Raw genomic sequence first — 115343 nt, 5'->3', positions numbered from 1 at the left:
ATCGGCTGAATACGCGGTCACATTGATATTGGGAGTTGTCTCAAAATCAAGTGCTTGTCCAATATAACTAAAGGTATTTGAACATTGGTCCGCAATACTTATCGGAGCATCCAAACTCAAATCAAAATAAGCAGGGATGACCCTTGAAAAACTTAATGTATTGGAGTTTATTTCACTACCTAAATAATCTTGATCTCTAAATGCGACACTGAAATTCCCAACTTCATCTATTTTGCTCTGTGAGGAACTAAGCCGCCCCGAACTGAAGCTGGTTGCCCCTAAAGTTTGAAAACTTGACGATGATTCATCGATGCTGCTCACTGACACGCTGTTTTGAATAGTGAAATTTGCCTCCTTTGATGATGTATGGGTAGGCGCTATTCGTCTAAAGTCTGTTTGTAATTGATTGGCTTGATAACTAGGCATGACGTCCCCTAACGCGCCTAACGCACTAACTTCAAAAGAGAAGGGCTCATCCGCTATTATTGGATTTGATGTGGTTGCATTGACACTTAAACTTTCAGGAATAGAGTGTAATGTAAGTTCAGCCGCGCTAATGTCAGCGCCGTCGATAATGCTACTGACCCTAATTTGTAGACGCCCAACATCTGCATAGCTATATCCAGCAAACGTTGCCGTGCTACTTGAGTTGAAGGTCATATTGATACTACCTGAACTTGTGGAAGCGCCAGATACAGGCACGCCAGCAAATGGGCTTACACAGACCCCAGGCGAATATGTATAAACGCCACTATCGTCACATGTGTAGCTAATATCGACGCTTTGTGAGCCACTCAAAACCGGTGCGCAGACCCCCGCATCGTTTTTAACCGCTTGAATAGCAATACCACTCATATTAGTTTGGGCGACGAGCGTATGTGGCTGAGACAATATATTTCCAGTGACGCTATCAATGAACCTAAAACCAGCGTCTGAAAAATCTATATCGCAACCATTTGAACACGTCACCGACGCATCGGGATTAACAATAGACAATGAGACATTGGCCTCACTTGCATTGCTAATCGAAGTAGTAGTGCTTCCGCTAAAACTGATTGGGTTTGCGCCATTCCAACCCGCGCTAGGTGACAGTGTTAAGGTCACTGCTTGACTGTATAATTGAGAACACGATGCGTTTGCACATGCTTTTATTTCAACGTCAGCAACGTCACAAGTGAGCGCTGTGCTAGGATGAATAATCTCATAATGATGTACCTGCTCGCATGCTGTACTTTCTTGATAGGCAGATAATGCATCTGAATCACTTAAAGCAACGTGTCGTATGATCACATTATCAAAATAACCACTCGCAGAATTACGACTTGAATCATTTACAAAGTAGCTTGATGTATTGTCGCCTATCAAGATGGGCAGAAACCTGCCGTATTCGTTGGTCGATATTGAATTTCTAGATATTGAAGATGAAGCGACACCATTGATATAGATAACGTAGTTATCATTTGCAAGGTTCCAAGTTACGCTTACATGCACCCAAGTATCAGCTGCAAAGCTATTGCTTCCAGTATCAACAATTGCGCTGTAGTCATCTGCGTCTTCTATCCCAAAACGAAGTGAACCATTGCCTTTTTTTACTAAAAAGAAATGCTTATCACTCTGATAGACACCATTAACTCTGCTCGCCTCTTCACTGGCATCAAAGAGTTGACGTGATGTACCATCGTTCCAAGCTTGTTCCGCCTTATACCAGAATGATATCGAGCCTTGTGTATCTGGAAAGTCATTTAGATCAACCCCCGTATCCAATCCAGCTTTTTGACTGGTACTTGTATTTGCAGGCACAAACATAGCGTCGCAGAATTTAGGGTTCGCGGGCACTTCAATTCTTGCATCGCTGCTTAGGCTCGCAGAAGTAGATAAGTTACCCGTATTATTAACATTGCTTGAACTGCTGTCACTAAAAGTAAAAATAGCACTCTCACTTTCACAACTCGTGCAGTTATAACTGGACTGACGGAACCAAGAATCGATATCGGCGCTAGATGGCTGATTCTTGTATAGCTTAATATCGTCGAGCTTTCCCTTAAAAAAATCGTACAAGCGATTAGTTTGAACATCATTGTTTCTGGCAATGCGGGCCGATGCGCCAAAGACAATGACTTCTTCATTGCCATTTAACGTTCTAGTGGTTTGCATTTCATTCACTAGCAGTCCATCAACATAAAACCTCATGCCGTTGCTGCCAAACGAGTAAACGATGTGATGCCAAGTGTTTTCCGTAATTAACCCTTGAGAGGATTCAAAAAACGCCGAATCGTTAGTGGATTGATGCCGAACCCTCAATGCGCCATTTGCAAGTACCCTAAGAGTCAGATGTCCGCCAGTATTGTAACCTGTATTGTCTTTTGAAAAGATGGCATTACCATCGTTTCGGGGATTACTTGTATGACTTAGATCTGGAATATTGACCCACATCGAAATCGCACCTGCTCCAAACTCCATGTTGGAAGCATGGGGGATACGAACGTAAGACTGATTACCATCAAATTCAAATGCTTGACAGAACTTTCCAAACTCTGACGCACTGACACCATTTACAATGCTGCCATTGTTACCGGATACAATATCGATTACCTCGTTTGCATCACCTGAGACATTACAAAGGTCTAAGTCCCAATGTGATATTAACTCTGTATTGCTGGCACAGCTAACGCAATCCGTTCTTGTTTCATTATATTCAGCGGTGATCTGCTCAACAGTAAGCGCCTGATCAAATAATTTCAGCTCATCAATACTTCCTTTAAAGAAATCACGTAATTGTGATTCTAGCGTTCCGTTGCTTGAAGAATATCTTTCGGCATTGGCGCCAATGATAATCGTCTCTTGGTTTCCGCTCAGTGTTGCGCTGATACTGCTATTTGAAGCTGCTAAGCTCCCATCGATATATAGCTTGCCGCCCCCATCACCCCATGTGTAAGCAATATGGTGCCATGTGTTTTCACTTATCTGCGACGATGAGGAAATCACATAACTTGTGCTAGTTGTTTGATGCCGGACACGCATTGCGCCGCCTGAGTTAACCGATATTCTTAAGTGTCCCCCCGTATTAAATCCACTCCTATCTTTGGAAAACAACACCATTTCCGATAACCAAGGGGAATTGCTAAAGTTCAACTGATCGGTCTTAAACCAGAGCGAAAGCGTGCCTTTGTTTAATTCAAAATCACTATCGTGTGCAATGCTCAACATATCTTGCTGCCCATCTAGGCGTAAAGACTGACAGAGTTTACCGCTCTCTTCGATTAACACGCCTTCGTTGGTTTGAATTTCAAGAGCGCTCACATCATCAGTAATTCTTTTGGTAGAAAATGGGATTTCGCATATATCCATGGACCAGTGAGCGATAGGCGAAGGCGCAGAGGGGGTGGATTGACACAAATCACCAAAATCTACGCTGGCTAGTGCGGATGAAGAAAACGTGATATTACCGTTGCTACCAATAGTAATATTCTCTGCGCTTACTGCCCCTGTAACCTTTCGATTTGCTTGTGTCGTAAAATCACCATCTACATAAAAAAACCGCTTGAATTGGTATTTTTGTTAAATTCGAGGTCTGAGTATGACACCATAATGAAGTTTTCAGGGCTTCTGTACTCATTTAATTTAACGTTATTCCCAGATTCAGAGTAATTTTCTACAAACAGACGAATCTTGCCGTTATTCAATGGATATAACTGCGTATTTGCCGCCATATCAAGTGAGCTAATCCAGTAATCGCCCTCAGCTAAAATCAATCTCGCGTTCATCCCTACCGTTAAATTGTTTATGCGAGTTAGACCACCATTGGCGTTGATGGTTACTTGGGTATTCATGCCGATAGTAACTTGATCATAATCGCCCTGAACACCAGATTGCGCTCCCCAATTTGAGCGGAAACTGACAGAACTCGAGCTAGATGAACGATTGAAAGAAGGCAATGAGATCTCATCCCCGATATTTCCAGAAGAAACACAAGCACCAGTGTTACAGTCTCGAGACCAAGTTCCATTTCCGATCCCAATATCAAGGACGGTTCCAGAGTCTATTACCCTAGCATAGTCAACAAAATTGAGTTGGCCACTGGCACTGTGACTTGTTACGCCACTAGTAAATACTCCAGAACAGTTATTGGCTAAGCTTTGTTGTAACAAACTCACCACTAAGAGCGAAAAAAGTAACAATCCAGATTTGATAGTATTTAATAAGACCGCCATACTAATTACTCACCATTGCATCAACCGCTACCGTCCTAGATACTACCTGTCCAGCAATATCACAGGTCCCCGTGCTAGAAAATTGAAAATACTGATTGGTTTGCGTGTTAAAGGCTATATTCGTGGTGGTGCACCTTGCAACAAACGAACACCCGTTGACGCCTTCAATACTTGAATAGGCAAGCGGACTTGAAATGGTTTGATTACATGCCTGCTCTGATGCATTTAGTGGAAAAGCTTCTAACAATAACATTTGAATACCTGTCTGAGCGGCGAGTTTTGCGCGTAAACCATAGACCTCATTGATCACAATTTGAGAATTAAGTTGATTACTGCGCAGCATAAACAAGGCCAAAAATGACAGTACAATTAAAATAAACATTGCAATAACAAGCATACTTCCATGCTGGTTTTTATGATTTTCTCTAAGGCGTATTTGCAATGTGCACCTCCTGAGAAACACCTAGTGACTCGTCATTTTCGCTGAAGGTCAAACGCATTTGCACAAAGGAGTTTCGCCTTAGGTCAGACGCAACGACTTGAAATGGATCTTCACTTCCCGCGTTATTCACTGGATCATTGGCGAGTGTATTTACTACCCCTTTTGCCATTAAAGTGCCGCCGCTGGTGTAGAGCGTTTGGTTTGAATTGATTGTATCCGTGTGTCGATATAGCGCTTCCCCTCTCACACAAAAGCTGACGCTTTGTTTGCTTAAATAGACACGACGAGAAGGAGAAGACTGAGCAAAGGCGCCCGCAACGGTTAATTCTGCAATGGGGTCTGCTGTCGCATCAGTGGCACAATCACCATCATTGGTATCAGAACATGCGCTGATTAATCGACGCCTATTAAGGTTTTGATTAAACACATGAGCAGACTGAGTCGGGTATACCACTGCGTAATGTGTATTGTTTGTAGGTACAAAGATGTTTTCATCAATATCAAAGGTTTTCACTACTGTCAGCGTTTCATCAGTACTTGGCAATAGCGGTAAGTCAAGATAGTAAGTACTCCAATCAATAGGCACAAACTCTAGGCAGTGCACTGAGGTGTTACCATCAACACGTAAACTATTGGGTACCGCATTTGAGACTTCTCTGACCATCCTTTCGATGGCGTAACTAGCACTTCTCAACATGGTCTCACGATCTTTTTGAGTCACAAATAAATCGACTCCGCTTTTAGTGATGCCGCTTAGTGAAATCGATACCACGCCTAATACAACGATGACGAGCACTAGCTCGACCAGTGTAAGGCCGTGTTGGCGAGATTGGTTTGAATTCACAAGGGCTCGCCTCATCAGTAGTTTGCCCTGCTTGTCACAAACTCGAGCGATTCATTATCGGGTGTACTGACAGTTAGGTGAATGGTTTTGATATTTGCGATGACGGCAATCGCATCTTGCACACCATTTCCGTCGACGTCATTATCATCAATTCCATCTAAATTTCCGTCATAAAAAACGCTGATAGCAACATTAAAGCCTTCGTATGTGTTATCTCCAGATGGAAGTAAACTAGCACCCACTAAACTGTTTAATTGCGCACTGCCCAGATTAAGGCCGTTGTAATCATCTACATCATCATAGTCTAGTAAGACTTCACCGACTTCGGCGCCAAGATTGACGCCATTCGTACAGGCTAAATTCTCCGAACATCTTTGCCCAGCGCCACTTGGCGATGTGTTTTCATCAAAGTCTTTTGCAAGTATTTCGTTGCTAACCGACTGCGCTATTCCGATTGCTCTTGTTTGCCAGATGGGATCGATATTGCTGCTTGAACGGTTAAACAAAAAACTAGAGAGCGCAACCAACGCCAAAGAAAGTAAGACCATCCCAACGATCATCTCGATGAGCGTAAAGCCTTTGTGTATCTTTATATCGTTTTTTTTAGCAAGCATGCACATACCCTTCGGGTTCAATACATACTTCCGCAGTTTGGGTGCCAACAAAGCTAATTGTGCAGCCAGAACTACAATTGGCGACACTTGTTAAGGGCCTACCCATTGCGTCAAAACGCAAGTAAGCAATAACGGTGGTCCCATCAACTACATTTAAAACAAGTCCTTCTTCTGTCAACTCATTGGCTGATGTACTCAATCCTTCTTTTAAATTAGCCCCAATTGTACTTGCACATGAAGTTGCTTCATTGCCAGTCGAAAAATTATCGATGGGTACGCCAAAAGCCGGTGTTGAATTGGTAATAAAATTAACTTGGTAACAAAAGTTTGATCGTGAATCGTACATCGCTTTTGTTTGTACATTTCTCAAAAGGCTCAACGTTTGAGTTTGATATGTAATAGCAGAAAAGTCTTCTTTACCAGAAAATCGTGAATACGCCGTAATCGATAAAATACCAATCAACGTAATTACGATAATAAGCTCAACAAAGGTAAACCCCTGTTGAGCTTTGTAAAATTGAGATACTTTAAGAGGTGATAAGGTCACTATACATTTAAAATGTGTTTTTTAACCATTTAACAACTGCTTGGCGTTTCAATCGAAATCGTTGGCGCTTGACCTGTGCCCGCTGAATTTTGATATCTTACAGAACAAGCATCACCATCATCGGCACCTTGAAAAACGATGACAAACTCTCCGTCAGTCGCAGCAGTGTTGGCAGAACCATCTGTTGTCGCAGCTGATTCTACAATGTCGAATTCAGCTTCATCAATTTCTGCAAATGCAGCCAAGTCAGTTACCGCCGCGCTCGACCCTGCAAGAATAGCCGTAAAAGACTCTGCATCTGGATATCCATAAACCGTTGCAACATTGCCTACACCAGTGATCGTGACTGTTGAATCAGCCAGATTTTGTTTGCCTTGAATAGCCGCTTTTGCATACACCAACTGACTGCCTCCTTGCAATGCTGCTTTCACGCCATCAAGCGTGGCTGCTTTTGCATCGCTTTGCAGATCGATAAACCGGGGGGCTGCTGTCACCGCCAAGATACCCAAAATTACAATCACAATAATCAATTCAATTAATGTAAAACCGCTTTGCTTACGCATGATAAAACCCTCTTTTGTGTCTATTGACAAACTAGTTGTTGCTAAAAACGATGACTTGTCCAATACGCGGATCGTATACAAAGCCGTTTCCTACTGTGTTATTTAACGGCTCAGTTGGATTATTCTTAATACTTTGAATCAAAAAATATTGGCAAATATCATTGCCTCCCGACCCTTGATTGGCGCGTGCGCTGGCAAAGTATCTGAAATTTTCGATTTGCTCTGGCACCCACTGTGTCGTAATCGAAGGTGCACTTTGCATAATTAGATTAAATACTGCTTCGCAGTCTTGGTCGTTAATGACGTCATCTTCTGTACTTGTATCATTAAGCAACTGTCCAGTCGGATACCCTGTATCAGAATCGATGCCAATCTGAATGCCGTCCAAAGTAACAAACGACTTATTAAGACTGTCATTGTCTTCCGGTCTTGCTTCTATCTCCCATTGAGCACGCACCAAACCTACCCCCGTAGCAAAACCACCGCTTACACCCTCAACGGTCGCATTTTCAGCGTTTTCGGTCACGTCGAGAAAGCGAGGAATTGCGGTTGCAGCAAGTAACCCTAGTATCACGACGACAATAACCAATTCAATCAAGGTAAAGCCTTGGTTTTTCTTTAGTGCTTTCAACATAGTCTTACTCCGAATCTGTTCATCAGATTACTTGTTAGTGGGCATTCATTTCGAATATCATTTATCGACCTTGAACCGCTCCCATCATGTCCCACATTGGTGTAAATATACCTAGCGCAAGTATCAGTACCATACCTGCAACAATACTAATCAGTATTGGTTCGATCTTTGAAGTCAGGCTTTTTAAATCGTAGTCCACTTCACGCTCATAAAAATCTGCGACTTCCTCTAAAAGTTCATCTATGCGGCCGGTCTCTTCACCCACGCTAATCATTTGCATTATTAAGGGAGTAAAAAACTGGCTTGCGTTAGCAACGCGTGTCAGGTTTTCACCTTTTTCAATGCGCCTGCGCATCGTAATTATCGCCTTTTGCATGAACGTATTATTAACGGCCTCCGCAACTAAATTTAGAGCAACAGTCAAAGGCACACCCGCACGCAGCATCATTGAAAAACTGCGCGCAAAACGCCCCAACAAGGATTTTTCAATGACAGTCCCGACGATGGGAAGCGTCAGTTGTTTTTTATCCCACACATATCGGCCTTTTTCGGTATGTAAATATTTCTTTGTTATGAAAATTAATAACATTACCCCCCCTACTATCCAGTACCATTTGGTCAGGAAAAAGTCAGACATCGCTAACAAAAACAATGTAGTTGCGGGTAGTTCAGCATTAAATTTCTCGAACATCCCAGCGAAGACTGGAATCACCAAAATGTTCATTACGACCAGGGCTGCGACGAGGGCAAATACGACAAATGACGGATACCGGGAAGCTGCTTGAATTTGCTTGCGTGTTTCTTGCTCCCGTTCTAGATAAATCGCCAGTTGTAAGAATGCGGCATCTAACTTGCCCGTGTTTTCGCCGACATGAACGACGCTCACAAATAATTTATTGAAAATATCGGGGTGCTGAGATAGCGCGGATGACAATGTTCTGCCTTTCTCCAGCTGTTCAATGGTTTCGAGCAACGCTTTTTGCATTCGTTTGGAATTAGTTTGAGCCAGTCCTGAGACGGCTCTTATTATTGGAATGCCGGCTTTGGTCAAGGAATACATTTGACGTGCGAAAATTACGAGGTCAGACAACTTGACCTTCGGTTCAAGAATATCTTCTGACCAAGCAGACACTTTCTCTTTTTTGCTCTTGCTCGCTTTTTCTTGAATATTTACCGGTGTGATTTGGCGAGAAGTCAAAACGCGAGCTGCATTATTTTGATCAACGGCCTCAAGCGTACCTTCTACCAGTTGGCCACTAGACTCCCTTCCTTTATAAATAAATAAAGGCACGTCAGATATCCTCTAAACTTAGGCCGGAACTAAAAGGTGGGTTTTGTTGTTGGCCGATCGACTTTGCAGATATATCTGGTTCAAGACTTAGGGCTGGAGACACTTCCGCTGTTGTAGGCTCATCAACATCAAAGGTAATTTCAACGAGTTTGAGAACTTCATCAATGCTCGTGAGCCCCTTTAATGCATAGTCCAGTGCACTTTGAGGAAGGGGCACATAGTCGTTGTTAAACTCGACTGCGGCGCTGAATGCGTGAGCATCGTTTGACTGCAAAGCCTTCATCATATTGGCGTCCAGCTCTAATAGCTCAAAGACCCCCATGCGGCCTTTATAACCAGAATTACCGCATTTTTGACAGCCTCGCCCTTTGAAAAACGTTGAATCTACCGCTTCGGGCCTATATTTTTTCAACCACAGTTTTACATTACTTTTCAGTTCCGTTATTTCTATACAATGCTCGCATATTTTTCTCACCAACCGCTGTGCAACGATTGCACGAAGCGAGCTAGCCACGAGATAACCGGGCGCACCCATATCAAGCAAACGAATCGCTGATGAAATTGCATCGTTAGTATGCAGGGTGGATAGGACGAGGTGACCCGTCAGCGCACCTCGAAGACCAATTTCTACGGTTTCGTGATCGCGCATTTCTCCGACCATTATGATGTCAGGATCTTGCCTTAAACTTGTCCTCAAGATACGTGAAAATGATAGGTCAATTTTATGATTAACCTGTACTTGGTTTATGCGAGGTAGTCTATATTCAACGGGATCCTCTACCGTTATAATTTTACACTCTGGTTTATTCAGTTCCGTCAATGCAGCATACAATGTGGTCGTTTTACCTGAGCCTGTAGGCCCTGTAACCAATACCATTCCATTGGGCCTCTTTAACAATGCACGAAAACGCGTAATCAGTTGACTTGGCATGCCTGTTTTTTCTAACCTAAGTACGCCTTCAGTTTGGTCGAGCAACCTCATTACCACTGACTCACCATATTGAACAGGCATCGTAGACAAGCGCACGTCAATTAAACGGCCTTTCACCGTCATTTGAGTTCGACCATCTTGCGGCAAACGTTTTTCAGAAATGTCTAATCCCGACATTAGCTTTAATCGAAGTACTAAGGCAGCGGCAATACTCGCCTCTGGGATAGTGGTTTCTTGAAGTTGTCCATCTACGCGCTGACGTATTCGCAGTTGTTTCTCTTCTGGCTCTATATGAATGTCAGAAGCTTTAGCAAGCACCGCGTCTTCAAAGATAGACTGCAAAAGTTTAGCAACCGCTGTATCTTCTTCGCCTGATTGCGATGCGCCTATATCTAGTTGAAACTCTTTTGACGACTCATACTCTTCAGCTAATTCTTGAGCGAAAGAAGCAATTTCTTCACTCTTTCGATAATAAGTTTCATAGGCATTAAAAAGTTGTTTTTCGCTAACTACCGCAATTTTTAGTGGTTTAGGAAGTTTTGCGCTTAAATCATCAATCGCATTAATATCGGCTGGATCACTCATTGCAACTAATAGATGATCGTCTTTCTCATCGATAATGAGTGCTCTATAACGTCTAGCTTGAATCTCTGGTAACAACCTCACTGCATTAGCATTGACGTTGTAATCTTCGATATTGATCATTGGCACATTAAAGTGCTGAGACAATAGCTTAAGTAACTCAGTTTCTGAGACCAAGTTCATAGCTATCAACGTTGCACCTAACTTACGGCCTGATTGACGCTGCTCAGCAAGTGCCAAACGCAACTGTTGTTCATCAATTAGCTTTCGTTGAACTAATAAGTCGCCTAATCTAACTTTTGATTTAATAGCCACGACTATCCCTCTAACACCGCAAGGCGTTGTTGAACGAATGTAGATACTTGCTCAGATAGCTGGTTAAGTGTTTGGGCTTGGCGATAAGACGATATTGCAGCTTGCCTTAAACTTTTTTTGTCTTGACTAACTGCGAGCCCAAGCCACCAGCGCGCATTTGTTTTTTGACGTTCAATGAGCTGTGAGTAGTCTGAAATAGCTTGGCTATAATCACCTTGCTTTTCAGCCAGTGCGGCCCTAAAACTCAATAATTCATCGTCTGCAATGACATTGCGAGGATGCTTTTTGAGCACTTGTAAGGAGTCATCAGCCTTATCTGAACGAAACAATAGTCTGGCTAACATAAGGCGTATGGCACTATCGCTTGGCGAGAGAGCAATGCCTTGTTGAAGCAGTTCAGACGCGGCTACTGTGTTGCCTTCACCAAAGTGCAATGAGGCAAGCTTTTTACGCGCATTTAGATCTCTAGGCTCGATTGCTAAGATGCGCGACAGGTTTTTTTTTGCGCCGCTTTTATCTCCAGCTTGCAATTGCCTATTTGCTTCTTGTTGTAATGCAATCACTGAATCAGACGACTGACTACTTGCAACTGACATCGTTGGTTTAGCTGCTTTTTCCACTGGCTCGTTGAATGGATCCGGCTTTTTTGGAGCGTGATTAATCTCAGCTACTTGCAATGGGTTGTTCTTCTGTTCAATGACCTGAAGCTTTTCAACCGATTCACTTAAGCGAGTCACTAATTCTTTTATACTCTCACCATCCAACACAACATCAACATTAGCTTGATTTGCTGCGTTGAGCATTGGTGGTTCTTTAAGCGCAACATCTGAGGCATTATCGTTCTTAGTCTGTTGGTCAAGTTGGGGGTCTTTATCAACTCCCGTAATTTTGCTTATTGTTGTGCCGGAGTTCACTTCAATCGGAGCTTGTTCACGCATCATTAACCAAGCTAATAAGATTGCTAACACCAGTAATAAAGCCAGTAATACGCTGACCGTTTTACTGTTATTGTCAGCAGTATCACTTGGTACGTAATTGGCATTGGGCTTTGTAGCCTGCGAGCGTTTTTCAAGATCACTCAGCATTTTATTGACTACGCTCATGAAAGCCATCCGTAGTCAGCGACAAGCGGGTAAGCATAGAGTAAAACAACAAATGCACCTAAAGAGACAAAAGACCACGCATAACTAAACCAGTCGTTATTAGGCTTTGTAAAAGCGCCTTCAGTATCTTCAATTGCAGCTTTTACATGCTTTTTACTAATTCTCTTGGCTCCTTCACCATAGGCTAGCATCATAGCTTTGTGGCATAGTATGTTTACTAGCCTTGGCGTCCCTTTACTCGCCTTGTTAATTAAACGACAGCATTTCATGCTAAATAATTCTTTAGGATGATAACCCGCTACATGAATACGGTGCTGGATATACTGGTAACACTGATCAACATTCATCAGACTCAATGCGTAAGAAAAGGTAATGCGTTGTTTGAGCTGTCTTAATTCTGGCTTTGCAAGTTTTTGGTCTAATTCTGGTTGCCCAAACAACACTACTTGTAAAAGCTTTTTAGACTCCGTTTCTAAGTTCGTCATTAACCTCAAGGCCTCAATACTCTCTTCAGGAAGCGCTTGCGCTTCATCTATAATGAGGACTGCATTTTTGTTTTGCTTACTGATCTCGATTAACTTAGCTTGAATACATTGGGTAAATTCTTGTTGATCAGGGTTACTTGGCAAGTCAACTTTTAACTCTGCCGCCACTGCCTTGCGCAATTCAGCCGGTGACAAGTAAGGGTTAGGAATATATGCAGTAACAAAACCATCCGGTAACTCATTAAGCAATTTTCGGCAAATCAGTGTTTTACCTGAACCAACCTCTCCGGTTACCTTGATAAATCCTTCACCTGTCATTAAGGCCGTCGAAAGGACTTCAATGGCCTCATTGTGACTAGGTAATCCAAAGTAATACTGGGTATTAGGCGTAAGGGTAAAAGGAAGTTCTCGGATGCCAAAATGATATAGGTACATAGTTACTCCACATATAACCAGTCAGCCATTTGTGCGCGACTGGCTTCCATTTGTTGTTTCCAAGTATTCGGACCAACAACGGTGGGTTTTAGTAAGATAATGAGTTCTTTTTTTGTCTCGCGTTTGCGCTTGTTCTTAAATAAATTACCCAGCACAGGAATATCACCCAATAAAGGAGTTTGTGAATTTTCATCAGTGATAACCGATTGCATTAAACCGCCTATCACCACGATTTCGCCTGAAGTTGCTCGAATAATCGTATCTGATTCACGAATGGTACTTTGTGCTAATGGCAAGACTATCTGTTCTTGATTAAGGGTAACAACTTTTTCTTGCTCTTGGGTCTCTATCACAGAGGGGTGTATGTGTAATAGGATACTGCCGTTTTCGTCGATCTGTGGTGTTACGTCTAATGCAATCCCTGAGAAAAATGGTGTAAGTTCAATGTCTGGAACCACTGAGGTACTGTTTGCTGTGATGGTATTTTGACTTGAAATGTCGGTCACAAAATACTCGTCATCACCTACTTTGATCACTGCCTTTTGGTTATTAATTGCCGTGACTCTTGGACTGGAAAGTACTTGTATATTGCCCTGAGTTTCGAGCAAATTAACCACACCTGAAAAGTCTTGATTTAAGAAACTTAAGCTGGTGACACCCCCGAGGGCAGCACTAATTTCATTGCCAAATCCGCCCGCAGACGTTGCAAACTGAAAGTCGGTGCTTCCCGCATTGGCAAGTACTTGTGTCCAATTGATACCCTGTTGGTATTCATCATTGAGAATGACTTCAAGGATTCTAGCCTCGATGACGACTTGGCGCTGTAGGTTTTTCTCAGAGTGATTCAAAAATCGTTTTATCGACTTAATTTCGTCTGGCAACGCACGCACAGTGACTAAACCTGATTGAGGAGAAACCATCACCGCTCGACCATCGGCCTCTCCAATCATAGTCATTAGTTTTTCTTGAAGCTCATCCCAAAAGTTTGTTTCTGTTCGCGTGGTTATAGATGTTCCGCTATTAAATCCGCTTTGGTTGCCACCACCGATTTGACCACCATTATTGCCATTAAAGTTATTTTGACCACCAAAATTACCACCGCTGCTATTGGCATTTTGTGAGACGCCTCCCGAAATAATACTCGTTTGAGTGTTGCCGTCGCGTTGCATGAGTAAATAATTAACAGAAAACGTTTCTGTGCGAAGTCCAGCGGGGAAAACTCTAAAAATGTTGCCCATTTTCTCGATATGAAACCCATATAGGTCCGACACCAAACTCATTACTTGTCCAAGTTCAACTTGCTTTAAGTCTAGTGTAATGTTGCCTTGAACCGCGGGGTGTAAGGCAACTGAATACGGGGTATCGTCCACAAGGCTCGAGAAAAAACTCACCGCATCAACGTCGCGCGCACTGATGTCATACTTTTCCACCCCAAATAGTGAATTTGACTGTTCACCTGCCCCCAAAGACAAAAGAGTATCCGCGACTTCTTGCGGCAAGGAATCCAGTGATTCAACTTGATTAATAGCTTGCGTTTCTGCAGGTGAAAGTAGCTCATCAGCCAACGATGCTTCGACATGGCTTTTTTCTTTTGTTGCGCATGCATTTAAACCAAAAAGAAATACGAGCAGGCTACAGACGCGCAGGAATACGCCTGACTTTGCATCGAAATATATAGATAGCCTAATTTTTGACATTCACTCGCTCACTCACTCTAAATTTAATTTCTGACCCATTTTCATTTGCGTTTATTAAGCGCATTTGTACATAGTCCTTTTGGATATCAGTCACCAACCAACCATCCATTTCATCGCCAACCGCTAAAGTACGCTGGTTAACAATCGCAACCGACGTTCCTCCTTTTGACATGATTGCAGTCACAGAAAACGGCGATTTATTCTGTTTAGGGCTTACGACGCTCTTTTGATTGCTAGGGCGCGTTGGATCTCTTTCTAAGTTAGCGGCAAAACTGCTAAAAGGTTGAAAGAAATAAATAAATAAGTAAAAAACAGTGTGAAATTTTCTAGAGAACACTGATGAACTCCTCGCTTGTGCTCAAGGTTGCAAGATCAACGCTAACTTGCGCGCTTGGATATGCTTTGACCTCATAGTCAAGCTGCGGCCAATACAAACGCCAGCCTAGTTCTTCGGTTTGTCTTAAAAAATCACGAACCGCAAAAAAGTTGCCTTCTAACACAAGCTTGATGCGATGTTGATAAAGTGCGACGTTGGTATTGTTTTCATCCAAAGAAAAGATTTTGATGGGATCAACCGAATTTAGGCTCAATAATTTCAAGCCGTCTGCCTCATTTATCATTTGTTCCAACAAAATTGGCATATAACTGGGTTGGACTAATTGGTTTAGCTCTTCATTGAACACACGGTCTAAAGCATCAATCCTACTTCTTGCCCGCTCTATCTGCGTATTAAGTTCTGCATTTGGATCGATACTCAATTGAGTCGTTATGCTCTGTATACTGTTCTGCGTATCAAGTACTTGTTTAGTGGTTTGTAATAGTTGTTTTTGCTTACTCTGGATATCTTGATAAGTTGGTTCAAGAAACTGCAAGAAAAAAACGACCATGAGCGTGATGGGCAAGCCCCAAAATACGAGCTTGCGTTCACGTGAAGAAATAGAATCAAATTTGGTACTTAGATAAAACAATCCTTGATTGATATTGAGTTTCATAGCTAGTTTCCCTCGCTTTTGGTTGCAAGGCTAAACACGAGTTGTTCACTGTCGCGACTAATTTGGGCTTCTCTAAAAGTACGGTTCGCGAAGTACTCAGTTTCAGACAAACTTCTTATCCAAAGCGGCAGTGCATTGGGTTCTGCGATGACCCCTTGCATGCTCAAATCATTATCGACCACTTGGACTCGCGTTAACCACAAATCGTCAGTGTCGATCTTCGCAAGTGACGTTAGCATCTTTGAAAAACTGTGGCTTTGTTGTTGAGCCAACTCTTCGAGCCTCGCCAATAATGCTTCCTTGCCACGAATATCGTTTGAAAGCGACGCTAGCATTGCAATCAACTTCGGATCTTCGACACGCATTGCCAACGCACTGGTCATTTCATTGAGAATGGCCTTTTGTTGATTCAAAGTGCTCTGTTTTTGCTTTAGCTGGTTTTCGACTTGAATCTGCTCTTGTTGTAGCCAAAATTCGCATATCGCTGCAACAGCAGTTATAAACAAACAGATAGAAATCAAATGACTCAGTGTCATCCATATGAAATGAGGTCTAAACTCGGCTTGATAGAGGTTCATTGAACTTTTCATACGCTTCCCTCCGCATTCACATTATCTCGTGGGGTACTAAGCGTTTTTTTATCATCAATATAGGATTCAAACACAGCGCCCAAAGCAGTGAAACTGGCTTGCTGAACAGAGTTTCCTTGCCCTGACATAGATTCTGGTTCGAAATGCCCCACCTTCAGATCCATCGTTTTCTCAATGAGACGCGCCACTTCAGCTTGTAACCTAGTATCCAGATTGATAACAATTTGCCTAACAGGCGCTTGCCTTAATTGACTCTCAAAGAAGTCCATAGAACGTTGTATTTGTACGCATAGGTTATCAACAAGCCCCATTTCTAGTTCTCGAATAGAATAACTTCCTAAGTTTTCAAACCCCTTAATTCTTCTTGAAAAGTATAATTTTTGGTCTTTTACAATATTTAAAATGATTTCCTCTCCACTTTCTTGCGAAAGGGATAGAATTGGGTCGCTCTGATTAGGCAAGAGCGCCACCAGCGCAAATTCTTCAACACTGATACTTTGTAAGTCCAATTTAGCTGCAAAAAGAATTTCACTAATCTTTTTAACTTCATTTTTTGCCATTGCTGCCACAGCAATTTTATTCTGCCCACTGACTTGCATTGGATACTCGGTGTAGTCGCAAACATAACTTTCGTTAGCATTGAGCATTTCTTTGACAGGCCATTCTAGGGCTTTCAGGATTTCGTCTTGAGGCACATTAGGTCTGTCTAAATGTAATAATTGATAATGATGTGAGGTCAGCGCTAGATAGCACTTCGCCCAGGTCAGTTTAGAGCTTTTGACAAATTCAGTGAGCGCCTTTGCCCAATCTTGATAGCCAAATTCGGTTTGTTCAACGCAAATAAACTCACCTTTTTTGTGTTGTAATACACATAGCGAAACACCTTCCAAGCCCAAAGAAAGCCCAACCACACTTGCTTTTTTAGAAGACATAAATTTCTTAGATATGTATTGCCTTAAGCTTAAACGCATATATTTTCCGAGAAGCTAACTATAATTTTGCATTTCAAAAAGCGGCAAAGCCTTGCCATTTAATTGACTAAAGTGCCAAAGAAAATGATTTTTATGACGCAGCAGTGCTTTTTGGTCTACAGGTACTGTACTTCAGCAAAGCGCGTACCAATCATGCAAACTAAAGTGAGAGGAGTAAGTGTGGAAAAAAGAAGTAAGTGTAGCGCGCACTTTTAGGAGGTATGCACCTTCATGCTTTCATCAATAGCAACAAACTGACAACCTAATTGCCTTAGCCAAGATAGGCCTTCCGCGCCTTTTAGCATCGCAATCGTTGATAGTGTTCCAGCCACGACACATTGTTCTGTAAATACACTAACGCCAGCTAACCCCTTGGTAGGCCAGCCGGTTTTTGGATTCACAATATGACAGTATCTTTCGCCATCAATTTCAATAAATCGTTGATAGTCACCACTTGATGCCAATCCTCCTGAAATCATCGGAATAGTTGCAATCGCTGACTCTGGCGCCTGAGGATGAGAAATAGCAATATTCCAAGGCTCTCCGGATGGTTTGGCACCCAGTACAGTGATATCTCCGCCTAAGTCGATTAATCCGGAAGTATAACCCATGTTTAGTAATTGATTTGCAATGGCATCTGCAGCGAACTCTTTGACAATACCACCAAGGTCAATCTGCATACCTGGCAACGGGAGGTGAAAGTTTTTTTTCTGCATTGCGACCTTATCCCAGCCAATACGTTTTAAGCACGCTTCTATTGTTTGCTGCGACGGAATTTCTTGAGTGTTTCGGTGCCAAACTTCTCTGAGCACGCCAGAAGTTATATCGAATAAACCGTCACTTATTTCATAGGCGGTGTTGGCATACTGAACTAGTTGCCAAAACTCATCGTCGAGTCTGAATCTCGCCGATGTTCCTGCCTGTTGATTGATTTGTGACAGCGCACTATCAGATTGATAACGAGAGTACTTCATTTCCCAACCATCAAGCATCTCAATCACTTTGTTTTCAGCAACACTAATAGCGGAGGCGGTTTCTGCATACAGAAATAGAGCGCATGGGCTACCCATAGCCTTGAACTTAGCACTAAATAATTCCATTAGCTGTTAAAAAGTCGCATTAACGCCTAGTTGGACAAGTTCAAAATCGAGCAAACCTGGGTTTTCAACATCAGATTTGGCAAGGCCGTGAGCACCGCCACTTTCATATTTATCGAAGCTCACGGTAAACGACCAACCAGTGAATTGCTTTGATAATTTTAAACCATATGTTGTTGCACCATATTCAGATAACCGATAGTCGGTCGAATAAAAACCATCGTCTCTTGTACTTTCATAAAACACTTCATAAAAAAAACTAGCTTTCTGAGCGTAGTGCCTTATCGAGGGGACCAACTGAAAATCATAAGGTAGATTTTGATACCACGCTAAATCGAATGTATGCGATTCGACATCCCAGCTATCATCATAATAGCGGTAATCCGCGTGGAATGCGCCATTGAGCGTATCTGAAAAGTAGCGAAATCTACTAGCCAAGGTTTTTGCGTAACGACTTGAAGGTCTAGAATCACCAATTAAATTAAAATCCACAAGCGCCAGTTTGTATGGATCGGACAAGTAACCGTCGCGCGAAATGTATCCGGCTGAAAATTGTGCCAACGTATTTTTGCTCAGCACATAACTGTAGGAAACGACTGCAGATGTTGAGCGCTTAGTCTGCTCAACGGCAGGGCGAGTAAGAAATAAATCAGCGTCGACAGGATTAATATCATCGTTAGACACATCAAGCGAAACAGAGAATGTGCCTCTTTTATCTTCGCTCTCTCGGGCAACTTCGACGCCCACAAGGCGAGACAGATAATCATCTTCAGATGAGATGGCAGCAACAATACCATAACGAAAATTATCACGTTTGTATCTTAGATTGATCGAGGCATCAGTGCGTTCGTCCTCTATTGTTGCTCCACTCATGACTTGAACCACCTCGCCATCTGGCCCAGATATGGTAAACCAAGGAGATGCTCCAGACATCCGCTCATGCTGGTAGCTAAGTGACATATCAAAACTGTCTGTTAAAGGTGCGAGCAGTGAAAATTGATTGACACGGATGTTATAGCGATCTGTAGAGTCTCCGAGCGAATTCGGTAATGGTGATTCATCATACATATGATGACGATAGCCAAACTGAAAATCTGTTGCTAGCTCAACAGCTTGAGTACATTGTGTCGCTATGAGATTAGTCGCGGCGATTGAAAGTAATGCTAAGGTTTTATTATCTTTTTTCATAATGTTATTAATTACACCCGCAACCACCACCGGCAGTAGACGAACCGCCTGTAGAAGCTTCTTTACTGGCATAGACGTGTCGCATAAAAGCGGCTCTCATAGGATCTGGCTCAAACTGCATCTCCGTTTTAGCCAAGCGCCCTCGCTCCCATGCATTTATATTGCTAGCGCACCCACCCAACGAAAGCAGAGCGATTAGCACTACTATTTTTTTGAAATTTATTAGTCTTTGTTGTGTCAAAATCACTATGTGGTCTCTACTTTATATTAAATCGGTTTTACTCTTTAATTAAATGCTGAATTTGTGCTTCTACTTTACTGGCATGCTTTTGATTGAACCCCGCATGAATAGCTACCAGCTCACCTGTTTTTGATACTAGGTAAGCCATGGGTAGCCCTTTTAAATTGAAGTACTTTCCAAGCTCATCACTGCCTTGCAAGACACTAAACTTCGCGGGATACTTTTCAAGGAACTTTACTGCATCATTGGGTTCTTCATCCATATTGATTGCAATAACCTTAAGGCCTTGTGCGCTGTATTCTTCGTGTAGTCTGTTCATAAACGGAAAAGACTTACGACAAGGCACACACCAAGATGCCCAAAAATCAATATAAATGACATGATTATCATAGTCGCTAAGCGAAAATGTTTTGCTTGATGTTTTAAATTCCGGCAATGCAAAGTTTGCAATTTTGTCTCCAACAGAAACCGCGTGGGCCGCGAAAGAGTGCAACATAAAATAAAACATTACTACACGAAATATAGTCATTATTAATCATCTTTGGTCGTTATTAGTTTTGAGCGATTAGGTGCGTTCGCTTCCCTTCTTTTATCGGTGATTTTTTGTAATTCCATTCGCCGCCTCTCCGCTTCTCTCTGTTGTGCAAACCGTATTTGGTTTGAATTTCTGACCACCTCTTTACCATCAGCCCGCCATTGCCATGGAGAAACAATTAATGTGTCGTTTTGCGCCCACAATCCTATTTTACGCGATGTTGCCTCGCTCTGTGAGTCCTTCAAGCGTATGCTCATTGCTGGCTCAGGGGCGGCGCTGATGTCAAACCATGCATAGCCTTTTTGAACAAGTTTTTCATTGATTAGTATGCTATCAAGATAAACGAGAGCCTTCCCATTGTTCATATACTGTATTTGAACTCTGTTATCTTGAATAAGTGATTCCAGACCTTGACGAGCATCGCGACCGAAGGGCTGTTCAATTTCAGGTGCATCAATAAGCGCAAGGTCAATTCGCGTACCTTCATCGTCATTCAACACTATGGTATCGCCATCAATAAATTTCACAACGCGATACTCATCAATACCTTGGCGCTGACAAGCACTTATTGCACTAACCAAAAGGAAAGCAGCAAGCGATAGCCCGTACCTCATGTTAGCTAAACCCTCATACTGTTTCTAACGTCACTTCCTTGAGGTGTTTGAGCATTTGAATCAAAGAAATTGAATTCTGACTCTTGACGTAAATCGAACGGTGTCACCAGAGGGCTATCATTGATACCAAGGTAGCGACGCAGTGAATACATCACATCGCGCGGATAAATGACCCGACCATCTTTATCATCTTGCTGTAAGGTGTCTGGGTTGATGGGTATCACATTTTGACCTTCATCTGTTACACCAACCACTCGATTTCCCCAGCTTACATTGCGCTCCATAACCATAGCGCTGCCCACTGGCCAATGGTCTTTTCCATCAACTGAATTATAATGTGGTGTGCGGCTAAAATCAGAGTTCACGATTAACACCATTCGCTCTGCAATGCCTAACTCCTCTGCGGTTCGCCAAAAGTAATCAATACTCTCTGCAACGTGAGTTAACAGTGGCCATTGCATTGCGTCGTGGTTTGAATGCGTATCAAACCCACCCAAGATTAGATCTGCCGCTACTGACACCCCAGACTGCATTGCAGTTAATGCAAGTTTCATCTGTAGCTGAATATCACTGTAGGTGTCTTGATTAATCTGTACACCTTCTGGTAGGTCGCCAATAGTGCCTAAGGCATTTGCAAAATTACTGATCGGCCCTGAGTTTAGTAATGCAGACTCGTAATCGACAAGAGCAAGTCTTTCACGAGGAGATAAGGTACTACTTGCTTTTAGTCGCGCAAAACGTTCGTTTCTTGCTTCTTGAATCAATTGCCAATCACTGCCTGGTATCAACCTATCTTGATGACCGAATTCTGGTACATTCGGCTCCAGAACGCTCTGCAGCTTATAAGTATCGGTCAATCTGGTATATCGAATAAGGCCCGCCGTCTCACCGTATCCTCCATTGTTGATGTAAGAGATAGGCAAGTTGGCGCCATTAATACTCGCGTATAAACTAGTCAGTGTCGGCAAGCCTACTGCAATTCTACCGCTATGATTATGAGTTTCACCCGCAGTATGAGAATTAGTCTGAGCATCAATCCCGTTAATCACCAAAATATCGTTGTAATACTGATTAAAAAAGTCAGATAGCCCTGAAATTGGCGCATATCGAAGGTTACCCGCAGTTTGTGTCTCACTGTATCGAGACCAATGGTTGATTTCCTCTTCACCTGGCATGTTCATTTTAGGATCGCAAAAACTACTGACATCCCATGCTCCTTGTAACTGCAGGGAAACAAGAAACTTGCCATTGAAGTCAGCGTTGGTATTAGCAAATAGATTAAAGCTAGTGGGTAAAGATGCTAGAGCCGAACCAACGCCTGCCAATTTTAGAAAGTTGCGTCTTTTCATCATTCGACTCCTTATTCGTATAAAAACCTGTAGTCAGACATCACATAGGCAACTACTGTTCGCCATGCACTCATAAGGTAAAATGGATCATTGCCTGCATCATAACCGTCCTCAACTCCAGGTTCTGAATCGAACTCAGACCAATCAATATTATTGCACCAAGCACCATCCTCATCAATGTGAAACCAATCGCTACGCTCAAATTTAGTCATTCGAGAAGTTTCAAATAGGTCGTAAGCAACCGCCACCTCTGCATGCGCTTCATCATAGGATGTACCCCATGCATTATTCATCAAAGCGGCAATAGCTCGCTTGGTAGTAACACTGTTAATAGTGTCAGTATTGTTTCCTTCGGCCAACGTTGCTGAAACGCTCATGCGTGGTATGTCCCACTCTCCCTCTAATTCTGGGCGATGCTCTCCAAATTCATCTTGATACACTGAATATGCGTATACATCGATTGTGTAATCATCCGCCTCTTCAAAATATAAGGGGAAAGTTAATAGGCAACTGCCATATATATAATAGTCTTCTCCAGTTGAATCTTGCCAATATTGAACGCCAGCGCATTCAGTTGCACCGGTGGCTATTTCTTGTAGCTCATCACCCTCATATTCAGCAATTGTTTGACCACTAGGTGCTTTGATTACAATTTTATCTATCCCCAAGTTGGCATCAACGTTCAACACTTCGAAGTCGGCATAATCGTTTAAATAATTGATTCCTAAATTTATATCGCCGGCACTACCACTGATTCTTAAGCTAAACGGTCGGCTGTCCTCACTAGAGTAGTTGTCTACAGAGAATTCTTTATAGCCTATTGCGTCTGGCGAGTCGTAGGGCGTCAACTCTGAAAAAAGATATCGCTCATCGGGAGCGCGTTGGAAGTCCTCAACAACCACTTTACAAGAGGTTTGCGTAGTTTGAGTAAGTGCTACCTTTGACATCATTGAAGTCATGCGATCAGCGCGTTTAATAACACCAACACTATCAATACCGCCGTACAAAATGCGATACTCATCGTTCAATGCAGAAAATCGCTGATAGTTATTCCAATCGGGGTACTCTTCTCTCCAAGAAACACCAAAAACTGCTTTCATCTTTTTATCTAATAATTCAGGACTCAATAACCTGCCAGTGCCCGCTAAATTGGCTGCCTGAGTTTCCGAAATATCACCAGTAGCCTGGTCGGCTCTAAACCAAGGTCCCATCATCATGTCAACAAGGGTAAGCTTAAGATTCATGTGTGATCTTAGTTGTCCTGCAAGGCCATAGATATAGCTATTCTGAGCTACAAAAATATCGGATTTAATGTCAAAATCAGTATCGCTGGGATCTTCTGGGGCGTTGCTAACGGCTAAACCCATCACAGCAGGCCACCAAAACTTTACGGCTGAAACTGTAAAGCGGCCATCATTCACGATCTGTTGGGCTAACCATTGAACTGAATTATCATTCGAGGGAGCAACTAAGTTACCGAAGCCCGGTGCTCGCATGTCGCGATACCATGTATCACCCTCTTGATAAAGAGTTTCTCCGTCTTCGGGCCATTTATAAGCGTCATGAAGTGAATCCGACCCAGTCCATGCATCTCTATACCAACCAACATCACCGTAGTTCTGAAAGGCGCCTGCAACCGGATCCAGTGCCTCATGGCATGAGGTACAGTTGGGGTTCTTTAAGGTGGGATTGTCTCTGTCTGCTAGGGCCTCAGGATCGTTTGTTCTTGCAGCAGATTTCTCAATATCAAAATCGAGAAACAAGTACTGGACCCATCGCGAACGTGCGCGGTTTCGATTGGTCGCAGTCGATGGATAGCGTTCTAAAAAGGCAGGGTCATTTAATATACCAGCGTGAGGCCATTCAATAATGGAGCCTTCTTGAATAATGTTATGGCCCAATAACATGTCATACTCTTCAATGGTATCTTTTCTGAGCATGAAACCATTTAGTTTACCTGGGCGAAACTCGTTAATATCGGTCACGTCATCAAACTCAGCGTCACCGCGATAAAACGCATTTAACATGGGATTCATCATGGTGTAGTCGGCAGTTATAACTTCAGAGTAAGGTAGATCATTCATTACTACATGAGCCACAAGCTCGGTTGCAGATCTTGCATAAGCTATTTCAGCTGGCTTGGTTTGTTGTGAATAAAATTCATCGCCTTTGCCATCAACATTGGCCTGGTATTGTCGTTTAGCCCTTTCAACAATATATACATCATCGTTAAGAAACTGAGGGTAGGCGTTCAAGTATTTCTGAGTATGCAACTTATCGTTAGCGCCAGTAGTTAAAAAACTATGAAACCCATCGCCTTCCATAAGACCCAGTAAAGCCGAACGCAAACTTTCATCTGAATCGTCGCTTACGCTTTGGTATTCATCCTCAGTCGGCAATCTGCCGGCCAAGATAATGCTTGCTTTACGAAGTGTTTTACGGTTATCTAAAAATGAAAAACCATTCCAGAAACTGTCTGTGGCAAAGCTTAAATCTTCACCCGTAATAATGCCTAAATACTCTGCCAGAGCACTGTATAAACTACTCCCTGCAACAAGTTGTTGGCCGCCACCATGCCCAAGTAAACCTTGAGCTTTAGACAATAGATACTCGCCATCTACACCCGGTTGAGACAAAAAACTCGCAATCGTTGCCATATTAGATTCAATGTAATTTGGCTGGTCACTTCGCTCAAAAATCAACCCACTCGATGCCGCAGCTCCATCCGACACGTGACATGCAATACAGCGTCCTTGAATAACTTGTTCAGATACATTTTCAGTATAATAATTTGTGGGATCGGTTGGTTCATTGAACAGCGTTTTTTTCGATTTGAAAGCACCTAGCAGAGGGATGTCTGTGCTTTGCTGGCCAAACGTGCTTACCACGACACTATCGTCAACAGAGGACCTATAAATGAATTGCCCAGTGCTTGGTCTACGCAGAGCTAAATCGGCTTTTCCATCCCCATCGTAATCTGCTGGAATAGGAATATCAGTGCTTTGCGAGCCAAATTGTGAATCACGACGTTGCCCTGTGCTAGATTGGATAACGTACCATACGCCATTCGATGGACGCCAGATAGCAACGTCAGTTTTTCCGTCACCGTCGTAGTCGGCGGGCACAGGAATATCTTGTGCCTGCCTTCCCAAACCGATTGCGCGTGTCTTTTTATCACTGCTATAACGAAGATACCAAGTACCAGCACGCCAAACTGAAAAATCAAGAAGCCCATCACCATCATAATCACCAAGCACTGGGGTGTCAGTATCTACACTACCGAAGGCCAATGAACGCTCTTGATAATCAACTGACGACAACAAAAAGGACCAACTACCTGTGTCAGGCTCCCGCACAATTGGATCATCAACACCATCACCATCTATGTCGCCCCAAAATGGATAATCCGATGCACCACCTAATGTATAAGTCCTCTCTTGCCCAGAAAAGAGATTGATCGTCCAAATACCAGACTCAGGTTGATAAACACCATGATCATTTTCACCATCTCCATCAAAGTCACCAAATAAGGGGATGCCCGTGTCTATCGTACCAACCTGACTATTGATAACTGTACTGCCGGTATCTGTTGAGCGTGCGTAAAATGTGCGATTACTTGGACGCCATATGACGTAATCCGCTCGATCGTCAGCATCTGCATCGCCTCTTGTTGCGGGAAGCTGGGGCTCTGGCACTTTTATAAGGGTTTGTTTGCCTCTAAAAGCACCTAAAACTGGCACATCAGTTTCCTGTCCACCAAACGCTTTTACAACGGTATTTTGGTTAATCGATGACTTGTATATGAACAAACCCGAAGAAGGCCTGCGCAGCGCAAGATCAGCACTTCCATCGCCATCATAATCCGCTGGTATCGGTATATCTGAACTTTGAGAACCAAACTGAACATCTCGTCGAATATTAGTAGAAGAAAGGTTGATGTACCAAAAACCATTCGAGGGTCGCCATATAGCCGTATCAGTGACGCCGTCACCATCATAATCTGCTGGTACGGGGATATCTGCTTCTTGGCTGCCCAACGTGATTGAAATTATTTTCTTGTTTGAACTCTGACGGATGAACCAAGTGCCATTTCGCCAGATTGAAAAATCGACTCTGCCGTCAGCGTCATAGTCGCCCAAGGTCGGAATGTCAGTTTCCAAAGAGCCAAACGTTAAATTACCAGAAGCATGTCCTCGAGAACTGAGTAAATAATACCAATTGCCCTCTGAAGGTCTTCTCACGATCGGATCATCCGCGCCATCTCCATCGACGTCTGCCAAAAATGGATAATCACCCGACTGCCCTAAGGTGAATGTTTGACTTTGACCACTGTCGAGAATTATTTCCCATATGCCATCATCACGCCATACAATTGCATCTTGTTGCCCGTTCCCATCAACATCACCGGTTAATGGAACTCCAAATTCGTTGTTTCCCATGACCTCTGCGAGGATAAGTTCACTACTCTGGGAGGGCCTTGCATAGAAGGTCTGTGTTGATGGACGCCAAATTGATAGATCAGCTTTTCCATCGTGATCAAGGTCACCAAACACATCATTTGTCGGCTCAGGGTCAGGGTCAGGCGGTGGCGGTGGCGGCTCATTTGCGTCGGCAATCGTAATTGTCTGACTAATACATGCAGTGTTTGAGTCGTCACCAGTAGTTGTAAAATTTCTATTTACGAGCTGTGCACAAGCAAAAATAGTTGATTGCCCCTCGTCAGAAGGCGCTCTCCAGTTAAATGTCCACCTTTTTGCGTTATTACTGATAGTTGTTAGGCTGGCAAATGTATGCGTCAATTCACTGTTTGAGGCTTGTAACCCTTCACCTGCGACAAGTGAACCGTCAGATGTAGCTATATTTATCCCAGCCATCGGATTTGGGACACTGGATGGCGGCGTAAAAGAAACGGTTAATGCTAGTTGTAATAATTCGCCAGGCTCAGCGTCTACTTCACCTTCAAAAGATAAGCTCGATCGATAATCGGCACCTCCTGAAGAGTGACATGAACCACAAGTAGAACCTTGCTTTCCCGAAAAACCTGTTATACCACTTGAATTTGCAGAAACGTGAAATGCGAAGCCTGAGAATAAGCTAACCAAAAGGCCACAAACCGCGTATTTTATCTTCATCTTGATGACCCTTAACCACCGTTAACTTGACATAAAATATCTCTACACAAGAATAAAACGATTTTTTTAAAAGTTCAAATTTCAGGCAACTCGAAAAACTAAAGACGTAAAAACTAAAGGCGTGTTTAACAATCAATTTTACTAACTAATAGCTTTGGAAAACGATTGAAACCCTTTGATATTTGTTTCTTGGACATAGTGGAAACCAAGATTCTGAAGGCTTTTTCTTCTGTCTGCAGAACAATCACTTTGCTTAGCAATAACATCTATATTATTCGCACCGCATAATGCTGTAATAGCGCTAACGACAATTTTGCAGTTTAGTTGTTGTATGTCATTAAGTAATGACTCGCAAACAGCGACTCTATCAAATAGTCCGATAGAAATTAGATTCAAAGATGCGTTTTCTAAACCAAAATCGTCAAGTAACAATATGGCTTTTGAAGACTTCAGATTTATTAATACAGCCAAGAGTTCATCATGCTTTTTGGCTAGCGAGGTTTCACTGATTTTTAATACGATATTGTTAGGGTTAACTTTTGCTTTGTTAGCTGCTTATTGAATCATGCTAGGTAACTCTTCCAACAACAGCACGTTAACAGGCAAACTTAAAGAAATTGAGAATGGATCATTGACGCTAGCATCACGGCCTACAATACTTAACTTTTTGCAAGTCTCATCTAACATCCATTCGACAACTGCGAGCATTTCTCCTATTTGTAGCAACAGCGGCATGAACGCTTCTGGTAGTAACTCTTGTTCATTTACATCCTTAAATCTAAGGATCGCATCAACTCCTAAAAGCCCCTTACCGTTTAATCGCGCTATTGGGAGATAGTTAAACTTGAACGCCCCTTGATTAATTCCTCGTTTGAGTTGCGATGCTAAAAAGGAGCGTTTCTTATATTCCACATTTAACCTTTTATCAAACAGTTCGTACTGATTTTTACCCTGTTGTTTGGCTAAATACAATGCTGCATCTGCCTGTTTAACCAGTGTGTTAGGCGTTGTCTCAGAGGCTAAACCCGTTGCGATTTACCAAACCCGTAAGAGGGTTATATTCAGCGACTTTTCGTAATTTTTCTTGATAGTTGATGCGTGAAGTAATATCCGTAAGCGTGATCAAAAATGAATCGACTACTTGTTTTTCATTTACGGCGATTTGAGCACTTAACTCACACCATTTAACGTCACCTAATGGTGACATTAATTGCAAGTCTTGCCTGTAGTCTTTTCCAGAGTTCAGACATTTTTTAAGTTCATTAAAAAGTAACTTACGCTCTTGCTCTATGAGGGCTGAGCTCCATCCATATCCAAGAGTTTCCTCATGCGTTATGCCAGAATCTAACAACCACCGATCGTTTGCAAAGGTGCAGCGCCAATTTAAATCAATTTTTAAAACTGCTATTGGAATGAGGTGCCGAATGGCTAATAAGTGGTTGTGATCATTTTCGACTAGCTCTTTGAGATGGTGTTGATGTGTGTTTTCGATTATTTGCAAAACCGTACATGTTTTTAACCCATTCGAATATCGAAAGGGTGTAATATCTACGACAGTCTCTTGTCCATCTGTTTTAAAGGCTTGCTGGTCACTAAACATAGCATGAACTTCAACGTCTTCACCTGTTGCGTATTTGTCTTCTTGTTGGGACCACAAAAACAACTCTCTGTAATGAGGTAAATAGTTCTCGACGGGCATGCCAATCAAACCCCGTTTCAAATTGGCGTACAACTGATCATTATGCATACCCGCAAACAAACGTTCTGCGTTCTGATTACTTACAATAATCGATTGCTCTTCGTCTACTACTAATATTGCGGCTGGTGAGGTTGATATAAGGCTTTTTAAAAACTGATTTCCGCGTATATTTTCTTCAAAATTTGTCGGTCTACCAGCAACAACTTCAGCACTGCGCAATGAACACATTAACGAGCCAATAACAGGCTTGATCCGCTCTAGTTGAACACTTGTGTATTTTGTGTCGCATCTAACAGAAACAATTAATGCTCGAAGTTCGTGGTTGATATAAACAGGGACAAAAAACGCGGCTTTTACAGCGCTTTGAGAAGGTAAGAGCGGTACCAAAGTATTCGGGATATTAAGATTAAATACCTGTGTTTGTTTAAAAAATGAATGATTTGATAATAATGCTTTTAATGCCCCCTCGGGCACATCAAAATTATCACTTACATGTCCTAACACTTCAAAAGCGCTCACATCAGAAAGAAGACACTTTGCCTGTTCGTCAGAGACGTAACAAATCGTTTGTTCGCTTTCTGTCAAACCGGAAATATGCTGACAAGCTACTTCAATCATATATCGACGCGCATCTGGATCAAAAAGAAACGTTTGCATGGCAGATATCGCCGTGCGAAGTTGCAAATCAGAACGTCGATTTGGTTTAGAGTTTATTGTACTTGTGACAGTTTTCTTCTCGTTAGCGCGAGTTTCAAAACTTATTTTAAACATTGTTCAATCACCGCATTTTTCTTTTTTTTGCGAAAAAATCAAACTAAATCAGTAATCAATTTACCTTAGTAATGACATGATCTGATACAAACAGCATAGCAAATTGCTCTGATTTCATTGGAAGAGCTAGTCGTAAGAGGTGTATAAAAATACAAAACTATACCAAGGGTTAATATCCACCTTAAAAAAGCGCCATACAACTTGGACCGCCCTGTTTTTGAATATTTTCAATGCAGCGAAGATGCGTGAAAGGGGTTTGGGCAACAAGATGAATTTAATGTGGAAATTAAAAAGCCCTGTAAAAACAGGGCTAATAACAATTTTTATTTATGTATTCCTCAGAATGGAATATCATCATCAAAATCAAAATCAGGCTCTTGAGTCTGTGGTGGCTTAGGCGTATTTTGTTGCGCAGGTTGCTGGTAACCGCCGCCCTGCTGTGGTGGAGCTGACTGCTGCTGATAACCGCCTTGAGGTGCTTGCTGTGGTGCTTGTTGACGTTGATAACCGCCACCGCCGCCCATGTTTCCGCCTTCGTTGCGTCCACCTAGCATTTGCATTTGGTCTGCGATAACTTCTGTTGTGTAGCGGTCGTTTCCGCTTTGATCTTGCCACTTACGGGTTTGTAATTTACCTTCAAGATAAATTTGAGATCCTTTCTTAAGGTATTCACCTGCAATTTCAGCCAAGCGTCTGTACATGGTGACTTTGTGCCATTCTGTGCGCTCTTGTGGTTGCCCTTGTTGGTCTTTCCAGCTCTCACTAGTGGCGATACTAAGATTAGCAACCGCATTTCCATTTGGCATATAGCGTACTTCAGGATCGTTTCCTAAGTTACCGACTAAAATGACTTTATTTACACCTCGTGAGGCCATGATTTCTCCTAATTTTTTCTTTATCGCCTTGCTCTTTTTTACGCTGGCAAGGTCTCAAACGTGCTCTGTTTATTGCATTGATTGTAACTCTTTTTGGTGGCAAGTAGCCAGACTAATTGTAGCTTTTGACTGCCTTAATAATATTGATAAACTAGCCTATGCATAACTGTCTTGAAGGCAAGTTTGTCGCTCAAGATGACTTTAGTGTTTTGTTAACTTGTATTTATCGTTAAGCTTGTGAATTGATAAATCCATTAAGCAGCACAAGCGACTATATGCAATCAATTACACGACAATTCAGAGTTAAAAACCTAGTGCTCATTCTTTTTAGTTTATTGAGCGCCGCCTGTTATCACACTTTACCTTCGACAAAGATGCATTATTGGTCATCTGATTTTTCTGACTCAACACTGGGCGAGTGGAGCTATCAGCTAAACGCTCAAGGGATTAAAATCGTCAATTTAGACGACGATCCTAGCAATCCAGTTACACGCATCACTATTGAGGGAAGCGAAGACTATTTATGGAACGGTCAACCGGCGTTGAACCGAAGTGAGCTACAACACAAACCAAAAGGCATTGCAGAAGGGAACATGACGACCGTTAAATGGCGTTTCATGTTGCCGAAATTATTCACTGATTCTCGTCACGAATTCGCATATTGGGAATCTGACGCTTCTTATCAACAAATCATGCGTTTTAACCTTTCAGCCAATCGTATTAGCTTTACCGACAACAGTGGCGTTACCGCTTGGTCCTACGCTAATTTACAAGCTAATAAATGGTATTCGATGCAGATGAATATTAAATGGTCGACAGATGCGAATGCAGGTCAAGTCAGTATTTTCTTTGATGAAGAACTGGTTTTAGACAAACACAACACCAAAACCTTGCTGGATAACGAAAAAGCTTTTATTCAGTTTGGTATTCTGCGCGATCAGCAAAGCACGCAAGAGACGATTTATCTGGATGATGTAGAAAGTTTTAATACGCTGACTAAATAAGGGGCCTACAAGGCCAAAAATGTACCGTTATTCTGTCTGGTCACTTCACGCATCACTGTTGAAAACATCAAGGGTTCACCGCCATATTGAATGCGATTAGGTTTGAAACCGACTGCGTGAATACGCGCGATTTTATTCCCCTGCTTATCGGTATTTAATCGGTTGATATTTTCAAGCGTCTTGTCAAAAGAACTGCCATTATAATCGTCACCAAACACGTAGAGGGCGAGAGATTTAGAACGGCCATAGGTTCTCAACGCTGTTTCAATCCCTTCGACAGGCGAGCTATTTGAAGAACCCGCAAAGTTCCATGACATCATTGTCGAAAGCGCGAGTCTTCTCTGAACGGGTGTATCTTTGCGCCAATCGCCAAGTTTTACCCCGGGTAAGGGATCGCCGTTGTCAGACAATATTTGAAAACCTTTTATTTCTGGGTGGTTGTTAAGCGTTTCAGACAATGTATCCATGACTTTGCGCCACATGTTTTTCATACTACCTGAGGTATCAACGATAAATATCACATAGTCACTGTCGACCGGAATACCACCTACTTCATCGACGCGTTCTTTAGCTTTACCCGCGTTTATGGCTGCGCGTTCTTGTTCGACTTTTATGACTTTTAGCCCGCTGGCTTGATCATTGAGACTTTGAACATCGTTTTGTGCTCGTGCAACTTCCGTTTCTAAATTTTTGGCTTGCTCACTGACACTGGCTACACTTGCTTGCGCATGCTTCAATTCCTCCAGCTTGATGCTGAGTGCACCTTGTAACTCGCTTAGGCTCATTTGTGCACGGTTGACCGCATTCAACATACCGGCAATTTCGCTAGTATCGTTAAACTCACCTTCATCGCCATTTTTCGCCAATAGAATTAGCATGATCACTGCGCCAAAAGCACATGAAATAATGTCTAAAAATGACAGACTAAACACCTCTATGGGTGTGCGTGTCTTTTTCATGGCCAAGTTGAAGCCGGACTGATCATCAAGCCTCCTGTGATATTCGCCCAATTCCAATAAGCACTTGGGGCTTGTGTATCGCCTTCAAGTGGAAGCAGCACTATATTGGTTTCGGTGCGCGGTGCGAAACGAGCAAATGTATGTTGAAACACGCTAAACCGACAATCACCACTGATCGTTTTTTGAGTGGGGTCACTGGGTTTACAGTTTCGATTACTATTAAACCCGCTTCCGCTGCTTAGCAAGGTCGGTAACCCATCTGTGATAAGGTATAGTGAAGACATATTTGGTTCTGCTCGTTTTGCCTCTTGCAGAGCCACTTGCAGATTAGTGCCTTTGCTTGGAACCAAGGTATCTATATCACTGACTAGCGCTTTTAAAGCATTTGAATCGCTAGCCGGGATACCCGCTTTGCCGCCCAAGATCGATGCTTGTTGATTGAACGACACCACTGTCACTCGCGCATCCTTAGGCAAACGGGCAAGCATCCACATAACAATACGTTTTGTGCGTTGCCATTTAGGTCCTAGTTGCTTGACTTTATCACTTTGCACTTTGCGCTTGAGTATATCGATTAGGTTTTCGTCGGTCATTGAAGCGCTGGTATCGAGCAGAATCACGATGCGTTTACCTTCTACTTTTAACCCCAATAGGTAATTTTCTTCACCGGTACCTGGCGTAGTCAGTAAGTCATCGCTTTGCTTAGGAGCTGCAGCGGCAATAGATTCTTGCAAGTCAGCAACAACGGCTTGCTGCTCATCTACCGCCTTGGCTGCGGCTTGTTGAAGCACGAGTAAGTCATTTATTTGTTGTTTGATTGCATCGATCGAAGCACTTTCTTGTGCAATATTATCATTGACCTCATCAATGGTTTTTTTAACTTGTGAAGCTTGATCATCGATACTGGCTAATTCTTGGGTCAAACGTTCGATTTCATCAGAGGGTACTGGCGTATTTGCACTGAATTTCAAGACGATCAAAATCATCAATACAGCACCTAGCCCGCAAGCCATCACGTCTAGAAAAGCTAGGTTGAACCCGTCTTCTTTGCGCTTTTTAGTCATGCTTTTATCAACACTGCAAGGATAATCAGATCGTTTGTCATTTTAACTGTATCGCTAGGGCTAGTTGTGCAGTCGAGTTAAAAGGTGCGTTTCGCAATTTTTGCGGGTTTTGATCACCATTTGGTCTTGTCGATTGTTTAACATGTGCAGCACATACATCAATACAATTGAAACAAACAAAGACACCAGTGTTGAATTAAACGCTACCCCCAATTTATCTACCATGCCCGAAATATCACCAGCGACCGCTTCTTCGGCTTTTGCTAGCGCCGCGCCGATACCTCTTACCGTTCCGATAAAACCAATACTTGGGATCGCCCAAATAAAATATCGTATTAAGCTGTTTCCCGACTCTAACTGGTCAGCAAGGGATTCAACGCTGTCCCTGATTGCCTCGGATGCATGTTGCACATTTTGTGTATTCTTGTAGCGTCTTAAGCAGTCAATCCATGTCTGCATAGAGCTATTTTGTGAGTACTTACTTTCTTCTAGTTCATTGATGACGTTCTCTACGTTGATCTTTTGATTCTTATCTATTGCCGCTAAATAGTCAGTAGTAAACAAGGGTTCTTCATGAAAGGTGATGCGGTAATATTTATAGGCCATGAGTATCAGACAGAAAAGTCCTAGACTGATACACACTTGCTGCTCTACGTCTTTAAGTATCACCCAGATGTTAGTGGTTGATGCTGCCCCTTGTGCCGCAATAGTGGCTGAGGCAATTGGCCTAACAACACCTTGATAGAAAAAGTGAACCAAAGTCACAATAGCCAAAAAAATGCCCAAAGATATTGGCAGAGAAAGGTTCATATTGGCGTTTTGTTTTTGTGTATTCATGGTGAACCTTTATATGTCTGTTGGAAAAGTGGCAGGTGCGTCTAAACTGATAGCAACTGACGCCAGCGCAGAAATACCCAAAAGGGCAATCGCAAGAAAAAGTACTAATTTTAGACGCTTGTTTTTCATGATAATTTTCTTCTTAACTTATTAGTTTAGCGCTTAAATTCACGCTTCAGCCGTCTATAGCCTCGTAGACCTGCAAATTACCTGCAAATTGCCTGCAAATTAATTGTAGCGAGCAATCCTAAACCCTAAATCGTTTTTAGCACCCTCACCAATCGTCCGTTTGGCCGCCCGTAAGTCTTTGAATTTACCCGTGTTAAAACTTGCACCTTTGACAACATGTTGCTGTCCGCGAAGCGGCCCTAGATAATCAACTTGAACATCAACGGTATTCGGGGACGTATTGGTGTAAAAGTCATTTACCCATTCCCGCACATTACCTGCAAGGTCAAATAGGCCGGCTCTGTCAGCTTTGAAGCTGCCCACTGGGGCGATATCGGCAAAGCCATCATCAAATTTATCGAGAACAAATTGATTGCCCGTAGCTGATTTATCCGAAAAATTAGCAATTTTGTTTTTCAAGCGATCAGAGTTTCCCCACACATATTTTGTTGCGCTGGCACGGTTGGCTTTTCTGGCTAGCCACTCCCATTCAGCCTCAGTCGGTAGTCGGTAGCCCTTGCTGTCTTGATTAAAGCCTAATAACTGATTGTTTTTAATACGATAGAAAGCCGGTAAGCCCTCATTTTCACTTAGCCAATTGCAGTATTTGGCGGCCTGAAGCCAAGTCACCATCGTCAAGGGTTTATTTGATTTGGGTATTTTATTGTCAAAGGCAGCAAACTGAGCCTGTGTAATTTCGTGCCTAGATACCCAAATAGAGCGGCTAAAATCCACTTTAACCTGATGCTCATTGCGAGAGCGCCCTGTCTCATTTGCAGGTGACCCCATCGTAAATGCATTAGGTCGAAACGCCTTCATCTCGATGCCTAAAGTGGATACAAATAAGGGGCGGCCTTCGGCTCGTCTGGCTTCAAACTCTGTCAGCATCTTCGCTTGAACGTTAATGCTGGCCTTGTCTTTTGGTGTAAATGTTTGTACCACATTGCGATAGCCTTCGCGCTTAAATTCCACTTTTGTTGGCAAGGATTGCAAAGCTTTTATCTGTGGTGTCATGCCGATTAATTTGTTATCAAGATACACTTGAGCGGGTAAATTCGACGTAAAATTTACTTCGCCAATCATTTTTTCCAGTGAAATATTTAAAACATCTTTAGTCTGTAAATCGACATTAATACTTGTTTGATATGGCCTGAAACCCTCTTTGCTGTATCTAATTTGATGCTTTTGATTAACCGAAACTGACAACAAACCTGGCTCAGTAGCTTCTCCATTCAGCAACAGCACACCACCGGCCGGTGATACATTCACTTGGACTTGGCCTTTTTTAGGCACAAGTTGGTAGTTTCTCTTTGGTTGTGTGAGATCATCTCGTATCTCGATGTTATCTTCTAAGGTTTCATAATTAGTAAGTTGAAGCTGGATATCATATTGACCTGCTGCTAGTGGAACTGTGAGGGGCGTTTGACCAACAACTCTTTGATCAACAAAGATGCTTGCTCCACTTGGCACAGAGTTAAGCACGATTTGCCCTTCAATTCTTGTTAAATCAAGCTCAAGCTGACGCGTTTCACCTCGCTCAAGGTTTAATACTGATGTCCAGTCGCTATAATACGGATTATCTGCAATGAGTAGATAAGTCCCCGGTGCTATCGAGTATTCAAAGGTTTTACTCACTTGCACAAGTTTGTCGTCGATATACCAACTTGTTTCCCCCTCTAAATGACTTAAATCTGCTGAAATTACCGCGGGACTTGGTGTTAACAATACATCTAAGGTTGATGGAGTCGATTCGTTTATATCTAGGTAAGTGGTTTCAAATCGCTCAGCGGTGATCATTAGCTGAGCTCGACTTCCAAATACATAAAAGCGATTATCCGAGACATAACCTAGCCCTTTCGATAATGATATCGAGGCACTCGGCCTTGCATCTGATGGGTTGATAATGACTACAAAGCCTTTGACAATGAACAACCAAAGAAAAAAGACAGCAAGGACAAAGAGAGTAAGTCCTCCACCAACAACATAGAGACTCGCACCTTTGCGTTGCGCAGTCTTAATGTGGGCATCTAGGTTTAGACTAGATGTTTTTGTTGTCTCGACGCTATTTTGTTCAGATTCGTTCATCACACACTACTGTTATGCTGGTTGCTTGCTTAGTTGAAATATTTAATTTCACTTGTTTCGATTTGAAACCTTCTCTTCTGCCCTCAAACACGTAATCACCAGGCGATAGCTCAATTTGCTTTGAAACTGTCTTACCAACATTGCCAACGCCTAGCACACGGATATCAGTTTGGTTATCTGACAAAACTGTCACGGTAATCAGTGCGCTGGCTTGAGTCAGTAAATCGCTCAGGGTTTTGGCCTTGGCAGCAACATCATTGGATTTTGTAATCACCGACACTGCTTTTTTTAAGGTCTCTTTGGCAGATACTCTTATATTAGTGTCCTGAAGACGTATTGGGTTGGCAATGTATCCATCTAGGGCATTTTCTACTTGTTGAATATCGCGCGCTTGTTTAACTAAACGCTGGAGTTCGATATTGCTTGGAAAAGTCGCCAAAGCTATTTGCCCCTGAGTAAGCACATCAGAGAACTGCTGCTCAGCAAACAGGTTTTTCACCGTATTAACAACCCTCGTCTGCTCTTGTTGTGCATTAAAAGCACGCAACTGTGAAGTGATCTCTTTAATGCTAGAATGACTCGGTTCAATGCGCTTCAAATCACTTAAATGTGTGTTAGCCGCGACAAAATCTCTAGATTCAAGCGATGAATAGGCGCGACTGACTAAAGTTGCAACCTGTTTATCTTTTTGTTTTTCTTGTAGATTATTTAATTCAGCCTGATACTCACTGCGATTGGGGTCTAGCGCAACAATTTGCTGCAACGCACTGATTTGTTTGCTTAGATTATTCTCAGTTTTTGCAATATTAAAGGCGCGTATTGCATCTTGAACTGGCAAAAACGCTTCAATCCTTGTTTGTAAAGAAAGTGCATCTTGATTGATGGGATCGAGCGTAAGTGCTTGATTAAGGCTTAGCCTTGCGCGGTCGATTTGATCTTCAGTGAAATATCGATTTGCATCTAATAATTGAGTATTTACTGCATCAAGCCAATTTGCTTCTACTTGCTTAACTGTCGCAATAGATTCTTCAAGAGAGGCCTTACCCTCGATAAAACCACCCGAAGCAAAACTATTCAACGCTTGATTTTGAAGTGCTTGCGCCTTTTGCATACTTACCCGATCAAACTTGATCAGGCGCTCATCAGATAATAATGGGGCAATAGTTTGTTCATACATTGCCATGCCTTGCATAAATTGCGTTCTGGCGGCTTCAAGAGCTTGCTTACTGGGCGCATTTTCAGCTGCAACAGGCGTGGCCACATTAGCTGAATCTTGGTTGTTGTTAGACGTCGAAAACTGCCATATCAATATGACCAAAACACCAATGACAAGTATGCCAGCAAAAAATAATAACACACGCTTGAACAACAACGTGCGCTTGTCAGCGTTTGCCTGCAACACCTCATCAATTTGAGTTGAAGCTGATGACTTATTCGATTCCATTATGTTGATTCAATACTGGCTAAAACAAGTATTACAAGTCGACATCGGGTGTTGATTCAAGTGCATAGATTTCACGCAAATGCGCTTTCCATTGTTGATACTGCTCCCTTGCTGTGCCTTGTAATTCAATGGTTTCGTCTTCAAATTCCATTACGGTAGGGCTTAAATCTATATCAATACCCTGCCCCATTTCATCAATTACGGCTTTGTGAACGCGCAAACTAGCGTTGGCCTGAAAGGCATCGCTCAAAGACCATGCAGTGGCAATACCACCCACAACTGTGCCGATTTCACCTGCAGTTGAACCACTGTTCTTGGCAAGCACGGCAGTTGCGATACCTGCCAATACTCCCAACGCGACTTTTGTGTTTCTTTCTTTTCTCGCTTCTCGCATTCTAGCGAGTTCAGGTAGCATTTCTTCCTGCCAAGTGCGATAAGGCACTTCGGTTTCTTGTTCAAACGCTTCAAATTGATTTTGAAGGTTATCAACAAACAATAAGTCTTGGTTGCGCAAAGTGTCGATGCGACTCATCATTTTATCACCCTCAGCCGGCATTCCAGTCACGTCGAACTTGTAATATCGTTGGCCGTTTTTCTTTTTAATGCTGGCCGAAAGATACTGGCTAAACTCCTGTGGCGAGTAGTATTGAGCATAGCGCATTAAGGTTGTATTTTTAATGACTTGACGCTCTTCGTCTGACATCTCAGTTGCAAGGCTATACACGTAATCTGCAACTTGGTTAAAGACAGGTTGGTAAGGGTTTTTATCTTCGTTCATTTGATCTCGAAAAAAGAACTGTGAAACGGTATGTTCAAAGCTTTTTTTGCCCCAAATTTCACCTGAGCTATCAACAACCGTGACTTCCAACTCAACCAACTCACTGTCAGAGTGATTTATCTTTCCTAAAACGAATAGGTCAGCTGTGGTATTAGCGTCTGGCAAATTGCTGATGGACCCAAAGGCTTTTGTTTTCTCAAGCGCTTTTTTGGTTTGAATTGCAAAGCGCTTGGCTTCGGTGCGCCTAAGTTGTGGCCAAATATCTAATTCGCCTAACTCTTCGTAATCAACTTCCCCTGTATTATTATCAATAGGAAAGCCCGGATCAAAAACTGGAATCGCAACGTCTAAGAATATATCGCTTTGATGGGTGTAGCGTTTCTCAGCAGGTTTATCATTGGCTTTTACAAATTCAGGGCCAACCAATAGAGGTTCTCTCTGACTTGAACGAGTGGATTCGCAAGCGCTTAAAAATAAAATAGAAAATAATAGAAATGCTATGTATTGAGTCGTCTTTAACATAATTTACCTTTTTGCTGCCGCGTCCATGCAATTCGCATTAAACAAAGCACCTTTGTTTAGCGTCCGCACTTATAATCATTGTATTGAGCTTGGAGTCCTTTTCGAGTGACTTCATCCTGCTCACCCGCGATAGCGTCATAAAGGATCTGACATATAATCGCGTCGTTATCTTTCGGTTTAACAATCCCTGCTTTTGTCTTGTTTCTACCGTTGTGTTGTTTAGGATTGCTTTGCTCATCTTCAATTGATTCAATTTGTTCAGAGGCATCGCTCACGTTTTGTTCAGTCTGTTCTTCGGATTCTGCAGGCGCTTGAGCAATTGATTCAGCTTGCGCGTTCGTGCCTTCCTGATCACCACCTGAAACACCCCCGCCACCTGCAGCGCCGCCTCCACCTGCCATGTTATTCTGTACTTGATTAATACAACTACTGTAACGATCTACAGAATCGAGTAAAGCACCATCCAACAATGCCAGCTGCTCTGCTTTGGTTAGCGACTGCGGATCTACTTCATCTAACTTTACACCCGTGCAATCATAAACTTGCAGTTGCTGACTGGGTGTTGACACAGGAGTTTGAGCCTGCAAACTAAACGAAAAAACTAAAGCATAGATTAAAGCTAGGATAGGAATAATAAGTCTAATCACTCTCGTTGGTCACCCTTTTAGCAGTATTAATGTGTAACAGAATATTCAGAGCATTTGAAACAAACACACGACTCGTTAAATATTTAATATAGACTCTATAAATAGATTAGGGTTCAACTTAAATCTTTCGACCAATCGCTGTATACAATTGATCTAAGCTCACTTTTTTAAACGCGGCTTTAACATAAATCGCGCTATCAGCTTCCGAAACATTTACTTCTACAACACCCTCAACTTGACGAAGTGCAGACTCGTATTCGAATACTTTGGCCATATTGCGTTTATCACACTCATTTAGTTCAAGCGCGAACCTAGCCGTTTTATCAACGGCCTTTACACTGTTTATAATCAGACCAAGTGCAACAATCACAAGTAAACAAAACAAATAAACAGCCAATGTAGAAACCCATTGGATAAGTGCACCGGTCAATACACCGCCGGCAAAGGCACCAAAAAACTGAAAGCTGGCATACAGCCCCATTGCTGTACCTTTTTGCCCAGCAGGCGCAATCGAAGAAACCATGGCGGGTAAATTCGCTTCCATATAGTTGAAACCTGCGAAAAACAAAATCCCTGCAATCACAATCCAAGTCCAATCAACGGATAAGACCTGATTTGTCATATTTACGAGTAAAATAAAAGCAAACGCCATCAACCCAAGAGAAATCATAAAAACACGTTTTCTAGATAACGCGTCAGAAAGGCGCATCAACACAACCATTAATACAATTGAGAGAATCAAAATAGGGGTATAGATTTTCCAATGCTCACTCAGTTCAAAGTCAGCAGTTGCAAGCAATCTAGGTACCTGAACAAAGAAACTAGTGATCAACAAATGAATTAATAAAACCGATAGGTTAAATCGCCATAATTGTGGATGCTTAAACATCTCTCTAAGTGCTGCTCGATTAGGTAACGAGTCGCCTGTAGGTGCATATGTATTAGAAGTTTTAACGCCCCATTTTATCATCGGCAAGCACAAGCTAGCACCTACTGCAGTGACAAAAAATATGCCCTGCAATCCAAAGCTTGCTGATACAAATGGCCCAAGCAGCAAGGCAAGATAAAACGAGAAACCAATTGAAATGCCGATAATCGCCATTATCTTTGTGCGCTGGGATTCTCTAGTCACGTCTGCGGCAAGTGCCATAACCGCGCCCGCAATAGCTCCCATTCCTTGCAAAATTCGTCCTAAGGTAAGCATTAACATCGAATCTGCATAAGCCGCTATGAGGCTACCCACAATAAATACACACAGGCCAAAATAAATGACTGGCTTACGCCCAACTTTATCCGAAGCCATTCCCATGGGAATTTGCAAAATGGCTTGAGTCAAACCGTAACCACCGATGGCAACGCCCACCCACAAGGGGGAATAGTCCGGAAATTTCACTGCTGCGACAGCAATGACTGGGATCACCATAAACAAACCGAGCATTCTCATAACATAGACGAAGGCTAGACTTATCGCGGCGCGTATTTCAAGTGCGTTCAATTTCGGTTACTTCTCATCCATAAAACGTAGATTGAATAATAGGAAGCATACAAGCCTTAAAGGCTTTCTATGCGCGAACAATTCATAAAAGCGCGCATATTAACACAATCCTAGCATTAGAAAATCACTCTAAGTTAATCCTTTAATCACATGATCTAAGCAACTGTATACACGTAGCTATCGAATAGTAATTTCTATCGCTTTGATTAACCATAAAGGCTCATTTTTTTATAGATGTATGTCATAATGGTCGATTGATTTAGCGACTACTAAAGCTAGGGCAGCATGGACAAAATTGAAGTACGCGGTGCGCGCACGCATAATTTAAAAAACATCAACATAGAACTACCACGCGATAAACTCGTAGTAATCACGGGATTATCGGGCTCAGGTAAATCTTCATTAGCTTTTGACACCCTTTATGCAGAAGGTCAAAGGCGCTATGTTGAGTCATTATCGGCATATGCTCGTCAATTTTTATCGATGATGGAAAAGCCAGATGTTGACCACATAGAAGGCTTATCACCCGCTATTTCTATCGAGCAAAAGTCGACATCACACAACCCTCGTTCAACCGTCGGTACAATTACTGAAATATACGATTATCTGCGCCTATTATTTGCTCGCGTAGGCACGCCAAAATGCCCTGACCACGATGTTGAGCTTGATGCTCAGACCGTTAGTCAAATGGTTGATCGCGTACTTGAGCTAGAAGAAGGCACCAAACTCATGTTGCTTGCACCCGTGGTTCAAGACCGTAAAGGTGAGCATGTAAAAACACTTGAAGGTTTATCAGCTCAAGGTTTTATTAGAGCTCGCATCGATGGTGAAGTCTGTGACTTATCTGATCCACCCGAACTCGACCTACACAAAAAACACACGATTGAAGTGGTCATTGACCGCTTTAAAGTCCGTGATGATTTACAACTCAGATTGGCGGAGTCTTTCGAGACAGCACTGACGCTTTCTGCAGGCAGCGCAAAAGTCGCATACATGGACGAACCTTCAAAAGAAGAAATAGTCTTCTCAGCTAACTTTGCATGCCCACATTGTGGCTATAGCATCACCGAGCTTGAACCCAGAATATTTTCATTCAACAACCCTGCTGGTGCTTGCCAGACCTGTGATGGCCTAGGGACTAGACAGTTTTTTGACCCACATCGTGTCGTGAGTAACGACGAATTAAGCCTATCTGGCGGCGCGATAAGAGGCTGGGATAAACGCAGCTATTACTATTTTCAAATGCTCCAGTCAGTTGCAGATCACTATGGTTTTGACTTAACAAAGCCCTTTGCTGAACTCGATAAAAAAGCCAAAGAAACAGTGTTGTATGGCTCTAAAGGTACCAAGGTACAGTTTAAATACATCAATGAGCGCGGCGATATCATGGAGCGCAATCATCCATTTGAGGGAATTATCCCTAATATGGAAAGGCGCTATCGTGAAACTGAGTCTAATACTGTACGCGAAGAACTTGGCAAATACATGAGTCATCAACACTGCTCTAGTTGCGAAGGCTCACGACTGCGACTGGAAGCTCGTAACGTCTTTATCAAAGGAACTAACCTGCCAAAAGTCAGTAACATGTCGATTTCAGAAGCGCTCTCTTTGTTCGACAGTTTAGGATTGACGGGTCAAAAGGCAGCCATCGCTGAAAAAATATTAAAAGAAATTATCGATCGCCTGCAGTTTCTTGCAAACGTAGGCTTAAACTACCTCACGCTATCTCGCAGTGCAGATACACTTTCTGGAGGTGAAGCTCAACGCATCCGTCTTGCCAGTCAAATCGGGGCAGGACTTGTGGGTGTCATGTATGTATTAGACGAACCATCTATTGGTTTGCATCAACGCGATAACGAACGCCTGCTTAAAACACTTCGCCATTTACGCGATTTAGGTAACACAGTGATTGTTGTTGAACACGATGAAGACGCGATCAAAGAAGCTGATCATATTGTCGATATCGGTCCTGGTGCAGGTGTGCATGGTGGGCAAATCATCGCGCAAGGTAAACTTGAAGATATCATGAATAGTGAAGACTCACTTACTGGAAAATATCTATCAGGAAGAGAGCGCATTGAAATACCAAAAATCAGACACCCTGCCAAAGACGATAAATGGATCGATTTAAAAGGCGCAACAGGTAATAACCTTCAAAATGTAAATCTGAAAATCCCTGTTGGTGTCATGACCTGTATTACGGGTGTTTCAGGCTCTGGCAAATCAACCTTAATCAACGATACTTTTTATCGTATCGCCCAACGCGAACTTAATCGTGCGACTGTTAACGAACCAGCTCCGTATAAAAGTATCACAGGCCTAGAACTCATGGATAAAGTGGTCGATATTGACCAAAGTCCAATTGGCAGAACGCCGCGCTCAAACCCAGCCACGTATGCCGGTATTTTCACACCTATCCGTGAAATGTTTGCAGGGACACAAGAGGCGCGATCTCGCGGCTATAAACCGGGACGTTTTAGTTTTAACGTCAAAGGCGGACGCTGTGAAGCCTGCCAAGGCGATGGTTTAATCAAAGTAGAAATGCACTTTCTACCTGATGTATACGTCCCTTGCGATGTGTGTGCTGGCAAACGATACAATCGCGAAACGCTCGAGATAAAGTATAAAAATAAGAATATTCATGAAGTATTAGAGATGACAGTTGAAGATGCACGTGATTTCTTTGATGCCATCCCTGCTATTTCGCGCAAACTACAAACCCTTATGGATGTGGGGCTTTCGTATATCAGGTTAGGTCAATCCGCAACAACACTATCGGGTGGAGAGGCCCAGCGAGTTAAGCTAGCTAAAGAACTGTCGAAACGCGACACTGGTCAAACACTTTATATCCTTGATGAACCGACCACCGGCTTGCATTTTCATGATATTAAACAGTTGCTCGAGGTATTGCATAGACTTCGCGACCACGGCAATACGGTTGTAGTTATCGAGCATAACTTAGACGTCGTTAAAACTGCTGATTGGATAGTCGATTTAGGACCAGAAGGCGGTTCTGGCGGTGGTTTGATTATCGCAGAAGGTACACCAGAACAAATATGCAAGATTAAGAAATCTCATACAGGTTCATTCCTAAAATCTATGATTTGAAGCTAAGTGATTTAAAGGTGATAAGACTATGCTAAGTACTACATTTGATGTGAGATTTTATGAAACCGACGCGCTGAAACACGTCAGTAACACAGCCATCGTTGGTTGGTTTGAAACTGCGCGTATGCCTATCTTTAAATGGTTTACGCCGGAGCTAGATTTAGATAATTGGCCATTGATACTCGCCAACTATAATGTCGACTTTTTACTTCAAATCTATTTAGGTGAAGCGGTGGAAATAAAAACTGGCGTTAACAAAATTGGAAATAGTTCGTTTAGAGTCTATCAAGAAGTTTGGCAGAGTGATCAGCTTAAAGCAAAAGGTGAAACCACACTTGTCCACTTTGACTATAAGCGACAAAAGGCGTCGCCGATACCCGATGAGGTCCGCGACAAACTCAAAGCTATTTTTGTAGACTAAATCCTTTAAAGAAATTAATTATAACAAGGAAGTGATGTGAGCCATTACACCAAAGACTTTATAAGAGTGATTGACGATGCGATTCCTCAATCACTTTGTAAGCAAATCATCAGTACCTTTGAACAAAGTCAGCACCTTATGCCTGGTCGAACAGGTGGCGGCGTAAATGAGGCAATGAAGAAGTCAACAGATGTTTCCATCTCTAGACATCAAGAATTCCAACAGCTGAACCAGCAAGTATTGCAGTATACGACTCACCATATTTTTGAGTACTTTAAAGACTTTCACTTTGCTTTGATAGGGCCAATAGCGTTAACAATGGCCGATCCAGACACAAAAGCGCCTGTGGCATTAACTGATGAAAACTTTGACACTTTAGGAGCTCCTAGCATACCTGCTTTGGTTGAACACCTATTTCGCCTAGGCGATATAAATGCACAACGTTATACGGCTGGAGATGGCGGATATCCATATTGGCATTCTGAAAACTATCCGCAACAAGGTAGCGTAGAGCCCTTGCATCGCAACCTTTTATTTATGTTTTATCTAAATGACGTTGATGAAGGCGGAGAAACTGAATTCTATTACCAAAAAGAAAAGATAAAGCCCAAAACAGGCAGAATGGTGATAGCACCGAGCGGATTTACGCATACACATCGCGGTAATGTGCCGATTAGCCACGATAAGTACATTCTGACTTCTTGGGTATTATTCAACCCTGCTGAACGCATTTTTAATTTATCTCGATAAGCTCAAACGCTTATTAAGACATACTTCGGGTATCTGTATTAGTACTTAAATTGCTGCATAATCTTGTTAAAGTCATTGGCTAATTGCTCCAACTCATCACTGACATGACTCAATTGCTCAGAACTAGAGGCTGTATCTTCTGTTCTGGAGTTAATGTCATCCACGTTTGCAGAAATGGTGTCTGCAACGGCTTGTTGCTCACCTGTAGAATTAGCAATCTGGTCGTTCATCTGGGTAATTCTTGTGATTGTTTCAGTAATCGCTATCAAACTTGAGCCCGCTTTATTTGCTTCGTCAACACTCACAGTTGCTTGCTCTGTTCCTTTCGCCATCACTGTTACTGCGGATCTAGCTGCATTTTGCAACTGTTCGATCGTCGCTTGAATTTCCTCAGTCGACTGTTGCGTTCTAGAAGCAAGTGTTCTTACCTCATCAGCAACAACTGCAAAACCACGACCTTGCTCACCAGCACGAGCCGCCTCTATAGCTGCGTTTAATGCCAGCAAATTAGTTTGCTCAGCAATGCCCTTAATCACATCAAGCACCACACCCACTTGATTCGAATCTTCTTCGAGCTTGCGAATTACAACCGCTGTTTCATCTACTCTTGCGGCTAAACTTTGAATACTATTAACTGTCTGGTTTACCACACGTTGACCGTCGTCTGCAGCAGTAGAGGCTTCACTTGCTGCCGAAGCAGCTTCGGATGCACTTTGTGCAACTGCACCAACGCTCAGTGTCATGTTATCTACAGCAGCTTTTGCGTCGGCCGCTGACATTTGTTGTGCAGCGATGGTTTGACGCGCATTACCGGAGACCTGATTCAGGTTCGCTGCGAGATTTGAAAGCGGCTTGCTTGAATTGCCGATATCCCTCACAACCCTTTGTAGCTTTTCAATAAATTGATTGAACCAGAATACTAAGTCGCCAATTTCATCTTGGTTCTTCGTATTAATGCGCACGGTCAAATCACCGTCTTCCTGAGCAATATCTTTCAATGAAGACACCACATCTACAATGCTTTTTCGTAAGTTAGAAACGATAGGGAATGCGGTAGCAAACAACACTAAGGTGGTAATCAGCCCCATTGCTAAACCGACCCATATCAACGAAGATGCGGCTTCGTTTGATTCTTGTATTGCGCTTTCGAACGCACTCAATCTGCTTTGACTAAAGCTGGTCAAATTGTTTGTTGTGTTTTCAAATATATCATTCATCTCGGTGCTAAGTTGCCCGATTTTGCTAAAGTCAGCAGTGTTATCGACCATTGATTTACTCACACCGAAAGCGATGTCGTAATAGCGGTCAAAAGATTGCAGGATAGGCGTAACAGTCATAGCCAAATCATCGTTTAGCTGAACGATGGCAGTAAGGTTTTCTCTTGTATCATCGGCAAGGTTGTTTGCGCGATCTAGACTCTCCTCATCACCCGTAGTGACGGCGCTACTTAAGCTTTCTTTAACGTTTTGCATGCTTACAAGTGCATTTCTTGAAGCAAGCAATGCAGGAAATTCGACGTCGCGCGCCTTCTCGAGAACGCTCACATTGTTAAAAGCTGTGTTTGTAGTGATACCAACATAAAGAAGAAAATTAACTGTTCCAATAATTGGAATCAGAAACAACTTTTGAGCGATAGATAATCTTGCCAAGAAATTCATTGTGTCACCTAAAAAACCATGCTTAATCAACAGGCTTTAAGATACTATTGAATCGAGGGACTAACCTTCAAAGTCAATAACACTCTCACCTGCAAGTGTGTAACCAACGCTTGCTATGTCACCCACCCAGCCATCAGTAGACAACTTTCCAGTGACCCAAACCGCGTCATATAAGTTATCTATCGGCACACCTTCAGAAAATTTTACATAAACTATTTGATTTGATGGCGGCGGAGGCACATGCACACATGCACCAAAGTAAGGCACAAGCAGAAATTCAGTTATGCTGTCTGCGTCACCTTCAAGGGGGACAACAAAGCCTGGAATTTTTACATATTGATTGTTTAGGGCTAACACTAAAGGGGCGTTAGGTTCAACTTGAGACATATTACCATTGTGATTGACGTCTACGGGTGGAACTACGTAGTCTTTAGGCACCATATCTTCCCAATATAATTCAAGGGGTTGTTGTGCCTGAGCAAAGAGCGAAATCAAGGTAAAACAAGCTAACAAATATTTTTTCATCTACCCACCCTTCAATGGTTTTCATCTATTTTTTATTTGGATACAAAAAAGTCCGCACTAAGCGGACTTCATATTATGACACAAAAGTAGAATTAAGCGCCTGTATTATATCTTTCGACACTAGAGGTAATTTCAGCCTTGGCTGCATCAACATCAGCCCAACCTTCAATTTTTACCCACTTACCTTTTTCTAAATCTTTGTAGTGACTGAAAAAGTGCTCGATTTGGCTTTTTAGTAATGCTGGAACGTCTTCAATGTTCTTCACATCAGTATAAATTGAAGAAAGCTTATCAACAGGAACAGCAATAACCTTTGCATCCTGTCCAGATTCATCAGTCATATTGAGCACGCCAACTGGGCGACACTTGATGACTGAACCTGCAATCAAAGGATGCGGCGACATTACAAGCACATCTACTGGGTCACCATCATCAGATAAGGTTTTATTAACGTAACCGTAGTTGGCTGGGTACTGCATGCATGTCGCCATAAAACGGTCTACGAATAAAGCACCGGTGTCTTTATCTACTTCATACTTAACTGGCGATGAGTAAGCTGGGATTTCAATAATAACGTTCACTTCATCCGGAAGGTTCTTACCCGCAGGCACATCATTTAAGCTCATTTGACTTATCCTAATTAACTTTATTAAAAACTGGCGCGATTATAAGAAAAACCACCACAACTATAAAGACAAACATTCGCAAGTCTAGGACTTGCGACTGATGTCTTAGTATTACAACAAAACGAGAGACGTAAGCTATTTTTCGTAATAGCTTAAACAAGTCTCAATTTCGTTTTTCGAACCCAAAAGAACAGGCACGCGTTGATGAATTTCAGAAGGCATAACCTCCATAATTCGACCTTCACCTGTTGATGCTAAACCGCCAGCTTGTTCGATTAAAAATGCCATTGGGTTTGCTTCATAAAGAAGTCTGAGCTTACCAGGCATTTTAGGGTTTCGTTTATCAAATGGGTAAGCAAAAATGCCGCCCCTACAAAGGACGCGATGAATGTCACCTACCATCGCGGCGACCCAACGCATATTAAAGTCTTTTTTACGTGGCCCCTCAGAACCGGCAATCAAATCTGCAACATAGCGCTGAATCGGTTCTTCCCAATGGCGTTGGTTAGATGCATTAATTGCAAATTCACTGGTATCTTCTGGTAGCTTGATGTTGGCTTCAGTCAAAAGAAAGCCGCCATGGGTTTTGTCGAGCGTGTATAGATGCGTTCCGCGCCCAGTGGTCATCGCTAGCATGGTTGATGGACCATACAGCACATACCCAGCTGCAACCATTTGTGTGCCTGGTTGCAAGAATGCAGAAGGATCGTCCGGCTTCATCCATTGCGGTGCATGCGCGATTGAAAATATCGTGCCTATCAAACTATTGATTTCAGTGTTGGATGAACCATCAAGTGGATCGAAACTCACCAAATAGTTTCCATCTGGGCTACACGCGACTACATCATCTTCTTCTTCAGATGATATCGCTTTAACATAGCCAGACTCTTTCAAAATATCTTTTAAAATCTGATTGGAAATAACATCCAACTTTTTCTGTGTCTCGCCTTGAACATTTTCACTCAGTGTTGAGCCCAATACGCCGGCGAGCGCCCCTTGGCTTACGCGAAAGGATATTTCTTTGCAGCCAGCAAGTAGTGTTCTAATTAGTAATATGAGTTCAAGAGGCGCGCCGTCCTGTTGAAGTTGAGAGTTTAAACGTTTCATTGCAAGTTTGTTCCTTAACGTGCTGTTAAATAAAATCCACTCGCGGAAGGTGTGTGTTTGCGAATGGAAATTAACGAAGTGTCGCAACCAAAGTTTACCTATCTAGCGCTCAAATTGCGACCACAGATTGTTTTAGCATATACCAAAGCTTTCATTCGAACTCAAAGATAACAAGTGTTAAAGTGAGAAGTAGAAAGAAAAATCAATCGTTTACACCGAGAACTATAAGAAATGCACGTACATATTTTGGGGATTTGTGGCAGCTTCATGGGCGGCATTGCCGCAATTGCAAAGTCGATGGGACATACAGTCACTGGCTCTGACCGCAACGTTTACCCACCAATGAGCACTCAACTTCAAGCTTTGGGAATCGAGTTATCACAAGGCTACGATGTGTCTCAATTCGAGCCCAGTCCCGATATTGTGGTGATTGGCAATGCAATGGCAAGAGGGAATCCAGCTGTCGAATACGTTTTAGACCGCAATTTACCTTATACAAGTGGTCCACAATGGTTGCTTGATAATCTTCTGAAAGATAGGTGGGTACTGGGTGTTTCCGGCACACATGGCAAAACTAGCACCACAAGTATGCTCGTGTGGATGCTTGAATACGCTGGTTTGAAGCCTGGATTTCTAATTGGCGGCGTACCAGAGAACTTTGGTGTATCCGCGCGCGTGGGTGAATCCCCCTTTTTCGTTATTGAAGCCGACGAATACGACAGTGCTTTTTTCGATAAGCGTTCTAAATTTGTTCATTACAGGCCGCGGACATTAGTAATGAATAATCTAGAATTTGACCACGCTGATATTTTTGAAGACCTTGGGGCGATTAAAAAACAATTTCATCACTTGGTGAGGAGTGTGCCAGCCAATGGATTGATATTGTCTCCCGCTGCAGATCCCAACCTAGACGCTGTCTTAGAAATGGGTTGCTGGAGTGAACAACAATTTATTGGTAACGCCCAAAAGTCAGATTGGAAGAGCACCCTAATTAAAACTGATGGCAGCCAATTTATGGTGCATCACAAAGGTGAGTTGGCAGGAGAGGTTTCATGGTCTTTAATTGGTAACCATAATGTCAACAATGCAATGATGGCAATCGCAGCAGCGCACCATGCTGGCGTATCAATCAAAGATGCCATTGATGCCCTGAGTACATTTAAGAACGTAAAACGCAGAATGGAAGTTAGAGGCTCGGTAGGTGGCGTGACCGTTTATGATGATTTTGCTCATCACCCTACCGCAATCGAAACGACCGTAACAGGCTTGCGACACAAAGTTGGTAATCAAAAAATCATTGCCGTGCTGGAACCACGCTCTAATACGATGAAAATGGGCGTGCACAAAAGTCAGTTAGCGCAGTCTTGGCAAGGTGCTGACCATGTCACTCTTTTCGAACCGTCGGGATTAGACTGGTCATTAACAGAATTGGTCGCAAACAGTAAAATCGACGTAGATGTATACCAAGATGTCGAAGATATAGTCAAGCGAGTCACGTCGATTGCGAGTGCTGGTGATCATATATTAATTATGAGCAATGGTGGTTTCGACGGTATTCATCAACGCATGTTAGATGCGTTAGGAGAGAAGTTTGCAAAATAAGAGTATCACGCTAGCGATCACGGGTGCATCAGGCGCACCATATGCCCTTAGGCTAATCGAACAGTTAGTAAATGAAAACTATCATATTTTTTTACTTATTAGCTCTGCTGCCAAGGTAGTATTCGCCACCGAGGAAGACATTAAGTTCCCATCCAAAAAAGAACAATTGGATATATTTTTCAAAGAACGCTTTAAAGCAAGCGAAGGGCAAATTACGGTTTGCGGAAAAGAAGACTGGTTTTCACCGGTCGCTTCCGGTTCTGCCGCCCCAAAACAAATGATCGTTTGCCCATGTTCAACCGGCACGCTGTCTTCGATAGCCATGGGCGCTTGTGATAATCTGATTGAGCGTGCAGCAGATGTGGTGATCAAAGAACGCGGACAACTCATTTTAGTACCCAGAGAAATGCCATTTTCCAGTCTGCATCTTGAGAACATGTTAAAATTGTCGCAATTGGGCGTCACCATTATGCCCGCTGCCCCTGGGTTTTATCATCAACCCAAAACTATCGCTGACCTAGTTGATTTTGTAGTCGCAAGAATTCTGGATCATATTGGTGTAGACCAAAAACTCATGGCTCGTTGGGGGTATGATGCAGGCAGACACACATAAATCACATCTTGTTTAGTTTGAATCTTTTAGATAATTGAGGAAACACCATGCAATCGTTGTTAAAAAAACTTGCGCTTATTGGTTTCACTATTGCTGTATCCACTCATGCATATGCTTGGGGGCAAATTGGTCATCGCATCAGTGGAGAAATTGCCGAACAATACCTTAGTGATAAAGCAAAAGCTGAAATCGAAAAACTATTGCCAAATGAGTCTCTGGCTGAAGCGTCCACATATGCAGATGAAATGCGTTCTAACCCTGATGAGTTTTGGCAAAAAGAAGCAGGTCCATATCACTATGTTACCGTCCCAAAAGGTAAACATTATCATGAAGTAGGCGCACCCAAAAAAGGTGATTCAATGACCGCGCTAGAGAAATTTAGTAAAGTAATCAAAGATAAAAACGCGAGTGTAGAGGATAAACAATTGGCTCTGCGTTTTATTGTTCATATTATTGGTGACTTGCATCAGCCATTGCACGCAGGTGATGGTACAGATCGTGGTGGAAACGATGTTAAAGTAGAATTCTTTTGGGAAGATTCAAACCTTCATCGCGTGTGGGATTCTGGTTTACTCGACAGAAGACAATTGTCGTATACAGAGTGGTCTAATTGGCTTGGAAGCAAGATCACATCAGAGCAAGCTAGTGAGTGGATGACATCAAATCCATTGATTTATATAGAAGAGAGCGCCCAACTGCGCGACACTGTGTATCCCAAAGAAGGCGAAACAAGACTGTCTTGGGATTATTTGTATCACCACTTACCGACAGCCACGCTTAGGTTGCAACAAGCAGGCGTGCGAATTGCTGCTTATCTCAATGAGCTATATGAATAAAACAGATTTTTGCGCTAGTCTAAGTCAAGTATCTCTGCTGATAGCACAACTCCAGTGCTATCGGCATAAATAGAGTCTTCCGGTAAAAACGTGACGCCAGCAAAATTTACCGGAATATCGACTTCACCTTCTTCTTTGATACCTGCATTCACAGGAATCGCCGCTATTGCGTGGATACCAATATCCAAACTTGCCAGCACGTCAACTTCTCTAACACTTCCATAGCAAACAATCCCTTCCCACTCATTCTCAATTGCCATTTGCGCATTATAGGCATCTATTAGCGCTCTACGCGTTGAGCCACCGCCATCGATCACCAACACCTTCCCTAAGCCCGGTGTTGCCAGCGCTTTATCAACCAATCCTTTATCTTCAAAGCACTTTACAGTAAGTACTTCACCACTGTATGCGTCGCGGCCACCAAAATTTGATAGCACAGGTTCGAGAACGTCAACATTATCAGCATAAATATCACAAATTTCAGAAGTATTAATTTCCATTACCATTCCTAAACGTTAGGGAAGTGAAACTACTAGGCGTCATCAAAGATACAAGCTGTCCAAACTTTATACAAACACAATCTCAAATTGAAGCCATCAATATTTAAAATTGTCATATTTCTGCATTTAAACTGTCATGGCTTAGTAATACAAAAGGGTTAAGTTACGCTTGAGAATTATTAAGCGTGGACTTCGCATGAAGCTAGAAAAAGTGAGTGAACTGGATACGCGTCTGTTTTACTGGTTTAACAAGTTTATGAGTGGACGCAATTGCGATCATATTCGGTATTTGTCAAAAACAGGGGACGGACATCTTTATTTAATTTTGGGTTTAGTACTTTTTTATGCAGACAGTCACCATGGCCAGTTGTTTTTCTATACTGCCATCATGGCGTATACGCTTGAAATACCTTTATATTTGATATTAAAACAGTATTTTAAGCGTCCAAGGCCGGCTATGAAGCTAATGAACTATAAGGCGCTGATCACACCATCAGATAAATTCAGTCTACCGTCGGGCCATACCGCTGCTGCATTTTTAATGGCAACCATAGTGTCCTACTTTTATCCAAGCTATGCACTAATCGCCTTGCCATGGGCAACTTTAGTTGGATTATCCAGAATTTTGTTAGGGGTACATTACCCTACCGATGTGCTCGCAGGTACGTTGCTCGGTGTGAGTATTGCTGGCTTAAGTATTTTCTTGTTGGCATAGAGTACGATTGAGGCAAGAAACTACATGAAAATATTATACGGCGTTCAAGGAACTGGAAATGGCCACATAACCAGAGCTCGCATACTCAATAAGACATTCCAACAACGCAATGATATTGAAGTGGACTATCTCTTTTCTGGCAGAGAAAAAAGCAAATACTTTGATATGGAAGAATTTGGTCAATTTGACACCAAAGAAGGATTAACTTTCATCACTCGAAATGGCAGTATCGATAGGTTTGCGACAATTAAGCAAGCAAAAATCATCACCTTTGTTCGTGACGTAAATCGACTAAAGTTAGATGACTACGATTTGGTACTAAATGATTTTGAACCTATATCAGCATGGGCCGCTAAACTTCAAAACAAACCTTCGCTTTCGATTAGCCATCAAGCCGCATTTAGTCAATCGGTTCCCACTGACGGGGTCGATTTTATAGATAACATATTAACTAAGTACTTTGCTCCTACTCAATATTCTTTAGGGGTTCATTGGTATCATTACAATCAATCTATCATGCCTCCTTTTGTAGAACCAGGTGTGCTAAATCATCAGCAAAATCGAAATGAAAAACGAACAAACTATACCTTGGTTTATTTACCCTTCGAATCACTCGATGAGATAAAAAGTGCGCTACATCCACTAAGTGAAACTTCATTTACATGCTTCCATCCAGAAATAGAAAGCTCATTTCAAGAGCAGAATATTCAATGGCATGCACCTAGCAAACGAGGCTTCCAACAAGCACTTAATCATTGCCAGAATGTTATCGGAAATGCGGGTTTCGAATTAGCCACTGAATGCATAAGTTTAGGTAAACCGTTGCTAATAAAACCACTTCGTGGACAATTCGAACAACTATCAAATGCTAAAGTGCTGCACGAGCTTGGTCTAAGCCATGCAATTTATCATTTGGATACAGAGTCGATTGAAGATTGGCTCGAAAGTGCACATGGCAATGCTGTTACTTTTCCGTCAGACCCACATCAATTAATCGACTGGTTATTAGCTGGAGAATGGGGAAACACTGCGTCAATTTGCAAACAACTATGGACACAAGTCAAGTTTCCGTCTGAGGTACAACAAAAGTTACCTGTCTAAGGCAAGTTATCAAACCAATAATAAAGGCAAATAATATAAGCTTTTAATCTGCTTATACACTTGCTTTTTACCCCTTTGCAGTGCATTGTTCAGAGCAATCGTATCGCCGTTTTTTTTACTTATGAATAGACTTACAAAAGCACTGATTTTGACGAGTGCCTGCTTGTTTTTATTTGGCTGTGGTCAACGTGGACCGCTTGTCATGCCAAAACCAGCAAATGAAACTTCCAACCAAGAACAAAGTGAAGCAAAAACCTTAAACACACAAGAAGCTTCTGACATAGAAGCGAGTAATGAGGAGCAAAGTAGTTAATGGATTATTTTTCATATAAAAACTCTGAATTGTTTGCAGAATATGTAAACCTTGAGCAAATTGCTCAAGAGTATGGAACACCTACTTATGTATACTCTAGAGCAACTTTAGAGCGTCATTGGCATGCGTTTAACAACGCAGTAAAAGAGCATGATCATCTTGTGTGCTATGCAGTAAAAGCAAATTCAAATATTGGCGTATTGTCGGTACTTGCAAAGTTAGGCTCAGGCTTTGATATCGTATCTGCAGGCGAACTATCTCGGGTTATTGCTGCTGGCGGCGACCCCACTAAAGTTGTATTTTCAGGGGTCGGAAAAACAGAAGCCGAAATAGCCTTTGCGCTAGAAAAAAACATCATGTGTTTTAACGTTGAGTCAGAACCAGAACTTACTCGAATTAACCAAGTCGCTGGCGAGTTAGGCGTGAGGGCCCCAATTTCCATCCGCATCAACCCAGACGTAGATGCAAAAACGCACCCATATATCTCAACTGGTTTAAAAGCCAATAAATTTGGTATTGCGCGGGATAACGCTTTTGCCGTCTATAAGCATGCATCTACGCTCGAACATCTTGATGTAAAGGGTATGGATTGCCATATTGGGTCTCAACTGACCGAAATTAGTCCGTTTGTAGATGCACTAGAGAGACTATTAGTGTTAATTGATGAATTAGCGGAAGAAGGCATCATCATTAGTCATTTAGATGTTGGTGGTGGCTTAGGTGTCACATATGATGATGAAACGCCTCCTCACCCTGATGAGTACGCGGCCGCAATGGCCGAAAAAATGAGAGGCCGCGAAAATCTAAAACTCATTTTGGAGCCAGGCAGAGCAATTGCGGCTAACGCGGGTGTGCTGTTAACCAAAGTTGAATTTTTAAAAGAAGGCGAAGATAAAAATTTTGCGATTGTCGATGCTGCGATGAACGATTTACTGCGTCCCGCATTGTACAGTGCTTGGCAGAATATCGTACCCTTAAATCTCAAAACTGAGGCGCAATCCAGTATTTATGATGTAGTAGGTCCAGTTTGCGAGACTGGCGACTTTATAGGTAAAGACCGAGAGCTAGCCATTCAACCAGGAGATTATTTAGCTGTTAAAAGTGCAGGCGCCTACGGCTTTGTCATGGCAAGTAACTATAATAGCCGTTGTAGACCTGCAGAGATAATGGTCGACGGAGACAACGTTCATGTGGTGAGAAAGCGAGAAAAATTGTCATCACTATGGGAATTAGAAAGCGTCATCGACTAACAAGTACTAGCACGACGCGTTGAGATGAGTCTTTTTCTTTTTTCGAATGTACAGGCGCATCTCATAGGATATAGTTTATATTAGTGACATACACTATTAGCTAAAAAATGAGATAACAATAAAATGCTAATTAACTTTTCAAAAATGCATGGTTTGGGCAACGATTTTGTCATGATTGACAACGTCACCCAAAATGTATTTTTCTCAAAAGAAAAGATCCAACAACTCGCTGATCGCAACTTTGGCATTGGTTTCGATCAGATGCTAGTGGTTGAGCCCCCTTATGACCCTGACCAAGATTTCCATTATCGGATCTTTAATTCGGATGGCAGTGAAGTCAGTCAATGTGGTAACGGTGCGCGGTGCTTCGCTAAGTTTGTCAAAAACAAAGGCCTAATTAATAAGAACAAAATTGTCGTTAGCACCAAATCAGGCAGAATGACCTTGTACATCGAAAAAGATGGATTGGTCACCGTTAATATGGGGCGCCCCATATTCGAGCCTGCCAAAATACCGTTTAAGGCCAACAAACAAGAAAACACCTACATCATCAGAGAAGACGATGCGACTTATTTTTGCGGTGCGGTTTCGATGGGTAACCCTCACTGCGTATTAGAAGTCGATGACGTCGAAGCCTTTGATGTGAAAAAAGTTGGCAAACTATTGGGTGCACACGAGCGATTTGTTGAAGGTGTTAACGTCGGTTTTATGCAAATCATCAGTCGTAGCGAAATTAAACTGCGCGTTTACGAGCGAGGCGCTGGCGAAACAATGGCATGTGGCAGTGGAGCATGCGCCGCCGTTGCGATTGGTATACAACAAGACAAATTAGACAAAGACGTTAAGGTCAGGCTGGTAGGCGGCACGCTTAATATAAAATGGCCAAGTACAGATGCAGCTTTGAAAATGACAGGTCCGGCCGAACACGTATTTGATGGAACGATGAACATATGAATGAATTAGGTAACACCAATGTTGCTCAAATTGACGAAGCAACACACACGGATCAAGCAGCCAGCGTCAAACAGTTTTTATTAGATAACCCTTCGTTTTTCAAACAGCATCCCGATCTATTACACACCCTTGAGATCCCTGATGCTCGCAAAGGCTCTATTTCGCTAGTTGAAATGCAAAATGAGCAATTGCGAAAAAAAGTAAAACAACTGAGCACCAAACTGAGTCAATTAATTGAAATCGCAAGTGAAAACCAGCAAATTTACGAAGTATTTGCAGCCTTGAACTTAAAGTTATTAAAAGCAACATCGCTTGAAGAAGTTAAATCAACCCTTTCTGAGGTGCTTAAAGATAAGCTTGGTCTGAGTGCTGCAGTGATTCATTTGTTTTCCGGAGAATCTGCACTTCCAGAGATTCAACAACGCTTAATTAAAGACAAGCGCTTTAAAAACAGTGATTATTTCTTTGGTCGCTTAAGTGAAAATGAAAAACAATTAGTATTTGCTGAACAAGTAGCCGCCTCAAGTGCACTTGTATTGCTAGGAGAAGATCAAGCACTGGGTCTGTTGGCAATTGGCAGCAAAGACGAAAGCCATTTCACCCCTGATATGGACACTCTGCTGATTAACCAACTACGCGCATTTCTAAATGCTGTCATTCCAGAGCTGGTATAGCCTATATTGAGTGGTTTGCTAAATGAATAAGCTCGATGAACAAGAGACTGACAACCATATTGAAATAGAAGGTGTTTCTCAAAGTTGTTTAAGTCATATCATCGAGTTTATCGACCATTTAGCCTTTGAAAGGCAGCTCTCAAAACACACCGTTACTAACTACAGACGCCAACTTATCGCCGTTGCACGAGATTTGATGCTAGATAATTGGCTTGCACTTGATGTAGATAGCATCAAACATATGTTAGCGATTTTAAACCAAGAAAAGCTATCAACCACCAGTATCAACCTGCGACTGACCGTACTTCGCAACTTCTGTGATTACTTGGTCGAAAAAGAAATAATGACGACCAACCCAGCTAAAGCTGTTCATGCACTTAAAACCAAAAAATTATTGCCTAAACAAGTCAGTGCCGAAGAAATGAGTGCCTTATTAAGCTTTGATAGCAGTGATTGGATAAGCGTGCGCGACAAGGCGATGTTAGAGCTTTTATATGGATGCGGTTTGCGTCTCGCCGAACTCACCAGCATTAATGTAGATGATATCGGCAGTAATAAACAAATACGAGTAATGGGTAAAGGCTCAAAGCAACGCGTTTTGCCAGTTGGAAAACATGCTTATGATGCCGTTAAGGCTTGGCTAAAAGTGCGCCCATCGCTCGATCCACCTGCTGATGAACAGGCCATGTTTATTTCCAAACGCAAAACCCGACTATCCAATAGGCAAGTTCAGGTGAGGTTGAATCACTGGACACAAAATCAAACGCTTTACCAACAAATAAGCCCGCACACACTGCGCCATTCATTTGCCACTCACGTATTAGAGTCTAGTAATGATTTAAGAGGGGTTCAAGAGTTGCTAGGCCATGCGAATTTATCCACAACACAGGTTTATACTCACCTCAATTTTCAACACCTAGCCCAAGTCTATGACAAGGCGCACCCGAGGGCAAAGAAGAAGTGATTGTTTACAAACCTATATTAAAGATCAAAGCAATGAGCTTCGATCTAGACGATACTTTATATGATAATTGGCCGTATATCGTCGAAGCTGAAAAACGTCTCTATGCTTATCTAGCAAAAAACTACGCTCAAACTGATTCTATAAGCAAAAGTGACTGGCAAGGGTTTAAACGCAGTGCATTGATTGAAGATCCGCAGTTGTGCTCAGACATGGGCGAGCTACGCAAAATCACGCTTACAAAAGGCTTATCGCAAGCGGGTTATCAAGGCGAAGCCCTAAATCATGCCGTTAAAGACTGCTTCGATTATTTCTATTTTGAACGAAGCAATTTCAAAGTACCAAAAGATATATGTGAAGTCCTTGAAAAACTGAGCAATCATCTTCCACTCGTCGCAATCACCAACGGCAATGTGAACCTAGAGCAGATTGGAATATCGGACTTTTTTGTTAAGATATACAAAGCAAGCCGTCAACAACCCATGAAACCCGATTCGTACATGTTCGACGCAGCCGCCACATATCTCAAGATTCCGCCCGCACAGATCCTTCATGTTGGCGATAATTTAAAGAAAGATGTATGGGCCGCGACAAATGCAGGTTACAAGTCAGCTTGGTTTGCCGTTAATCGAAACATGGACTTAAGCAAAGAAAAGGTTGAACTGTTACCTAATGTTCAGTTGACTGAGTTTTCGCAACTGCTTAAATTTATTTAACTCCTTTTATTTGGTATTTTTGCCACAAAACTGTACACTTTTGCTATTAAATGGAAGTTGCAGCTCATCATTCATTCATGGTTTGTAGTGGGCTAATTATAATAAAAAGAATATAAAATCATGTTATCCAAAACTAAATTAAGCGCTTTAGCAGCATCAGTTGTATTGCTAGCGAGCACCCACTCAGCATGGGCTCAAGAGAAGAAAACAGCGGGTAACTGGTGCGACAAACCGATCGATTGGGCGGTTAAACAGGGATCTCGTCAATTCACTAAGGCGATGGTCAAAAACCTAAGCCGTGAAGCTCAACGCATCGATAAGTCGAAATCAGCCGAGCAGGCGAATGTGTGTATTATTACTGGCTTGCAAAAACGTCGATTGCCGTATGAGTTTTAGTGTTCATACAGGGCTATGAACACTAAAACACAAGCACTTTAATTATACGACATAGCGTTTAGTGATTACTCGGATTCGTCCTCAAGCACATTCTGCTTCATAGAATCACAGGGCATGTTGCAGTCTGGCCTACCGACTATTTGAGCTGGCACACCAACCACGGTCACGCAACATGGCACATCGTTTAACACAACACTACCAGCACCCACTTTAGAGCCTTCGCCAATCTCAATATTACCCAAGATTTTGGCACCTGAGCCAATCATGACGCCTTGGCGAATTTTAGGGTGTCGATCACCTTGTTCATTGCCCGTTCCGCCTAGTGTCACGTTTTGAAGAATCGAGACGTTGTCTTCAACTACAGCGGTTTCGCCAATGACAATCCCTGTTGCATGGTCAAACATGACGCCTTTACCAACGGTGGCGGCAGGATGAATGTCTACGCCCGTATTTTCGGAATTACGGCTTTGCATGAAAAGCGATAGGTCTTTTCTGGATTTATGCCACAAGTAGTTTGCTAAGCGATGAATTTGCAAAGCATGGAAGCCTTTAAAATGAAGAACAACGGGTAATAACTCAGAAACCGCTGGATCGCGATTTACCACAGCTTGTACATCAATGATTGCCGCTTCGACTATTTCCGGACTCAACATGTACGCTTCATCAAACATTTCGCGCACAGTGAGTGTTGGCATGACATCATCAGAAAGCTTGTTTGACAGAATAAAGCTAAGTGAGCTTTCAAAGTTATGATGGTTGATGATACACGCGTGCAAATAACTCGATAGAATAGGCTCTCGCTTTGCAACGGTCTGCGCTTCTTGTTTTAGCACTTTCCAAAATTCGTCACTGCAGTATTGGGTTTGCGGCATATCGGCAACCTTTGAGTTAATCATATTCATCCTATCCCTTAACTCCGATCATAAGCAATCAGACCTTAATAACCAAGTATTGCTTTCAGTTTTGTTAAACAAAAACAATATGGGATATGCGTTGTTTGAGATCAAAATAAACCAAGCCTTCATAAGTGCTGTATAAATTCACAGCTTTTTTGTTATACTCCTTTGTCATTCGCGTGCTGGCGCTGCTGCGCCACGTCATAAATAAGAACCAAGCTTGTCGTCTCAATGTATCACAAGCCCAACGCCTTAATGAGAACTAATGGACGTATCTTTATTACTCGATCAACTCAACGATAAACAACGTGAAGCAGTCGCTGCACCCGCTTCTGACATGCTCGTACTTGCAGGTGCAGGTAGCGGTAAAACCAGAGTACTGGTGCATCGTATCGCGTGGTTGATGGAAGTCGAAGGCATCGCGCCATACTCAATTCTGGCGGTAACCTTTACCAATAAAGCCGCCCGTGAAATGAAAGGCCGTATTGAAAGCCTGATGCAGCAAAATTTACAAAGCATGTGGATTGGTACGTTCCACGGCGTTGCTCATCGTTTGTTGCGCAGTCATTACGAAGAAGCCAAGTTGCCACAAAATTTTCAGATTCTTGATTCAGATGATCAATACAGGCTAATAAAACGCCTTTTGAAGTCGATGAATTTGGACGAAAAGCAATGGCCACCTAAACAAATTCAATGGTATATCAACGGTAATAAAGACGAAGGACTGCGCCCTAAAGACATTGATACGCATCACGATGACACGCAAGAAAAAATGCGTGAAATTTACGCCGCTTATCAACAAACATGTGACCGAGCGGGATTAATTGACTTTGCAGAGCTATTGCTAAGAGCCTACGAACTATGGCTACATAATCCAACGGTCTTGGCACACTATCAAAAGCGTTTTCGCGCCGTACTGGTGGATGAGTTTCAAGACACTAACAATATTCAATACGCGTGGCTGAAACTGCTTGCCAGCAAAAACAATAACATGATGATCGTAGGCGACGACGACCAGTCTATCTATGGCTGGCGTGGCGCTAATGTGCAAAATATCTCACATTTTCTTAAAGACTATCCTGGCGCGTCAACTGTTCGTCTAGAGCAAAATTACCGTTCAACAAGCAACATATTGAACGCAGCTAACGCAGTCATTAGCCACAACCCTGCCCGCTTAGGAAAGGACTTATGGACCGAAGACAGTGAAGGCGACAAAATCGCGCTTTATTCAGGCTTTAATGAACTCGATGAAGCCCGTTTTATTGTTTCTAGCATCAAGCGCTTTAGTGAAGACGGTAACGCGTTGGCAGACTGCGCCATTTTATACCGCAATAACGCCCAATCTCGTGTACTTGAAGAAGCATTATTGCACGAGGGCATGGCATATCGTATTTATGGCGGTCTTCGCTTTTTCGAACGCCAAGAAATTAAAGACGCGCTTGCCTACCTAAGACTGATCAATCAAGGCATTGACGACGCCGCGTTTGAACGTGTTGTTAATACTCCAACACGCGGCTTGGGCGAAAAAACTTTGGGCAACGTCAGAGAGTTTGCACGCGAGCAGGATCTTTCTTTATGGCAAGCTAGCACGCGCATGTTGCAAGAAAAACAACTCAATGGTCGCGCAGCCAATGCGTTGCAAGGCTTCGTTGAGCTAATTATTAAAATGCGCGCTGATATCGAAGATTTGCCACTTGAGAAAAAAGCGGATCACGTTATTAATCATTCTGGCCTTTACGCCATGTATCAAGCTGAAAAAGGCGAAAAAGCAAAAGCGCGAGTTGAAAACTTAGAAGAACTTGTTACCGCATGTAAGCAATTCAGCGCACCTGATGAAGCCGAAGAAATGAGTCCTTTGTCTGCCTTCTTAGCGCATGCCTCTTTAGAAGCAGGAGATTCTCAAGCCGACGCCGACCAAGATGCTGTTCAAATGATGACAATTCACACCGCTAAGGGTCTCGAATTTCCGCTTGTTGTACTAGCAGGTGTTGAAGAAGGCATGTTCCCGAGTCAAATGAGTAACGACGAACCTGGCAAACTTGAAGAAGAGCGCCGATTAGCCTACGTCGGCATGACACGTGCGATGCAAAAGTTAATCATCACTTATGCAGAAACCCGCAGGCTTTATGGGCAAGACAAATATCACACCGCGTCTCGCTTCATCCGAGAAATCCCCGATGAATATATCGAAGAGATAAGGCTACGCAGTCAAGTTTCACAACCTGTGCACAATCGCTTTAGTGCGGCCACCTCACATGAAGCATTTATGGAAAGCGGCTTCAAACTAGGCGAGCGCGTTCAACACGCCAAGTTCGGCGAGGGCACGGTGCTTAACTACGAAGGCTCGGGTGATCATGCCCGTGTTCAAGTTAATTTCGACACCTTTGGCACTAAGTGGTTAGTGCTTACCTATGCCAAGCTAACAAAAATTTAATATGTGATCTTTATAGAGAGTCTAAAGTTATAGTGCTACTCGGTACTGTAAGTATAAGGTCTATTGAAACATGCATCTTCGTCGTTGGTTTATCACTGTTTTAGTCTGTATTAGCGTGTTCGCTGGTTTGGGCTTTATTAAGTTTACTCAAGTCAAAGCGGCTATCGCTTTTGGCGAGTCATTTCCCTAACCCAGTGAAAAGCTTCACGCCGTTGAAGCTACACCCAACTCATGGCAACCTAGACTTAACGTCACTGGTGAAGTTGTGCCAACGCGCAGTATCGACATACGCAATGAACTAGAAGGTGTGATTACAAAAGTTGGCTTTAAAAGCGGTGGTATTGTCGAGCAAGGCGACATTCTTGTTCAACTAGACATCAGCAACGAACTTGCTCAGTTAGAAGCCATCGAAGCTGAAATACAAATCGCCAATTTAGACGTCAATCGCTTTGGTGAATTACTGAAAAGTAGAGCCTCTAGTAAAGACCAATACGACAGAGCAAAAGCACAACTAGCAGTTGCAGAAGCACGTGAAAAAGAACTCAGAGCAACAATCGCCAAGAAAACACTAAAAGCCCCGTTTAGCGGCAAAGCGGGTCTACATCGTTTAGAAGTCGGTAGTTTTTTACCCGCCAGCACCGTGATTACGCGAGTCAATGGCTTAGCAAATGAAGTATGGATAGATTTTCAAGTGCCTCAAGAATATGCTTATTTATCTGAAGGCACTCAAGTCACAGTGACATCTGCTAGCCAACTATCAGGCGAAGCGTCTGTTATCGCGCTAGCACAAGAAATCTCAACCACCAGCCGTAATATGATGGTCAGAGCAGAACTAAGGTTTGACGAAGAGACTCAAAACAAGCAAGTGCATTTTAAACCAGGCAGTTTGGTCAGCATCGATATTCCAATTGAGCAAGTTGAAAGTGTCATTATCTTGCCCACACTTGCTATCCGCTACGATGCATTTGGTACCTATGTTTATACTCTAAATAAAGATGACAGTGGAAGCTATCGCGCGACTCGAAAACCGATAGAAACCATTACTCAAGAAAGCAACCAAACTGTTGTGAAAAGCGGGCTTTCTTATGGAGACCTTATTGCCACAATGGGTTCGTATAAACTTCGCGAAGGTATGCTTGTCAATATCGCTGAAAATACGTCACTTAATGCCGCACGAGTAAGCCAATAATGAAAAATATTAAAATTGGCGAACAAATTGTCGATTTGAGTGATTCAAAACGCTCTATTATGGATATTTTTGTCACTCGCCCTGTGTTGGCAATTGTCTTGTCATTAGCGCTTGTGCTAGTTGGCCTAAGAGCGGCCGTTGAGTTACCAATCTTGCAGTTTCCGCGCATCGAAAGCGCGTCATTGCAGATTACCACACCTTATGTTGGTGCCTCTGCAGAAGTTGTGCAGGGCTTTATCTCCGAACCTATCGAGCGAGCAGCGGCTTCTGTTCCCGGCGTAGACTATGTTGAATCAAGCACAACGCCCGGCGTGAGCACAGTAACGGTATGGCTTCGTTTAGGTGTTGATTCGACGCGAGCACTGGCCGAGCTTTCATCAAGACTTGATCAAATCAGGTTTGAACTGCCCGAGGGTGCGGAAGATCCCTCAGTTCAAGTCGTCAGAGCAGACCGTCCCTTTGCAGTGTTTTATCTAACGGTTAACTTTGACGAAGAAGAAGCGGGTATGTCCCGTCTTGAAGTGACTGATTATCTGTCCAGACGTGTGGTACCGAACTTATCAACGATCAATGGTGTGCAACGCGTCGGCTTAGAAGGTGGGCGTTCACCAGCCATGCGAGTGTGGCTAGACCCTAACAAAATGGCCTCATTTAATGTCTCAGCAGAGGATATCTCTGCGGCATTGCGTGCTAATAACTTAATTGCGACGGTCGGTGCGGCAGAAAATAATAATCAACGCATAGGCTTGCTCACTGACACATCACTTAGCCAAGTATCTGACTTTGAAAACTTGATTATTCGCCAAGTAGAAGGCGCACAAATCCGCCTAAAAGACGTGGCGCGATTAAGCCTTGGTCAAGAAGAAGGTCAAGTCAGCTCCAGACTCGACAAAGATACGGTTTTATATATCTCTGTATGGCCATTACCCGGTGCCAACGAAATTGAGATTGGCGATAACCTGTATGAAAAGCTTGCGGAAATAAACCCCACTCTACCCAAAGGATTGAGCATAACCGACGGTTTTGATGGCACCATTTACATGCGTTCAGCCTTGCGTGAGATATTTATCACACTTGCAGAAACCGTCATCTTAGTGGGCCTAGTCGTAGTTGCGATGATGGGCTCGTTTAGAACTGCGCTTGTGCCATTGGTCACCATTCCAATTTCTATTTTGGGTGCGGTGGCAGCCATGACCTTGATGGGTTTCACTCTTAACCTACTCACTGTTTTAGCGATTGTACTGTCGGTTGGACTTGTGGTTGACGACGCGATTGTCGTCGTCGAAAACGTCGCTCGATACATGCGAAATGGCATGACTCGTATGCAAGCAGCATTGGCGAGTTCACGCCAATTGCTATCACCGATTATTAGCATGACCGTCACCCTTGCAGCGGTTTATGCGCCAATTGGTTTGCTATCAGGCCTGACAGGTGCATTGTTTAAAGAATTCGCATTTACTTTGGCTATCGCCGTGTTAATTTCAGGATTTGTAGCGATTACGCTATCTCCGATTATGAGTGCTTACGCCAGCCCAGAGGGTGGCAAAGAAGGCAGGTTAACGCGCAAAGTAAACAAGGTATTTGCCTATCTTCAAGATAAATATGGCAAGGTACTATTAAAGACAATCGAACTAAAAGCACAAGTACTTACTATCGCCATTTTCTTTACATTGCTGGCTATTCCCTTTTATTTGTTTTCGCTTAAAGAACTCGCACCGACAGAAGATCAAAACTCTATCAACGTCATTGTTGAGTCTGCATCCAACGCCTCTTTGCAATACAGCATGGAGCACATGGATGACATAGTCGACACAATGAAAGAGTTAGAAGGTGCTAAATTTATGTGGCAAATCGTTAATCCCAATGGGGCTTTTTCAGGGGTAGACTTTGTCGATCCAAATGAACGTAGCCAACCCGTTCAGGATATGTTTTGGCAGGCATTTGCAAAGCTTTCTAGTGTACCTGGTTTAAAGGCCTTTCCTGTTTTAGATTCTGCACTGCCGACCGCAGGCAATTTTTCAGTCGAGTTAGTCGTGTTAAGCACCGACCCTTATCAAGATATGAAAGTATACGCTGACCAAATGGTCGCGGCAGCCAATGCCAGCGGTAAATTCTTATTTGCCGAAACGGACCTAAAAATCGATCTGCCTCAGGTGCGCTTTTTATTGAACCGCGAACGCATTGCGGATTTGGGGATGGATTTAAGCAGTGTGTCTAGGCAACTCGGTGTATTTTTGTCAGGAAACTTTGTTAATCGTTACAACCAAGATGGTCGTGCGTATCGTGTGATCCCGATGATTGATGGCGATGGCAGGGCCAATCCAGAAGCCATACTCGACTTAAAACTAAGAACGCCAAATGGCGACTTAGTGCCAGTGCGCTCAATCGCCACTTTAGTCAATGAAACAGCTCCGAGAGTGTTAACTAAGTTCCAACAAAAAAATGCTTTCAGGATTTATGGCGAAGTGATTCCAGGTACGACTAAAGAGCAAGGTCTAAGTGCCTTAGAGGCGGCAGCCGCTGATATCCTTCCCAAAGACTATAATGTTGATTACGCGGGTGAATCTCGTCAAATCAGACTGGAAGGCAACACGCTTGAAGGCGTTTTACTTGTTGCGCTTTTCTTTGTTTTCTTGGTGCTGGCAGTTCAGTTTAATAGTTTTAGAGACCCATTAGTGGTTTTGCTCGGCTCCGTGCCGTTGGCATTAAGCGGTGCGATCATGTTTGCCTTTCTCGATTTCACTACGATAAACATATACTCACAAGTTGGCTTTATTACGCTAGTCGGCCTAATTGCTAAGAACGGGATCTTGATTGTTGAATTTGCCAATCACATGCAAAAACAGGGGCACGAAAAGCTTCAAGCAATTCAAATAGCCGCGCAAACACGATTGCGGCCAGTATTGATGACGATGGCCGCCACTGTCTTGGGTCACTTCCCATTAGTGTTGGTGACTGGGGCAGGCGCAGAGGCTCGAAACAGTATTGGTATTATATTGGTTGCAGGCATGCTTGTGGGGACGGTGTTTACCTTGTTGGTCTTGCCGAGTGTATACATGGTGTTAGCGTCTAATCACAAACAAGAAGAAGATATTGACTTAGCACAAGAAGCACCAAATGTAGAACCAGAACAACAAAAGGTTTAAACGGGCTCAGGCTTTAATGCTTTTCTTTCGGCGCGATACGCTTTGATCGAGTCATAAGAAAATACGACTAAAGCCAACCACACAAAACCAAAGGTGATAAGCCTTGCTGTATCCAATACTTCGTCGTAGATGAGCACGGCCAAGATAAACATCAATGATGGACCAATGTATTGGAAAAACCCAAGTGTTGAATACTTGATTCGTCTTGCGGCAGCCGTGAAGCATAACAGCGGCACAGTGGTAACAATACCTGCCGCCAGCAGTAACAGATTGAGCTGGCTGGTGTTAGTAGCAAAATCACCTGATACTTCAGCAAACCAAATTAGGTATATGATTGCAGCGGGCAACATCATGAGAGTTTCAATCAGCAGACCAGGTATCGAATCGACCTTTACTTGCTTTCTCAGCAAACCGTAAGTACTAAAACTGACCGCAAGGGTGAGTGCAATCCAAGGTACTTGACCAAAATTGAACACAAGAATCGCTACACCTGTCAATGCAATGATAACGGCTGCCTTTTGCACCGGCCTGAGTACTTCACCTAAAAACAAACGCCCAAAAAAGACGTTAATCAAAGGATTGATATAGTAACCGAGGCTTGATTCAAGCATGTGTCCATTATTAACTGCCCAAATGAACAGGAGCCAATTTATCGCGAGTAAAAACCCAGCACAAAACAGTGTTAACAGTATTTTAGGTGAACAGAGCGCTACCTTTATTTTCGGCCAATGTTTGAGTGCGCTGATAAGCACGATCAAAACCACCACCGACCATAACACGCGGTGCATTAAAACCTCTGGCGCAGGGATAGCCGCAAGTGCTTTGAAATAAATGGGCGCAAGCCCCCACATGGTATAAGCACAAAGTGCGAATATCACACCGGATTTAACACTATTATTGTCGCTCATATCAGCCTTGCGAGATTTTGAGAGAATTGAAGAGGAAGAATTCCGCGGATTGTGGAGCATAAAAGTACAATATTCAAGCAGTAAAACCGCCGCTTTAGGGATAATAGTATTAAATTCAATGACTAAACAAATTACTAGCAGTAAGGGCTGTATTCTAAGCGCAAAAAACGAGTAAAATTAGCGTCCAATAATTAGGAAGTAACTTGACCAGCAGCGCGCCCATTTTATCAAATTCAAACAAAGTTCTTGATGTTCTCAAGAGTGTATTTGGCTATCCAGAGTTTAGGCCAGGTCAAGCTGAGGTTATCGAGCAAGTGATGTTGGGCAACGATAGCCTTATTTTGTTGCCTACTGGGGGCGGTAAATCATTGTGTTATCAAGTGCCTGCACTTTGTTTACCTGGCCTGACAATCGTTGTATCCCCTTTGATTTCATTGATGCAAGACCAAGTACAGCAGTTGATTACCCAAGGTGTCGAGGCTGCCTATCTTAATTCAAGCCAAGAGAACCATACTCAAAACTCAATCTTGGAAAAAGCCCAAAACGGTCTGCTTAAACTCTTATATGTGGCGCCAGAAAGGCTTTGTCAGACTTGGTTTTTAAAACAGCTTGCGTCGGTAAGTATTTCAATGATCGCGATTGATGAGGCACACTGTGTATCGCAATGGGGTCATGATTTTAGACCCGAATATATGCGCCTAGGTGGGCTGAAGCAGTATTTTCAAGGTGTGCCGTTTATTGCACTAACGGCCACCGCTGATGTTGCCACACAAGCTGACATTCAAGAACAGCTCAAACTGGATAATCCTTACGTATACAAGGGCGGCTTTGATAGACCAAACATAAAGTACAATGTGTTACCTAAGTATAAAGGCTTTGAGCAAGTACTCACTTTCGTTAAGCAACAGAAGGAAAAGGCGGGAATCGTTTATTGCGGTAGCCGTAAAAAGGTAGATGACCTAAACCACAAACTGCAAATGTCAGGGATCAAAAGCGATGCTTATCATGCCGGCAGAGATACCCAAACACGCGAACAAGTGCAAAGTGCATTTTTGAAAGATGATCTGCAAGTGGTCGTGGCAACGGTAGCATTTGGCATGGGCATAAACAAATCCAACGTACGCTTTGTTGTTCACCATGATGTTCCTCGAAGCGTCGAGTCTTATTATCAGGAAACGGGACGCGCTGGACGTGACGGATTGCCCGCAGAAGCGCTATTGCTTTATGACGAGCGTGATTCGGCGCGCATTAAACAGTGGATTTCAACAGATACTCCAGATGCGCGTGTTGATATTGAGATGCACAAATTTACCGCGATGGAGTCTTTTGCTGAGGCTCAAACGTGCAGGCGATTAGTGCTGCTTAATTACTTTTCCGACTATCGTTTGTCGCCCTGCGGAAACTGCGATATTTGCCTTGATCCTCCTCAGATGTTCGACGGCACGATAAAAGCTCAACAAGTACTGTCTTGCATCTATCGGCTCAAGCTAGATACCTCGGTTAAAATGGTCATTGCGGTTTTGCGAGGCTCGTCTAACAAACGCATCGTTGATAACGAATATCAGCAACTTTCTACCTATGGTATCGGCAAGGCTCATAGTGAAAGTCATTGGTTCAGTATTATTCAACAACTCGTTCATCTTGGACTCATCAGAATCGACATGACCGCTGCAGGTATTTTAAAGCTGAATGAGGCGGCACGAGCGGTGCTAAAGGGCGAACAAGTGGTGCAGTTAGCGGTCCCTAAATTGAGTGTCAAATCAACAAAACCGAGTGAGCAAGAAAACTTAAATATCGACAAAGCCTTGTTTGCAAAATTGAAAAACTTGCGCAAACACATTGCACAAGACGACGACGTGCCCGCGTTTGTTATCTTCAGTGATGCAACGCTGGCAGATATGGCAAGTAAACTGCCCACTAGCACATATGAAATGCTTAATGTCAGCGGCGTGGGCGAGAAGAAATTAGAACGCTATGGCTATGCATTTATCAATTTAATTGAAGATTACTTAGCGTCTAAACACTAAGCATCACTCTTTGCTTGCTCGTTAACCGCCAGCCAAGCCCATTTTTACCATCGCTGTTTTGTGAGAATCGGTCTCTCTTATTCGTTCAACATAGGCTTTCATGTTGGCTAGAGAGTCTAGTTTGCCAGCATCATACAGTGCTTCTAGACCAAAACTCATTTGAAAATCGGCCAAAGATAGCTGCTCACCTACTAGCCAAGTCTTGCCTTGCAAATATTGCTCTACAAATGACAAGTTTTGTTGGATGTTGCGACCGAAATAAGCATTCATCACCCCATCGATTATCTTATCTGCAATAAATTTAACGAAAAACGGGCTGGCTTTCGCACGAGCTTTTTCAAGCACCATGCTGGTTACGAGTGAAGGCATAAAGCTACCTTCCGAATAATGAGACCAAAATTGTACTTCGTTAAAGTCATCACTATTTTCGGGTGGGATAAAGCCTGAAGATGGATGCTGGCGAGCAATGTAGTCACAAATTGCGCCAGACTCTGCAATCGTTTTTCCTTCATGAACTAGCACAGGAGCACGACCTAAAGGGTGTATCTTTGCGAGCTCAGGCGGTGCTAAATTGGTTTTGGCGTCGCGCTTGTATACGTGAATTTGATATTCAGCACCTGCCGCCTCAAGTAACCAAATGATGCGCTGTGAGCGTGAGCTGTTTAAGTGATGAATATGGTACATGCTTGTGCGTCCTTGTTAATTTAGAAGCTTTATTTCGTTTTTATTGGTTTCAACCGTTTACACGTCGTCGACATTTATATACGTGACTCAGTTGTTTTTACGTAAAAGCTTTTTATTTAGTTTGCTTTTGAAAGGAACCACCTCGAGGATCAAGATTGGCGTAGTAAGCAGACAAATCGGCAATGTCCTGATCACTTAGCTTTTGTGCGTGCGAACTCATTGCCATATTCACTCGTTCTCCTTTTCTGAATGCTTCTAATTGTAGTTTTAGATAACCTTCTTTTTGTCCAGCTAAATTAGGGTAAATAGGCACAAGCGCAATACCATCTTCTCCGTGGCACATTGCACATACTGCTGACTTCTTTTTGCCAGTATCTAAATCAGGAGTTAATGGCGGCTCAGCACAGGCAAAAAGTGAGATCGAGAATAAAGGAAGAAATACTATTCGCTTTGACAAACAAAGTAGATGTTCCTTTGTGCGATTAGCGGATTGCTGACTCGTTAGCTTCATTATTTTCATTGTTCTTAATTTTCTCAAGCACCGATTTAATTAACATTTCTATAACAACATGTTAATTGACACTTGGCAATTTCAATCTTTAATTCATTTCGTCTAATATCCAATTGTCTTGATGAGGAATATTCTATTTCCATATAGAATTTAGGAATAAATGCAAAATTATCGTCTTCTAAGACAATCTTTTCATTTAATTTCAACTAGCTATCACATTTTATTCATAAATAATAACTTCACAAACTGTCTATTTTCTGTTTTGATAAGCGTCATCTACATATCAAATTATTTATTCCTCTATGCAGTGGTTGGTCAAATGCCTTCTCTTCGCTTTAATTTCTTCATTCGCACTCAAGGCCAATGCTTCAGCCCCTGTAATACAATCTAGCGACATCCAAGGTGTGAAGAATCTTAAGGTCATCGCAGAGGTTCAATACACGAGACAAATGCTACTTCTTTCTGATGTTTTAGAAATCTCTGAATGGGATCAAACGTTTACACTTGATCCAATGCCTGATGACAATGTCATGTGGTTAAGATTCTCCATCGCGCATCGTGAATTAAATAATAAAGACTTTACCTTGATAAGTGGCAATACATTCGTTGACCGCATCGATGGTTTTCTATTGGATGAGCAGGGGCGAATTGTGCAATCTATCCAACGAAATCAACTAGACAATGAATCTACAACAGATGCACAAAACGCGTTTAGACTGGATTTTACAATTCGACCAGAACAAGTTTTATCAATCTATTTGCGCGTCCATGATGATGGGCCTGCTAGCTTCCCAATCGAAATATGGGAAGCTCAGGCTTACCAAAACCAAAATGTCACTCGTTTCATTTTATTAGGCGCATTAAGTGGCGGTTTGTCTCTGCTAGCGACCTACTTCTTTATCACCTATTTGGTGCGTTCTACACCATCTCGTTTTTGGTTTTCAATTTTCTCAGTATCGAGTATGACAACGTTATTGAGCGCCGAAGGAATACTGCCAAATATATTCTCACTGCCAGCATTTGCGGCTGAAATAACCGCATTCGCTTTGATGGTGACATTATTTGCGGCAATAAAAATTGGCCGAGTAATTTTTTCTCCTGTTTCCACAAACTGGTTACGGGCTCACTACGCATTGTTAATTGCACCTTTCGCCAGCCTATTTTTATCGAATGACTTTTGGCAGCTAGTGGCATTGCTGAGTATTATAACGGCCTTTTTACTTAGTAAACTCATTGCAACGCTTGTCTATAGGGCGCAGGTCGATTTGCGCAGCACGGCATTGTATTTCAGTGGCTGGTTTGCATTGGGGATTGTGTCAGCGCTTGAAATAAGCGGATTTGTTGCAGGAAGCAGTCATTTGTCTGGTTCTAGTGTTTTAGTATTCTCATTTACCTGTTTCGGCGTCATGCTAATCGGTGTCGCTATAGTTAGTCGTGAACAGTCTATTCAAAGGCGCTCAAGTACCGCAAAAAACACAAAAATTGCTTTTTTGAGCGGTTTTAAAGACTATTTTGAGTCTTCTTCAGACGGACTTTATGTAGCAAAGGCCAATGGTGAACTGAGTAAAGTCAATCCACATCTAGCTTACTTGTTCGGCTTTATCGATACTCAACATATGCTCAGCACATACCCCCATTTGACGGATCTATTTGCCGACTCTGCAGACGCTGATTTACTCTTTGGAGAATTGCAAATCCAACAAGAAGTAGTTGGACGAGAGGTCAAAGGAAAACGGCTAGATGGTTCAGAATTTTGGTTTTCTATCTCATGTAACATCACCAAGAAACATGACCAGAATATACAGTATGGCTCTATCTTTGATGTCACAGAGAGACGTTTACACCAACTTAACCTGCAATACCTTAACACGCACGACCAACTTACCGGTTTGTACAATAGGCGCCATTTTGTAGACTTTGTGGCTGATGCAATCGAAAAAGACTTAGGTGGAAAAAAGCTGGCTATGCTTTATATCGATGTAGACCAGTTTAAAGTAATCAACGATACCTGTGGGCACACAGCTGGCGATATTTACATTAAAGAGCTCTCTCATGAACTCTTCGAAGTTACACATCAACAGCTTTGTTTTGCACGTTTGAGCGCAGATGAATTTGGCCTACTTTCAGTTTATGAATCTGACGGTGAGTTAGATACCTTAGCGCACAGCATTTTAGCAAAAGTGCGTAATTTTGAATTTAAATGGGATAAGCACACTTTTAATCAAAGTGTATCAATCGGACTTTGTGTATACGAAAGCGCCAGTATGTCGCCAGAAGAGTTTTTAAGTTACGCAGATACAGCGTGTATTGTCGCAAAAGAAAATGGTAGGAACAACTTCCATGTATATTCAAATGAAATGGGAATGAACGTCACCTACGAGCGCGAATTATACTGGATCAATCAAGTTACCAGAGCACTCAAAGAAGATAGCTTTGTCTTGTTCTATCAACATTATCGTCCACTTAGCAGCACTGAGGAAAAAGACCATTTCGAAGTCCTGGTTCGTCTAGAAGACTCCAATGATAAAGTCATTATACCCGACTACTTTATGCCAGCAGCTGAGCGTTATAATTTGAGCTGTAAAATCGACCGTTGGGTGGTTGAGAATACCTTTGACTGGCTTAATACGCATGATGAATTTCAAAAGAGTACCGCAAGTTGCAACATTAATTTGTCAGGCGCATCTATCGCTGATGAGGATTTCAAGTTTTTCTTATTAAATGCATTTGAAAAATACCATATACCGCATCATTTAATTTGCTTTGAAATCACCGAAACGATGGCAATTATAAAGATGGCCGAAGCCATTAAATTTATGGAAGAGTTTAGGCGCTTGGGTTGTACTTTTGCGCTAGATGATTTTGGTACAGGCTTTTCAAGTTATGGCTATCTTAAAAACCTACCTGTTGACTATGTCAAGATTGATGGCAACTTTATAAGGGATATTCTGAGTGACCCAATCGATTTGGCAATGGTGACCTCAATCAGAGACATTGCCGAGGCAATGTCGATAAAGACAGTTGCTGAGTTTGTTGAAAACAAAGATGTGATGGTCCAACTTGGCAAAATGGGCGTAGACTATGCACAAGGATACGCTGTAGCAGAACCTGATCGCCTGGACAACTTCACGACTTATTCACAATGGATTCAATAAGAAGTAGAATCTAGCGCTTTATTTCACTTCGCGAGACCTTGTTTTTTGAATAATTGTCCCAATTTATGCGCCTACACACGAAAGGCCGATGTTTTTTTATGACTGAAACAAGCAGTAAATTTGAGTACGTGAGCAATGCAAAACTACCCACCCGTTTTGGAGAGTTTCGTATCCATGGTTTCGTAGAAACCGATAGCCAACAAGAACATGTTGCTTTGTCATATGGTGATTGGACACCAAACGAAACAGTGCCAATTCGTGTGCACTCAGAATGTTTAACGGGTGACGCATTATTCAGTACACGTTGTGATTGTGGCTTTCAACTAGAAAAAGCACTGCAAAATATTGTTGATAGTGGTAAAGGCATTATTCTTTACCTTCGCCAAGAAGGCCGAGGCATAGGCTTGTTAAACAAAGTAAAGGCTTACCAACTTCAAGACCAAGGGATGGATACCGTTGAAGCAAATGAACACCTAGGCTTTGATGCCGATTTACGCAATTATGATATTTGCAAGTACATGCTAGAAGCATTGAACATTTCAAACATATCTTTGATGACCAACAACCCCAAAAAAGTCGCAGCGTTAACTGAACTAGGTATCAATATTGTCGAGCGTAAACCAATTGACCATGGTGTTACCAAAGACAATAAAGGGTACCTCAAAACAAAGACCGAGAAACTCGGCCATCACTTTAGTGCCGATAAGCTAAAATAAATAGCCAAACACAGTGTAATTAATCTTTAAATTTTGCTGTTATTTGGCGTTCTCGATTGACATGAAGTTGAGTCACATCAGGTCTTGAGTAATGACCAACCGGATCAAAATTATGACGCTCTTCTAACACCCGTTGATGGTCAATTTCGGCAATGTAAACTCCTTCTTCACCGATTTGTGGTTCAATTACCCATTCGCCATCAGGTGCACTAATACAGGACGCACCGCTTGCTAACATGTCTGGTGCTTTCGCCATAATTTCATCATAGTGTGGCGTGTCTTTAGGAAAGTCAGATTTTCGCATCAAACCAGATACTGACATCACAAAACTGCGACCTTCTTTTGCGATAAAGCGAGTAATATCATGGGTGTTATGCTCACCACCTGGCCAGATCGCGACGTGAAGGTCCTCACCTTGAGCATACAAACTGGCTCGCGGTAATGGCATCCAGTTTTCCCAACAATTTAAGGCACCCAAAGTAAAGTTGCCTAAGCCAAATGTCCTGAGCCCATGACCATCACCAGGTGACCACGTTAGGCGCTCTTCATAAGTTGGCATCAATTTACGGTGTACGTTTTGAATATCACCCTGATTATCAATGTAGACCAATGACGCATAAATACTGTGGCCGCCTCTGTCATCTGGACGCTCCGCAATACCGACAATAATTGCAATATTTCTGTTTTTGGCGACATCACATAGCGGCGCAAGGTGACCCGCTTCAATATTAACCGCTTGTGTCAAATAATGCGTTTGCATCTCTTTTTGCTTTTGCGAGTTAAATTCGGCACCACCCGTAAAATCCAACCAAAAGGGATAACCCGGCAACAAACATTCACCAAACGTAACCAATTGCGCACCTTGATCAGCAGCCTGATTAGTTGCATCGATGATTTTTTTTAGCGTTGCGTCACGATTAAGCCAAACGGGTGCAATTTGCGCTAAGGCTACTTTTACCTTTGAATTTTTACCTATTTCTGCCATTTTTTTACTCGTTGTTTTGGTTAGTTTTTTAAATGAGAGTAGTCAATTCTTTTTGCTTTCTATCATTAAGTTGCATCGATGCCTCAAATCAGGATTTGCATAAAGACTTAAGCAAATAAGACCGTGATTATCTCGCTTTGTATTCAGCGACCTACTAGGTGTATTTGTTATGTAGCGCCAAAGCAAACCGTTCCGCAGCCCTATCATCCATATTGAAGTAAAGCGAAGGTTCGATAAGTTCAACTTCAATAATGGCTAATTGACTGCCTAAATCAACAATATCGATACGCGCATACAAGGGTTGGTCCGGCAACACACTTAATGTTTGCTCAGCTAAATCAAATTGAGCCCGAGTGGGTGTGACTAGTTTTAACTCACCACCATGTTCTTCTTGCACTCTAAAATCGCCAGCTTTGGGGTGTTTCGAGATAGCATGGCTAAATTGACCATCAAAATAAAAGAGTGAGTACTCACCTTGCTCAATGACACTTTTAATAAAAGGCTGAATCATCGCGCTTTTATTTGAGAACTCTTCAAGGATCTTTGCTGATTGGGCTTTAAGCGATGGCGCATCCAATCGATAAGTAAAATCAGAATTTGCACTGACATACGGCTTAATCACAATTTCTTGGCTATCAAACTTACCAAACGGATCTTCAAGATCACTTGCTGATAGTTGATCGCACCAGATGGTAGGAATAATAGGCACACCTCCTTGATTAAGCGTGCGTAGATAGGTTTTAGAGATATTCCATTGCATGGTGCTTAGGCTGTTTTCCAATATGGCTTTTGAATTATCAATGCCTTGTAAACACTCCATAAACGCCTGCTCATGTTGCTGATAATCCCAAGTACTTCGCACCACGACGACATCGTAATTATCATAGTTGTGAGTCGTGTCACGCCATGAGATTTCTTCAACCTGCCAACCTAGTTTTTTTAAATGGGGTGCAACCATCATGTCGTACACAAAGAAATCTTCGAGGTTGTCAGTTGATAAAAAAGCACAGCGTTTCATTAATCGTGGTCCTTAGTTTTATTTTTCTTGTGGGGTTATATCACTTTACTTTTTGTTAAGCGAATGAAGCCAAGCATCACTTATTCTTATTGAGCAGCCTTAGACACAAACATCACCTTTATCACAGGTGACACTATTCCTGGTGCACTGTTATATAGGTCTGTACTTTTGGCTTATGCTTGTTAGGTGTACTCAGAAAGAATACTCAACAAACCCGCCCAGCCACAAACCCACTAGACCACGCCCACTGAAAGTTATAACCGCCTAACCACCCTGTCACATCAACTACTTCACCAATAAAAAACAAACCTTTTTGACGCTTAACTTCCATGGTTTTTGAGCTTAAGTAGTCTGTGTCTACGCCGCCTAGTGTAACTTCTGCGGTGCGATAACCTTCTGTTCCGTTGGGTTTTATTTGCCAGTTTGTGAATGCCTCTGCTACTTGCGACAACTCTTTGTGGTTGTATTGCTTCAACGGTTTATTTGGCAGTTTATAGTAGTCTAATGCGGATTGAATAAAGCGCTTGGGGTAGTGTTTTGATAGACAATTGGACATTAACAGTTCTGGTGTACTTGCTTGTGCGAGTTTCAAGTTTCCTTCTAAATCGCCGTTTGGAAACAAATCAAAGCTCACTTCTTGCCCCGGTTTCCAATAACTTGAAATTTGTAGCACCGCGGGCCCGCTTAATCCACGATGTGTGAAGAGTATATTTTCGTTAAACGAGGTATTATTGCATGTTGCGCGCGCATCGACCGAAATACCACTAAGCTCACTGATCACTTCTTTATCATGCTCATGCAAAGTGAAAGGGACAAGCGCTGCTCTTGTTGGGACAATCGGAATACTGAACTGCTCTGCAATTTTATATCCAAAGGGAGTTGCACCAAGCTTCGGCATACTCAATCCGCCTGTAGCGATAACAAGTGACTCACACTCAAAATCACCACCGGCAGTCAATACTTGGTAGCCTGATTCGAGTACAGATACCGCGCTAATTTCAGTGCGGTTCTTAATCACTACCTTGGCTTTTTTACATTCTGCTAATAGTAAATCTACGATTTGTTTGGCGCTGTCATCGCAAAAGAGCTGCCCTAAGGTTTTTTCGTGGTAAGCGATTTTGTAGTCATTGACCAGTGCAATGAAATCCCACTGGGTATATTGGCTTAATGCTGATTTACAAAAATGAGGATTTTGCGATAAGAAATTTTCAGGTGATGCATACATATTAGTAAAATTACAGCGGCCGCCACCAGACATCAAAATTTTGCCACCAAGGCGCTTAGCATGGTCGATTACTAGTACACTGCGCCCGCGTTTGCCTGCTTCAGCGGCACAGAATAAGCCAGCTGCACCTGCTCCAATGATGACTACATCGTAATTTTGCACTTTTTTATTAAACCTCACGCTTTCTATGACGAGGATTATACATCATCCAAATGCTTGAGCATGACTTACTTAAAGAGTCTTCCAGTGATGCCGTATAATTTAATGCGCGTTAGTTTTTACCTTTAAGTATTTTTCGATGGCTTCGCGCAAGGTCTCACGCCTGATGGGCTTAGTTAAGTAATCATCCATACCGCTTTGCTTTGCAGCTTTGTAGTCGTCTTTCATTGCGTTAGCAGATAAACCAATAATGGGGAAGTCAGTAAACCCTAACTGACGAATTTCTTTGGTCGCTTGATTTCCATCCATCACAGGCATCTGGATATCCATCAAAATTAAGTCGTAGTAGGGCGAATTATTTATTTTTGTAATCGCTTGTTGACCGTCTTCTGCGATATCGTAGGTCAGGCCAAATGAATGCAACATTTCACCCGCTACTGCTTGATTGATGCTGTTGTCTTCCACTAACAATACGTGCCCCTCGTATAACTTGGTCGAGATAATATTGACTGAAGGGTTTTCTCGTTCAATATCGTGTGAAGGCGCGGTAAAGGGCACAGTATTGTTGTACATATGGCTAACAAAGGAATAAAACTGCGTAGGAGTAAACGGGTGAGCAAGCACTGGACATTCCCATTGTGCAGATAACATTACTTTGAGTTGTTCTGGTTGGGTATTAGTTACGCATGCATATTTGACGTTTTTTGCTTTAAGTTTTTGTACATCAGTATGTAAAGCACGCGCTTGACGACCGTTTTCGATATCAATAATAATAATGCCGTCATTTGTTGCTTGCTCCGCTAGCGCAGATAAATTCTGATGTGTAGCAAATACTAAACTTTCGCTTATTCGATTTAGGTACTTTTCACATACAAACGCTTTTTCGCCTGCTTTTAGGTAGTGGATATGGCTATTAAATTCATTGTCCCGATCCAAAAGAAACTGTGGTGTGGGTTCGTGTTTTAAAACAAAGCTGCATTCAAATGTACTCCCCTCTCCTAGCACTGATGAAACCTCTACGTGTCCATCCATCAATTTCACTAACTGCTGAACAATCGTGAGGCCAAGGCCTGTCCCCCCAAATTCACGGCTTGTAGAGCCGTCAGCTTGCATAAACGGTGAAAAGATTCTTTCAAGTTGTTTGTCTGTCATGCCAATCCCTGTGTCCGTGACTGACATGATCAACTTGAATTTAGACGAATCATCAAAACGCTCAAAGAGCAGACTCAAATCAACGCTACCATTACGAGTGAATTTGATTGCATTGCTTAGCAAGTTAAGTGCAACCTGAGAAATACGAAGCGGATCGCCAATAGCGTTGGTTGGTAATTCAGGATCGACATACAAATGAAGGTTTAAATTCTTTTCGGATGCCTTAAGACTAGCAACTGCAAGGAGCGTATCGAGTAAAGAAGCAAATGAGAAATAGCTGTCTTCGATTTCGAGTTTTCCCGCTTCAACCTTAGAGAAATCAAGAATATCGTTAATGACATTGGTCAGTATTTGGCTTGAATATAAAATCTTAGATAAGTTATTTTCGACAGTTTTATCAATATCTCCGCGCATTGATAAGTCTACCAGACCAATGATCGCGTTCAGCGGCGTTCTGATTTCGTGACTCATGTTTGCCAAGAAGATACTTTTTGACGCATTGGCTCTTTCGGCTTGATCGATTGCTTCTTTTAACTGCTCATTCAAGTTCTTAGCTTCTTGATGAGATGCTTGAGCCTCCATCAACAAGCTTTCTGTTTGCATATTTTTGGTATTAAACACTTTTGCGGCTTTCGCTAGCTGACCAATTTCATCCTTGCGATGCCCACCTGGTATATCTGTAATATCTTTGCCTGCACTTAGTTTTTCAAAGACGCGGGTAATTTTAGAAATGGGTCGAATAATTCTTGCTATGATGAAGAAGCCAAGTAGCACGCTCACCGTAATACCTATTACCGAATACAGGTTTAAACGCGAGCGAGAATCGTCAATACTTTGTGAGATACTGGCTTTTTGAGCGTCTGCGTATGTTTTTGTAACCTCTGATAACTCTTTTGCCAAAAATAAAAATTCGTTTGCAGAGCCCGCCATGACGACGTTCACTAAATAGAGGTAGCCCGTTGTGGTCAATGTCAGTTGGGTAAACTGGTTTTCTATTGATTGCAAAGTGGTTTGAATATCAGCCTTGCTATCATCATTTATATTCATCGCCATCAGAATGCCCAATGACTGAGCGAGTTCATTAGAAAATTCTGTTTTTAGCTCCGAGTTTGGCGTGAGTACATACTGGTATGCTGTATTTTCGGCCAGAGATAGATGATAACTAAACTGTTGTTGCAGTAATGCTGGTTGAGAACTCAAACGAGTTTCAGCGCTCTTTATAAGTGAGTTTAGTGCTTGCAAGACACCTTTTTCAAAAAATGAATCTCGGCTTTCACGGCCAGAAACAACGATATTGAAATTTTCTTGATAGTCATTAAGGTGTCCTTCCATTGCAGCAATTCGACTTCCTATTTCTGCGTTGGACAAGCCTTCGGGTAAATTATTAACCAAGAATTTTAGACTATCTTTAACATCCTTAATAATGGCATCAAAGCGTAACTTTGACGAAGCACTGCCGGTGTCTTTAAACACTAAAACATGCCTTTGCAGGTCTAGCACATCACGCTCTAATTCACGCACAAGCTTTTCTTCGCCTGCTGCTATCTGATAGCTTGAAAAGGTATCTACAAGTTCTATTTGGCTTATTCGTGTAAAGACCAATTGAAAAGCCAAAAGCAGAAGAAATAAGAGTAAAAAGAGGCTCAGTTGTGTTTTAAGTGTCAAGTTTAGTTCCTATCCCTTGAACTTTTAGTGTAGTAGTTAATTGATTAATCATAGTCGTGTTTAAGCACTTAAGAACTCATACCACTTTTGAAGACTATACTCATAAGTGGGCATGACTGTATTCCAAACCGCTATATTGCTAAAGCGTTTTTCATAGCTGCCCCCTGTCCTGTAATCTCCTTTAAAAACAGATACCTTACCATCGGTGCCCTTTAAGTTTTCGGCCGCTGGCTTTCCGTCGTACCAATAATCGTATTCGGTTTTCGATAAAAACTGTTTTGAGCGCTCTGGATTAGAAATGTAATAACCTTGCCGTGCAATAAATGCGCCCGGCCAACCTGACAACCACCAATTCATGTATTCATAAGCGATGTCTTTTGCTCTTCCTTGTGTTTTTGAAGACAAGCACATGACACCATGCCAGCCACGGTATCCTTCCTTTGGTGCAGCATAGGTCACCGGAACATTTTGACCATTGAGACTGGAAACAGCCGGTGAAAACATACTTTCGATCACTACTCGTTTCGATTTCATAAAACGAACCGACTCTGGTACTGATGTCCAAAATCCGCTGAAGTGCCCCCGTTGTTTATACTCAATCAAGATTGAAAACAATTGGTCTAGCTCAGCCTTTGTCAATGAACCGATGTCATTAAAGCGAACCAAGCCTTTCGCCTGTGCAGCAAGCGCCAGATCAAATAAACCAATCGTCGGCGCATTTACGATCGCAACTTGGCCTTCGTATTTCTTGTCTAAAAGCCACCCCCAGCTTTCCGTCTGGTACGGTAAGCCCTTTTCAATGACAGAAGTGTTGTACCCAAATGAATCAACATTGTGAACATAGGGTAAAAAGCTGACCTGCCCCGTCTCATTGCTATTTAGCGAGCGGTCATTTTGCACATGTAGAAGCTTGTAGGGGGCGTCGCCTGCACCAATTTTAGCGACAGATGTGACTTTACCCGTTTTAGTCAGTGAATTAATCTCGTCCCAGCGCTCGATTCTCGATTTTTCGATCGGTTGAATAGCGTTTGATCGCCATAATACATTGATGCTATTTGACCATTGCTCATACAAATCAAAACTTTCAGGTCTGGTTGAAGCCTTTTGTAAAACTGCAGCGCTACCTTTTGGTTCAAAAGTAAGTTCGATCCCTAAGTCTTCCATGGCTTTTGCGCGAAGTTCTTCCTGCAAGGTGACGTGAGTGCCTAAGACACGCAAGACATGTTTTGATTTTTTAATTGCAAAGGCTTTTTGGGATATACTCGTTAATGGAATAGCAGACACAGCCGCCTTGGCTACCGTTTTGAGCATCGAGCGGCGGCTTATTTGCGCGATTTCAGGAGCTGATTTTTTGGACACTTTATCGCCTTCTCTTGTATCAAAATGTCACAAAGTCTTTGTGTCACATTGAATTCCTTAATCGATTTAATGACTAATTTACATTGAATTCAAGTGATTTTTGGAGATTTCAGTGGAAAGTATACTTATGTTTAAGGCGATGGGTTACAGAGAAGAATTTGAGAAGCGCGGTTCAACTTTTTAGTAAGTTAAACCGCTAATCGTTAATCTTGCCAAACTATCTATAGGGTATTAAGCATGGTTTCAGCGTCACTCACTTCAAATTTGCCAGGCTCTTCTACATTCAGCTTTTCAACCACTCCATCTACCACTAGCATGCTGTAGCGAACTGAACGGATACCGCCAAATCCATCGGTATCCATATCTAAACCGACGGATTGCGTGAACTTGCCATTTCCATCAGCCAGCATCACCAGGTGTTCTGCGTTTTGAGCATTTCCCCAAGCATTCATCACAAATGCGTCGTTGACTGACAAACATATAATGGCATCGACACCCTTTTCTTTAAATTTGTCTGCCAACGCGACATATCCTGGTAAGTGCGCCGCAGAACAGGTGGGTGTAAACGCGCCTGGCACCGCAAACAAAACGACTTTTTTACCGGCAAAAAGTGACTCTGTAGTTGGATTACTCATCTCGCCATCGCCTAACAAGCTAAACGTGGCTTCGGGTAATTTACTTCCTACTTCAATCATGTTTTTTTCTCCATTGGATATTATTTGCGCCGTTTGCGCTTATCATTTTTAAATTTAGTATAGCTGAGTTTCGCACAACTCACCTGTAGATATCATTAATGCTGTATATATACATCAAAGCGATGCTTTTTGGATTCAATCGCCATGCTTGGCATTCTGTTTTGTTGATTAGCAATGGGTTCGGCATAACTTGGACGTTTTACCACCACTCTCGCTGATGCTTTTGACAATGCTGTAGTCAGTAGTTGCTCACTATCTTGATCAGCGCCTAATAACAGTTGAAACGCACGCATTTCTTTTTTGACCAAGGCAGACTTTTTCTTGTGTGGAAACATCGGATCGAGATAAATGACATCTGCGCACTTGTCTTTTTGTTGCACGAGATAATCGTGGGCATCTTGATTGACCAGTTTCATATTTGGAATAACTTCATTGTCTTCGCTCGCCACTTTAAGCGCATTATCTAACAAGGCCGCAATAACATTACTGCGTTCTAGCATGGTGACCTGTGCGCCTACACTGGCCATCACAAAGCTATCGTTGCCCATGCCTGCAGTGCAGTCAATCACGGTAGGGTTTGGGTTTGTTTTGATTCCAATTGCTTTTGCAATCGCCTCATTTTTGCCGCCCCCCTTGTCTTTTCGATATAACAAGGCGGCAGAGTCAAAATCAACAATGATATCTCCCCAACTAGGCTCGTGGGTCATTCGTAGTGCAAGGCCTTTCTCGGTGTAAGCAAGTTGCCAAGGAGCCACTTTGTCAGAGGGTGTTAGGTGTTTGTGTTTCTTTCCTTTAGCGCCCAATGTTTTTAAAGGTTTAACTATCGGAAAGCCTGTTTTAGCTGACAGTTGTTGTGCCTGCTCATTTGCAAACATACTGCCTTCGTCTTCAATAATGATAACCACCTTAGTTTGCTGAGAAGCGTGATCAGGCATTGCCATACTCCTCTTTGTAAGCAAGCCATCGTTTTATCAATGCTTGAGATTGCGCAGGATACTCTCGCCATAGGTGTTCTGCCATATTTTTAATCTCAGGAATCAAAACAGCATCGCGCACAAGATCGGCAATTTTCAGGTCAGCAACGCCTGTTTGTTTGGTGCCTAACATTTCACCGGGACCTCTAATCTCTAAATCTTTTTCTGCAATAAAAAAGCCGTCGTTGCTTTCGCGTAGGACATGCAAACGCTTACTGGCTGTTTTAGAAAGCGGACTTTGATACATCAATACACAATGACTTTCAACGCTACCTCTGCCCACGCGCCCCCTTAATTGATGAAGTTGAGCCAAGCCTAGACGCTCTGGGTTTTCGATAATCATCAAACTTGCATTGGGCACGTCAACACCCACTTCAATCACCGTGGTTGCAACCAACAAGTCTAATTCTGCGGCTTTAAATTGGTCCATAATGGCTTGTTTTTCTGCAGGTTTTAAACGCCCATGTACAAGACCGACTTTCAATTCAGGCAAGGCAGTTCTTAAGGCCACTGCTGAGTCTTCAGCCGCCTGACATTGCACGACTTCTGATTCGTCAATTAAGGTGCAAACCCAGTAAATTTGTCGCTTGTTTTCGATAGCGGCTTGTTTTACCCGCATAATCACTTCTTCGCGTCGAGTGTCGGGTAGCACAACGGTTTTGACGGGTGTTCTTCCTGGGGGTAATTCGTCGATAATCGAAGTATCTAAATCAGCATAAGCGGTCATCGCTAGCGTACGCGGTATCGGCGTTGCTGTCATGATAAGTTGGTGCGGGTACTTGCCTTGTGCCTCGCCTTTTTTACGCAGTGCTAGGCGCTGATGAACACCAAAACGGTGTTGCTCATCTACTATCACCAACGCGAGGTTTTTATACGCAACTGCTTCTTGAAAGATAGCATGTGTACCCAACACGATATTGATTTCACCACTCTTAAGCCTTTCAAATGTTTCTGTTCGTGCCTTTCCTTTTAACTTGCCAGCTAACCACCCTACATTGACACCCAATGGCGTCAACCAGTTTGAAAAGTTGACTGCATGTTGCTCTGCCAATAGTTCTGTGGGTGCCATTAACGCAACTTGATAACCTGCACTGATGACTGATAAAGCCGACAAAGCGGCAACTAAGGTTTTGCCGGAGCCAACATCACCTTGAACAAGCCGAAGCATGGGCAATGACTGAGCAATGTCGTCTTCAATTTCTTTAACCACCCGTTGTTGCGCACCTGTAGGCGAGAATGGCAGTGTTTTCAGAAATTTCTGTTTAAACTCATTATCAATTGGAATCGCAATGCCCGGATCGGACTGTGTTTGTGAGCGCACCTTGAGCATGCCTAAATGATGAGCGATTAACTCTTCTACAACCAAGCGCTTTTGTGCTGGGTGTGTACCTTCGCTCAAGTCGTCGATTGCAACGTCAGGCGGCGGTCGATGCACTAGATGTAAGGCATCAGTCAGCGATACCTGATGTTGATAAAGGCCATTAGGCAGCAATTCAACCAATGCGCCTTTATCTAGCAAGGTCAATGCTTGTTCGGTCAGATTGCGAAGGGTCAACTGCTTAACACCGTCGGTAGCAGGATATACCGGCGTAAGTGATTCTTCTAATTGGTCGTCTTCGGGGTTTTCAATGACTTTGTATTCAGGATGCATCATTTCAAATTGGCTAGTGCCCGTGCGGACTTCGCCGAATGCGCGAATTGTTTTGCCGATCGCTAACGACTTAGTCTGTGCGGCTGAAAAATGAAAAAACCTTAGTGTAATACTACCAGTACCATCCGCGATTCGTACTAGTAGCATACGTTTACGACCGTACTTAATGTCTGAACTTAAAATCTCACCTTGCACAGAGACGTGCAAAAAGGCGTGTAAATCCGCAATGGGATAAATACGCGTGCGATCTTCATAGCGATTAGGCAAATGAAAGATGACATCTTGAAGATTGCGCAAGCCAAGTTTTTCTAGTTTTTCTGCAACTTTTGCTCCCACACCTTTGAGCGTGGTAACTGGCGTATCAGCCAATGATTTCATGAATAATTACAAGGTAATAGCGAGATAATAATGTGACTGTAGCAAAGACAAAGCACTTCGACTACTGTTACGAAGGGATACCAGCCCGCGCGAAAGGGATGTAAAGCGCAGGCCGGTAAAGGGACTGGGTACTATTTGACCGATTACGCTTTTGATTTAACTAGTTTAGCGGCGGCTAATACAAGTTCTGCAGATGGTCTTGCACGAAAATCAGGGTTCACGTAGTTGAATTGAACCGTGCCTTTTTCATCCAAGATGAAGATCGCTGGCGCAGGCAAAACAGCGCGTTCACTGGTGTCTGCGGTTAACTCAACGTTCATTCTGTCTTTGTATAACTTGCGAGTGTCGTCTGGCACATAAAACCCGATGCCGAAGCCGCGGATCGCACCTAATGTTTCATCTGATAACAACTGAACTAAAAATTCTGTTTCAAGCTTTTGTTCTTGTAGCTTGCTTGGTGATTCAGGAGAAATAGCCAGTACTTGATAGCCTTCGTCTACTAGTTCTTGCTCAATGCTCTTTAACTCAGCTAACTGTCTAGAGCAATATGGGCACCAACCGCCGCGATAAAAAATCATCACTGTTGGCTTTTGCATTAGCATAGCTTGCAGACTTACCGGTGAGCCATCAGCCGTTTTAAGCGTGACATTTGGTGCACTTGCGCCATTGAGTAGAGGTGTCACATTTTCGGCTTTGTCAGCAATAACAGTGCGATCAAGTGCAAGTGCGTTGAGTGATAAAGTTGCAGTCATTAGTGCTGTCGCAAGCATTAACCATTTTTTCATTTTTGTTCCTTTGAATTATTCAAGTGGGCATCTTTGTGCCGTTAGTATCGATACAAAGCATAAGACCCGAGGAACTTAGTTTTTATTTCAACTGTATTTTAATGAATCCCACCAATCTGTACTTGCTTCAATTTCACCGTGTTCATTAATGTACGGAAATGCGAGATTACGACGAACACAAATCTCATACAGGGCAGGAAAACCGCCTTCAAAGAGCACTTTTTGACATTCGCTTTCATCTAAATTTTGCACCTGGTACATACCCGCAGCCTCGCGTTGACGTTGAGCTTCGTACATGAGGATGGCGGCGGCAACCGACACATTCAACGATTGCACCATGCCGACCATGGGGATCACGACAGCTTGATCAGCAGATGCGATGGCTTGCGGCGTGGCACCTGACTTTTCTTGCCCTAATATAATCGCTGTGGGCTTTGTATAATCAACTTCTCTGAAGTCAATCGCATGCTCGTCTAGGTGGGTGACGAGTACTTGCATGTTTTGAGCTTTTAAATGAGCAGCGGCATCTTCAATCGTTTGGTGATGCTGGGTTTTTACCCATATTTGACTGCCCATCGATGTGCCTTTGCGCAAGGACTCATTTTTTTCCCATACCGCATGAATTTTATGCACACCAACAGCGTCGCAAGAACGAATTACTGCAGATACATTGTGAGGTTTATGGACTTCTTCCATACACACCGTTAGGTCTGGTTGGCGAAGCGAGAGGACAGAGCGAATCTTTTGATATCGCTCATAAGACATTTTTTGATTCATAGTGTTTGAGTCATTGATAGACGCTTAGCGCTAAAATTTTGTAAAAAAACAAACGCTATTCAGGCAAGACCATCACACCGTCGATTTCAATTTGCGCATCTTTAGGTAACTGCGCAACACCAATCGCAGCGCGTGCTGGATAAGGTTGATTGAAATACTGTGCCATGATTTCGTTTACTTTGGCAAAGTGACCAAGGTCAGTTAAGAAGATATTCACTTTGACAAGATGGCTCATATCGCCACCCGCTGCACTGCAAACCGCTTTTAAGTTTTCAAAGACTTGAACAGCTTGCTCTGAAAAGTCCTCTGATACCATTTCCATTGTGGCGGGTACCAATGGGATTTGCCCGGACAAATAAACCGTTGAACCTGCTTTAACGGCTTGGCTGTATGTGCCGATAGCGGCAGGCGCGTTATCCGTTTGGATAATTGATTTTGACATAAGAAACTCTCTGAGTGGTTAGTTTGATTGTTGTTTGTATTGACTGTGTCGAGACACCTTTTGCAACTCAGGCATTGCACGGATTTTTCGCATGATATTGGCAAGATGCACACGGTTTTTGGTGGTCAGCTCGATATCAATAACATAGACATTGCCTTCTCGTTCATCCGTTTGCAGGTTGATGATACTTGAGTCGCTACTTGCGATGGTGCTTGTCAACGCGGCAAGTGTACCTTGATGATTAAATAACTCTAGCCTTAAACTGGCTTTAAAATCACCTTGCGGATCTTCATCCCACTCCATTGGTAACACGCGTTGTGGCTCTTCTTTACTGAGTTTGCGGATATTCGTACAACCCGTTTGATGTATCACGACACCGCGCCCTGGGCTCAATATCGCCACGACTTCATCATCTGGTATCGGGTGACAACATCTAGAGAAGTGCACCAATAAGCCTTCAGTGCCTCTGATCGCCACATGTGATTTTTTATCTGAAATGCCGTCGTTATCGCCCACCAAACGACGCGCGACAATCGCACTTAGCTCATTACCCATACCGATATTACTGAGTAACTCATCAAAACTGCTGTGTTTGGTTTCTTCTACCACTCTCGCAATTTCGCTTTGTGGAATTTCATCAAGTTTTACCGTACCCAAAGCATGTCTAAGCAGACGGTTACCCATGTTGATGGCATCTTCGGATTGCTGACGTTTCAAATAATGGCGAATATTACTGCGTGCGCGAGCGCTTACTACAAAGTTAAGCCAGTTAGCATTTGGCTTCGCGCGGGGCGAAGTGATAATTTCAACGGTCTGCCCGTTTTCTAAAGGTTTGTTTAATGAATAGTTACGTCGTTCTACTCTTGCACCTACACATGTATTTCCTACATCTGAATGCACCGCATAGGCGAAATCGACCGCGGTTGCACCTGTCGGCAATTCAATAATTTTGCCCTTGGGTGAGAACACATAAATTTCATCAGGGAAAAGGTCGGTTTTAACGTTTTCAATGAACTCAACAGAGGTACTTGCGCTTTGTTGTAGCTCTATCAAGGATTGCATCCATTGGTTGGCGCGTGTTTGCGCGGTATTGCCTCGATCATAGTCTTCTTTGTACAACCAGTGCGCAGCAACCCCTTTGTCGGCCATGTGATCCATATCTTCTGTACGAATCTGGACTTCAACAGGTATGCCGTGCGGGCCAACAAGTGAAGTATGCAATGATTGATAACCGTTGCTTCTGGGTATCGCAATATAGTCTTTAAAGCGATTTTCGATGGGTTTGTACAAGCCATGCATTGCGCCCAATACGCGATAGCAGTTATCGACACTTTCGACAATTACTCTAAAGCCATAAATATCCATCACTTCGTTAAACGAAAGCTCTTTGTTTTTCATTTTTCGATAAATAGAGTAAAGATGCTTTTCGCGACCGACAACTCGGCCTTTGACTTGGTGATCTTTGAGCTTTTGAACCAATTCAGTTTGCGTTTTTTCAATCACCTCTTGGCGATTGCCTCGCGCTTGCGTAACAGCGGAGCGAAGTGCTCGATGACGCATCGGGTACATTGCCTGAAAACCTAAGTCTTCAAGTTCGTTTTTGATGTCGTGAATACCTAAGCGGTGTGCAAGTGGAGAATATATTTCGAGGGTTTCTAATGCGATGCGTCTGCGTTTATCAGGACGAAGGGAACCAAGCGTGCGCATATTATGAGTACGATCAGCTAATTTGATCAAAATGACACGAATATCTTTGACCATGGCCATTAGCATTTTTCGGAAGTTTTCTGCTTGAGCTTCTTGTTTGCTACTAAATTGAAGTTTATCGAGTTTACTCACTCCCTCGACTAGCTCCGCTACGACCTCCCCAAAGGCTAGCGATAGATCGTCTTTTGAATAGTGGGTGTCTTCAATGACATCGTGTAATAGCGCAGCCATTAGCGTTTCATAATCTAAGTGCATGTCCGCCAAAATACCCGCCACCGCAACAGGGTGCGTAATGTAGGGATCGCCGCTGGAGCGGGTCTGTCCATCATGCGCGTCATGCGCAAGCACATAGGCAGCTTGCACATAGTCGACTTGCTGCTTTGGCAGATAACTGCTGATTTTGGTTTTTAAGCCTTCAAATAAATACAATTGTGCGCTATTGAATGATTTGTGATGGCTTTAAGAATAAGGCCATTTACTTGGATTTAAAAGACAAAAACGCCGATAAATATCGGCGTTTTTAAGTTTATTTGTTTACAGCTTCAAAAAGCCTAATACCGGTACACTTCACCGTCAACAAATTAAGGTCTTAGTCGTTAGACAAAATGCTTGCAACTGATGCGAATTCAGCAGCTTCTTGCTCGCGTTGGTCTTCCATATCTGTCTGTTCTACCGATTCGGCAGTAACAAAACCTTCTTCAATTTCACGAAGCGCTACAACAGTTGGTTTATCATTGCCCATTTCAACAAAAGACTCTTTACCTTCCGTAGCAAGTTGACGAGCGCGACGCGCAGCCACTAAAACTAAATCAAATCTATTACCTACTTTATCTACAGCATCTTCAACTGTTACTCGTGCCATTAAGTGCTCCGGTTTGTTGTTTATAGTGGGTGATGACTGTATTCATCACATCAAGCTTAAAAAATGACCGCGAAGTATATATCAATCATACAAACGTGGCTAGTACTTTGTTAGGGGCATATCACACGCAATTCAACAATTTACATCGTTTGATGGCGATTGCTGGAAATTGTGCGTTGATTTAAAAAAACCTCAAGGTTTCAAAAGTTCGGACAAAACCGTGTTGTAGCGCATTTCTTGTTTATCGATCGTGACACGCTGCGCCTCAACAACAGAGGAAAGTTGTTGCAGTGCTTCATCAAATTGGTCATTTAAAATGACATAGTCAAACTCATTATAATGTGACATCTCGGATACCGCTTGTGCCATGCGACCTTCTATAACGTCATGCGCATCTTGCCCGCGGTTGATTAAACGCGTCAGCAAAGCATCCTTACTCGGCGGCAAAATGAAAATGCTGTTCGCATCCGGGTTTTGCTTTTTAACCTGCCTAGCGCCCTGCCAATCGATGTCGAGAAATATATCCACTCCCGAACTTAATTTATCTGCAATAGCAGCTTTTGAAGTCCCGTAATAGTTACCAAATACTTCTGCATGTTCGTAAAACGCATCGTTTGCAATCATAGCTTTGAATTCATCGTGGCTAACAAAATAATATTCAACGCCATTGGTCTCGCCAGGCCTAGGCGCACGAGTCGTATGGGATACCGACAATTGAACAGCGTCTGATTGATTAGGGTGAGAGGCTTTATGCTTTTCTATCAAGGCAGAAATAAGACTTGATTTACCGGCCCCAGAAGGCGCTGCAATAATGAATAAATTACCTAGTGGCTTTAACATAATGTGAAATACGCGTTTTATTGGTCTTGGATTCTGGATCAATGGTAGCATATACACAGTATAAATTCGCTAATTGAGGCCGACGAAGTGCAAGACTCTGTTTACCACGAAATAATTGATAATTTGTTTATCGCTATTGAAGAAGCACTTGATGAGTGCGAAGTCGATATCGACTACGAAGGCGCAGGCGGTATATTGACGCTAACCATGCCAAATAAAACGAAAATCATATTAAATAAACAACCACCTCTCCAACAATTATGGGTCGCTACGAAGTTCAATGGCCATCACTTTAATTATACTGATGGAAAGTGGATAGATGAACGCACTGATGCTGAATTTTACGCATTCTTCGATAAAGCAGTGAGTTTGCAAGCTGATCAAGACGTAAAATTGGACATCCAAGGAGTATAGTGTGGAAAACGAGCTACTACCAAGCGTGGAAATCGCTGCTAAAGGTGACCATAAAGCAACTATTATTTGGCTACACGGTTTGGGCGATTCTGGTAATGGATTTGCGCCAATTGCTCCTGAGTTAAAACTTCCAGACGAGTTAGGTGTTAAATTTATCTTTCCGCACGCCCCTATTCGCCCCGTCACCATCAATAACGGCATGGAAATGCGCGCTTGGTATGACATAAAAAGTTTAGACATGGAGTCACGAGCTGATATTGAGGGTGTTATCGAATCTTCTGCAGCGGTTCAAAAACTGATAGAAAACGAAATTGAAGCCGGCATTGATTCAAGAAAAATATTGCTCGCGGGGTTTTCACAGGGTGGCGTTATTGCTTTACATCTTGGTACACGCTTTAATCAACCACTTGCGGGTATCGTCGCGCTTTCAACGTACATGTGTGCACCTGACACATTGCAGTTGCAAAAAAGCGAAGAAAATCAGGATACGCCAGTAATGTTTGCGCATGGTCAGCAAGATGAAGTAGTTCCCTTATTTCTTGGCAATGCTGCTTATCAAGTCATGTTAAACAATGGCTATAATGTCACTTGGAAAGAGTATGTCATGCAACACAATGTGTGCATGCCTGAAGTAAATGATATATCGTCATTCATTCAAGATAAATTAGCACAGTAAGTACTTACATATTTCCAAGGGTAAGCAATACATGTCAAATAGTAACGGCAATATGACTTCTCGACAAACCATCACTATCGCGACGCGAAAGAGCGCGCTTGCAATGTGGCAAGCATATTTTGTACAAGATAAATTGCGTGCACAATTTCCTGAGATAGAGGTCAAACTTCTACCAATGTCGACTCAAGGTGACCGCATATTAGACACACCTTTGGCAAAAATCGGTGGCAAAGGGTTGTTCATTAAAGAACTCGAAATTGCCATGCAAAATGGCGAGGCCGATATTGCTGTTCATTCAATGAAGGATGTACCGGTTGCCTTTCCAGAAGGGTTTGGGTTGCACGCCATCTGCGAACGAGAAAACCCCTTTGATGCCTTTGTCTCAAACAACTTTAATCATATAGATGAATTACCTGTTGGTGCTATTGTTGGCACATCAAGCTTACGCAGACAGTCTCAACTTAAGCGGTATCGACCGGATATAGTGATTAAAGACCTTAGAGGAAACGTTAATACTCGTTTATCTAAACTTGATAACGGCGATTACGATGCCATTATCTTGGCCGCTGCGGGGCTCATCAGATTGGAGATGCACGATCGCATCAAGCATGAGTTATCGCCAGAAGTGTCTCTACCTGCCGTAGGACAAGGCGCAGTGGGCATAGAGTGCCGAAATGATGATAAAGAATTGATAGCCATCATCGCAGCTCTGCAAGATAAACAAACCGCTATTCGAGTCACTGCCGAACGCGCCATGAACGCAAGATTAGAAGGTGGATGCCAAGTACCTATCGGCAGCTTTGCAACCATCGAAGGTGAAGTGTTAACTTTGAATGGACTAGTGGGGAGTGTGGATGGACAAACGATTCTACGCGCAGAGGCGAGCGGGCCAGTTTCGGAGGCTGAAAATCTAGGTGTAAATGTCGCCGAGAGCCTTCTTAATCAAGGAGCTAAAGCGATTCTTGATTCGCTTAGTATGTGAACATGATTTTAGTGCTGCGACCAGAAGGTAAAGCACAAGAGACCGCAGATTTGCTAGCGAACAACGGGTATTCATCGATACCTGTCGCTGCACTTTCAATTAGACCAAACCAACAACAACGTCGCGCATTACATATCGCTTTAGACTTCAACAATTACCGTAATAAACTAAGCACTTTTCCTGATGGCCTAGTCGTCACGAGTACTTATGCCGCATCAGCATTAATCGAAATACTCGAGCAAATGCCCGCAAAGAGCAATGAATTTAAAGAAAGGGTAAGTTCGCTACCCGTATTTTGTGTGGGAAAATCTTGTCAAGCAATGCTAGTTGGGCAGTTTCAAAACATTTATAGCGGCAATACACAAGATTCAGAATCGTTATTGAGGCATCCGCTTTTACAAAGACCGCTTCTAGTCAATAAGCGTTTGTTATTACTCAAAGGCGAACAAGGGCGGGACTTGCTGCCTAATGAGTTGGCAAGCAGAGGCGCTCAATTGAGCACATTCGATCTATACAAGCGCGTGTCGAACACATCCCTAATTGCGACCATAGATTGTGTCAAACTACAAATTGACTGTATTATTGCAACCAGCCAAGAACTTTGTGAGCTACTATTGAATAACCAACCACATGAACAATTACAAGCGATAAAGTGGGTAGTGGTTAGTGAGCGAATCAAACAATACCTAGTCTCCAAAGGGATTAACGATATTTACCTTAGCTCGGGTGCGCAGTCACAAGCGCTACTAGCCTGTGTTAAGCAATTGAAGGAAACCTAGATGTCAGAACAGAGCGATAAAAACGATTTAGACATAAGTACTGAATCACCAGTTTTAAACACTGAAAGCAATCAAGCAAGCTCTAAGAAAACTGGCGCTTTGTGGTTTTTCACTATCGTTAATCTGTTGTTTATGTGCGCGATGGTCGCAGCAGCTTATTGGGTTTATTTGCAGTGGCAAAACATGCAAAGTCAAAAAACCGATAATACCGAAACGTACATCACCCAAATTCAGCAACTCCAAAGCCAAGTCGACAGTGTTAGGCTGGCAGGCGCGAATCGTGAACAGAGCATCCAATCAAATTTGAATAACCTTGTTGAAGAGCTTCTGGAAAATCAGCAAGACATAGATTTACTAGAGAGTAAATTGGCCGACATATCAGGGCGTCGACCCGCAGATTGGCTATTAGCAGAGGCAGATTATTTAGTCCGGATGGCTGGTCGAAAACTATGGCTCGAAAATGACGTCAGAACAGCTATGATGATGCTTAAATCGGCAGATACGCGACTTGAAGATTTAGCAGATCCATCTTTGTTTCCAGTCAGAAAGTTGATTGCACAAGATATACAAACGCTACATCAAGTTAATCCCGTTTCAAATTCATCAATTGCCCTAGCGCTTTCAGGAATGATCCCACAGGTTGAGCAGCTTGCGATTGCTACCTTGCAGATTCCAACAAGAGAGCAAGCCCAGCAAACAACGGAGTTATCAGAGAATGTAAGCGATTGGCGAAGCAATTTATCGAAGACTTGGCAAGCGATTCGCGATGATTTCATTTCAGTTAGTCGCACCGAGCAGGCTATCGAACCCTATCTATCCGACAAGCAACAATGGTTGGTCAAAGAGCAACTAAAGTATGCACTTACTCAGGCTCAAGGCGCTGTATTAGATGATAATGAGACTTTATTCAAAGCATCATTACAGCAAGCAACCGCATTAATTATCGAGTATTACGACTTGTCCAGTGTGTCAGTTGACCAGTTTAGCGCTGCGCTTCAGCAACTGTCGGCTACTTCGATTGCCAAGAATTTTCCCAGTAGACTCGCCTCACAAGACGCATTAAGCGATATTATTGAAAGCCGCGTCGAAAATGTCTTTTCAAACAAGCAAGCAGGTGAACTATGAGAAAGCTTATAGTGCTGTTGCTTCTAATATGCCTGAGCTTGGCGGCGCTCTTATTGGGGCACTCGATGGTCGACCAAAAAGGCTATGTACTGATCTCATTTGGTGAGACTATTATTGAAATGAGTGTTATCAGTGCATTGATTATCCTTACCGTAATACTGGTCGGCTTGCGCATCGCCGAATGGGGTATCAAAGCATTGGCAGTATTTGTCCTTGGATCAAAACGATGGTTTGGTGTGCTTTCTCAGCGCCGTCAAAAGAAAGCGATGTTCGATGCGATCAACTTATTAGCAACAGGCCAGTTAGCTTTAGCCAAAAAGGCAATTGAAAAAACCTTTGGAGGCGAATTTGCCGGCAGTAACTACATACTCGCAGCTGATATTGAACGTCAACTCGATAACGGGAGTAGTGTTACACGTTTGCTAGAAACTGCAAAAACGTATAAAGAGAGCGAGGTTGCCGCCAATATTCAGTTAGTCAATTTAAAGTTATCCAATAAGCAATACCAAGACGCCTTATCGCTTTTAAATGAGCTGCCAAGTAATCTGCCAAAAACGAAACAATTAGGCTCGCTTTGGTTGACAGCACTCGCTGGTGTAGGTCAGTGGGACGATTTTAAAGAAGTACTCTCAAATTATAAGAAACCTTTGGGAGATGATTACATCAAATGGGCACAACAGGCAACGCAAGGCGAGTTTGCGGAAATAGCAAGTAAACAAGGCGCTCATGCACTTACTGAGCGTTGGAATAATTTATCAAGAACCGCCAAGAAAGACATTGCCAATCAATTGGTTTATATCCGTTTGTTAATACAGCAGGGAATGTCCCAAAAGGCAGAGGACGTTATCTTAGAATACTGTGGTAAAAAACCAAAAAGTGAATATTTTACGGTGTTACGACTACTCAACCATAGCTCTGCAACTCGAATCATTTCGCTCGTCGAAACTTGGATTAAGCAAGATGATAAAAACGCGGAACTCTATTCAGTTCTTGCGCATATAGCCTCAAATAGCGGGGACAAAAGGCTAGCAGAAAAGGCTATCTGTAAGGCCCTAGAGATTCGACGTGACCAAGAAGATGCAATACTTTATGCGGGTTTACTTGAAGAAAAAAGAGACTTTGAGCAAGCAGCATTAGTTTACAAGAATGCAGTCTAGTTTAAGGTCCTTATAGTAAAGTACACTGCCTTATTCAACTAAGATTGAAAAATGCATATTGAAACGCTTCTCGAGGCTAATAAGACGCGCAATTGAGGCTTCGTCAAACGTATGTCCCTCTGGCAGCACAAGAATATCATTTTTATTAAAAAGAGGTTCTTTGAGTATCATGCCTTCTGCAAGGTCAACGCTTGAAATCCCTTTATCTTTTTTATCTTGTTGCTGGTCTTTAGTTTGCTCCTTAAGTGACTCAACTAAAGCTAGATCATATCGAAGTCCTGCAAATTTTTGCATTAATTGTATCGTCACATTAGCATTGTGCTTTTCTAAATCAATCCTTCCATCCATATAAGCATAGTAATCGCGCGCAACGCTCAGTATCTTAGCGCCGATAGGTAAAGATTCATCTGATAGTTTTCCTGGATAGCCTTGACCGTTGACATGCTCAAATTGATTACAAACAATATCAGCAATCGGCTGTAACTGAGGAACAGGCGCAAATACCAATTTTGCATAGTCACACTGCTTGTAGAACTCAGCTTTTTCATTTCCGGACATCGTGAAAAATGGCTTTTTTATTACCTCAGCGCGCACGCCCAGCATGCCTATTTCACAGATCAAGGATGCATATCTAATATGCGATACTTGCTGCAAATCCAAACCGGCACCGTGCGCTAACTTTTCGGCTAATTTGCTGACATTCTTAGCAAAGGCACTGTTTAAATAAGGACTGATTACAACTGAATTATAAAGGCTTTTCTTTAAAACGGTTACTCCACGCTCTACTTTATTGATTGCGCCTTTTACTTGCGTTGTTCTATATTCGACCTTTTGTTCCAGCGCGGCGTTCAAGCCTCTTAATTTATTTATTTGCAGTTTTAGCCTTGCTATTTCTTCCTTTGTAACACCAGCATTATTAAAATGGACAAAGCCCTCTTTAATCACATCTAATAGTAATTCGTTTTCCCATGGTTTTTGAACAAATCGATGGATTTTCCCATCATTGATTGCGCTAACTAGCGCTTCATTATCAGCCTGTCCAGATAGAACAACTCTATAGGTTTTTGGGAACTCTTGTGCAACGAGCGTTAAAAACTCACTACCACTCATTCCGGGCATCTGCATGTCTGAAATGACGACTTGTACTGTGTTATTGCGCATGAACTCAATGGCTTTATTAGCATCATCAGCTAATACCAAGCGATACGGCTCACCATGAAACACTCGCTTCAATGCTTTTAAAATACTCGCTTCATCGTCTACAACAAGCAATGTTCCTTTCTGGGGTGCAGTTGATTGACTTTGAGCAGCTAAATCTGACACGGTTACTCACTCATTTGTAGGTTAGTAGGTAGGCTTAATGTGAAGACACTTCCTAGCCCTGGTGTACTTAATACACTTAAGTCTCCTCCATGAGCTTTTGCAATTTTATATGAAATACTCAAACCTAGCCCAGTACCCTTGCCAATTGATTTCGTTGTGAAAAACGGTTCAAAAATACGACTTAAATCTTGCTTGGCAATACCCATACCATTGTCTTCAACCTTAACCTCTACTTTGTTATCGTACGCGTGTGTGTAGATCTTTATAGTTTCTGCCCCGCTACCAAAATGACTTTCATTAAACGCTTGGCTTGCATTGACAATCAGGTTAGTCAGAATCTGGCTAATTTGAATCGCATTTGCCTTAATAAGTGGCAAATCATCATCCAGCGAAAGTGTAATGCTAGCATTGTCGTGAATTTGACTATCCAGCATTTTGACCGTGTCCTTTACGCATTGATTTAAATTGATAGGTGCCTGATTTGAATCTTCGACTCGAGAAAAACCCTTCAGACTTTTTACGATCTCGCTCACTCGCAGTAAACCTGTGTCTGTTTCGTCTAATAAATCAATAATATCCTCATTGATGTACTCAAAATCGTGTTCTTGCAATATATTCTCGAGTTCATTGAGTGGTTTATTGTTGAGACCATGTGTTTCAGAAGTATTGTTTTGCAAGCTAATTTGAACGCTATGCAGTTGTTGGCAAAGGCGAGCATATGCAGATGAATATTTTCTTAGGGTAACTAGGTTTGATTTCACATAAGCAATTGGATTATTTATCTCATGTGCTACACCCGCGGCGAGCTGCCCGATAGACGCCATCTTTTCTTTTTGCAGCAGAACTTGCTGTGCGTCGGCCAATTGTTGTGTTCTGCTCGCTATTTTTTCCTCCAAGGTTTTATTAAAGCCTTCTAATTCAGCTTGATAGCTTTGTACTTTTGCTTGTTCTTTTTCCAAACTATCGACTAATGCGTTGAAAGCACGAGCAACCTCAGTTAATTCGTCATTGCCTTTTTCTTCGACCTTTGCCCCTTTAAACTTTCCTTGGCTTATCGCTGAAGACATGTTGCTCGTAGCGGTTGTTAATGAAGACAATTGCCTTGTTAAAACGGTGCCCAGTAAAAAAGAAAAGACAGCCACAAACAACATCTCAATAATCGCAATTGACGCCGTCCACTTCGTAATATTGTTGATAGAATCTTGTAGGGTCGATACGCCAATGCCAATTTCAACCCTGCCATATACGCGCCCACCCTCTGATATGTTTGAAAACACGTCAAATACGCCATCAGTGACATCAATTGCCGCTAGATCTTCAGAGAAGTCTCTTTTCAAAAATTCCTCAGCACCCGCCTCAGCAAAAACACGGCCGTTGGCATCAATCACACGTGCATAGGTAATATCGGGGTTATTCAACACCTCTTGTACAAAAGCCTCTAACGAAGCAATATCATAGGACAGGACAGCACCTTTAGTCGTAGATGCAAATAAGTTAACCGCTGTTTCTGCTCTTTTTTGAAGATTGTCATTGACAATTGAGGTCATAAAACGATTAGCTGTCAGGACTAAAGCCAATAACAACACACCCTCTATGAGGGCGGTCCCCAAAATAGTCTTAGTCCGCAGGGAGAGTTTCATCACTGGGCTTAACGGTTGAGTTGATGCGATATGTCTAAGGTCCTTACATCGTTCCAATTGTCGTCTTCTGCCGACTCAAAGCCTTTAAAGTTAATAGCGCTCAATACAGACTGATATTTATTGCCGTTAATACTTAAAAAACCTTGGCGAAGTCTTTCATGCTCCATGTTAGACAGTCTTGGATGAACTGCGATTGCATGTGGTGAAAATGCATCGCTTTGCCACATAATGTCTAATTCGTTGCGAATATTATCTGGCAAAGCATTTAAAGTGCGTATTATCCCCCCGCCTGCTGGAAGAAAGCCCCTAGCAACATTCATATAAACAGAATCATGAGAAGATACGTAGACGGGTTGGTACTCTATATTTACTCGCTCTAAGAAGCTTTGGGGGATAATAGACGCTGCAAAGGCTGCTGGCGCGGGGAAAGCAATCGACTTGTTTTGTAAATCCTTTAAAGATGACACGTCCCCCCGCTTAGAAATCACGATTATACCTATGATTTTCTTACCCATTTGCTTGACGATTGCTCTGTATCCAGGGGCTTTAGAAAATTCCACATAGTGATAGGGGTTCATGTAAGCAATATCATAAACGCCATCGGATACATTTTTTTCAAATGTTGGAATATCTTTCGCTGTTGCGAATACTAAATCTACACCTGTTTGTTCACTGACCTCATTTAGAAGAGGGCCCCACGTGGCGGCTAGTTTTTGAGGTGATTGTTGTGGCACAACGCCGAATAAGAGTTGTGTCTTGTGCGTATTAGCGTATGTGCTTGCCATGAGGCAAAGCGTACATACTATGAACACCATGCATTTGATCAAGCAACCGCATCCTTTTCATTGTCAACGATGACATCGAGTACCATTGAAAACGCATAATTATCGATAGGTTTTGCCATATGATAAATCTTTGAGCCGTGTTCAGCCTTGAGAGCGTTATCACTGTATTCATCAAATATAATTAAGTATGGCACATAATCAAGCGTTCGTTTGATTGTTTCCATCAAGGAGAATGCTGAGACTTTGCTAGTTTGATTATCAACGATAATAACCGCTGGCTTTTGCATTGATAGTTCGATGCCCGCGTCGATACCAAACCCATATACATGCGTAACATAGCCTGAATTTCTAGCGATACGCTGGCTATGCCTAATGAGCTGCTTTTCTTTTGAAACAATAAAGCATAGTTTTTCTTGTTCAAGTGATAACTCAACCGGAATAGGAATTTGATTATCTTCTAAAAAGCTAATCAAGTCGGCGTGCTTGACTCGGTTGTTTCCTCTACCAGGTAGTTTGAACGCTTTTAATTTACCTGCTTCGATCCACCTGATAACTGTTCTGGGGTTAACATCACAAACCTTGGCTACTTCTCCGCTCGAAAAAGACTTCATTATTTTCTCTACTACATGAACGACTGGTAAGCGAAATGTAACAAAAAACGAAGTCGAAAAACCAAAAGGGCGCCGCTTTATAGGTATAAGAAAACACACGATAGTATTGTTGACTAACCGCCTTTCAACTCACTCATGAAAAATACACATAAAATACAATTAGATAGCTTTAATTATAATATTTACACTAGTCACTTGACCTTGGTCATCACTCAATGTGATCGTTTTTGCACCACTGCTAAATTGGTGAAACAAAGGTTCCGTTGGGGTTACACTGCCGATATAATTGCCATTCACAAACCAGTTGAGCTTCTTAGTGTCGCCATCAACTGAAGCGCTTAATGCAATCTCTACAATGGGCTGATTTTCTGCTGAAATCGGATTCACAAAAACTTGGCCATTTAAGGGCGAAGTAATTTTAGGAGCTGAAAATAAATTAACTTCTGAATCACGCTTCGATTTTAAGCAATCTTGGTGGAAATCTGGAATGGCCGCTACCAAGATTCCAACGCGTTCAAAATTTGCCAAAATATCTGTTGGCCATACTTCAAAATATTTTTGTTCTATATCGCCTTCTAACGACTTACATGCCCTTAACCCTGTTGCCTTATGAATATTAACTAAGCGATATATGTTGGTACTTTTTATCGGTGATTTACCTGGAATAAAATATGTATCAAGGTTTAAGGGGCAACCTTTTTCATTTAAGCCCCCAGTAGGCTTGCAAACACTTACTCTTCTTAAACTGCCTTTCATACTTGAAAATGCATCTTCTATATTCCATGCTAGGTCAATAAAGTTTGCATTTGTTAGACTATCAAACATATCGAAGAGTATTGGACCGGCGGCTTCAAATCCTTTAAAAGATGGATTGGCTTTACCATCAAAGTTTCCCACCCACACTGCTAGCACATAATCACCGGATATACCCAGCGCCCAAGCGTCTCTGAACCCCCAAGATGTCCCTGTTTTCCAAGCGATATCTGGCTGTGATTGCGGTGAGGCGCTATAACGATTGTTAGCTTCTGTGTTGTTAGCAAAGCCAAGTGGACGCTTGTGTTTTGCTAGTGTATTCAACAACATAAAACTCGCTTCTTTTGACAAGACTGAGATAGGTACATCTTCGCCTTGCCTATTAATATCGTGCTTTGTCGCTTTTATGTTTTTGACTATGCCACCGTTAGCGAAGCTTGCATAGATTTTAACTAAATCAAGCATCGTCATTTCCAAGCCGCCTAAACTTAAGGCCAAACCATAGAAATCGGCTGGCTTTAAGTTCACTTCGTAGCGTTTAAGTGCGTCATAGAGATTAAACTCGCCTGAAGACAATCGCTTTTGTAATCCTACTGCAGGTACATTTCGACTTGCTAGCAATGCATCGCTAGCATTCATTGCACCTTTGTATTGAGTATCCGCATTTTCCGGAGAAAAGCCTAAATATCTCACAGGAAGGTCTTTAACAAGTGTTTGTGGGTGAATTAATCCTGCTTCAAAACCAAGGGCGTATAATAGTGGTTTCAGTGTTGAACCGGGTGAGCGTTCTGCTAGGGCGCCATTTACTTGTCCATTTATCTTCGTGTTGTGAAAGTCCGCAGAACCTAACATTGCCTCAATTTGCATAGTTTTATAGTTTACTAACAGCGCTGATGCATTGTTAATTTCCAGCTCAGCACTTTGCTGTAAACGTTGGCTCAACACTTTCTCGAGTAAAGTCTGTTTTTCTAGGTCTAAGGTGCTTTCTATCGAAGTCGCAGTTTCATTCAAGCCCTTCAAATTTCTAAGGTATTGAACAAAGTGTGGTGCACTATAAGGGAGATCTTGTCTAGTAGAGTACGTCAGCGGTAAAGTAACAGTTTCAGCACTTAAACCCTCAAACAATTCTGGTGATTTTAAAAATAGCCTTTTTGCAGCATTCTGAATTGTGGGGTGGTTTAATGACTTTGCAGGGTTCCTTGCATTTGGGTTCTGCGGAATAACAGCGAGCGAGATAGCTTCAAGTTCGCTAAGTTTGCTAACGTGTTTTCCAAAATAAATTAAACTAGCAGCCTGTGCGCCCTCAATATTTGCGCCATAGGGTGCAAGGTTTAGATAAGCACTCAATATTTCTTTTTTAGAATAATGAGACTCTAAATGCAATGCTCTTATAATCTGTTCGAACTTTCCAAGCACAGTGGATGAATCAATATTCCAGCGTAAACGCGCCACTTGCATGGTAATAGTGCTTGCACCAATCCGACGCTTTCCAACGATGTATGTTTGGTATCCCGCACGAAGAATAGCCTTTAGGTCTGCTCCTTTGTGTTCATAAAAATTTTTATCTTCGTATTGAATACTGGCTTGCTTTATTGAGCTTGGAAATTCACTAGCCGGCGTTATTAGTCGGTATTTGTCGTCTTCAGACAAGCTGAGCCTTAATAAATTACCTTTGCGGTCATATACCGCCACACCACTTGTATAATGCGAGAGTAAAATAGGCTTTGGTGTTAGTTTAATCAGTGAAAAAAGCAGCAGCATCGCAACTGCGCAGATGAGAATACTCGCAATTCCTATTCGAAAATAAACGCGTCTTTTCACTTGCTATTTAGTCCGCTGTTCCGCCGCTTTGCGGGTGAATTTTTATCAGATATTCACCCGCTGTTTGTGCAAACACATCGAGCCTTTGAGGATGCGTTATGGAAAGAGAGGGCAGTGCGACTAACCCTAAATTTTGCGGTCGTATCTGATAGCTAAACTCGATGCCATTTGTATCTAGCCTTGTCATTAAATCCAAACGATCCTCTTCGAGGTCAGCTTTGAATCTTGGCCACCGTCTCAGTTGTGAATTAAAGACAAGACTATTGGGAACAATTGCAAAGCCTGATGGAATTAAGTCTACAAGCATTAGTTCGTTAAGTTGCTGATTTGATTTTAAACGCGCGTGCACTTTGACTGTAATATCGCTACCAAATTCGACATTAAAATGCTTATTGGCGTCTACATTTAGTAACTCCCCATCGCTATCAAATAGCGCCTTAGACAACTCAATATTGTTTTGAACAGCGCTGGGTGACTTTTCGTAACCAGTTTGCTCAAGTAAATAATAAACGTTAGAAGTGACTTCAATATTCAAATGCTCAACATCAGTTGGTATATCGATGCGTTTAGTACCGTTAATCCGCTGCGAATATATGCTCAAAGCTTCTTTTGAGTCATGATGACCCGCAGTGATGTCTATCACGACAGATTCTGGATCGGGTTCGGTACCGCGACTAAGAATCTGCATTATTTTGACTAGATAACGTGGACTAACACCTTTATTAATTACTGGGTACAAATTCACTAACTGTTCATTTAGTTTGCTTTGTATATTTGGTCCAAAATGTCGAGATAAGGTCTTCAGGATACGCAAATAACTTCCCAAATAGTCAGTGTTATTATGCTGAAGCCAATCAATCTGTCCCACGAGAGATTGCGCCATTTGCTCTTGTAGCATCAATGAATAACTTGCTGCCCGATATGCAAGTATCTGGTTCTCAATGTCAATGTTTAGTGATAACGATTTGATATCTTGCTCTAAATCTAGCAGATAGTTTGTGCTTACCACGCCACTTAAGGTCAAGAGATATATTGCATGAGCGCGTTGAACACTAGAGGCACTTGTTTTTGTGTTTGCCAATCGCGTTACGAAATTCAAGCTTCTATCAAATAAACGGTTATCGATGATCAACTGTTGATTTCTTGCTGCTATTAAAAATTCAAACACATTTAGACTAAGCTCGATATCAACTTCATTATTCTCAGACCAATAAGGAAAGCCACCATTTGTAGCTTGAGAACGAAAGAGCTCAGCCGTCAAACTCTTATATGATTCATTTTGTTTTTCGTTAAAATTATCTCTTAATATCAATGCATTAAGCTGGGTTAACCGTTTGCTATTTGACAAGTTTTCTGCACCATCAATATCAACAATCGCTTTTTCGATTTGTTTTATTAATGCGCTCGCTGTTACCCCAAGTGTTAAAGACTGATTAGCAAATTCTGGCCTTAGATGATAGGGAAGTGTCAGTGTTGATGCTGTACCTACCACACCAAATTTCAGTACTTTTAGCGGCTGAGCTAAAGGACGATTACTAATCGTGTAGCGCACCCGACTGCTTATTGATTTCCCGTTTTCTCCCAGCGCTCGCGCGGTGATGTCAATAAAAGCAGGGCCGACGTTATCATTGCCCTTTAGACTTAGATCAAAACGCGTTTCGTTAGTAGAATCAGGAACAAATGAAAATGAAGTTTCAGATAAAACGCTTATTTGTGGTGAGCTCTCTATTTTAACGTGAACAGGTGTATCTGTCGTTTCAAGGCCCTCCAAAGCCTGTATTCTTAAACGAGATTTAATATAGTCATTCGGACTCATATGCGTTGGTAGAGAAGCGGAGAGTAAAAAAGAGCTTCTTACTAAGCTAGAAGCTGAGGCACTCCCAAGCGCATCATCACTCACAGAAACCGCAAAAAAACGTACTCGGCCATTAAAGTCACCCGGTAACTTAACTTCAATCTCATTCTGACCCGCCTTTGCGTCAATTATTGATGACCAATACACAACAGGATCTAATGTATCTCTTGCAAATGGATTCACACTTTTGCTTTCACGTTGTAGATCAGCCGAACGCATTCGCATTTCAGCCATCACTGCACCTCCCGGCGCTTTTGAATAATTTGTTAACTGTATATCAGGCAATAACATATCAAGCATTTGATGCGTTCTGACACCCAACGCCTGTTTGCGCAAGAAATATGCGAGTGGATCTGGCGTTTGATAGTTTGCTACTTGCAAAATTCCTTCATCCACCGCAAAAACTAACAGTTTCGCGGCTTTGTCTAGCAAAACTGAAATAGTGTTTGTCTTATCGGGATTAATAATTGGCTCAGTTTGTAAACTTGTTTTTAGTATTCTCCGAGTTTTATCGATAGTAAAATTAATCAACCCATAACTAAACGGGCTATATGCGATCGACTGCGAACTTGGATCACGAATGAAAGCGACATTTACATAGGCATTGCCTTCTAAGTGTTTAGGTATCTCAATCTGATGGAGGCTCGAGCGCGAATTCGTGGTAAACCATTGATAATGCTCTACCTTATCTTTTTCTATTGTGATTAATCCACTTCCGGTATAGGGCGCCTCAATACTTAACTCAAGTATTTCCCCAGCTTTGGCATCTTGCTTATTTAAGCCCAGCGTCAACTGATTAGACTCCGTCCCACCAGTCGATTTGTCAGATTCACCCAACACTTTGTATTCAAATTCAAACACCATTAAGCCCGAATCATCGGTCACTTGAAGTTTAAATCTACCGATATCGGTTGTACTTAACGGTAAAGAATATAGATTGTCCGGCAAAGAAAAGTCTCTTTTTGAGATAGGAACTAGCTGCATATCTTGCTGGTATCTCAAGCTTCCATCCGGTTGCTTAACCAATGCCATTACCGACTTTTGCTGCATTACTTCAAGTGTTAGATTTTGGCGAGCGATTAATTGATGCTGATTAGATAAATTAAGAAGAGAAAGCGAAACTTGCTGATTCTGCTTTAAAAATGTTGGATTAAAGTCGGCTTTGTAAGCGATTAAAGCATCAAGAGGTGAATATAGAACTGATGTGGTCGTATCAACGAATTTACCGGAACCTATTTCATAAGCTTTGTAATTGAAATTAAGTCGATACAAGCCAGCGTTCAATTGGTCTTTGAAACCTTCAAAATAAAATTCTGCTAAACCACTCTGGTCAGTTACAGTGCTTGCCAATGAACGTTGCTTTTCAATATGCTCAATTGCCTCGCCATTCGGTACATAAAAGGTAAAGTCAGAAAATTTCTTTGAAACAAAATAGGCTTCCTGCACTGCTACAGTGCCTTCGATCCTGTTACCGATAGCAGGTGTGCCAAATAAATTGCTGACATTTACTTCAGTACTGATGTCACTACTCGTTACCCATGTACTTAGCCCTATATCAACATCGGGAACACTTTCTTTTATGTGTGCTTTCAAGCTGAGCGTATCAGGTTCAAAAGCACTAATTGTAAATTGAGTTGAACCTATTTGACGCCCCAATCGTGAACCTCCGCCCAGATTAGTCGAAGGGTTTACATGTAGCGAAGCGGAATAGCTTCCAATGGGCGCCGACGATTCTGCTAAAAACTCAGCCTCTATAAAGCCCTTATTCAACTCATTTACTTCTATATGCCTTTCATAAACCACTTCATAATTTGGATTGCGAACAACCCACTTTAAATTCAACTTGTTAGCACTTGCTAACATATTTTTTTTAACAATTGCGGCTAGTTTAACCGACTCGCCAGGACGATAAATTCCTCGATCACTAAACAGGTAAGATGAAATCTTATTATCACCACCCCAGTGTGCACTCACTCCGCCTGAATCCATTCTAGAATAATCAATCTGGTCTGAATAATTGTCAAAAGGAATAAATGTAAAATCACCTGCTTTTTTAGCCATCACGACGCTTGGGTATTCACCCGAGAGTAAGTTACGCGGCACCGAAAATGAAGCCATACCGCTCTGATTTGTATTGGCCGAAATCAATGATTCTCCGTTCGGCATCAAAATTGATACTTCGGCTCCTGCAACCGGCTGACTTGATGATAAAGAGTGAGCGAAAACTTTTAGTTTTTGATTTGCCTCGTGCTTAACAAGAAGGGCTATATCCGAAAGCATCACTAGCTTTTTATCTTCAATACCATAAAGTGTGCGCTTCTTTTGCTGATCGTAACCCTTTGCTTTGATTATAAAAAGGCCCGTTGATGCATCTTCAATATAGTCGACTAAATCAACTGCCGCTTTATTGACGATATTAGGTGAACGCTTCTGTAGAGGGATAATATGCTTAGAAAAGTGCGCAAGGTTTTTCTCGTCGAATTGCCATGTTTGAAAATCTAAGTTTGTAATATCTCCTCGAGTTTGCGTCACTAAGTGAACCACTTGGTGCATTGGAATTCGACCAATCTCAATAGATAACGCATCAAGCCCCCGACTACCAAGCCCAACTTTCGGCGCAAAAGAACTATTTAAAACAGAGCCTTCATGCGCAAAAAAGACTTGTTGAGGATAAGCGGGCAATCTAACAATTGAGTCAAATATTCGCGTTTTGATATACGCATTTACAGATGTTAAACCGCCATCAATTCGCAACAGTACGTTTGATGTGTCTGGCAAATCAACGCGAAGAATATGTTCAGTACTGCTATCTAAATGTTCATTTAATAGTTGATAATCAAGCAAATTATTATTAGTTAACAGAGACTTGCTGACTTGAGCTGGACTATTCCATTGATGGATACGCCCCTCATTGTCTTTGGTGGGTAACGCATAGAGACTCAACTTTTCATTCAGTGCGCTCCTAGCAATAGCGTCGGTGAACTCAATTGAGATAGTTTGGGTAGGATTACCATTGATATCGTTAATGATTTTGGAACTCACATTTACAATATCTAAAAAAGAGTAGATGTCAGGTATAATCGTTTGAGCTTTCAGTTCATGCTGATAACTTGCACCACCTGCGATAGCAGTCAGCGGTGCATCTAAGAATAATGTAGCGTACTGCTCTTGAGAAGGCAGGCTATCGATATCTGATTTTATAAAGTAGTGTTCGCTATCTGCGGGTTTCTCGACTTCGTATTCAAGCTTCGGTATGTTTTGAACATCCAACTTATTAGTTAACGCATCGTTTTGCTTAAGCAACGTAAATGCTTTCGCTAACATATCTTCATCAAGTAAATAGTTACTGCTCACTTTTGCTATTAATGACTTTATCTCTGTATTGATAGGGTCCTGATAAAACGTAAACTGCTCTATCGCAACCTCGAGATCGCGCGTTTTAAAGTCAAGTTCATCATCAGCTAAACGTATACCTGCATTAAATAAACGTTGATTAAACGTTACGGCAAAAGACTGGCCAGCAGGCCAAGGTTCACTTGGCTTAAACCTTAATACGTGATTGTTATCCCACATCCAATTTCCTTTTATGAAGGGAGACATTTCAATATATTGATTTACTGCTTTATCTAGCATATCTATCGCAGCTATAGGCACATCATTCGACTTTATTTGCAAAGACGAAACAGGCAACACTGAACCATCATCGCGAGAAACGTGCTCAATACCATTGTGAACCAAGTCAGGCTGAGAAAAATGAATAAAGAGTATGGGTTGATCATCATTACTACTGATTGAGCTTGTTTGTCGTTGGTCCAGCTTTGCGGTGGCGTATACCAATGGCTCAGCAGGACGTGTTATGTAGTCATTGAGCCAAATACTTGATAGTACGATACTGGTGATAAAAAACAGTGTTAACACTAAAGAGAGTAACGGACGAGCCTGTCGCCATGAATTAAGCGCGGAAAACCACGTGGGAGGTTGATACGAGACGCTTCCCAATAGCGCTGCCGTAGCACGAGTTAATCCCTTAAGCATAAGACAACGCTCCTTTTTCTTTTACTGTTAATCATCATCTACGACTCAGTAAGCGCAACATAGTTGCAAGTAAGTAACAAATCAATTCAACTTTATTTAAACCAAATTTGAGTTTGGGACGACTCTATTAATACAGCTACTAAACAAAACCTAAAACATTGGTGATTTAGCCTATTTTTTGGTTAATTTGACAAGTCGGATGATGACAAAAAGTAGCAACGATAATTTAAGTAATTGTTTTAATTGAATTTAAAATATTGGCTCAAGACCTGCAATCTTTAATTAAGATTAGCAGTTTTATTCACATTCATCACTTGCTTCGGCTTAATATTGTCTAGGTGAGCGACTAAGGGACACAAAATGATCAAGCAAATTCGAAAACCGGTTTTTATGTTCGCAACAATAATGGCATCAAGCATCATACTTTCTGGCTGCATTGTACATGTCAATGCAAAAGATCACAGATACGAATCGCGCCATGATCTCTCTAGCGATGATTTTTCAACAACCAATAAGCGCGTTGATGTGCCAGATAATACAAGCGCTGGTGAAGTGAGCTCGGTCAACGGTCGACTCAGCATGGGGGATCATGTTAGTGCAGAACGTGTTACCAACGTAAATGGCAAAATAAGCATCGGAGACCATGTTAGCGTATCCGCTGTCAAATCGGTCAACGGTAAAGTTGAGATCGGTGAGCACTTCAGCGCTACAAATGACGTTTCTACCGTCAACGGTGCCATCCAAATTAACGAAAATAGTGAAGTTGGCGGTGACGTCAACACCGTTAATGGCAGTATTAAACTAACTCGCGTAAAAGTAGCACAAGACGTGGTGACGAAAAACGGCTCTATTTACCTCAATGATGAAAGTGTGGTGAAAGGCGATATCGTGTTTCAAGAAGTCAATCAGAAATACTATTCGTGGGGAAATAAGAACCCAACCTTGTCAATCGACGAAAGCTCAACTGTTGAGGGATATATAATCCTTAAGCGCGAAGTAACACTTGATATCGATAACGAAGCACTATTGAGTAAAGTTAAACGCGAATACTAAGTCATTCGAGTACATCAATTTCTTCTCCCTGTGGTTATTACAACTTAAAATAACCTTTATAAGGCCAGCTTATTAGTTGGCCTTTTTTTAACAATTAAAAAAGCAAAAACCGTTTCGGCGTGCCTCTGACCCGCGTTAACTCAAAATTATTGCGGTTTGACAGGTGTTTTATTAACGTTTTAATAACAAAGTAATAAGTGGTAAATACCTGATCGATAATGCGCAGTATTAAAGGCTCGTCCTAATGTCGCGGCTTATGTACACTAATCACGTGTCCAAACGAGCAAATAACCGCGTGAAAGAAACCGTAAATTTAGTCAAAAAGAATATTGGCGAAAGCACCCGTTACCGATTTTGGTTCTGGCAAGCAAGCTTTTGGCTTTTTTTAAGCGTGACCAGTTTTGTCATCTTGACACTTTGGTACGGTAATCTATCGCTTGCGAGTATTGAACATACTATATTGCAGGGAATAGTCGGCCTCGGCTTTTCAGTATTTCTCTACAAAGTTTTTGAGCTTATTTGGAACAAGCCGCTTCGATATCGAATGATGGTGGGCGGCAGTGTTGTATTTTTAATCGCGTTTATCTGGACCATTTTCAGGATGTATTTACTGGCTTGGTTGACTGACTTTGACAGTATGTTTGACGAATTTGGCGGTTGGTATTTTGCGAGCCTATTTATTTTTCTCTGCTGGACGGGATTGTTCCATGGGATCCGGTACTACGAACTACAGCAAGAAGAACATCAGTCTGTATTGCAAGCCGAAGCTGCCGCGCGCGATGAGCAAATTAAACGCATCGAAGCACAAAGTATTGCCAGAGATGCACAACTAAAAATGTTGCGTTATCAATTAAATCCTCACTTTTTGAGCAATACACTAAACGCAATTAACTCTTTGATTGAATTGGGAGAGGCAGATAAAGCGCAAAAGATGACTGTTCAACTAAGTCAATTCCTGCGCTACTCATTAGACAATGACCCGGATACAACTATAGAATTACGCAAAGAAATTGACGCTACCAACCTGTATCTCGAAATTGAAAAGACTCGATTTGGTGACCATCTCGAAATTAAATATGAAGTCACGCGAGAAGCGGAAAAAGCGCTTGTCCCTAGTTTGTTGCTTCAGCCAATTATAGAAAATTCAATGAAACACGCCATTTCAAAAAATGAACATGGCGGCACAATACTCATCAAAGCCAGGCGAGAGAACACAAGGCTAATTCTGGTACTCAGCGATACAGGCGATGGCTCCCCAACCCAAGAGCCAACGACAAAAGGAGTTGGTCTAAAAAACATCCAACAGCGTTTAAAGACACTGTACGATAACAATCACGAACTCATTTTTACAAAGGAAATTGGGCCAGGTTTAACAACCATTATCAATCTTCCTTTTGAAACCTAAACGGACGTAATATGCCGACAAAGTTGCGAACCGTCGTAGTAGACGACGAACCCCTAGCGCTTAAATTGATGCTATCTAAGCTATCAAAGATGCCAGAAGTTGAAATCGTCGCCAGTTGTAAAAATGGCAGAGAAGCTATTGATGCAGTGATGGAGTATGCGCCCGATTTAATGTTTTTAGACATTCAAATGCCGGGCTTAACTGGTTTAGAAGTGGTCAAACAACTGCAAAATGATGTACAACCACTCATTGTATTTGCAACGGCTTTTGAACAATACGCACTCGATGCTTTTGATGCGCATGCAGTCGATTACGTCGTTAAACCCATTGACGACGAACGCATAAAAGTGTCCGTAGAAAGAGCATTGCAAAGGCACTTGATTCAACAACAAATGAAAACTAAACAACAAGTGATTGGCGCCATTGAAAGTATATCTGACGAAAAGACTGTCGTTTGGTCAACGAATGAATCCCAACCATCAAAAGAACTCAAAAAAATCGTCATTAAAGATAGAGATGAAATCCATATCATTGCACAGGCCGATATCCAATGGATAGATGCGGCGGGTGATTACATATGCGTCCATGCAAAAGGCGAGACACACGTTAAAAGAAGTACTTTAAAAGAAATGCTGAATGAACTTGATGAGAGTTTATTTAAACGCATCCATCGCTCAACGATTGTCAATCTTAGTTATATCCGAAAGGTTATTCCGCACACTAAAGGAGAGTTCTTCTTGATGCTCGGAGAATTCGATAAGGTTAAAGTGAGCCGAAATTATAAAGATGTGATTAAGAGCTACTTAGCTTCAAGTTAAAACCTGTATAAAAATCACACAACAACATAATACTTTATGGTGATTTTTCATTATTTGTACTATCATATGATTTTTAACCTGTGGTAGTACAAATTGTCACTAGATAGCGTTGTACCCTTTTATTTTGCAGCAACAATAGGCATGAACATTTTGTGCGCCGTAGCTGCCTTTACCTCAGGTTTTGCGAATAAACAGAAGCACTTTAAAGCAATATTCGTAGCATGTGTATTAACTATCGTTTACCAATACTCGACTTGGGAGTATCACCAACAAGCAGATGTAGCATCTTCACTCTACTGGCTGAAGATTCAATCAACGGCAACCATACTCTCAATACCTCTTTACTATTTTATTTTTATTCAATGGAGTGGGTATAAGTTTCGTCGACGCTTTTTTGCGACTATTGCTCTCTTTGGGCTTTTATTCGCCCTAATAAATTTAGCATCTCAAAGCACAATTAGGTATCAAGGCGGCGCAGATACTATTACCATCATCTCCTATCAACTCCTTACGGGTGAACAAGTATATCGAGCATCCGGTATTCCTAGCATGATTGCAGCCCTCTTTTACCCATATGTTCTCATTGTTTTTGCAGTCTTAGCTTGGGTAGCAGCCAGGCTGGTAAAAGAGAAAAAATATTGGATCGCAAGTACTTTGCTAGTATGCCTTTTTCTGCAGGTCACTGCCGCGGTTGGTGCTCGATTGGTTGATATGGGCGTTTCCAACCTAATCTATTTCGGCGGTTTGCCTTTTACCACCGTGAACTTTATGTCGTGTATTTGGCTTGTTTTGTCTCATGGCACACAAAGCCGTTCGCTCACAAAAGAAATATCTCTAAGAAAACAGTTAGAGCAGGCCATGGAAAGTTTAGTCAAAGGGAATGCGTCTAATAACAGCGATGATTTTTATTTTGAAATGCTTAGCGAACTACAGAGAATCAGTAACGCTAAGTGCGCATACATAGGCTTTTTAAACGAAGAAAACCAGCCAACCACCTTTGAAAGCAAGGTGTTTTTATTTGAAGGGCAACGCCGTGAAAATATTTCTTTTTCACTAAATCAAATAGATGACGAGCTTATTACTTACGATAAGATGCTTGTTATAAAAAAGAATCTGGAGAAATTTGGAAAAAACGAGCTTTTTGAAAAGCTAAGTGCAAAAGCGATGATCAACTGCCCAATGAACAACGATACA

At 42.3% G+C, this 115343-nt stretch carries 94 protein-coding genes and 2 pseudogenes (2 of these 96 cut by a window edge); 32 read left to right on the top strand and 64 right to left on the bottom strand.

What is annotated here, in order from left to right; all coding sequences use genetic code 11:
- From KUL10_RS04645 to KUL10_RS04510, 27 genes and pseudogenes are all read right to left on the bottom strand, one after another.
- Window positions 1-3300, bottom strand: the 5' portion of a protein-coding gene (locus KUL10_RS04645) for a LamG domain-containing protein (protein WP_158525316.1). 861 nt of this gene lie to the left of the window's left edge; the window shows 3300 of its 4161 coding nt (coding positions 1-3300); the start codon lies at window positions 3298-3300; the stop codon falls past the left edge of the window.
- Window positions 3301-3524: 224 nt separating this feature from the next.
- Complete coding sequence (locus KUL10_RS04640; RefSeq protein ID WP_110427741.1) at window positions 3525-4211, bottom strand: hypothetical protein; 687 nt, start codon at window positions 4209-4211, stop codon at window positions 3525-3527.
- A 1-nt stretch (window position 4212) separates the two neighbouring features.
- Window positions 4213-4653, bottom strand: a complete 441-nt coding sequence (locus KUL10_RS04635; RefSeq protein ID WP_110427740.1) for a type II secretory pathway component — start codon at window positions 4651-4653, stop codon at window positions 4213-4215.
- Complete coding sequence (locus tag KUL10_RS04630) at window positions 4637-5497, bottom strand: prepilin-type N-terminal cleavage/methylation domain-containing protein (protein ID WP_158525315.1); 861 nt, start codon at window positions 5495-5497, stop codon at window positions 4637-4639. Before KUL10_RS04630 ends, KUL10_RS04635 begins: the two co-directional genes overlap by 17 nt.
- 14 nt (window positions 5498-5511) lie before the next feature.
- Entirely contained in the window at window positions 5512-6111 is a 600-nt protein-coding gene (locus KUL10_RS04625; protein WP_158525314.1) for a prepilin-type N-terminal cleavage/methylation domain-containing protein, read from the bottom strand.
- Entirely contained in the window at window positions 6101-6658 is a 558-nt protein-coding gene (locus KUL10_RS04620) for a type II secretion system protein (RefSeq protein WP_158525313.1), read from the bottom strand. The genes KUL10_RS04625 and KUL10_RS04620 overlap by 11 nt, the downstream gene beginning before the upstream one ends.
- Window positions 6659-6687: 29 nt before the next feature.
- Window positions 6688-7221: a prepilin-type N-terminal cleavage/methylation domain-containing protein gene (locus KUL10_RS04615; protein WP_199509188.1), complete on the bottom strand. Its 534-nt coding sequence runs from the start codon at window positions 7219-7221 to the stop codon at window positions 6688-6690.
- A gap of 31 nt (window positions 7222-7252) precedes the next feature.
- Window positions 7253-7855, bottom strand: a complete 603-nt coding sequence (locus tag KUL10_RS04610) for a Tfp pilus assembly protein FimT/FimU (protein WP_110427736.1) — start codon at window positions 7853-7855, stop codon at window positions 7253-7255.
- 61 nt (window positions 7856-7916) lie between these two features.
- The gene (locus KUL10_RS04605) at window positions 7917-9146 is read right to left on the bottom strand and encodes a type II secretion system F family protein (RefSeq protein ID WP_110427735.1); all 1230 of its coding nucleotides are present in this window, start codon (window positions 9144-9146) and stop codon (window positions 7917-7919) included.
- A gap of 1 nt (window position 9147) precedes the next feature.
- Window positions 9148-10974, bottom strand: a complete 1827-nt coding sequence (locus KUL10_RS04600; RefSeq protein WP_110427734.1) for a GspE/PulE family protein — start codon at window positions 10972-10974, stop codon at window positions 9148-9150.
- Window positions 10975-10976: 2 nt separating this feature from the next.
- A complete protein-coding gene (locus KUL10_RS04595) occupies window positions 10977-12077 on the bottom strand; it encodes a lipopolysaccharide assembly protein LapB (protein ID WP_158525312.1) in 1101 nt (366 codons plus the stop codon).
- The gene (locus KUL10_RS04590) at window positions 12074-12997 is read right to left on the bottom strand and encodes an ExeA family protein (RefSeq protein WP_110427732.1); all 924 of its coding nucleotides are present in this window, start codon (window positions 12995-12997) and stop codon (window positions 12074-12076) included. The genes KUL10_RS04595 and KUL10_RS04590 overlap by 4 nt, the downstream gene beginning before the upstream one ends.
- 2 nt (window positions 12998-12999) lie before the next feature.
- A complete protein-coding gene (mshL, locus tag KUL10_RS04585) occupies window positions 13000-14694 on the bottom strand; it encodes a pilus (MSHA type) biogenesis protein MshL (RefSeq protein WP_110427731.1) in 1695 nt (564 codons plus the stop codon).
- On the bottom strand, window positions 14681-15031 hold the full coding sequence (locus tag KUL10_RS04580) for a hypothetical protein (protein ID WP_110427730.1): 351 nt from the start codon (window positions 15029-15031) through the stop codon (window positions 14681-14683). Before KUL10_RS04580 ends, mshL begins: the two co-directional genes overlap by 14 nt.
- Window positions 15021-15686, bottom strand: a complete 666-nt coding sequence (gene gspM / locus KUL10_RS04575) for a type II secretion system protein GspM (protein ID WP_110427729.1) — start codon at window positions 15684-15686, stop codon at window positions 15021-15023. Before gspM ends, KUL10_RS04580 begins: the two co-directional genes overlap by 11 nt.
- Window positions 15687-15688: 2 nt before the next feature.
- Window positions 15689-16276 (bottom strand): PilN domain-containing protein, encoded by a 588-nt coding sequence (locus KUL10_RS04570; RefSeq protein ID WP_110427728.1) that lies wholly within the window; start codon window positions 16274-16276, stop codon window positions 15689-15691.
- Complete coding sequence (locus KUL10_RS04565; protein WP_110427727.1) at window positions 16273-17208, bottom strand: biogenesis protein MshI; 936 nt, start codon at window positions 17206-17208, stop codon at window positions 16273-16275. Before KUL10_RS04565 ends, KUL10_RS04570 begins: the two co-directional genes overlap by 4 nt.
- A gap of 251 nt (window positions 17209-17459) precedes the next feature.
- On the bottom strand, window positions 17460-18347 hold the full coding sequence (locus KUL10_RS04560; protein ID WP_110427726.1) for an FAD:protein FMN transferase: 888 nt from the start codon (window positions 18345-18347) through the stop codon (window positions 17460-17462).
- A 6-nt stretch (window positions 18348-18353) separates the two neighbouring features.
- Window positions 18354-19532: a DUF3570 domain-containing protein gene (locus KUL10_RS04555; RefSeq protein WP_233499706.1), complete on the bottom strand. Its 1179-nt coding sequence runs from the start codon at window positions 19530-19532 to the stop codon at window positions 18354-18356.
- Window positions 19533-19539: 7 nt separating this feature from the next.
- Entirely contained in the window at window positions 19540-19632 is a 93-nt protein-coding gene (locus KUL10_RS18785; protein WP_233499726.1) for a DUF4266 domain-containing protein, read from the bottom strand.
- 178 nt (window positions 19633-19810) lie between these two features.
- Window positions 19811-20302, bottom strand: a complete 492-nt coding sequence (locus KUL10_RS04545) for a TlpA disulfide reductase family protein (protein WP_110427724.1) — start codon at window positions 20300-20302, stop codon at window positions 19811-19813.
- Between the two features lie 2 nt (window positions 20303-20304).
- On the bottom strand, window positions 20305-20922 hold the full coding sequence (locus KUL10_RS04540; protein ID WP_110427723.1) for a thermonuclease family protein: 618 nt from the start codon (window positions 20920-20922) through the stop codon (window positions 20305-20307).
- A 5-nt stretch (window positions 20923-20927) separates the two neighbouring features.
- Window positions 20928-22274: a DUF1501 domain-containing protein gene (locus KUL10_RS04535; protein ID WP_110427722.1), complete on the bottom strand. Its 1347-nt coding sequence runs from the start codon at window positions 22272-22274 to the stop codon at window positions 20928-20930.
- An 8-nt stretch (window positions 22275-22282) separates the two neighbouring features.
- Complete coding sequence (locus KUL10_RS04530; RefSeq protein WP_110427721.1) at window positions 22283-27403, bottom strand: choice-of-anchor V domain-containing protein; 5121 nt, start codon at window positions 27401-27403, stop codon at window positions 22283-22285.
- A gap of 141 nt (window positions 27404-27544) precedes the next feature.
- Window positions 27545-28315 (bottom strand): annotated as a pseudogene (locus KUL10_RS18780) (EAL domain-containing protein).
- Window positions 28316-28415: 100 nt separating this feature from the next.
- Entirely contained in the window at window positions 28416-29873 is a 1458-nt protein-coding gene (locus tag KUL10_RS04515; RefSeq protein WP_110427718.1) for a PAS domain S-box protein, read from the bottom strand.
- Window positions 29874-30211: 338 nt separating this feature from the next.
- The gene (locus KUL10_RS04510) at window positions 30212-30748 is read right to left on the bottom strand and encodes a single-stranded DNA-binding protein (RefSeq protein WP_110427717.1); all 537 of its coding nucleotides are present in this window, start codon (window positions 30746-30748) and stop codon (window positions 30212-30214) included.
- A 275-nt stretch (window positions 30749-31023) separates the two neighbouring features.
- On the opposite strand from KUL10_RS04510, the gene KUL10_RS04505 reads away from it, so the two are divergent.
- The gene (locus KUL10_RS04505) at window positions 31024-31752 is read left to right on the top strand and encodes a heparin lyase I family protein (RefSeq protein ID WP_110427716.1); all 729 of its coding nucleotides are present in this window, start codon (window positions 31024-31026) and stop codon (window positions 31750-31752) included.
- 5 nt (window positions 31753-31757) lie between these two features.
- On the opposite strand, the gene KUL10_RS04500 is transcribed toward KUL10_RS04505, so the two are convergent.
- The 8 genes from KUL10_RS04500 to KUL10_RS04465 all read right to left on the bottom strand — a co-directional run bounded on the left by KUL10_RS04500 (window position 31758) and on the right by KUL10_RS04465 (window position 41751).
- Window positions 31758-32711, bottom strand: coding sequence for a VWA domain-containing protein (locus KUL10_RS04500; RefSeq protein ID WP_110427715.1), 954 nt, complete (start codon window positions 32709-32711; stop codon window positions 31758-31760).
- On the bottom strand, window positions 32708-33775 hold the full coding sequence (locus tag KUL10_RS04495; RefSeq protein WP_110427714.1) for a VWA domain-containing protein: 1068 nt from the start codon (window positions 33773-33775) through the stop codon (window positions 32708-32710). The genes KUL10_RS04500 and KUL10_RS04495 overlap by 4 nt, the downstream gene beginning before the upstream one ends.
- 60 nt (window positions 33776-33835) lie before the next feature.
- Complete coding sequence (locus tag KUL10_RS04490) at window positions 33836-34612, bottom strand: MotA/TolQ/ExbB proton channel family protein (protein ID WP_110427713.1); 777 nt, start codon at window positions 34610-34612, stop codon at window positions 33836-33838.
- A gap of 228 nt (window positions 34613-34840) precedes the next feature.
- Window positions 34841-36865 (bottom strand): SUMF1/EgtB/PvdO family nonheme iron enzyme, encoded by a 2025-nt coding sequence (locus tag KUL10_RS04485; RefSeq protein ID WP_110427712.1) that lies wholly within the window; start codon window positions 36863-36865, stop codon window positions 34841-34843.
- On the bottom strand, window positions 36852-38309 hold the full coding sequence (locus KUL10_RS04480) for a lipopolysaccharide assembly protein LapB (protein WP_110427711.1): 1458 nt from the start codon (window positions 38307-38309) through the stop codon (window positions 36852-36854). Before KUL10_RS04480 ends, KUL10_RS04485 begins: the two co-directional genes overlap by 14 nt.
- A gap of 31 nt (window positions 38310-38340) precedes the next feature.
- Window positions 38341-39609 carry a hypothetical protein gene (locus KUL10_RS04475; RefSeq protein WP_233499705.1) on the bottom strand — a complete coding sequence of 423 codons (1269 nt, stop codon included), beginning with the start codon at window positions 39607-39609 and terminating at the stop codon, window positions 38341-38343.
- 56 nt (window positions 39610-39665) lie between these two features.
- The gene (locus KUL10_RS04470) at window positions 39666-40256 is read right to left on the bottom strand and encodes a hypothetical protein (protein ID WP_110427710.1); all 591 of its coding nucleotides are present in this window, start codon (window positions 40254-40256) and stop codon (window positions 39666-39668) included.
- A 118-nt stretch (window positions 40257-40374) separates the two neighbouring features.
- Window positions 40375-41751, bottom strand: a complete 1377-nt coding sequence (locus KUL10_RS04465) for an MFS transporter (protein WP_110427709.1) — start codon at window positions 41749-41751, stop codon at window positions 40375-40377.
- A gap of 285 nt (window positions 41752-42036) precedes the next feature.
- Between KUL10_RS04465 and uvrA the strand changes: the two genes are divergently transcribed.
- From uvrA to KUL10_RS04450, 3 genes are read left to right on the top strand one after another with little or no spacing between them, the layout of a single operon-like run.
- Window positions 42037-44859, top strand: coding sequence for an excinuclease ABC subunit UvrA (gene uvrA / locus KUL10_RS04460; protein WP_110427708.1), 2823 nt, complete (start codon window positions 42037-42039; stop codon window positions 44857-44859).
- A 28-nt stretch (window positions 44860-44887) separates the two neighbouring features.
- Window positions 44888-45280, top strand: coding sequence for a thioesterase family protein (locus KUL10_RS04455; RefSeq protein ID WP_110427707.1), 393 nt, complete (start codon window positions 44888-44890; stop codon window positions 45278-45280).
- A 36-nt stretch (window positions 45281-45316) separates the two neighbouring features.
- Complete coding sequence (locus KUL10_RS04450; protein ID WP_233499704.1) at window positions 45317-46030, top strand: 2OG-Fe(II) oxygenase; 714 nt, start codon at window positions 45317-45319, stop codon at window positions 46028-46030.
- Window positions 46031-46068: 38 nt separating this feature from the next.
- Here the strand turns inward: KUL10_RS04450 and KUL10_RS04445 are convergent, their stop codons facing one another.
- The 4 genes from KUL10_RS04445 to KUL10_RS04430 form a co-directional block, all read right to left on the bottom strand.
- Entirely contained in the window at window positions 46069-47688 is a 1620-nt protein-coding gene (locus tag KUL10_RS04445) for a methyl-accepting chemotaxis protein (RefSeq protein ID WP_110427706.1), read from the bottom strand.
- A gap of 60 nt (window positions 47689-47748) precedes the next feature.
- The gene (locus KUL10_RS04440) at window positions 47749-48213 is read right to left on the bottom strand and encodes a DUF3299 domain-containing protein (RefSeq protein WP_110427705.1); all 465 of its coding nucleotides are present in this window, start codon (window positions 48211-48213) and stop codon (window positions 47749-47751) included.
- 92 nt (window positions 48214-48305) lie between these two features.
- Window positions 48306-48839 (bottom strand): inorganic diphosphatase, encoded by a 534-nt coding sequence (gene ppa / locus KUL10_RS04435; protein WP_110427704.1) that lies wholly within the window; start codon window positions 48837-48839, stop codon window positions 48306-48308.
- A 135-nt stretch (window positions 48840-48974) separates the two neighbouring features.
- The gene (locus KUL10_RS04430) at window positions 48975-49946 is read right to left on the bottom strand and encodes a class 1 fructose-bisphosphatase (protein WP_110427703.1); all 972 of its coding nucleotides are present in this window, start codon (window positions 49944-49946) and stop codon (window positions 48975-48977) included.
- A 231-nt stretch (window positions 49947-50177) separates the two neighbouring features.
- Between KUL10_RS04430 and mpl the strand changes: the two genes are divergently transcribed.
- The 3 genes from mpl to KUL10_RS04415 are packed head-to-tail and all read left to right on the top strand — an operon-like array spanning window position 50178 to window position 52997.
- Window positions 50178-51548, top strand: coding sequence for a UDP-N-acetylmuramate:L-alanyl-gamma-D-glutamyl-meso-diaminopimelate ligase (gene mpl, locus KUL10_RS04425; protein ID WP_110427702.1), 1371 nt, complete (start codon window positions 50178-50180; stop codon window positions 51546-51548).
- Window positions 51538-52161, top strand: coding sequence for a flavin prenyltransferase UbiX (locus KUL10_RS04420; RefSeq protein WP_110427701.1), 624 nt, complete (start codon window positions 51538-51540; stop codon window positions 52159-52161). Before mpl ends, KUL10_RS04420 begins: the two co-directional genes overlap by 11 nt.
- Before the next feature lie 47 nt (window positions 52162-52208).
- Window positions 52209-52997, top strand: a complete 789-nt coding sequence (locus tag KUL10_RS04415; protein ID WP_110427700.1) for a S1/P1 nuclease — start codon at window positions 52209-52211, stop codon at window positions 52995-52997.
- Between the two features lie 14 nt (window positions 52998-53011).
- On the opposite strand, the gene rraA is transcribed toward KUL10_RS04415, so the two are convergent.
- A complete protein-coding gene (rraA, locus tag KUL10_RS04410; protein ID WP_110427699.1) occupies window positions 53012-53497 on the bottom strand; it encodes a ribonuclease E activity regulator RraA in 486 nt (161 codons plus the stop codon).
- Between the two features lie 196 nt (window positions 53498-53693).
- Here rraA and KUL10_RS04405 point away from each other — a divergent pair, with 196 nt between their 5' ends.
- The 9 genes from KUL10_RS04405 (at window position 53694) to KUL10_RS04365 (ending at window position 60577) form a co-directional block, all read left to right on the top strand.
- Window positions 53694-54212, top strand: coding sequence for a phosphatase PAP2 family protein (locus KUL10_RS04405; protein ID WP_110427698.1), 519 nt, complete (start codon window positions 53694-53696; stop codon window positions 54210-54212).
- A gap of 24 nt (window positions 54213-54236) precedes the next feature.
- Window positions 54237-55313 (top strand): MJ1255/VC2487 family glycosyltransferase, encoded by a 1077-nt coding sequence (locus KUL10_RS04400; RefSeq protein ID WP_110427697.1) that lies wholly within the window; start codon window positions 54237-54239, stop codon window positions 55311-55313.
- A 121-nt stretch (window positions 55314-55434) separates the two neighbouring features.
- Window positions 55435-55626 carry a lipoprotein gene (locus KUL10_RS04395; RefSeq protein ID WP_110427696.1) on the top strand — a complete coding sequence of 64 codons (192 nt, stop codon included), beginning with the start codon at window positions 55435-55437 and terminating at the stop codon, window positions 55624-55626.
- Window positions 55626-56876 carry a diaminopimelate decarboxylase gene (gene lysA / locus KUL10_RS04390; RefSeq protein ID WP_110427695.1) on the top strand — a complete coding sequence of 417 codons (1251 nt, stop codon included), beginning with the start codon at window positions 55626-55628 and terminating at the stop codon, window positions 56874-56876. The genes KUL10_RS04395 and lysA overlap by 1 nt, the downstream gene beginning before the upstream one ends.
- A gap of 123 nt (window positions 56877-56999) precedes the next feature.
- Complete coding sequence (gene dapF, locus KUL10_RS04385) at window positions 57000-57830, top strand: diaminopimelate epimerase (RefSeq protein ID WP_110427694.1); 831 nt, start codon at window positions 57000-57002, stop codon at window positions 57828-57830.
- Entirely contained in the window at window positions 57827-58504 is a 678-nt protein-coding gene (locus tag KUL10_RS04380; RefSeq protein WP_110427693.1) for a DUF484 family protein, read from the top strand. Before dapF ends, KUL10_RS04380 begins: the two co-directional genes overlap by 4 nt.
- 22 nt (window positions 58505-58526) lie before the next feature.
- Window positions 58527-59468, top strand: coding sequence for a tyrosine recombinase XerC (locus tag KUL10_RS04375; protein ID WP_110427692.1), 942 nt, complete (start codon window positions 58527-58529; stop codon window positions 59466-59468).
- 32 nt (window positions 59469-59500) lie between these two features.
- On the top strand, window positions 59501-60181 hold the full coding sequence (locus KUL10_RS04370; protein WP_233499703.1) for an HAD-IA family hydrolase: 681 nt from the start codon (window positions 59501-59503) through the stop codon (window positions 60179-60181).
- 120 nt (window positions 60182-60301) lie between these two features.
- Complete coding sequence (locus KUL10_RS04365; RefSeq protein WP_110427690.1) at window positions 60302-60577, top strand: hypothetical protein; 276 nt, start codon at window positions 60302-60304, stop codon at window positions 60575-60577.
- A 65-nt stretch (window positions 60578-60642) separates the two neighbouring features.
- Here KUL10_RS04365 and cysE read toward each other — a convergent pair whose 3' ends face one another.
- Window positions 60643-61473, bottom strand: a complete 831-nt coding sequence (gene cysE / locus KUL10_RS04360; protein ID WP_233499702.1) for a serine O-acetyltransferase — start codon at window positions 61471-61473, stop codon at window positions 60643-60645.
- A 265-nt stretch (window positions 61474-61738) separates the two neighbouring features.
- On the opposite strand from cysE, the gene uvrD reads away from it, so the two are divergent.
- From uvrD to KUL10_RS04345, 3 genes and pseudogenes are all read left to right on the top strand, one after another.
- Entirely contained in the window at window positions 61739-63907 is a 2169-nt protein-coding gene (gene uvrD, locus KUL10_RS04355; protein ID WP_110427689.1) for a DNA helicase II, read from the top strand.
- A 220-nt stretch (window positions 63908-64127) separates the two neighbouring features.
- A pseudogene (locus KUL10_RS04350) lies at window positions 64128-65096 on the top strand (efflux RND transporter periplasmic adaptor subunit); the annotation flags it as partial.
- Window positions 65096-68242, top strand: coding sequence for an efflux RND transporter permease subunit (locus KUL10_RS04345; protein ID WP_110427688.1), 3147 nt, complete (start codon window positions 65096-65098; stop codon window positions 68240-68242). The pseudogene KUL10_RS04350 and the gene KUL10_RS04345, both read left to right, overlap by 1 nt.
- On the opposite strand, the gene rarD is transcribed toward KUL10_RS04345, so the two are convergent.
- Window positions 68239-69150 (bottom strand): EamA family transporter RarD, encoded by a 912-nt coding sequence (gene rarD / locus KUL10_RS04340; RefSeq protein ID WP_110427687.1) that lies wholly within the window; start codon window positions 69148-69150, stop codon window positions 68239-68241. The genes KUL10_RS04345 and rarD overlap by 4 nt on opposite strands.
- 203 nt (window positions 69151-69353) lie before the next feature.
- On the opposite strand from rarD, the gene recQ reads away from it, so the two are divergent.
- Entirely contained in the window at window positions 69354-71177 is a 1824-nt protein-coding gene (gene recQ, locus KUL10_RS04335; protein WP_110427686.1) for a DNA helicase RecQ, read from the top strand.
- Window positions 71178-71198: 21 nt separating this feature from the next.
- Here the strand turns inward: recQ and KUL10_RS04330 are convergent, their stop codons facing one another.
- Window positions 71199-71861 carry a glutathione S-transferase family protein gene (locus tag KUL10_RS04330; protein WP_110427685.1) on the bottom strand — a complete coding sequence of 221 codons (663 nt, stop codon included), beginning with the start codon at window positions 71859-71861 and terminating at the stop codon, window positions 71199-71201.
- Between the two features lie 112 nt (window positions 71862-71973).
- Complete coding sequence (locus KUL10_RS04325; RefSeq protein ID WP_110427684.1) at window positions 71974-72372, bottom strand: cytochrome c; 399 nt, start codon at window positions 72370-72372, stop codon at window positions 71974-71976.
- 404 nt (window positions 72373-72776) lie between these two features.
- Between KUL10_RS04325 and KUL10_RS04320 the strand changes: the two genes are divergently transcribed.
- On the top strand, window positions 72777-75527 hold the full coding sequence (locus KUL10_RS04320; RefSeq protein WP_233499700.1) for an EAL domain-containing protein: 2751 nt from the start codon (window positions 72777-72779) through the stop codon (window positions 75525-75527).
- 98 nt (window positions 75528-75625) lie between these two features.
- On the top strand, window positions 75626-76243 hold the full coding sequence (gene ribA / locus KUL10_RS04315) for a GTP cyclohydrolase II (RefSeq protein ID WP_110427682.1): 618 nt from the start codon (window positions 75626-75628) through the stop codon (window positions 76241-76243).
- Window positions 76244-76262: 19 nt separating this feature from the next.
- Here ribA and KUL10_RS04310 read toward each other — a convergent pair whose 3' ends face one another.
- The 14 genes from KUL10_RS04310 to gmk form a co-directional block, all read right to left on the bottom strand.
- A complete protein-coding gene (locus tag KUL10_RS04310; protein WP_110427681.1) occupies window positions 76263-77228 on the bottom strand; it encodes a carbon-nitrogen hydrolase family protein in 966 nt (321 codons plus the stop codon).
- A gap of 154 nt (window positions 77229-77382) precedes the next feature.
- Window positions 77383-78246 carry a RimK family alpha-L-glutamate ligase gene (locus tag KUL10_RS04305; RefSeq protein WP_110427680.1) on the bottom strand — a complete coding sequence of 288 codons (864 nt, stop codon included), beginning with the start codon at window positions 78244-78246 and terminating at the stop codon, window positions 77383-77385.
- Window positions 78247-78451: 205 nt separating this feature from the next.
- A complete protein-coding gene (locus KUL10_RS04300) occupies window positions 78452-79633 on the bottom strand; it encodes an NAD(P)/FAD-dependent oxidoreductase (protein WP_110428017.1) in 1182 nt (393 codons plus the stop codon).
- Between the two features lie 99 nt (window positions 79634-79732).
- Window positions 79733-82447 (bottom strand): ATP-binding protein, encoded by a 2715-nt coding sequence (locus KUL10_RS04295; RefSeq protein WP_110427679.1) that lies wholly within the window; start codon window positions 82445-82447, stop codon window positions 79733-79735.
- Window positions 82448-82507: 60 nt separating this feature from the next.
- A complete protein-coding gene (locus KUL10_RS04290) occupies window positions 82508-83758 on the bottom strand; it encodes a PotD/PotF family extracellular solute-binding protein (protein ID WP_110428016.1) in 1251 nt (416 codons plus the stop codon).
- A gap of 269 nt (window positions 83759-84027) precedes the next feature.
- Window positions 84028-84501, bottom strand: a complete 474-nt coding sequence (locus KUL10_RS04285; protein ID WP_110427678.1) for a peroxiredoxin — start codon at window positions 84499-84501, stop codon at window positions 84028-84030.
- 95 nt (window positions 84502-84596) lie between these two features.
- Window positions 84597-85436 (bottom strand): class I SAM-dependent methyltransferase, encoded by an 840-nt coding sequence (locus KUL10_RS04280; RefSeq protein WP_233499699.1) that lies wholly within the window; start codon window positions 85434-85436, stop codon window positions 84597-84599.
- The gene (gene recG / locus KUL10_RS04275) at window positions 85429-87504 is read right to left on the bottom strand and encodes an ATP-dependent DNA helicase RecG (protein WP_110427676.1); all 2076 of its coding nucleotides are present in this window, start codon (window positions 87502-87504) and stop codon (window positions 85429-85431) included. Before recG ends, KUL10_RS04280 begins: the two co-directional genes overlap by 8 nt.
- A 143-nt stretch (window positions 87505-87647) precedes the next feature.
- Entirely contained in the window at window positions 87648-88289 is a 642-nt protein-coding gene (locus KUL10_RS04270) for a peroxiredoxin-like family protein (RefSeq protein WP_110427675.1), read from the bottom strand.
- Window positions 88290-88376: 87 nt separating this feature from the next.
- Window positions 88377-89054 carry a tRNA (guanosine(18)-2'-O)-methyltransferase TrmH gene (trmH, locus tag KUL10_RS04265; protein WP_110428015.1) on the bottom strand — a complete coding sequence of 226 codons (678 nt, stop codon included), beginning with the start codon at window positions 89052-89054 and terminating at the stop codon, window positions 88377-88379.
- Between the two features lie 67 nt (window positions 89055-89121).
- Complete coding sequence (locus tag KUL10_RS04260) at window positions 89122-89508, bottom strand: RidA family protein (protein WP_110427674.1); 387 nt, start codon at window positions 89506-89508, stop codon at window positions 89122-89124.
- An 18-nt stretch (window positions 89509-89526) separates the two neighbouring features.
- Complete coding sequence (gene spoT / locus KUL10_RS04255) at window positions 89527-91644, bottom strand: bifunctional GTP diphosphokinase/guanosine-3',5'-bis pyrophosphate 3'-pyrophosphohydrolase (protein WP_110427673.1); 2118 nt, start codon at window positions 91642-91644, stop codon at window positions 89527-89529.
- A 160-nt stretch (window positions 91645-91804) separates the two neighbouring features.
- Window positions 91805-92077: a DNA-directed RNA polymerase subunit omega gene (gene rpoZ, locus KUL10_RS04250; protein ID WP_110427672.1), complete on the bottom strand. Its 273-nt coding sequence runs from the start codon at window positions 92075-92077 to the stop codon at window positions 91805-91807.
- 192 nt (window positions 92078-92269) lie between these two features.
- Window positions 92270-92917 (bottom strand): guanylate kinase, encoded by a 648-nt coding sequence (gene gmk, locus KUL10_RS04245; RefSeq protein ID WP_110427671.1) that lies wholly within the window; start codon window positions 92915-92917, stop codon window positions 92270-92272.
- A gap of 87 nt (window positions 92918-93004) precedes the next feature.
- Between gmk and cyaY the strand changes: the two genes are divergently transcribed.
- From cyaY to KUL10_RS04215, 6 genes are read left to right on the top strand one after another with little or no spacing between them, the layout of a single operon-like run.
- The gene (cyaY, locus tag KUL10_RS04240) at window positions 93005-93331 is read left to right on the top strand and encodes an iron donor protein CyaY (protein WP_110427670.1); all 327 of its coding nucleotides are present in this window, start codon (window positions 93005-93007) and stop codon (window positions 93329-93331) included.
- Window position 93332: 1 nt separating this feature from the next.
- A complete protein-coding gene (locus KUL10_RS04235; protein WP_110427669.1) occupies window positions 93333-94007 on the top strand; it encodes an alpha/beta hydrolase in 675 nt (224 codons plus the stop codon).
- Window positions 94008-94038: 31 nt separating this feature from the next.
- The gene (gene hemC, locus KUL10_RS04230) at window positions 94039-94989 is read left to right on the top strand and encodes a hydroxymethylbilane synthase (RefSeq protein WP_110427668.1); all 951 of its coding nucleotides are present in this window, start codon (window positions 94039-94041) and stop codon (window positions 94987-94989) included.
- A gap of 2 nt (window positions 94990-94991) precedes the next feature.
- A complete protein-coding gene (locus KUL10_RS04225; RefSeq protein ID WP_110427667.1) occupies window positions 94992-95768 on the top strand; it encodes a uroporphyrinogen-III synthase in 777 nt (258 codons plus the stop codon).
- A complete protein-coding gene (locus tag KUL10_RS04220) occupies window positions 95769-96893 on the top strand; it encodes a uroporphyrinogen-III C-methyltransferase (protein WP_110427666.1) in 1125 nt (374 codons plus the stop codon).
- Window positions 96890-98050 (top strand): heme biosynthesis HemY N-terminal domain-containing protein, encoded by a 1161-nt coding sequence (locus tag KUL10_RS04215; protein WP_110427665.1) that lies wholly within the window; start codon window positions 96890-96892, stop codon window positions 98048-98050. Before KUL10_RS04220 ends, KUL10_RS04215 begins: the two co-directional genes overlap by 4 nt.
- 30 nt (window positions 98051-98080) lie before the next feature.
- Here the strand turns inward: KUL10_RS04215 and KUL10_RS04210 are convergent, their stop codons facing one another.
- The 6 genes from KUL10_RS04210 to KUL10_RS04185 all read right to left on the bottom strand — a co-directional run bounded on the left by KUL10_RS04210 (window position 98081) and on the right by KUL10_RS04185 (window position 110873).
- A complete protein-coding gene (locus tag KUL10_RS04210; RefSeq protein ID WP_110427664.1) occupies window positions 98081-99373 on the bottom strand; it encodes an HD domain-containing phosphohydrolase in 1293 nt (430 codons plus the stop codon).
- A gap of 2 nt (window positions 99374-99375) precedes the next feature.
- The gene (locus KUL10_RS04205; protein ID WP_110427663.1) at window positions 99376-101013 is read right to left on the bottom strand and encodes a sensor histidine kinase; all 1638 of its coding nucleotides are present in this window, start codon (window positions 101011-101013) and stop codon (window positions 99376-99378) included.
- An 8-nt stretch (window positions 101014-101021) separates the two neighbouring features.
- Entirely contained in the window at window positions 101022-101798 is a 777-nt protein-coding gene (locus KUL10_RS04200) for a phosphate/phosphite/phosphonate ABC transporter substrate-binding protein (RefSeq protein WP_199509187.1), read from the bottom strand.
- 38 nt (window positions 101799-101836) lie between these two features.
- Window positions 101837-102409, bottom strand: a complete 573-nt coding sequence (locus tag KUL10_RS04195; protein WP_110427662.1) for a helix-turn-helix domain-containing protein — start codon at window positions 102407-102409, stop codon at window positions 101837-101839.
- Between the two features lie 159 nt (window positions 102410-102568).
- Window positions 102569-104983 (bottom strand): penicillin-binding protein 1C, encoded by a 2415-nt coding sequence (gene pbpC, locus KUL10_RS04190; protein ID WP_146216755.1) that lies wholly within the window; start codon window positions 104981-104983, stop codon window positions 102569-102571.
- Between the two features lie 7 nt (window positions 104984-104990).
- Window positions 104991-110873 carry an alpha-2-macroglobulin gene (locus tag KUL10_RS04185; protein ID WP_110427660.1) on the bottom strand — a complete coding sequence of 1961 codons (5883 nt, stop codon included), beginning with the start codon at window positions 110871-110873 and terminating at the stop codon, window positions 104991-104993.
- A 360-nt stretch (window positions 110874-111233) separates the two neighbouring features.
- Between KUL10_RS04185 and KUL10_RS04180 the strand changes: the two genes are divergently transcribed.
- The 4 genes from KUL10_RS04180 to KUL10_RS04165 form a co-directional block, all read left to right on the top strand.
- Window positions 111234-111926 (top strand): hypothetical protein, encoded by a 693-nt coding sequence (locus tag KUL10_RS04180; RefSeq protein ID WP_110427659.1) that lies wholly within the window; start codon window positions 111234-111236, stop codon window positions 111924-111926.
- 295 nt (window positions 111927-112221) lie between these two features.
- The gene (locus tag KUL10_RS04175; protein ID WP_233499698.1) at window positions 112222-113331 is read left to right on the top strand and encodes a sensor histidine kinase; all 1110 of its coding nucleotides are present in this window, start codon (window positions 112222-112224) and stop codon (window positions 113329-113331) included.
- 11 nt (window positions 113332-113342) lie between these two features.
- Window positions 113343-114149, top strand: coding sequence for a LytTR family DNA-binding domain-containing protein (locus tag KUL10_RS04170; protein ID WP_110427658.1), 807 nt, complete (start codon window positions 113343-113345; stop codon window positions 114147-114149).
- A 141-nt stretch (window positions 114150-114290) separates the two neighbouring features.
- On the top strand, window positions 114291-115343 hold the 5' portion of the coding sequence (locus KUL10_RS04165; RefSeq protein WP_146216754.1) for a bifunctional diguanylate cyclase/phosphodiesterase. Its footprint extends 1467 nt past the window's final position; only the first 1053 of its 2520 coding nucleotides appear in the window; the start codon lies at window positions 114291-114293; its stop codon lies off the right edge, out of view.

Origin of the sequence: Glaciecola sp. KUL10 (assembly GCF_003203515.1) — a bacterium.
Taxonomy (GTDB): Bacteria; Pseudomonadota; Gammaproteobacteria; order Enterobacterales; family Alteromonadaceae; genus Glaciecola.
The sequence above is the reverse complement of the archived record's forward strand: the minus strand, read 5'-3'. Positions and strand labels throughout refer to the sequence as shown.

Excerpts from the sequence above, each read along its gene's own strand:
- KUL10_RS04640 (WP_110427741.1), bottom strand. The coding sequence starts at position 4,211 with ATGGCGGTCTTATTAAATACTATCAAATCTGGATTGTTACTTTTTTCG.
- KUL10_RS04625 (WP_158525314.1), bottom strand. The coding sequence starts at position 6,111 with ATGCTTGCTAAAAAAAACGATATAAAGATACACAAAGGCTTTACGCTC.
- KUL10_RS04615 (WP_199509188.1), bottom strand. The coding sequence starts at position 7,221 with ATGCGTAAGCAAAGCGGTTTTACATTAATTGAATTGATTATTGTGATT.
- KUL10_RS04610 (WP_110427736.1), bottom strand. The coding sequence starts at position 7,855 with ATGTTGAAAGCACTAAAGAAAAACCAAGGCTTTACCTTGATTGAATTG.
- KUL10_RS04595 (WP_158525312.1), bottom strand. The coding sequence starts at position 12,077 with ATGAGCGTAGTCAATAAAATGCTGAGTGATCTTGAAAAACGCTCGCAG.
- KUL10_RS04590 (WP_110427732.1), bottom strand. The coding sequence starts at position 12,997 with ATGTACCTATATCATTTTGGCATCCGAGAACTTCCTTTTACCCTTACG.
- mshL (WP_110427731.1), bottom strand. The coding sequence starts at position 14,694 with ATGTCAAAAATTAGGCTATCTATATATTTCGATGCAAAGTCAGGCGTA.
- gspM (WP_110427729.1), bottom strand. The coding sequence starts at position 15,686 with ATGAAACTCAATATCAATCAAGGATTGTTTTATCTAAGTACCAAATTT.
- KUL10_RS04570 (WP_110427728.1), bottom strand. The coding sequence starts at position 16,276 with ATGAAAAGTTCAATGAACCTCTATCAAGCCGAGTTTAGACCTCATTTC.
- KUL10_RS04565 (WP_110427727.1), bottom strand. The coding sequence starts at position 17,208 with ATGTCTTCTAAAAAAGCAAGTGTGGTTGGGCTTTCTTTGGGCTTGGAA.
- KUL10_RS04560 (WP_110427726.1), bottom strand. The coding sequence starts at position 18,347 with ATGGAATTATTTAGTGCTAAGTTCAAGGCTATGGGTAGCCCATGCGCT.
- KUL10_RS04555 (WP_233499706.1), bottom strand. The coding sequence starts at position 19,532 with ATGAAAAAAGATAATAAAACCTTAGCATTACTTTCAATCGCCGCGACT.
- KUL10_RS18785 (WP_233499726.1), bottom strand. The coding sequence starts at position 19,632 with ATGAGAGCCGCTTTTATGCGACACGTCTATGCCAGTAAAGAAGCTTCT.
- KUL10_RS04545 (WP_110427724.1), bottom strand. The coding sequence starts at position 20,302 with ATGACTATATTTCGTGTAGTAATGTTTTATTTTATGTTGCACTCTTTC.
- KUL10_RS04540 (WP_110427723.1), bottom strand. The coding sequence starts at position 20,922 with ATGAGGTACGGGCTATCGCTTGCTGCTTTCCTTTTGGTTAGTGCAATA.
- KUL10_RS04535 (WP_110427722.1), bottom strand. The coding sequence starts at position 22,274 with ATGATGAAAAGACGCAACTTTCTAAAATTGGCAGGCGTTGGTTCGGCT.
- KUL10_RS04530 (WP_110427721.1), bottom strand. The coding sequence starts at position 27,403 with ATGAAGATAAAATACGCGGTTTGTGGCCTTTTGGTTAGCTTATTCTCA.
- KUL10_RS04515 (WP_110427718.1), bottom strand. The coding sequence starts at position 29,873 with ATGTTTAAAATAAGTTTTGAAACTCGCGCTAACGAGAAGAAAACTGTC.
- KUL10_RS04510 (WP_110427717.1), bottom strand. The coding sequence starts at position 30,748 with ATGGCCTCACGAGGTGTAAATAAAGTCATTTTAGTCGGTAACTTAGGA.
- KUL10_RS04505 (WP_110427716.1), top strand. The coding sequence starts at position 31,024 with ATGCAATCAATTACACGACAATTCAGAGTTAAAAACCTAGTGCTCATT.
- KUL10_RS04500 (WP_110427715.1), bottom strand. The coding sequence starts at position 32,711 with ATGAAAAAGACACGCACACCCATAGAGGTGTTTAGTCTGTCATTTTTA.
- KUL10_RS04495 (WP_110427714.1), bottom strand. The coding sequence starts at position 33,775 with ATGACTAAAAAGCGCAAAGAAGACGGGTTCAACCTAGCTTTTCTAGAC.
- KUL10_RS04490 (WP_110427713.1), bottom strand. The coding sequence starts at position 34,612 with ATGAATACACAAAAACAAAACGCCAATATGAACCTTTCTCTGCCAATA.
- KUL10_RS04485 (WP_110427712.1), bottom strand. The coding sequence starts at position 36,865 with ATGAACGAATCTGAACAAAATAGCGTCGAGACAACAAAAACATCTAGT.
- KUL10_RS04480 (WP_110427711.1), bottom strand. The coding sequence starts at position 38,309 with ATGGAATCGAATAAGTCATCAGCTTCAACTCAAATTGATGAGGTGTTG.
- KUL10_RS04475 (WP_233499705.1), bottom strand. The coding sequence starts at position 39,609 with ATGTTAAAGACGACTCAATACATAGCATTTCTATTATTTTCTATTTTA.
- uvrA (WP_110427708.1), top strand. The coding sequence starts at position 42,037 with ATGGACAAAATTGAAGTACGCGGTGCGCGCACGCATAATTTAAAAAAC.
- KUL10_RS04455 (WP_110427707.1), top strand. The coding sequence starts at position 44,888 with ATGCTAAGTACTACATTTGATGTGAGATTTTATGAAACCGACGCGCTG.
- KUL10_RS04445 (WP_110427706.1), bottom strand. The coding sequence starts at position 47,688 with ATGAATTTCTTGGCAAGATTATCTATCGCTCAAAAGTTGTTTCTGATT.
- KUL10_RS04440 (WP_110427705.1), bottom strand. The coding sequence starts at position 48,213 with ATGAAAAAATATTTGTTAGCTTGTTTTACCTTGATTTCGCTCTTTGCT.
- ppa (WP_110427704.1), bottom strand. The coding sequence starts at position 48,839 with ATGAGCTTAAATGATGTGCCTGCGGGTAAGAACCTTCCGGATGAAGTG.
- KUL10_RS04430 (WP_110427703.1), bottom strand. The coding sequence starts at position 49,946 with ATGAAACGTTTAAACTCTCAACTTCAACAGGACGGCGCGCCTCTTGAA.
- mpl (WP_110427702.1), top strand. The coding sequence starts at position 50,178 with ATGCACGTACATATTTTGGGGATTTGTGGCAGCTTCATGGGCGGCATT.
- KUL10_RS04415 (WP_110427700.1), top strand. The coding sequence starts at position 52,209 with ATGCAATCGTTGTTAAAAAAACTTGCGCTTATTGGTTTCACTATTGCT.
- rraA (WP_110427699.1), bottom strand. The coding sequence starts at position 53,497 with ATGGAAATTAATACTTCTGAAATTTGTGATATTTATGCTGATAATGTT.
- KUL10_RS04405 (WP_110427698.1), top strand. The coding sequence starts at position 53,694 with ATGAAGCTAGAAAAAGTGAGTGAACTGGATACGCGTCTGTTTTACTGG.
- KUL10_RS04400 (WP_110427697.1), top strand. The coding sequence starts at position 54,237 with ATGAAAATATTATACGGCGTTCAAGGAACTGGAAATGGCCACATAACC.
- KUL10_RS04395 (WP_110427696.1), top strand. The coding sequence starts at position 55,435 with ATGAATAGACTTACAAAAGCACTGATTTTGACGAGTGCCTGCTTGTTT.
- lysA (WP_110427695.1), top strand. The coding sequence starts at position 55,626 with ATGGATTATTTTTCATATAAAAACTCTGAATTGTTTGCAGAATATGTA.
- dapF (WP_110427694.1), top strand. The coding sequence starts at position 57,000 with ATGCTAATTAACTTTTCAAAAATGCATGGTTTGGGCAACGATTTTGTC.
- KUL10_RS04380 (WP_110427693.1), top strand. The coding sequence starts at position 57,827 with ATGAATGAATTAGGTAACACCAATGTTGCTCAAATTGACGAAGCAACA.
- KUL10_RS04375 (WP_110427692.1), top strand. The coding sequence starts at position 58,527 with ATGAATAAGCTCGATGAACAAGAGACTGACAACCATATTGAAATAGAA.
- KUL10_RS04370 (WP_233499703.1), top strand. The coding sequence starts at position 59,501 with ATGAGCTTCGATCTAGACGATACTTTATATGATAATTGGCCGTATATC.
- KUL10_RS04365 (WP_110427690.1), top strand. The coding sequence starts at position 60,302 with ATGTTATCCAAAACTAAATTAAGCGCTTTAGCAGCATCAGTTGTATTG.
- cysE (WP_233499702.1), bottom strand. The coding sequence starts at position 61,473 with ATGATTAACTCAAAGGTTGCCGATATGCCGCAAACCCAATACTGCAGT.
- uvrD (WP_110427689.1), top strand. The coding sequence starts at position 61,739 with ATGGACGTATCTTTATTACTCGATCAACTCAACGATAAACAACGTGAA.
- KUL10_RS04345 (WP_110427688.1), top strand. The coding sequence starts at position 65,096 with ATGAAAAATATTAAAATTGGCGAACAAATTGTCGATTTGAGTGATTCA.
- rarD (WP_110427687.1), bottom strand. The coding sequence starts at position 69,150 with ATGAGCGACAATAATAGTGTTAAATCCGGTGTGATATTCGCACTTTGT.
- KUL10_RS04330 (WP_110427685.1), bottom strand. The coding sequence starts at position 71,861 with ATGTACCATATTCATCACTTAAACAGCTCACGCTCACAGCGCATCATT.
- KUL10_RS04325 (WP_110427684.1), bottom strand. The coding sequence starts at position 72,372 with ATGAAGCTAACGAGTCAGCAATCCGCTAATCGCACAAAGGAACATCTA.
- ribA (WP_110427682.1), top strand. The coding sequence starts at position 75,626 with ATGACTGAAACAAGCAGTAAATTTGAGTACGTGAGCAATGCAAAACTA.
- KUL10_RS04310 (WP_110427681.1), bottom strand. The coding sequence starts at position 77,228 with ATGGCAGAAATAGGTAAAAATTCAAAGGTAAAAGTAGCCTTAGCGCAA.
- KUL10_RS04305 (WP_110427680.1), bottom strand. The coding sequence starts at position 78,246 with ATGAAACGCTGTGCTTTTTTATCAACTGACAACCTCGAAGATTTCTTT.
- KUL10_RS04290 (WP_110428016.1), bottom strand. The coding sequence starts at position 83,758 with ATGCTCAAAACGGTAGCCAAGGCGGCTGTGTCTGCTATTCCATTAACG.
- KUL10_RS04285 (WP_110427678.1), bottom strand. The coding sequence starts at position 84,501 with ATGATTGAAGTAGGAAGTAAATTACCCGAAGCCACGTTTAGCTTGTTA.
- KUL10_RS04280 (WP_233499699.1), bottom strand. The coding sequence starts at position 85,436 with ATGCCTGATCACGCTTCTCAGCAAACTAAGGTGGTTATCATTATTGAA.
- recG (WP_110427676.1), bottom strand. The coding sequence starts at position 87,504 with ATGAAATCATTGGCTGATACGCCAGTTACCACGCTCAAAGGTGTGGGA.
- KUL10_RS04270 (WP_110427675.1), bottom strand. The coding sequence starts at position 88,289 with ATGAAAAAATGGTTAATGCTTGCGACAGCACTAATGACTGCAACTTTA.
- trmH (WP_110428015.1), bottom strand. The coding sequence starts at position 89,054 with ATGTCTTATGAGCGATATCAAAAGATTCGCTCTGTCCTCTCGCTTCGC.
- KUL10_RS04260 (WP_110427674.1), bottom strand. The coding sequence starts at position 89,508 with ATGTCAAAATCAATTATCCAAACGGATAACGCGCCTGCCGCTATCGGC.
- rpoZ (WP_110427672.1), bottom strand. The coding sequence starts at position 92,077 with ATGGCACGAGTAACAGTTGAAGATGCTGTAGATAAAGTAGGTAATAGA.
- gmk (WP_110427671.1), bottom strand. The coding sequence starts at position 92,917 with ATGTTAAAGCCACTAGGTAATTTATTCATTATTGCAGCGCCTTCTGGG.
- hemC (WP_110427668.1), top strand. The coding sequence starts at position 94,039 with ATGTCAAATAGTAACGGCAATATGACTTCTCGACAAACCATCACTATC.
- KUL10_RS04225 (WP_110427667.1), top strand. The coding sequence starts at position 94,992 with ATGATTTTAGTGCTGCGACCAGAAGGTAAAGCACAAGAGACCGCAGAT.
- KUL10_RS04220 (WP_110427666.1), top strand. The coding sequence starts at position 95,769 with ATGTCAGAACAGAGCGATAAAAACGATTTAGACATAAGTACTGAATCA.
- KUL10_RS04215 (WP_110427665.1), top strand. The coding sequence starts at position 96,890 with ATGAGAAAGCTTATAGTGCTGTTGCTTCTAATATGCCTGAGCTTGGCG.
- KUL10_RS04205 (WP_110427663.1), bottom strand. The coding sequence starts at position 101,013 with ATGAAACTCTCCCTGCGGACTAAGACTATTTTGGGGACCGCCCTCATA.
- KUL10_RS04200 (WP_199509187.1), bottom strand. The coding sequence starts at position 101,798 with ATGGCAAGCACATACGCTAATACGCACAAGACACAACTCTTATTCGGC.
- KUL10_RS04195 (WP_110427662.1), bottom strand. The coding sequence starts at position 102,409 with ATGAAGTCTTTTTCGAGCGGAGAAGTAGCCAAGGTTTGTGATGTTAAC.
- KUL10_RS04185 (WP_110427660.1), bottom strand. The coding sequence starts at position 110,873 with ATGCTTAAGGGATTAACTCGTGCTACGGCAGCGCTATTGGGAAGCGTC.
- KUL10_RS04180 (WP_110427659.1), top strand. The coding sequence starts at position 111,234 with ATGATCAAGCAAATTCGAAAACCGGTTTTTATGTTCGCAACAATAATG.
- KUL10_RS04170 (WP_110427658.1), top strand. The coding sequence starts at position 113,343 with ATGCCGACAAAGTTGCGAACCGTCGTAGTAGACGACGAACCCCTAGCG.